The following is a 115,343-nucleotide window of genomic DNA, read 5'->3' as shown; positions in this document are numbered from 1 at the left end:
TTGTGTCCCAGTACAAGTCTGTGAGCGTAGAAACTTTTTGTTTTACCATTAATTTTAGTACCCTTAATGGCGCAACCATCACTTCTTTTAGCCAAGGTACAAATCATGCAGCCGTTCGGCTGTATTTGGGCCCGAATACCAGGAATTATTTCTCTGCCTCGCAGTTGTTTTTGATGTGTCGGCGCAGATGTACTTCCGACATTTTTAATACGTCCTTTTTTAAACCTATATTGATAATTTTTCAGCCTAGAACCTGACCACAAATGGTTACGATTAATGCAGTTGCGGACATCGCAAGTATGGCAAGCAAAGTATTCGGGTCTGATCTGCCGACCTAATGAATGTTCTAATACTAAACGGTGGACAGTAAACCTTTTCCATTCACCGTTAATCCGAAGTCTTTTATTGGCATAGACCGTGCTAGATTTGGTTAGGCTAGAGATAATACAGCCCGTCTGCTGAACTTCACCAAAGATGCCCGGTATTACCTCTACTATGTTATCGTCCATCTGTGCAACTCCTACTTTGTTTAGGTGTTGAATTAGCAGCCCCGCAGCGGTTTCCAGACTGCGGGGTTGCTTTTTCTATGCCATCATTGACCCACCAATGTGCTGGTAAATCAGCCGATAAAAAAGCATTAGACACTTAATTATTGTCTTTCTGCGGTTTCTACTCGGAATCTTTCCACCGATGTCAAAAGGTCGCGAGCAACGCCTACCAAGTTTTGCAAAGCACCGGAAACTCGCTGCGCTTCTTGGGATGTTTCCTGAGCTGTCAGCTCGACAGCTTGCATCACAGAAGCTACCGCGCGAGCTGTTTCGTTTTGCTCTACAGTGTCGGCAGTAATCGATCGCACTAACACGTCAATTCGGTTAGTTACTTGAATGATATCTTCAAGTGATCGCTTCGCCTGTTCTGCCAATCTTGTTCCCTCAATAACCTGCTGCGTCCCTTCTTCCATCGCCGTCATTACCGCGCCGGTTTCGCTTTGAATTTGCATCACGATCTGTTCGATTTCTTTCAAAGACTTAGCCGATCGGTCTGCCAATTGTCGCACCTCGTCTGCCACGATCGCAAAACCCCTGCCCGCTTCCCCAGCTCTCGCCGCCTCAATACTGGCGTTGAGGGCCAACAAATTCGTCCGGGAGGCGATCGTCGCAATTAAAGCCACAATCTTAGAAATTTCTTGAGAAGCTTCCGCCAACCGCTTGACTTTTCTCGTGGTTTCTGCTACCGTTTCTCGAATTTCTAAAATCCCGGCCACCGTCCGCTCCACAGCCTCGCCCCCTTTCAGAGCCGTTGCCGCCGCGCCCCTGGCCACTTCTTCCGCCTCTCTAGCGCTCTCTGCGACCCGCTGAATCGCGTCGGTGAGGACTTGCACCGAATTCAGCGTTGCCGCCAGTTCCTCAGCTTGCCGCAGCGCGTCGGAAGACAAATCGCCCGCAAACTTAGCACTATCCGTAGCGCCTTTGCTGACCTCCCTCGCCGCCTGCTTCACCTGATGGACGATTTCGCGCAGATTTTGAATAGTCAAGTTAAACGAGTCAGCAACAGCACCCAAAACGTCTGCGGTCACTTCTGCAGTCACAGTCAAGTCACCCCGAGCCGCTCCTTCCACGTCGTCTAGCAAGCGAATAACTTGGCGCTGCAAGTCTTCTTTTGCCTGTTCCTGCTCGTCAGACTTGCGCCTGGTATCGCTGATCGTGGTTTGGATGACCTTCGCCATGTGGTTGAATTTAGCAGCCATTTTGCCAAATTCATCTTCCGAGTAAACCGTAGCGCGAGCGTCCAAAGTTCCTTGAGATACGGCATCGAACTGAGCTTGCAAATTGTCCGAGGACTTGCGCACCTGCTTGGCGATCAACTGGCCGATCCCCCAAGAAGTTAAAAAGCTCGTAAAGCCTGCTGCTGCGGTCATTACCCAGCCTGTTTGGCGCAGGTAAACGATCGCCTCCGGTTTGTCTTGCCGCAGAGCTTGATAGGAGGCAATGTTGGTGACGAAAGCCACAGCTACCAGAGAAACCAGCCCTGCCCCGATTGCCGTGTACAACTGTTTTGTAAACAAAGGGGCATTTTCCAAGAAAGCCAGTCCCCCCTGTTCTACCGTCACCGAAGTATCGACCGCCTCTGTTTCTGTGGGAGCAAAACTCGGCACTGACGAATCAGCCGGGCCGTTTATGCTAAATATCTCGTCATCCCGAATTGCTGAGCCATCGCTGTTGTCAAAGTCCAGGCCGCTGCCTGTCGTTCCCATCATGCCGCTGGTCGAGTTGCCGAAATTGGTATTACCTCTAGTCAGCATCGAACTGCTGGCATCTTCTGAGATGTCAAAGTCCGGCAAATTGCCCAAATCGTCAAACTCGTCAAATTCGTCTAAAAAGTCGCTGTGTTGTTGAGCGTTCGCAGCTTTTGACGACCAACCGCTGCTGTTCTTCTCGGTCGCCCCGAAAGCTGTCGCTTGTTCGTTGTCGTCGAAAGAGAAAGAATCGCTAAAAGCATCGTCATCAAAAGCATCTAACTCGAAGCTGTCTATAGAACCAAATGCCGGGGGTTCCGAGTCGCCGTAACCGTTGTTGTTGGCGGAGGATCGATCGACGGAATTAAATTTTTCCCGGCTCGACCTTTGACTTTGAGAGTTGGGGACAGCACCTCCCATCAACAGCGTTTCGTCTTCAGCCAGCGAATAGTTTGACGAGTAGTCCGACCCGCCGGTATTCGACTGCTTGTTTTGAGGTCGAGAAGACCCGAAACCCGACGAGGGCATCGCCTCGGCAAAGGGGTCTTCCTCTTCTGCGGGATCTGCGCTATGAGCGTGATTTTGGCGGCTCTGGGGCGGGGCTTGGTAGTCGTAGTCGGAGTTCCCGTCGAGTTCGTCTGGCAAATCGAACCCAGCAAAAGGTTCGCCAAAATTGTCGGAGGGCCCGATGGGGGAGTCTGCTTGGTTCGAGTCGAAGGAATTCCCGATGTCTGAAGAGGCAAAACTTTGACCGTTGAGCATCTGAGTCGGAGCTTCTGAAAACGAATCTCCTGAGTAAGGTGCCTGTTTCCCAGACACTTTGCTGCTAGACACGTCAGCAGCATCAAACCCTCCATCATCTAAGGCAAAAGGGTCTCCAAAGTCCGAGTCTGCAAAGTCGTCGATGTCTAGCGAGTCGGGAGTCTCAGCATAAGCTGCCATCCCGGCACTGTCGCTAGAAAAAGGGTTAGAATGTGAGCTTAAATCTGGGACAGGGTCGGCGCGATCGTCCTCTTCTGCTTCCCACTCCAAGCCGCTCATGCCCAAGTCTGCCAAATCCTCGTTTTCCAAGTCGTCTGGCGATTGACTCCTATAGGAAAGGGAGGGGGAATTTCCTTGGAAAAGTCCCAAATCCGGGTCTTCTAACCCTTCATCGAGAGACAAGTCTGGGTAGAATTCCAATTCTGTTTCAGCAGACAAAGCCTCGACATTTTCCGGTTGCAGTTCTCCGGATAAAAATTGGTCTGTGTAAGTAATTCCGCTGTGAGCGTGTTCGACCAAAGTCGGATCGTCACTCAGGCCTAGCACAACCGTATACTGTTCCCGCGCCACCTCATACTGTTGCAGTCCGTAGCAGTAAATGTGTCCGCACAGCAGGCGAGCGCTGGGGTCTTCGGGAAAATCTTCTACTAATTGATAAACTAGGGCTGCGGCTTCTGAATAATTGCCATCCATGTAGGCCGCTTCTGCCCGTTGGTAGTCCTGCTGAAAGTTGGTACTTGTTGCCATTTGCCGCCCTCTTTTGATTTTAGATTTTAGATTTGAGATTTTAGATTTTTATCTTGAATTGAATGTTTAGATGCGCGCCTCAAGTCGTGTGACTGTTGATGGTTAGACCTCAATCGAAAATCGCAAATCGCAAATCTAAAATCGATTTCACGCTGCCCACCGCGCCGAGCGCAGAATTTTCACTTGATCTAGCAGTCGGAGCACTTTCTGAGCTGGTGCACCTAACATCCATTCTCCCCTCAGAAATGGAATCATGCCGTCTGGTGCATTGTTCTGAGAGTGCAGTTGCTCTACGTCGAGCCAGTCCATCCCCACAATTCGATCGACTGCCAGCCCCAAAATCGTGTCTTGGTCTTCCACAGCCACGATCGGGATTTCCGGTCTGTCTGTGTTCAGAGGTGTTTGGTCTCCCAGAAATTGGCCGAGGTCTGCCACCCAAATCACTCGTCCTCTCATATTTAGGGTACCTAAAAGCAAAGAGGAAACGTTGGGGATCGGTGTCATGCGGTCTGGGGACGGGGCTAGTACCTCTCTAATCCCTGTCGCCGGCAGTGCGAACTCGTTCCCCGAAGGAACATAGAACCGCAGGTGCAGCTCGCCTTCGGGAGTTTCTAGTTCTTGGAATTCCGGAGCCTGATCTACGCCTAGTCCTGGTAATATAAAGTCTGGGCTGCCGCTAATCATCATTCTGACACCTGCTTTCTAGCAAATTGTTGACGTTTCCCGCCAAGAAGAACCCGATCGAAACTTCGACGATCAAAACTTGACACAGCCAAGCTTGACACAGCCAAGGGGTGAATGGCGCGACTGCCGGAGGTGCTTGGCAAGAGATTTGCTCCGTCCATAATTGACTGCAATCAATAATTCACGCGACCTTTGCTGACAAATTAGCTCAAATCGACTGCGAACAATTAATTTGGAACCCCTAAAGCTTCACTTTGTACTCCCACCGCCGTCTAAATTGGTAAAACTCTGGGTAATTTCTGCGATGAATGCTAAACCGGTACTCGGATTAGCGACGGGTAGTTGACATGGCTGGTGTCGCGACAATCATGAACTGAGTCAGTTAAGACTGAGAATGCACTCTCCGACTTTGTACAGAAATACCTAGCAATTAGTAGCTCTGCGCATCGGTTTTTCGGAGCTGCTGCAAGTGGAGAACAAGTATATTATATTTGCACTTTGAGCGTGTTAGACCCACTTGGGTGGAGAAATTGAACAGAGTTTTACCGACGCCCTCATGCCAGCGCGCGGACTTACACATTCTAGTTTATGCTGCGCTCGCCAATAGTGCCCGCCCGCGAGCTTTCTGTTTGTGGCGGTGGAGACTCGATCTAAGCGCTGGTACAAGAAAGCTCCCACAATGCCACCGATGCGAAATTTATTTTTCTTCTAATTCGTCTTCTAGCGAGCGGTCTAATAATCTTTCCGATATATTGGCCAGAGGGTAGCCCGGACCCACATATTTTTCTACCAGCATCAATAACTCGCTTTCGCCAAAAGGTTTGGTGTAAAAGTCTGTAGCTCCGGCCATGCGAGCTTTAACGCGGTCAATAAATCCGTCGATGCCCGTCAGCATAACGATCGGGGTCTGCCGGAAAGCGCTAGAATTGCGCAGCATAGCGCAAATTTCGTAGCCGTCGAGTTCTGGCATGGCGATGTCACACAGAATTAAATCGGGTTTGAGTTGAAAAACCAAACTCAGGGCTTCGAGGGGATTGCCGATCGCCGTAGCTTCGTAACCGTGTTCATTTAAAATTGACTCGACTGTTTTGCGAATAATCTTGTCGTCGTCAATGCAGACAACTCTAGGAGGCTTGGTTTCTGGGGACGACCATTCTTTTTTGTTGTTGGCCGGGGCTACAGAGGACTCGTAAAATACTTGGACCAATCCCTGCTGCACGAAGGGGTAAATCGCCTTAGCGACAGTCAGCACGTCTCGGTTGAGGTAGCGCGCCATTTGGCGGATCGAAGTGTGGCCGTCGGCCCAGCGTCTGAGAGTATTAAAGGTATTGACAGGCAGCGCTACTCGCAGCTCGGAAGGATCTGAAATCACCGGGCATTGGTTGGGCGACTGAATGTGAGGGTGAAACTGCTTCCACTGCTGCACCTGTTTGACAATCTTGGCCAGCAGCGAGCTAATTTCTAAGCTGGTCAGTTGAGGAGCCAAAGCAGGGCCCATTTCAAAAGTGAAGGAACCCTGGTGGAGGCTGAGCAAGTCAAATAGGGTTTCGTGGATCATGCTGTGGATGATGTTGCGCCCTTGAGCTGGGGTGAGGATGTGGTTTTCTAGCAGGGCCCACAGGTAGCCGTATTCTGGGGCATTGGTAGATGCCATATAGGGAACTTGGATTTTGTCGAGGGCGGTATCTGCTTTGTAGCGGCGCAGGTAGTCGCGCAAGCGAAACAAACTGCCCGCACTCTGGGTAGCGTAAATAATCTGACCGTTGAAGCAGAAGACATACCAGGATTGTCCTGCAAGGGAGCGCAGGGTAGGTTGAGTACCCGTGCTGCTGCTGGTGGAGGTGTAGGCCTCTACGAACAGTTCTCCGGTTCGCTGACCTAACTCAATCAATTGCAGGATGCTGCGGATGTCAATTTCACTCAAATTTCCCTGCATGCAGCTAAAGTGTCCTCCTTAAAACCGTTGGCGTCTGAGCTCGGAAAGACTGTGTGCTGGCGCAAAGATTGACTTTAGTTTCCGTCAATAATTTACGCACTTATGCCCATCTCACAATTGGGAATTGACGAAAGGGCGATACTTGCTGCCTAAGTCGGCCGCGCTACCAGTCCACAAGCTGAAACCGCGAAACTCGCGGCATTCTCTAAGTGTAGAGTTTCACCTTGTATTCCCACTGTTGCCTAAACTCGTAGAATCCACATCGCACAATTGCACGGGCACTTCGACTGTGCAACGCTGGCATTCCCGACTGCTTCAAGTCTTCGGCCGCCAAAGTTTTGAAGTTTTTGGCTGAGTATGCCGTCAGTTTATCCAACGCATCTTTGCGTAGGTCAACTTCAAAATACCGAGGATTCTCTGGTTTTACCGCTACTACCAGCAGCAAGTGCCGATCGATCCCCGAGGGGAACTTGAGGCTAGTCTGTTGGGTTGGATGAGTTGCGCTCAAGGTTTTTTTTGGCTTTGGCACAGCCCTAAAATCAGGTGCAGTCAAAATGAACCTTTGTTGGCAATTGTCAGGAAAACCCTCACTGCCGATCGACCTTTTTGCTCGCCCGCGGCTCGCGTCATAGGCTCGCGTCATTACCCTATTCTAAGGCAGCGCGGTTCAAATCCCTAGTCCGCCGGAGGATGGCGATCGCTTGGAGGCAGCGAGGGCTTTTTTCACGATCGAGCGGCAACTAAAGCCTGGTACAATCAATAGAAAGTTTTTGACGGACTGACCTTTTTCAGCTTTAGGCTATGGCAGTCCCCGCAGTTTTGCTAGTCTTTAATCAAGCGGCATTGATTCTGCTGTCTCATTCGTCCAGAAAGCGGGCGGCGGCCGTGCTTTCTGGACGCTCTCCTGTTAAGCATTGCTCTGCGTGAGTGCTGCTATAGTTAGGAAAAAATGCTATCCCCGGATTCGGCAAAGGACACCAAAGAGTAAGACTTAAGTGGCAAAAAGTTATCCTTACTTGCCTATACTTATTTACTTTAGGTAAGTTGACTACAGATCGCACGCAGTGTTATCTTTAGTTGAGAACCTTTGGCTTAAGGGGGATAGCCTACTTATCTTGGGATTAGCCGTCTACCCAACAGCGTAGGAAGTAAACACCACTTATCTTTTAGGCCTTTAAGTAACTTAAAGTAAGTTGGGATAGGTTTTACGAAGCAGAGGACTATTAGTGTGCTGTATCTAGCGGAAGTACAAAAACAGAGAAGCGGCTTTGGTCTCGGTGGCGGTAAGGCTGAACTGAAACTGCTAGCTTGTCAGCGGGGCGAACACAATTGGAGCGCCGTACCAGGCGATGACGCGATCCCAGTTGAGGAAGCTAATAAGTTTAACGACGGCACGCTGGTGCTGGTGGAGTTGAGCGCTAGCAAGCAAGTGCAGCGGATTCAGGAGGCGGCCCGCCAGTTGGTGAGCATTCTGCAAAATTTCTCGCGCTTGCAGGATAAGTTTAAGGATAAGGAAGAGGAAATTGAACAGTGGAAGGCTTCTCTGACGTTTTCGAGTCAGGAACTCAATCGCCGGGAAATGGAAATGCAAGCCCGCGAAGAGCAGTTGGCTCAAATGGAAGATGAGTTGGAGCGACTGGAGGCTCAGCGCTCGGAAATTGAAAATACTCGAGATGAAGCTAACCGACTGCGAGAAGAGGTCGATCGCAGCCGCGTGGAAATTGAAACCGCTTGGGAACAGTTGCGGGGCGAGCAGCAGCGGGTGGCCCAGCAGCAGTCTCAGGTTCCTCAGGGGGCGGTGGTTGATGAGCAGCAGACCCAGAGGATTCAGGAGTTGATGAACAAGCTGGGAGGGGCAATTGCTTCGGCCCAAGGGGTGCGGGAACAACTGAATCAGTCTTTTGGTGCGGTGGGGGCTCAGCAGGCAATTCTGGATCAGCACTGGCAGCAGTTAGAGCAAAAACGGGCAAATGCTCAACAGCAGCAAGAAGAGGTCGATCGACAAAATCAGAGCCTCCAAAACCGCTGGCAGGAGTGGTACCAATCTCAAGATGCTTTGGCGCAAGCTCGGGCGGATCTTAAAGGGCAGCAAAGTACCCTCAGCGCTAAGCAGGAGCAGGCTCAGTCGGTGTCTTTGCAGGTGCACGCTGTTGAGGATCTGTACCAGCAACTTTCCAGGCTCGCATCTGCTTCGGGTGGTGCGGGTACTGAGCAGAGAGTAGATGTGTCAGCCCTGGAGAAGATGCCGGTTGAGGAGTTGCAGGGGCTGGTGCAACACCTGCAACAGGATTTGGAAAAGGTGTTCCGCTTTGTTAACGATCAAGAGGAGGAGTTGACTCTGCAGCGGGAGACAATCGAGGAGCTGCAAGGGAAAATTCAAGCTGCTAGCGAGTACGATCGCATGGCTTTGGAAAATGAAATGGCAGATGAACTTGAAAGTTATCAGATGTTGAACGAAACCCTGGTGGGACAGCGCCTACGGTTGCAGGAACGCGAAGATGTTTTGAAGCAGCATCAGGCGGTGCTGTGGCGGCGGCTTGGTACTGCTAATGCTCCAAAACAAGAGCGAGGAGATATTGATTTGGGCCCGGTCGTCGCACAGCTCAATACTCAGCGGCAGCAGCAAAGCCAAGAATTGCAAAGACTGGAAAACGAAATTCAGCAAGTGCGGGAAGCCATATCCCAAATTGAGGCAAATGTAAACCGCCAAAATGGGGAAAGTGAGGCGAAACGCTACGAACTCAAGCAGTTAGAGCAGAATTTGTTCAACCAGAAAGGTGCAGTGGCGGAACTCTGGGGTCGAGTGAATGTTTATCAAGAAATGTTGCAACCGGTGCAGGACAATTTGAAGGGGCTGCGCCAAAAGCTGGAAGCGGTGGGGGGGGAACTTGATCGCGTGCAGCAGACTGGAGAGGAGCAAGATCGGGTAGTTTCTGATTTGCGGCAAGTCCTTTCGGGTTTGATAACAGCTTAAAATTTAATATCTAAAATTATCGAAGGGTGTTCTACTCGACCGATCGCTCCTCCAGGAAATGGATCGGTTTGCGATCGGTTGGGCGCTACGATTAAGCTGGTTAGTTTTTCTACGCTTTCAAAGCTGGGTGCTGAGGGCAATATTTGTTGCAGTAGTTGCCGCATTGACCGTCGCTGCAATGCCAGGGGTGCTTCGCGCAAAATCGGGCGATTTAACTTGACGGGAAGTTGAAAATTCACCTGCGGATTGTCTGCAATTGGAGACATTGCTCGGTGTAGCAAGTCTCTGGCTGCAAGTTCGAGATATTCTACGTCGGCGCGGAGGAGTTCGGCTGTTTGAGCTAGCGCTTGTTGGGCTTTTGGATTGAAATGAGTTTCCAAATAAGGCAATAATTCCGATCGAATGCGGTTGCGGGTATATTGCAAGTCTTGATTTGTGGAATCTTCCCAAATTGGTAGTTTTTGCTCTTGACAAAATTGACCTGTTTGCGATCGAGTTATTTCCAGCAAGGGACGAACTAAATAGATTTTAGATTTTAGATTTTGGATTTTCGATTGGGAATTTTCATTTTGATTTTCCAATCTAAAATCGGCAGATATTTGGGAGTTGGGGTTTTCGCCGGAATTCCCCAATCTAAAATCTAAAATCGGCAATCGAGAATCGAGCAGGGGCCGCGTCCAGGTGAGGGCGGAAAGTCCGTCGGCGCCGCTGCCGCGAATCAGGTTGTAGAGGAGTGTTTCGGCGCGATCGCTGGCTGTGTGGCCTGTAACAATGTAGGGATAGTTGTGGACGATCGCAATTTCGGTTAAAGCTTGATATCGCCACAGTCTGGCCGCTGCTTCAGTTTTGGGGATGTCTGAGGCTGTTTCCAAATAGTAGGATATTCCCCAGTTTTGAGCTAATTGTTCTACATGATTGGCCGAGGCTTCCGAGTCAGAACGCCAACGGTGATCGCAGTGAGCAATCGCTAGGCTCCAGCCCCATTTTGACTGCAAATCTAGCAGTAATTTAATTAAACACAGAGAATCTTGTCCGCCGGATACTGCTACTAACAATGGCTGATGTGATGGCAATATTTGTCGCTGCAACAGCGTCCGGTGCAGTTGAGCGTGGAGGTGCGTCCAATTGGAAGATTCGGCCATGAGAGCAGTTTTTCATCAAGCAAGAAGAAGGAAGTTCGGAAACGAGGAGTGTAAGGAATTTAACGGATGGATTTTGAGGAAAGAAGGGCGAGCATCCCCCTCTCCCTATCTCCCACTCTTTGTCTTCCTAGCTCCACATTCCTAGACTTTGGGGGTCGCGGTCGGGATACCTAGACATAGAAAAATGATTATTTATTTCTGTTGAGTCACATTGATTTAATGGCTCATCTATATCGGTTTGATTTGAGCTATCTACGGCATGGTTTTGCACGGTGTCCGATCTTTCGGCAGCGGCAGGAAGGGCTTTTTGCTCTTTGATTTCAGGTTCGAGCGGAATGAACTCCAGACGCATTCTAAGTTTTCCTTTAGTCCAGTCTTTGCCAGCACTTAATAGCTCGCAATCCAAGCCGTCTGAAAATAATTTTTCGTCTACCAATTTTGACTGCATAATTGCCATAAATTCGCTGACTTTGAATGTACATTGATACATCAAAGCGCTGGTAGGGGCGGACACAACATCGTCTTCTTGGGGAAATATTTTCGATTCGTCCATATTAATTGTCCTTAGTTTTATGAAGGAAGAAGGAAGAAGGAAGAAGGAAGAAGGAAGAAGGAAGAAGGAAGAAGGAAGAAGGAAGAAAGCCCTTCGATTTCGCGATCTGGTAAAAAAAGGGAAGAAGGAAGAGAAAGTTAATTATTAGAATCTTGCTGGTTGAGTAAGGTGGGAATTGCCCACCCTACAACCGGAGATGATATTAATCCCGATTCTTTGAATTATCCTGTTCTTCTTTGGCCCATTGGTGGATCGGGAATTAGAAAAACCAACCGTAGGAATGTAAACCTTTGCCTAACAAATTAACGCCTAGATAGCAAATCCAAACTACCACAAAACCTGTGGCGGCTAAAATTGCTGGGCGTCTTCCCTGCCAGCCGCGAGTGATGCGGGCGTGTAGGTAGGCAGCAAATACCAACCAAGTAATCAGCGCCCAAGTTTCTTTCGGGTCCCAACTCCAGTACGATCCCCAAGCTTCGTTAGCCCAAACCGCACCGGCAATAATGCCAACTGTCAGTAAAGGGAATCCTAAACCGATGATGCGATAGCTAATGTTATCAAGAGTTTCTGCTAGATTCAAGCGCTGGGGCGAGAGAAGTTCTGCGGTTTTAGTTGGGGCCGTTGATGGGGTTTGAACGGTTGCTAATTCGAGCACTGCGGTGGTGCCCAAACCGTTATTGTTGGAGTTGAAAGAGGGTTCGCTGAAAACTAATGCGCTGTCGGCGCTGGTTTCTGCAATTTGAGGTTCGGGGTTTTGAGGGCGTTGGAGGCGGTAGTTGCCGTTGCGGTTGCTGTTGGTGCCGAAGGAACTACCGGTGAGTTCGATTTTTTGACCGCGGGTGACGATTAAAAAGGCGATCGCCAGTAGCGCTCCTACCATTAAAGTTGAGTAACTGAGCATCATGACGCTAACGTGCATCATCAGCCAGTTTGATTTGAGGGCGGGTACTAGGGGTTCTGCAGATTGCATGGTTGCGGGCAGAGTCAGGGCTGCAAAGGCGGATATTGCCATTGCTACGGGGGATGTGGCTACTCCTACTAAGCGGGAACGGCTCATGTTTTCCGCGACTAGGTGGATGGCGGTGATTCCCCAAACGAGGAAAAATAGGGATTCGTAGAGATTGCTTAAGGGAAAGTAGCCGGCTTCTATCCATCGAGAACCGAGTAAAGCGGCGATGGATAGGTTGGCGACGGCCATTCCTGCGGTTCCTAGGGCTGACAGGTAGGGAATGCCGGGGAATGCTGCGCCAACCCAGTAAATGAGCATTGTTGAGAACAAAATGGCAAAGGAGATGTTGTCCAGCCAGTTCTGGAGTACGACCAGATCCATAAAAATTACTCCGGTAGTGTTTTTACTTATTTTTGCTAACTAGATCGATCGTACTGGGGTTAGGCAGTTTTGGGTTTGGGATTTTGAATTTTTGTGGCAATTATGAGTGATTGGCGGTTGTTGAGGTGCGAGTGGGCGATCGACTCACCAAGGATTGCCAATCATTCTAAAAGCAGACCAATAATAAGGATGAGAGAAATTCTGACTCGTCGTTTTTGCCAATTCCGGGGGTAGCGGCAGATTGCCAACAGAAGTGTGCAGCATCCCCCCTTCAATTCGCACCTCTTGGCGCAACATCGCTAATTGCGCTTGCCGCAGTGCTTCTGCTTTAATCGGAGCAGTTTTTAACTGCCCGTAAAACTCCGTCATCAACCCCAAACTGCCCTCGTCGCTGACATACCAAAGAGTCGCCATAGCCGATTTAACCCCGGCTTGCACGGCTAACCCGCCAAAGCCCAACTCGGCCTCTCGATCGCCCACAGCAGTCTTGCAAGCACTCAAAACTAACATTTCAACTTGCGGGCTGTGCCAATTCATTTGCCGCAACTGATCCAAACGCAATTTAGTATCCCACAACTGAATAAAGGATTGGCTGGGGTCTCCCGATCGAAATTCGGCGTGGGTAGCCAAGTGAATCATCCCAAAAGGCTGCTGCTGGCGCTGCGATTTCAAGTTGGCTAGGGTGAAAGCTTCGTTCAAGAAAGACTTGCCCGGCCACTGCTGCGGGGTGATTGTCGATACTTCTATTTCCACCGCAGGCAAAGGACTCATCTCTGGAAATTGCGACGCCCCCATTGCCAGAACTTGGGTATTTTTGAAATTGGCGGCGCTGGTATCTGTCAAACTCAGACTCGGCATCGATCCAACACTGTAACGCTCTACCAGAAAGCCTTTGCCGTCGTGCAGGGCGCCCATTGGTATCGATCGCAACCCCATATCTGAGATAAAAGATAAATTCTCAATGCCTTTGGCTTGCAGTTCTGCTTCCAGCGGCGCTACCATCCACTGGTAGAGCTGCTGAGCCAAGGGCAAATAACTTTTAGTATTGCGCTTTACCGGATTAGTCAGTTCATCGCGAAATCTCCGAACAGCTTCCATTACCTGGGCGCGAGAGGTTCCAGGGATGCGCTGGCGAACGGGCACGCCTTCGGGCGCGATCACCATCATTTCCAGTTCGTCAGAGGCTTGAATTTGCTGTTCTACGCGCAAGATGGAGGAACTGCTGTAAGGCCGATCGACTGTAGAACCCTTGGGTACAAAGCTGATATAAATGAGAGCTGGTTTGATGCCTGTGGCTTGTTGGACACTGCGAAGGGTATTTTGGGCATCTTCTAGGGTGGCGATCGCAGTTGTTGATGGCAAATTTAGGTAATCGACAAACTCCTTGGTAAATCTCTCCTCGACGGGAAAAATAACGGCGCCGATGTTTGTTGGCGAATTGGAAGCGTCAATATTCCAGGACGCGGGAGGTGAAATGCGCTGTTCCAAGGAATTAGATATCTGGTTTTGCTGTTGCAAGCTGGGCGAAAATAAAGGATTTGTGCTCGGTGGTTGGTTTGCCGCGAGATCCTGTGTAGGTATCGGTGCGAGATTTATTGGCGCAGCAGCAGGCGCAACCGCTGGGTTTTGAGTAATGGTGGGTGCGATCGGCACATTTGATACCGGTGCTGGATTTGGAGTAATGGTGGGTGCGATCGGCACATTTGATATCGGCGCTGGATTTGGAGTAATGGTGGGTGCGATCGGCACATTTGATACCGGCGCTGGATTTGGAGTAATTGTCGGTGCGATCGGCACATTTGATATCGGTGCTGGATTTGGAGTAATTGTCGGTGCGATCGGCACATTTGATATCGGCGCGGGTGTTGGCGCTGGTGCTGGCGCGGGTGTTGGCGCGGGTGCTGGTGCGGGTGCTGGCGCGGGTGCTGGTGCTGGCGCTGGCGCTGGTGCTGGCGCTGGTGCTGGCGCTGGTGCTGGTGCTGGCGCTGGCGCTGGTGTCGGCGCTGGTGTCGGCACATTTGATACCGGTGCTGGTGTCGGCGCTGGTGCTGGCGCTGGTGCTGGTGTCGGCGCGGGTGCTGGGGCTGGCGCTGGTGTCGGCGGTGTCGGCGGTGTCGGCGGTGTCGGCGGTGTCGGCGCAGGGGCGGGTGCAGGGGCGGGTGCAGGGGCGGGTGCAGGGGCTGGGGCGGGCGCTGGTGTCGGCGCAGGGGCTGGCGCTGGTGCTGGTGTCGGCGCAGGGGCAGGGGCGGGCGCTGGTGTCGGCGCAGGGGCTGGCGCTGGTGCTGGTGTCGGCGCAGGGGCTGGGGCGGGCGCTGGTGTCGGCGCAGGGGCTGGCGCTGGTACTGGTGTCGGCGCAGGGGCTGGTGCTGGCGCTGGTGTCGGCGCAGGGGCTGGTGCTGGCGCTGGTGTCGGCGCAGAGGCGGGGCCTGGTGCTGGTGTTGGTGCAGGCGCTGGTGTCGGCGCAGGGGCAGGGGCTGGTGCTGGTGTCGGCGCAGGGGCGGGTGCGGGTGCGGGTGCAGGCGCTGGTGTCGGCGCAGGGGCTGGGGCTGGTGCGGGGGCTGGTGCTGGTGCTGGTGCTGGCGATAATGAAGAAGCCGTAATGTTAATTTGCGTCGGCTGTACTATCTGAGGGGTGGGGCTGAAATAACCTCCCTGTGTAATAACATTTTCCTTCTTTGGGCCCCCAGTGGCAATGCTGCCAGCAGTACCGTTGATTTTGTTATAGTCGGGCCCGACGCTGAAAGGAGTGTTCGAGGCTTCGCCACCGTGGCGAATGGTGATATCTCCAGCATTAGCGCTACCAGTAGTGGATGCGCTAATGCTGCAAGCTTGCGACAAGCAGTTGTTATCGTTGGTGAAAGTGCCTGTTGCTCGGAAATTACCGCCGGCTGTAATGTCAATCTCTCCTCCGGCTGTTCGGCCTTCGGTGTTGATATGGGTTACTTCGATGTCGTTGCGGGCGTTGAGGGTGACTGCCCCGCCTTGTTTTTCTTCGGAGTTGGCGCCAATGAAACCTGTTTGAATGCTGCTTGAGGGTGCTGCAATACTAACGTTTCCGGCGTTGCTGTTTTTGTCGATCGACCGTGCGTTGATATTGCCTGTTTCTACTTTTCCTGTACGGCTGGTGACGGTGATGTTGCCGCCTGCGGTGGTGTCGGAGTGGGAGTCGAGATCGACAGTGCTAATGTCGCCACTAGCTTCTAGGGCGATCGCGCCGCCTTGAGAACTTGTCAGGTTTCCGCTGGCTGCAATGGTGTTGGCTGCTTGAATTTCGATCGCCTGAGCGTTTGCATCTTTTACTGCCACGTCCCCCGCAGCTACTGCTCGGTTAGACGCCGTGAGTACCACTTCACCGCTGGCATTGAGGCCGATCCCTGTAGCGTTTGTTTCACCGATGCCTGTGAGCAGTTCGGGCAAGGATGCGATCGGCAATGTTGAATCTGTCGCGCTGGATGTTCTAGTGCTGCTCGTCCCCGAGGGCGGCTCGATTTCCAAACTCAGCAAATTGCCTCGCTGGCTGACGCGCACTAAATTTGTCCCGGAGACTGATGCTACGGTAATTTGACCGCCTGGGGCCGCAAGGCTGCCGGTGCTGACAACGGTGCCGCCGAGCAAGGTTAAGTTCTGCCCTGACTTGACTGCTAAGTTTGCCGTGCTGATAATTGCCCCGGCTTGATCTGCCCCAAAAGTAAAGGAATTGGGCGCGCCTGTCAGAGATGTGTAGGTGCTAGTACCGACAGCGTTAAACGAGTTAGAACCAAATCCAATAGCGGTGGCGGTGGTTGCTGTGAAAGAAGCCGGCACGTTTAAGCTGGCACTGTTGCCAAATATGATGCCGGATGGATTCATCAGAAACAAGTTAGAATTGCCCCCGGTTACTTGAATTAAGCCGTTAATAATCGATGGTTTACCGCCGCCTATGCCCGCTAAAATGTTGCGAATGTTGGGGTTTGATATAAAGTTGGCAATCTGATTTTCCGACAAGCCGAATTCTGTAAAGCTGTGGAAAAGATTTTGTTTATCGCTCGATAATTGTCCGCCTTCAATATCGAAGCGAGTTGGCTGCCCAGGAGTCCCGTTTTGGGCTGCGGGAGTGACGGTAGTGCCCGTTGCGTCCGGCGCTGGAACAATTGTTTGACCTTCGGCTTTTGCTTGCAAAAAGTAAAGGTTTATTAAGATAAGTGGCAGAGAAGCTGCCAGTTTGCTTATTCTTTTTTTCGACCGAAACTTAGCCTGTATTTGAATATTTTTGGCGGTTTCCATAGCTTTTTAATGGGTAAAATATATACACAGAAATTAGGTAAATAAACCTAGTTTCTCGGAAAATTTGCGGTTAAATACTGTATATTTATGAAGCTACCGGGTTTCGGACTGCAAGCGCGTTCCAGACTCACTTTCCCGACTCACTGAGGAAAATGTCCCTGTAAAATTTGCCTCTGCATTTGCAATTCCCCGAGCGTATCTTCTCCACAATCTAAATATAACTCGAAATGCCTAGAAGCTGTATCTTCCGGATGACATATAAAAAAAACTGGCTTTCCTAGACACACTCCGGCCCCTAGAGACCGTTTTTTTTACATTAGTGAGAGTTTGAAGGAAGTATGGCGGTTTAAAAAATCGGCTTCTGTGCCCAGAACTGACCGGAAAAAATCCACGTAAAAAATTTTTCCTTTCCTTTTATAAAGAACAAAAAAAGCCGGCTCTACAATTGCCGACCCTTAAAATTATGACAAAAATAAGAAGTCCTGGACGCAACGGGTACATAAAGTGTAGGGTGCGTGAGAAACGGTCGATTGCTTCTTCATTTCTGGACGCAGAAACCCTGTTTTTTTACGAAAACACTTAGTTGCAGTCCAGGGCTTAAAAAACTCGGTTGCTTTGGTATTCCTAGACGCAGGGCTGCATAGAAACCGGGTTTTTTAACGAAAATAATTCGTTGCAGCACACAGAAACGATAAAAAAACCCGGTTTCTTTAGTGCGTATGCGTAAGTCTTGTTCTTGCTTCTTGCTTCTTGCTTCTGGCGGCTGCCTTTCGGTTTTAATCTGTCGCCCTGTTGCTGTTTAATGGGCTCTCCAGGCGGATTTGTTGAATGATTTAAGAGTTAGTTGGGAGAAGTTTGGACGGTGGGCGAGGGACTTGGTGAAGCAGGGCTCGGTGAAGCAGGGCGCGGTGAAGCAAGACTCCGTGAAGGATTTGCAGGAGGAGTGGATTGGGTGGATTTTTTGAGGCCGACAAAAGCGTCGTAACGGGTGGTACGATCGCCAATGACGGCGGCTGTTACGCCGATCGACCGCGTGGCGTCTATCCACATTTTTTGGTTGGGAGGAAACTCCGGCAAAGCTAGGTTTTTCGGGTTAAACGCACTCTCGGTGTCGATGAAGAAATTGCCGTTGTGGGGTTTAAGTTCCGATCGTACAGTTTTCTGGAACAGTTCGCTGCTTAAAAGCGGACTTTTTGGTGCCGGAACGATCGCATCAACCACTGGAGCTCCTACTGTCATAAACGCTACATCGTTCATCCAGCCGCGAGTTACCGTAATCCCTCCAAACGGCGATGTCCATTTTGTCGCAGGTTTGCCGCCGACTTTAATTTCCTCAACTCTAAACCCTTTCATTTTCATCGTTTCATCAAGCTGTTTCAGAGATTTGTCGGCTGCGCCCCGGTTGTTTGTTTCCACCATAAATACAAATCCGGCAGCAAATTTGTCTTTGGGATTCTGTGCGGGGGCTGGTATTAATGATAGAGAAAATTCTCCCCCCATCCAGTTCATCAAGTCTTTATCTAAATCCATGCCCGTAGTGGATTTTAAACCTGTGCGCAAAACTTGGGGATTAATCGGGGAAATCGGGTTTGCCTCGGCTCCCAATACATAGTCTTGCCACAAACGCTGCAAATTGCCGCCGGATACCATCATTATTGTATTGCTTGGCAGGCGATCAACCATTTTTAGAGCATTGTTTTCTACTGCTATCCTTCTGGTAGAATCTGGTTTTAGCCAAGAGACTGATTTGAAGGCAATTCCTTCTGCATCCAGCGTCGCTGTGGTGGCAAATCCCTGATTTTGTTGCAGTTTTTCCAGGCTTTCTGGCGAAATTTCGCGAACTGAGTTGGCGGCGGCATAGGCGGCGGCAACGGGCATATTGACGTAGATTTGACCGAAGGCGCCCGGACTTTTTATTTTGTCTATGGCGTCTGCATAGCCAGGGGTTTTTGCTAGGGAAGGTTCGCCTTTGTAGGTGTCGATTATTCTGTCTGTAGCGCTAGAATCTGTGGTGACTGCTAGATAGCTTGTGCCGAGTACCGCGACTGAGAAATTGCGATCGGGTACGCCTTGAGTTTCTGTGACTTGGACGCCTTTATAATTACGCTCAACTATTTTTCCTTGGCTGAGAGGCCTGGGTTTTGTTAATAATTCTTTGGCTTTGATCGGGTTGGCAATTGGCAGGATAATTGCCACTGACTGTTGAATTGGCGGAGATGGGGGCGCGTTGGGTACTGGCGGGGGGGCTGGTATAGCTATTTTGTTGCGGAGAAAGGCTACCATTGCTGTGTTACCCACCCAGGGTTGAATGTCTTCCTGGTAGGCGTAGCCGTTGCTGGTGAGGAGGCGATCGCGCATTTCGCTTAAAAACCTCTCAAACGAAGCTTTTGACTCCGGCGTGCCAAACTCTCGCAGTCTATTCCACTGCGATTCATCGGTGCTGATGGATAGGGCCATCATCGTATCTTGCGGGACAACCGTTGCCCCCGCCGGCAAATCTTTGGCGGGGCCACGGGAGAGGACGAGGTAGTAGGTGACAAAGCCTAAACCGATCAGAAGTGTGGCGGCTCCGATCGTAAACAGCAGGGAAGATTTATCTTTCTTAAACATTATTCGTAAGGTTCTGGTGCTCGCAACATGATAGATTATTTTCTTGGCTCATGTAACAGATACATTAGCAGATACACTTAACCGGGCAAATCTAGGAAAGTTGACTGTTGACTGTTGACTGTTGGCTGTTGGCTGTTGACTGTGAGCCGAAAAACAGAAAATTTTGCTTATATTTGGTGGCAGATTGAAGGAGACTTTACCAGAACGATGCTACCGGATTTGATATAAATCCGTGGAACGAAACGCAACACAAAAAATATGGCAAGACTTTTGTGAAATGGTATTAACTGAATCAGTTTCTTGCCTTAAAGTCTTTAAAGATAGTTTGAAACGAGTACATCAGTCGGTGGACATCGTTTGTGGCTCTAGGAAAAATGTTGAGTTCCCATTTTTTGCGAGCAGTAGTTAGCAGTTTTGCTATGGGTTGGGAGTAACTGTTAGAAATGAAATAGCTACCGCCTTCGTAGCGAATGTCTGACGCTAAGCCGATAAAAGCACCAGCCATTTCTAGTTTTAGTTCCGATGTGCTGTGTTCCGATTTTACTGCTAAAATTACCTGCGAGTGCCGGGGTTCGCGGTTGAGCAAGCGGCAGATATTCGCTTCTTTTTGGTACAAAATTAAAACGTTACAGTTGTGCAAAACTCCGGCTCTACCTTGGACTTTTACTCCTAGGTGAACTTCTAGGGCTGGTTTGTCGGGAAATTCCACAACAGCATGAGTGTATGGATGTGCACTTCCGTGGATTTTTCCCGCTGTTTTTCTAAATGTTAAATATTTCGGTGTTTCGTCGTCTAAAACATTGTTGTAATAAATAGTACCGCCTTCATTAGCAACAGCTTTTAGCAGAATAGTGAAGAGGTAAGTATCAAAAATTCTGGATTGTTCTGCCGCTGTGTTAAAATCAGGATCGATCGAGCTTTTTAATTTGCTTTTAATCTCGGAATTGATGGCGTAGTTGCTCGGCCCGGAGGGCAGTTTTTCCAGCAAGTGCTTGAGGGCGATCGCCTGTTTGTGACGGGGGGCTGTGACGCTGGAGGTAAACTCGATTGTTTTGGCAGTTTCGGCACCTGAATTGGCAAAGGTAATTTTTGTGCCGAGGGGAGAGGTTTCTGATTCTACTTTCAAGAAATAAGCAATTTCGTCTTCCATTTCGGAAGTGTTCACCGTCGCTTGTTCGACAGCATCAATTAATAGCAAAAGTTGTTCTTTTGCGGTATAATCTTCTATCTTGAGCAGGGGTGTTTTTCGTTTGAGCGATCGCTCTTCTATTACTTTGCCTATCTCTACAGTATCCGCTACTTGTTGAACTACCCAACCCAAATTAAACTCATTCAGAATTGCCGCCAGTTCTTGATAGAGTTTGGCGTACTCGATCTCGTCCATAATTGTTTCTGCGCTGCATACTATTCTGATTATACAAGCTGATTTGATTTTTTGGTCAATGGCTGGTGAGCAACTGCGCAGATTGCCTGTAATGGCGGAGTATCGAAGTGTTTGAGTGTCCGAGTCGGGAAAATCTTTCTCTTGGCTGAACATCTATCCGTCACATCCGTTAAATCCCGTACACTGCTGCTTGCCGAACTTGCTGCTGCTTGAGAGAGACAATTGGCAGTAAGCTATTCTACGACATTTGTAGCGATCGAACTATGGCAACTATCAACGACAACTACCTCAAACTCAAAGCCGGCTACCTGTTTCCCGAAATTGGGCGCAGGGTGAAAGCCTTTGCAGAGGCGAATCCCGAAGCGCCCATCATCCGGCTGGGGATTGGCGACGTGACGGAACCGCTACCGGCTGCTTGTCGGGAGGCGATGGTGAAGGCGGTGGAGGAAATGGGATCGCGGGATACCTTTAAAGGATACGGCCCGGAACAAGGTTATGAGTGGCTGCGGGAGAAAATTGCCGAGCACGATTTCAAGTCGCGGGGATGCGATGTTGACGCTTCGGAAATCTTTATTTCTGATGGTTCTAAGTGCGATTGCGGCAATATTCTCGATATCTTTGGCAACAATAACACGATCGCAGTTACCGATCCAGTTTATCCGGTGTACGTAGACACTAACGTGATGGCTGGACACACGGGAGATGCGAACGAAAATGGCGAATACGGCGGCTTAGTTTACCTGCCAATTACAGCAGAAAACAATTTTACTGCGGAAATTCCCACCGACAAAAAAGTCGATTTAATTTACTTGTGTTTTCCGAATAACCCGACCGGGGCAACTGCAACCAAGGAACACTTGCAAGCTTGGGTAAATTATGCTAAAGCTAACGGTTCGATTATTTTCTTCGATGCAGCCTACGAAGCGTATATTACCGATCCGAGTTTACCGCATTCTATCTACGAAATTGAGGGGGCGCGGGATTGTGCGATCGAATTTCGTTCTTTTTCCAAAAATGCTGGTTTTACGGGTACTCGCTGTGCGCTAACAGTTGTACCGAAGACTTTGACTGGAAAAGCAGCAGATGGTTCCGATGTCGAAATTTGGAAGCTGTGGAACCGCCGCCAATCTACTAAGTTTAACGGAGTTTCTTACATCGTGCAGCGCGGTGCTGAGGCGGTTTATTCAGAGGCAGGCAAGGCACAGATTCAGGCATTAGTCAATTTTTACATGGAAAATGCTGCGATTATTCGCGATAAATTGACAGCGGCGGGAATCGAGGTTTTTGGTGGCAAAAATGCGCCTTATGTGTGGGTGAAAACGCCTCACGGTTTGTCGAGTTGGGATTTCTTTCAGAAGTTGCTGGAAACTTGCAATGTGGTGGGAACTCCGGGTTCTGGTTTTGGCGCGGCGGGTGAGGGTTATTTCCGCATTTCGGCGTTTAATAGTCGGGAGAATGTGGAAGAAGCGATGAGACGGATTGTGGAGAAGTTTAAGGTTTAGTCTCATGTGAATCCGGTAGGGACACGGCAGTGCCGTGTCCCTACTCCCATCTGCTGTATTTCATCCGATTGAAAAGTGTTATAATCTAAGCCAGCCAACTTTATTATGAGTATAAAAAAGCAATGTCCTATAGCGAATTCACCCTTAAAAAAGTCAAACAAGACTTTCAGCTCACCCTAATAGAAGTACCTACTTTTATTGTTTCTGCGCCCCCGATTCAGCCAAGTCTAGCCCTAGCTGAGTTCATCGAAAAACGCCTGCCTCTTGCTCTAGCACTGAATACAGAAAAAGCTCGTTCTGAAATGATTATCTGTCCAATTATGCTAGAATTAAAAGATATTTTTCAGCAGCAAATCAGTCTTTTTTCTGGTAATGAATTTACTGTAGATCAATCGGTGGGACTTAACGGTGTCTGCGACTTTCTGATCGGCAAATCGCCTGAACAATTTTTTATCGAAGCTCCTGCTATGATTGTAGTGGAAGCTAAAAAAGAAGATATCAACGGCGGACTTGGACAATGTGTTGCTGAAATGATTGCGGCTCAGCGTTTCAATGAGAAAAACGGCTACTTTGTAAACAAGCTCTATGGTTGCGTTACGACCGGGAACTTGTGGAAATTTATCAAATTAGAAGAGCAAACTGTTACCATTGGTTTGAGAGAATACTCATTGCCACCAGTTGATGAAATTTTGGGAATTTTAGTTAGTTTTATTACTTAGTCGGGACTTACGCATCACAACCAAAGAAACCGGGTTTTTACGGTTTTTGTGGGCTGTAGCGAAGTATTCTCGAAAAAACCCGGTTTCTGAACACCCGTGAGTAAGTCCGATTAACCAGACTGAATGCAAGCTAACACCAGGAGTTTATTATGCACTTGTTACGAGTTCAAGTTCCTGATTTTCGGGGTTTGAAAAATATCGACATCACTTTTGAAAAAGATTTTATTCCTAAAATTTTTCCGCTGGGAAGTCAAAATGGCGGTGGAAAAAGTACGCTGTTGCAGTTAATTTTTGTATTGCTGCACTGTTCTGTTGATGACGATAAAAAACAGTTTTTACAAAATCTGCTTCAGGGATTTAAAGTTGCTGATGGGGAAGAAAAAAGAGTCTTAGCCCTCATTGATATTTGGGATAGAGAAAAAATAGTTAAACTTGAATTCTATTGTCGCAAACATTCTCTTCTTGGAGATATTTTTTTGGAAGATATACAACCAGAAAACTTGATACCTCTATGTAATTATTCAAGCGCTAAGCAATCTAGTAATAATCAAGAACAAAATACAGAGTTACTATTATGTGGTTTTAATCTTTTAAAAAATAATGAAGCAAAATTATTTTTAGACAAACTGTCGCGTAAAATTTTTCTAGCAGCTCCATCAACCCAAGTTTTTCTATTTCTTCCGCTGGATTTTAGAAAACTATTATTTAGCAACTCAAGTAAGGAAGATAAGAATTATTACGCGATCCTCGAATCTACAAGATCTAAATTAAATGGCTTGTTTACCTATGACTTCCTTGCTGTAAAGCTACTTATTAAATCATTTAAAGATGCTCGCGATCGCGACTTCAGAGAAGCCATCAAGACAGGTAACTACGGAAACAGCTATCAAGCTTTAATTAACGACTTAAATCGGCTGTTGGGAAATAAAAGAATAAATTTAAATGAAGATTTTTCTGGAGTCAACTTTCAATTGTATAATAATGGTGAAGCTATAGAACTATATCCCGAAGATTTAAGTCACGGCGAACTCAAAAGACTCAGCATTTATATATGGCTCAAGTCCCGCAACATAAAAGATGCTATTGTTTTGATGGATGAAGTTGAAATTGCTTTTCATCCAGATTGGCAATATCAAATTATATCAGACCTCAAAGAGTGGACTCCCAGCAATCAATATATTCTGGCAACTCACTCCTACGCATTGTGTGAAGCTTTGACACCGGCTCATGTTAAAGAAATCGAGCCAAAACTAATCAAATCAGAATCTAATATTACTAATGAGTCTTAATCCAGAACAGCTAAAAAAACATTGCGAGGCAATTATTCAATCTCGCAGAATTAAAAACAAAATTGTGGTATTGTGCGAAGGTGATATTCGGAAGACGCAGGGTAGAGAGTCACCTCAAGCTTATAAAGCAATGGAGCAAATGCCTGATGCCAACTTTTATAAGGCTTGCGTTCCGACATGGTGGAGACAGAAGTTACCGGAATTTTTCAACTGCGGCGATCGCAAAGATGTATTAGACACCTACTCTACTCTTCCAATATTACACGAAAAGGATACCACTAATTCATATTTAGATCCCGATCGACTTTTTGCAATGATAGATTTAGACTTGCAACTGCAAACGATCGAAAATTATATTTTTACAGATACAGAGGCAATTTTTCGGAATCTTTACGAAAAAGCGCAGGTGAAAGAGCAAAACGCAGCACAGCACCGGATCTGGGTTACAGGTTTGATTCATAAAGAAGCATATTTTCTGACACCTGAACTTCAACCAATATTTGATAATTGTTGTAACAAACCGATTTATCAGGGGAATCCTGCGGTACTAGCAAATATTTATCTGGATATGGCTGATGCAATTTGTAATGACTTGGATTTACAGAATAACCTAAAGAGAGCGTTCGATCGCATTAGTTACTGTTCGGGATTAGATTGTACCGAAACTCAAGCATTTCAGGCTTCGTGGAAAGAGCGGTTTCAAAATGCTGTAGATGAAACGCATAGGAATCAGTCGATCGCAGTTTTGCTGACAATTAAAAAAGCTAAGGATTATTGGCATCAAATTAAGCCATCCGGTGACTTTAGCCGGGAAGATTGGGTATTTAGAGAGCAACTCTCGTTAGAAATTGGGAGATTTTATTCACAGCAAAGTAGCGATGTTAAGTCTCATATTCCTTTTTTTTTCACAACATTGTATGAGTTCGTTTAAATAAAACACATCGATTATAATGTTTCATTTTCTATCCATCAGCATCATTGGGAAAACCAAATTGGTCTGGTAATTCAGCAGAGGTAATTTGCAGAATCTCTAGCAACTTCTTGTATTGAACAGGCGTTAGCTTCGGTACCGATCGCCCAGCTTCCCAGTTGCTTACCGTCGCTTCCGTAACGCCAAGTGCTTCTGCTAGCTGCTTTTGAGTCATAAACCGCTGAACTCTCAGTCGCATTAGGGGCGATCGATCGGCTCTTTCTGAGATTTCCATAGGCTATTTGTTAAGTTATATTAATTTATTAGGGCTTTGCCTAAAATGATTGACATCTACCCTAAATTAATTTAGATTTAACTCAATAGAGATTAGACAGCACCAGCTAAGCCACTTGTGCTGTAGGGGAATTGCTGTCTTTTCTTCAACTTGTTATTGTACGCGGTTTTACCGTTACAAAGCATCAAACCTATCCAAAATTATTAGTCAAAGCCATGTTGCAAGATTCATCATCGAACCAAACATCGCCCCAAGTTTTAACCAACCAAACCTTTGAGGGCGATCGCGAAGCAGTCCGTCACGTCATCATCGGTTCGCCGCTGGGGGTACGGCGAACTATCCACCAACTGCACGCATTGCGCTACGCGGAAGCTGTTCGTTGGACTCATCCGATCGCCATTCCCGACAATCGCATCATTATTACACCGGAACAGGGAGAAATCATGAGTCTGTTAGTCAAATTAATCCGGTTGGAATGAAGTTTTAAATGTGCGATCGATGTTTCTAGAATTGAGTCAAAAGTGCGATCGCGAATCTCTTCTCGTTGCCCGTGCTAAACTCAACAGATATATCCAAAAACTCTTGTCGGGTAGGCATCCTGCCTGCCCTTGGCACAAACTTAACAACTAGCTCGCAATTCAGCTTATGATTGTTATCACCCCCGTGCTCAAACCTGTTAGCCAGATTGAGCTTTCTCCCGGCAGTGTCGTAACTATTCCCAATATAAGTTGGCTGGAATTTGAGTCGATTTTGGAGGAATTAGGGGAAAAACGAAGAACCAGAATTGCCTACAGCAACAGTACCTTAGAAATTATGGTTCCCTTACTTGATCGCGAAATTCCGAAAGATTTAATTTCCGATATGGTAAAAAATTTACTCAAGTCAGCGGGCAGAAGATATGAACCTTTTGGTTCTACTACGTTCAAACGGGAAGGTGCAGCAGGAGTTGAACCTGATGCTTGCTTTTATATTCTAAATTATCAGCGGATGATTGGCCACCGCCGACTTTTACCGGACGATCCGCCGCCCGATTTGGCAATTGAGACGGATGTTACTTCTAAAACTACGATCGATGCCTATAAAATTATTGGAGTTCCAGAAGTGTGGGTTTACGACAGCGGCAGACTTCGCATTTATTTGCTGCAAGATGGAGAGTATGTAGAATCGGATATTAGTCCGAATTTTCCAGAAATCGCGATCGCCCAACTGATTCCTGCTACAGTGGAACGTGCTTGGCAGGTGGGAAATTTGCAAGCGCTAGAAGAATTTGAAAGTGCGATCCTCTCCGAGGGCTTCGCTAACGGCTGAACTCGTAGGATGCGTTACGCACTTGGCACTTCGCATCCTAAAAGTTACACAATAGCTGCCAAATTGTCAACCCCTAAAGGTCGATAAATTGTATCTCTTTGCTGATAATCCCGCCCCAAAGAACTAATCGCATTTTGCAAATCTTGGACAGATTGACAACTGCCACCAACTGCACCGGCCATTGTAGTAATGTGCTCTTCCATCAATGTACCGCCGATGTCGTTGCAGCCCCATTTCAGCGCTTCTGTAGCTCCATCTAAACCTAATTTTACCCAACTCGGCTGGTGATTGGAAATCAAATTTCCCAAGAAGATTCTCGATACAGCGGTGAGTAACAATGTATCTGCTAAAATTGGTTGGTCGCGGCCGACTCGACTCCGCAAAGGTGCCGGTGCTTCCTGTCCGACAAATGGTAGTAAAATAAATTCTGTAATGCGTGCTGGATAGTTTTGGTCGATCGCAGTTTGTTGGAGCGATCGCACTTTTTCTAAATGCAAAACCTGCTGTTCGGCCGTCTCAATATGCCCGCAAAGCATCGTACTCGTTGTCGGCAAACCCAGACTGTGAGCAGTTCCCACAATTTCTAACCAAGTTGCCGAATTTAGTTTTTCCGGGCAAATCACCCGTCGCACAGCATCGTCGAGAACTTCCGCCGCAGTTCCCGGCATCGAACCGACTCCCGCATCCCGCAAAGCCGAAATTACATAGCTGAAACTAAGATTATCTTCTCGGGCAATAAACTCTATTTCTTGTGGCGAAAAAGCGTGCAAGTGCAACTGAGGAAACTTATCCTTAATAATTTTTACCAATTGCAGATAATAAGGCAAAAATTCTCCGTTGAGCTTAGCTTGAAGATTTAAGCCCCCCTGCATACAAATTTCCGTTGCATCCCGCTGCACTGCATCAGTTGCCTTTTCCTGAATTTGGGCTGAATCTAACCAAAAAGCGCCCTCATCTCCCTCATCGCGGCGGAATGCACAAAAACTGCAATGCTGCTCGCAAATATTGGTGAAGTTAATATTGCGGTTGATAACGTAGGTGACAGTATCCCCTGATTGTCGGCGGCGGAGCAAGTCAGCGGTTGTTTGAATAGAAGCTCGCGCGTCTGGATCTCTTTGCTGCAAAAGTACCAAAGCCTCTGCGGTAGAGATGTTGTAACCTTGTAAAGCTCGATCGAGAATTGCATCCACAGTTTTCTTTTTCACTCAACTACATAATTACTGACTAGAATAAAGACATTTTTATATTTTAACAATCAATTATAGAGGAACGATATTTTAAAATCTCAAGTAATACCAAACCATCCTTGACTTTCTGGGAACTGAAATTATGGGCATCAACCAAGAAAATCAGGTCTTGCCAGTGCCGTCGGGGCCTTTGCAAATTCCTGCTTTACAGACTTTCGGTTCAACTTTTACAAACGCGCGCACACCGGGAATTTATTTGTCCCTCGTCATTCCTACCTACAACGAGTGCAAGAATATCAAGAGTATTGTGGAACAATTGACTCGATTGCTCGATGGCATCATTCCCGGCGACTACGAATTAATTGTAGTCGATGACGACAGCCCCGATCGCACCTGGGAAGTCGCCCTGTCCCTGACACCGGAATATCCGCAATTACGGGTGATGCGCCGGGAAGAGGAGCGGGGACTTTCCACAGCGGTAATTCGCGGGTGGCAGGCGGCTCGGGGCGAGGTTTTGGGCGTCATCGATGCCGACTTGCAGCATCCCCCGGAGACGCTGTTGCAGCTTTTAGCAGAAATTCAGCGGGGAGCAGATTTGGCCGCTGCGAGCCGTCACGTTGGCGAGGGCGGGGTGAGCGACTGGAGCCTTGTCAGGCGATTTTTATCGCGGGGTGCTCAAACTTTGGGATTAATTATACTGCCGGGAGTCGTGGGCCGAGTTTCCGATCCGATGAGCGGGTATTTTATGGTGCGCCGCAGTTGCATAGCCGGCAAAATCATGAATCCTGCAGGTTACAAAATATTGATTGAAGTGCTCGCCAGGGGGGAGATCCGCTGGATTGGAGAAGTTGGTTACGTGTTTCAGGAGCGACAAGAAGGCGAGAGCAAAGTTACTTGGAAACAGTATATTGAGTATTTGCGGCACTTGCTCAGATTGCGCTTTGCCCGCTGGCCGGTGGGCCGATTCCTGCGGTTTGGCGTGGTTGGTTTCAGTGGCGTGTTTGTGGATATGGGAGTTTTTTACCTGCTGCGGACTGTCCTCGGTTTGGGGCTGACTCGCAGTGCAATCTTTTCTGCTGAAGTGGCAATTATCAATAATTTTTTGTGGAACGATTTGTGGACTTTTCGCGATATTTCTAAGCGGCAGCCTGGAAAGCGCCAGGGCTTGAAACGGCTGTTGAAATTTAATGCGATTTGTTTGATCGGCTTGATGATGAATGTGCTGCTGGTGAATGTGCTGTTTAATGTTTTTAAGGTAAACGATTATTTGGCTAAGTTGATTGCGATCGCAACTGTGACTCTGTGGAATTTTTGGATCAATATGAAGCTGAGTTGGCGGGTGACGGACGTTCAAAAATAGTTTGGAGTTTGGCGAGTTGTTAGTTGTTATTGGAACTGACAACTCACCACTGCAAACTGCAAACTGCAAACTGCCTTTAGATGACTGAATTAATGATTAATAAAAAACAACTGTTGTTGCTATTTCTGTGGACGGCGATCGCCTTTATTTTGCGCTTTGCCAATTTGGACTCGAAACCGCTGTGGACAGACGAGTTTTCCACTCTAGTGTTTAGTTTGGGCAACAGTTTTCGCGGTGTGCCGATCGATCGCGCGATCGATCTTTCTACATTATTACAACCGCTACAATTGCGCCCCGATGCTGACACTGCCGACGTGCTCCGCAATTTGCTGCTAGAAAGCAACCATCCACCAGTGTATTTTATGCTCGCCCACTGGTGGATGCGGTTGTTTGGGCCTTCAGAGGATAGTTTAGTTTGGATAGGGCGAGCTCTTCCTGCATTATTGGGCGTGATTTCAGTTCCAGCTATTTACTTTTTGGGCAAGTTTGCTTTTAATTCTCGTTTAGTCGGTCAATGTGCGGCCGCAATGATGGCAGTTTCTCCCTACGGCATTTATCTCGCTCAAGAAGCTCGCCATTACACTTTAGGAATTTTATTAGTTATTGCCTCTCTTTTTTGCTTGACAGTAGCTGTCAAAAAGCTGCAAAATCGCGCTCCTATGCCTGTTTGGGTGTTGTTGATTTGGGTAGTCATTAACTGTCTGGGAATTGCCGTTCACTACTTTTTTACACTGACTTTGTGTGCCGAAGCAATAGCATTAATTGCTGTAATCTGGCACCAGTTTAATGAAAAATTGCCAATTTCCAACAGCCACCAGCCCAATATTTGGCAATTTAAAATCATCTGGCGGTTTTTCGCAGTAGCGATAGGTACTTTAGCTGGCGGTTTAGTTTGGCTGCCGGTATTTTTGTCAAACAAGTACGGCAGCGAACTAACTAATTGGATTGTCAGCGGCGATCGCACATTTATAGATTGGATCGGGCCGATTTTTCAAGCTTTAGCTGGATGGATCACTGTCATGTCTCTGCTGCCCGTTGAATCGCCAAATTTGGCAGTAGTAGTTGCATCGGCGATCGCAATGGCAATATTTTTGATCTGGGCGCTTCCTCTGCTGAGAGGCGCTCTTAAAACTTCATTAAAAACAACTAATACTCGTTTAGGTACTGTTATTTTCGGCGGATTTGTGCTAGGAGCAATTTTCCTATTTTTCAGCTTTGCATATATTCTCGGGATTGACCTAACTCGCGGCGCTCGATACAATTTTGTCTACTTTCCGGGGGCGATATTACTGTTAGGAGCAACCTTGGCAGTTATTTTTAACACACCTACAATAAAAAGTAAATGGTTTAATTTACCTGCTGTGGAAATGGCTGGCAAAAAAGCAGTTCTGCTAATTTTAGCAATGGGTTTTTTTAGCGGTGTGACAGTAAATTCCAATCTCGGCTATCGCAAATATTACAAACCAGACCTTTTAATTCCGATTATCCGCGAAGTCTCGAAAGTTCCCGTGTTAATTGCTACTACTCAAAAGACTCATGTAGAAATAGGAGAGTTGATGGGGATAGGGTGGGAATGGGAAAGAAGTTCGGCAACGGATTTTGTAGCGGATGTAACGGATGTAACGGATGTTAGGAATAAAGAAGAAGTTAAAGCCTTTGATTCTCCGCTGTTTCTTTTGGCTAATCTGAGAAGGGATGCGCCGGAAATAGCGGCAGGGACACTTTATAAAACACTCAGTCAATTAGAACGCCCGCTAGATTTGTGGCTGGTTAATTTTCGCGCACCTGTTAATTTAGCAGCACAGAAATGCCAGCTTGAGTCGCGCGATTTGCCTGCGGTGGATGGGTATGAATATCAAGTTTATCACTGTTCCAAGTCATAGGTAAGTCTTAGGGGATGGATCGGGCGATCGACAAATCTACTTCGGAAAGATCGCACATCAGCCATAAATAACATCTATTGCTAACGATCGATCGCTACGATCGCCTAAACTGGGAAACAACAGGCTTTTAAATGCGATCGCTTATGTCCAGATTTATACAAAATTGGCTGCTACCATTGCTATTGATACTCAGTAATGGTTTCTTGGGTTGGCTGATCAACCAACTGCCCGGTAAACAGGACTTAAAAATTGAAGACCCTATAATAATCTTACTGACAGTAGTGTGTCTATTGGCACTTTTTATCCTCGGTGCTATATCCAGTCAGTCTCAGGCGAGTGCAACGCCTGCAAATCAAAATTGGCTTGTTGGTTTTTTACCCCTGCTGGGAGGTGGCATCCTTTTCGCACTCTTGAAGGGGAACCACCTAGCCGCCGAATTCAACTCAGCAGTTTTTTATACATCTCTCATTCTGTTTGGTTTGGGGGCTGTGCTCCCGCCTGTAATGCTTTTACCGAGACAATGGCAGAACAGGTTGGTATGGTTGCCGCCCGGTTTGGGACTGGCGGTAATGTTGTATTTCATACTGAGGGGCGAATGGACAGCAGCGTTTTTGGCTTTGGTTGTGACTGTAATTTTGATGTTGTTTATCCAGGCCATTAAGTTTCTCATCCCAGTTACGAACCAACTTGCACCGAAGTTTAGAACAAAGAGACAGCAACTTGCAGATAGTGTTGCAGACGGGATTTGGAATAAAATTGAAGATTCAACCTCACCTTTTCAGCGGGAATATTACCAGGGTTTGACTTATATCTGTCGAGACTATCAAACACAGGGATTGGATAGAGACCGAACCCTGCCTTTGCAAAAGGTATTTGTGCCACTCAAAATTGCTGCAACAGAAGCAGCGAATACAAGCCACAAAATGATTCAGCCAGTCCAGGATGAAAGAAATAACTCAAATGAAACACAAATTTGGAATTTTTTAGCAGCAATAGATAAGAATCCGGCATTTCGGCGCATGGCAGTTTTGGGCGCACCCGGTTCCGGGAAAACTACCCTTTTGAGATATTTAACGCAGACTTATGCCACACAGCAACAGTGGAAAGTGCATCCGAAAGCGCCGCAACTGATTCCGATATTGTTGTATCTCCGAGATGTGCGTCAGGAAATTGTGAATAATAATCAACTCACTCTGGCAGAGTTAATTACTCAGCAGGTACAGCAGCAGCAGCAAAAATATCAACTGGAGAATCCACCGCCTAACTGGTTTGCCGAAAGAATACGTCAAAACCAATGTTTGGTAATGTTAGATGGATTGGATGAAGTGGCAGATGAAACCCTGCGCCAGCAAGTAAGTCGTTGGGTAGACGAACAGATGCAGACATACCCGGATACGGCTTTTATCTTAACCTCTCGACCTTTTGGCTATAAAACTGCGCGGTTGCAACAAGATGTGACTGTCTTAGAAGTGCAACCATTTAGCCTGAAACAAATGGAACAGTTTATTGGTAGCTGGTATTTGGAAACAGAGGTGATAAGTCACGCTGGGCAAGATGATGCGGGAGTGCGGGGAGACGCTAAAGAAAAAGCAGATGATTTAATTAAGCGGATTAAGAATAGCAAACCTCTGGCGGACATGGCGGTGAATCCTTTGCTGCTAACAATGATTGCCACAGTTCACCGTCGCGGTAGTGCCTTGCCAGGAAAACGGGTAGAACTTTACAAAGAAATTTGCCAGGTTTTACTAGAAAGGCGACAAAGAGCTAAAAATATTGCCGATGCGCTAACAGCGACGCAAAAGCAATCTGTTCTGCAAGTGCTGGCATTGGAATTAATGCAGCAGAAAACTCGTGAGTTCAACCTATCCGATGGAATTGATAGGATTACAGACAAATTGGCAGATGTAGCAGGCAGTGGGGCGAATGCAGAGGAATTTATTCAGCAAGTTCGGGATGTGAGTGGGTTGTTAGTGGAAAAAGAAGTAGGCGTTTATGAATTTGCTCACTTGAGTTTCCAGGAATATTTAGCAGCGGTTCAGATTAAAGAATCGAACCAAGAGAGTATGTTGATCGGAAATATTCACCAATCTTGGTGGGCTGAAACCATCCGTCTTTATGCAGCACAGAGTAATGCTAGCAATCTGATTCGTGCAGTCTTGGTGATGCCATCTCCATCGGTTGAGGTAATGGCACTCGCCTATGATTGCTTGGACGAGGGGTTGAGTGTAAATCCAGATGTTCGGCAACAACTGGAACAAAGGTTAAACGCAGATTTGGAAAGTCGATGACAGCAAGATTCATTTTAGCAGCTAATGTTTTGTTATCCCGGCGTCTGCAAAATTTGCTGCGGATTGATGAGAATGTCGAAATTGACATGAGTTACATCACCTGCGCCGAATATCAGCTTTTTATTTATGAGAAGTTGAAAGGAGCTGAACATCGTCAACCTGACCAGTGGACAAGTTACAGCTTTCCGCCAGGAGATGCCAAAAAGCCTATTACTGGAGTACGGGCTAGTGATGCTGAGGAGTTTTGTGAATGGTTAACTCAGCAGCAATTTGCATTGGGATTTAAATACAGACTGCCCACTTTAGCTGAAGTAGAGGATTATCCAGTTACAGAAAAACAAGTAGGATGCTGGTGTTTTGATGGAGAACAGCGAATCATTGTAGGAATAGAAACTCAACAGCAGCAATCTTGGGAACAGGAATTAGCTGAGGTTTTGGCTCTCAACCGCCTCCTCCAATTCTACCGTCTCCTCAAATACTACCGCGACCTCAAACCCGACCTCTACCGCGACCTCAAACCCGACTTCAACCGCGACCTCAACCGCGACCTCAACCGCGACCTCAACCGCGTCCTCTACTGCGACCTCTACTGCGATCTCTACTGCGACCTCAACCGCGTCCTCAACTCCGACCTCAACCTGTTCCTCAACCGCGACCTCAACCTTCTCCTCAACTACGATCTCAACTTCATCCTCTACCGTGACCACGAACTCGTCCTTACACTCGTCCTCAAGCGCGACCTCAATCACGACCTTTACCGCGACCTCTACCGCAACCTTCACCGCGACCTCAACTGCGACCTCAACCGCGACCTCAACCGCGTCCTCAACCGCGACCTTGAAGCCGAGTTTAAAGCCATTGAAACAAGCAAAAGCAGTAATTTCCTTTTATACTTTCCTCTGCTTTCTATTCTTGTTATCTATCGTTTATTGTCAGTAACTTATGAGGTAATCTCCCAAAATAAAGAGGCGCTCAATACAATTGAGTTAAGCGGTCAAGAAAGTGAAGCTATTAGTCGTAAGTATGTAGAGAGTCTCAATGAAATCTACCCACTTTATGTTTATTTGGTATTACTAGATGAGCGACAAGCGGGTCGGATACCAGCATGGGAGAGTATTCGGATTGTCAGGGAAAAAGTTGAGTAGCAGATATAGCGCCTGGATAGTAGGGACACAACAGTGTTGTGTCCTTTGGCTGCGGAACACAGGATTGTTTGTGAAATAGTATTTTCTAATCTTGTCTGACACTATCGGGTACGCCCACCGCCGAAATACCCGATATTGCCTTTAAGTTTTGACACCGAATCAACTCATTAAAATCCAAACTGCGCCCTTCAATTTGCGCCACAGCCTCGATCGCCCCAAGCAAATGTCCGGCCGCTTCCGCTTCGTTGTAACCGCGCCTTCCCGCGACTCTAATCGCCCCTTCGTCAGCATCTAACTCTACTTGGGAACTGCGGTTGTCGCGCCAAATTCGAGTCATGGCGAGTCCCGTCAAACCGCCCGCGATCGCAGTGCCGATCGCATCTCCCTGCAACAATTCTACAACAGTCCCGACAAGTCCCGCCAGAGCCGCACCTTGATAAATATCCGGTTTAAACCACTTAACATTGCATACAAAACTCACATTCCGCAATAGCAGTAAATCCCGCTGCGGCTTAGATAGCAGCCGCCACAAATCAAAATTAATATAAATCGGGCGAGATTGATTCCAAGGTAAAGGAAAATCGCATTCAATTACCGTTGATTGTTGTGGCTTATTAATAATTTTACACGTCATGCGGCCGGAAGCGGGCATCACATCTAACAGGCGGCGAATTTCTGGTTCGGGATTCATAAATTTTGGGGTAATTAGTAACTGGTAATTGCATCTAGATAAAAAACAATAATATTGGTCAGGGTCTCGTAGCGGCTGGTTTTACCGACAATAATTGTCTAAAACCTACAATCTCGTAAACCCGCCTTCACCCAAGAGCTGATGCGCTCGAAATCAAAGTTGATGTAGGTTATTGCTTCTGTGGGGGCGGGTTTCTGGAGATTTTTGACGGTAGTTAAATATTGTTTGTCAAACCAGCCCCGACAAGTCAATAGAAGATATTAAGGGTTTTTCTTGGATGCGGGAGAAGGAGATTCTTGAGCTCTGGGAGCTGCTTTTTCGGTATTAGCAGAAGGCTTCGGACTGGCAATTGCTGGGGCAACTGACGGCTTTGAATTCGCGGTTGGGGATGCCGATGATTTTGGAGAATCAGGGGCTGTTAGCGGGGCAGCAGGGGCTGTTTTAGCGCCTAAAATGCTGGCGTCTCCGGTGTCGAAGGTGCCGGCGATGCAAGCGATCATCATTGTAGCTAATGTGCCGACAAATAATGCTTTCCAACCGAGTTCGGAAATGTCTTTGCGGCGGGATGGAATTAGGGCGATCGTGCCGCCGACAAATATGCCGACGGAGGCTAGGTGGGCGAAGCCGGAAAGGGCGTAACTGACAATTAAAACTGTACGAGCGCTCACCAGTCCTTTTGCGCCCGCTTCTGCTAAACTTTGATAGGGCGGAATGGCTGTTTCTAACAACCTGCGACCGATAATTACTGACGCTTGCCAAGAGTCGTCTAATGGAACTCCTGTTAATAGCGTCAAAGGATAAAATAAGACTCCCATAATGTTGGCTAAGGTGACAACTTTGAACAAGTCACCAATTGGGCCGGGCAAAATTGCCAGCCAACCAAAGAATTGATTGATTAAGGAAACTAAGCCTAAGATTAAAATCAAAACAGCGGCGATCGCCACTGCCATTTTTACACCGTCCAATGCACCAATTATCGCTGCATCCAAAGGGCTGACTCGTTCGATGGGTTCTCCCCCAACAGTCTCTTGTTTGAATTCTTCGCCGTCCATTTCGGAAATTTCTTCGCCCACAAACTCGCGACCTTTAGGCTTCCGTTCTTCCTTGGGAATGCCGCCCATTGTCAGGGGCACGCCTGTTTCCGGGACTAAGATTTTGGATAGAACAAAACAAGCGGGAATGGCGATAATTGAGGCTGAAACTAAATGCCCTAAAATATTGGGAAAAACTGGCTTGAGAAAACTGACGTAAATTGCTAAAGTTGAAGAAGCGGCCGTCCCAAAACAGCAAGAGAGAATTGCACAAAGTTCGGAACGAGTCATTTTTGGCAAATAAGGCTTGACGACAATTGCCGCTTCAATTCCTACGAAAATATTTGCCGCGCCGCTGAGGGCTTCCGCGCCGCTCAACCGCATTGTCGTATAAAAGATTTTGGCAAAAAGTTCGGTGATAATTTGAATCACGCCGATGTTGTATAGCAAGGCCATGAGGCCCGAAAAAAAGATGACTGTCGGTAAAGCTCGAAAGGCAAAAATATATCCTAAATTAACTGATGGATCTTTACCAGGTATCGGTACAACATTGCTCCCGAATACAAATCTCGCTCCCGCGTCAGCAGCGGTGAACACTCCATCCAGCAAGCCAGTAAACCACTCTAAAGCGATGCGAGTTGGGGGGAACAGGAATACTAAAAATCCTAAGACTAATTGCAGTCCAATGCCCCAGATGATGACGCGCCAAGGTATATACTTGGACTGTCGGTTTTCGGAAAAAATCCAGGCGATCGCACACAAGCCAAAAATACCCAGAAACGAGATAAGATTGTAGATTGACATAAGCCTAGTCCTTGAAATACTTAAGAATGCCGATCGACGGTTTGCACCACATCAGTTATACTATTCATCTGACGGCAAATGCTAAAAAAAATAACGGGCAGATAAATTACGCACTCAACAGCGTACTGATGTCATTGCTTAGGTCGTTCCGAAGTCTGCGGATCTTTAGCAAGCCTTGATTTGCCGTAATTACCAGCAGTTTAGATAGAAACTCTCACACATGGAAGCTTTTGCTCCACATCCTCCTGAATGGACTGCGACGGCGGTTCACGCTAATGAGTTTTGCTGTCCCAAGTGCGGTGCTAGCTGCACTGATGCGGCTGAGGTCTGGATTAATCGCCGATCGCCAGTATACACCGAGTTCAACCGTCGCAAGTGGCAAGAATTTTACCGCTGCCAGTGCGGGGACGTGTGGTGGGCTTGGAGTAATGATAGACCTCCTTCTGAACTTGTGCGTCGCGATGAGATCTCGGATGAGGCGCCGGATGATGATTTTTAGAACGGTGACAGAATTTGCGACTTGCGATTTGCGATTTTATTTAAAATGAGGGTAAGGTGCGCTGCACCCTACATTTAGATAGGCGATCGCCAGTTCTTAACTAATTCAGCACGTCAAGCATTCCATTAACTACGCCTTCCATGACTCTTTCAATTAATCTCAATTCATTTTCGCCGATCGACTCATTTAAGAGCATTGACTGAATTCGCTGTCTGTCATTCCGAGTCAGTTCGCCTGACGAAAATATCTGCTCTACTATTTGTTCAGTTAGAAATGAGTAAGTTGGAGTTTGCATGATTGGTCTCTAAAAGCATCAATATTTTGTTTTTAACTTCATTAGAGGAGCCAGTTATTTTGTGGGTTTTTGCCGTCCCACTCAATCAGTGCTGAAATCATACGACTCTGGGCGGATTTTGTCAAGACACGGGCGGCAGATAAATATAAAATCTGCATTATATTTCCCACATTCTGGTAAGGGGTGGTTTTGGAGTGCGATCGACTGATGCCGTGTGCCTGCAAGGTCGATCGACCCCCGGCGGTGGCAGCGTTCGATCGACCTTTTTAAGTTTATTTGCACTTCGGCGGAACATTACAGCTCAAAAAAAATCCAAACTACAATAGATTTAAATTGGTAATCGGGAATTGGCTTTTCTAACTTCCCTCTTCTTTCCGGCTAATGACTAATGACTAATGATTAATGACTAATGATTAATGACTAATGACTAATGGCTTCCTCCAATGACCTATTTTCCTTCGGCTATAATTTTGACATTAGGTTTTTGGCTGCTACCGCTAGCAGTGCGATCGCAACCTGTCGTTCCGGCAAATGACGGCACTAATACTGTTGTCAACTCCGAGCAAAACCGCACAGACATTAGTGGCGGACAACTGTCAGGAAACGGGACTAATCTTTTTCACAGCTTCAGCCAATTTAATCTCAGCGAAGGTCAAATTGCTAATTTTCTAACTAATCCAAATATTCAAAATATTTTAGGGCGGATTTCCGGCGGCGATGCTTCCGTCATTAACGGTCTGATTTCTGTCACCGGCGGCAACTCTAATTTATTCTTAATGAATCCGGCGGGAATTGTCTTCGGTCAAAATGCTAGATTAAACGTGCCGGGGTCTTTTTTCGCGACAACTGCTACTGGTATTGGTTTCGGCGACCGCTGGTTTAATGCCACCGGAAGTAATGATTACAAAGCTTTACTGGGAAATCCCAATCAATTTAATTTTAATAACTCACAAGTCGGTGCAATTGTCAATGCGGGAAACTTGGCAGTTGGCAGCGGGCAAAGTTTAACTTTGCTCGGTGGCACCGTTATTAATACAGGACAATTATCCGCTCCCAGCGGTCAAATTACTGTGGCTGCTGTTCCGGGAAAAAATGCAGTCCGCATCGGTCAACTCGGCAATTTATTGAGTTTAGAAATTACTCCGTCTTTGCAGTCCGAAACATCTGCGATCGCCCCACAAGCTTTGCCTCAGTTGCTGACGGGCCCCGGCGTAGCATCAGCCACAGGTTTAACGACTAACGAACAAGGTCAATTGGTATTGACTGGCGGCCAAACAGTGCCGATAAATGGGGGAAGTGCGATCGTCTCGGGTTCTGTCAATGTATTCGCCCCTTCAGGGAATGCTGGCGGCACAGTCAATATTTTAGGCGAAAAAGTCGGACTGTTCGGTGCAAATATCGATGCTTCCGGGACGGACGGCGGAGGTACTGTGCGCGTCGGAGGCGGTTGGCGGGGGATGGAACCAGTGCCAAATGCCCAGGTAACTTATGTTAGTCCTGATTCTACGATCGCAGCAAACGCGATCGACCGCGGCAATGGCGGAACAGCGGTAATTTGGTCAGACAATATCACTCGCTTCTTGGGCAATATTACTGCTCGCGGGGGCACTGCCGCAGGTAACGGCGGCAGAGTAGAAGTTTCCGGCAAAAATGCTTTAACTTTCCAAGGAGAGGTCGATACCCGCGCGACTAACGGTGCGATCGGCAATTTGTGGCTCGATCCGGCAAATATTACGATCGTCAGCGGTAACGGCGACAGCAACGCGCGAACGACTGGCGGGGAACTCCAACCGGCACCAGCACCCAATGAAACATACATCCCAGAAGTGCAGTTGGAACAGATGACGGCCGGCAGCAACGTGGTTATAGATACCCCCGGCTACATCACCCTCCAAAACTTGCCCGATAACAAACTTTCCCTGCAAGCGAGAACGGGCGACACAGTAACATTTAGATCGGGCGGAGTGTTTGTTGTCAATGACCCCAAGGACTTAATCGAGACTCAAGGTGGCAACATCAACATTTTCGCCAGCAGCCTCTCTGTTGGCGGGCTTAATGCCAACAGCGGCAATATCGCTCTCACTGCTAACGGCATTGACTTGAGAGGCGGCAGCAATTCGGTAAGCAGTGCGGGGGGAACAATTCGCTTGCAGCCCAACGATAGCCGAGCAATTCGGATCGGTGGCACCGGCGATATTTTGGGCATTTTGGACTTGACGGCAACGGATCTCGGCGCTTTGGCAGGGGATTTTGGTTCGATCGCGATCGGGCGCGAAAACGGTAGCAGCGAGTCGATCGCGATCGTCGCACCCATTACCTTCAACAGCCCGCTGACACTTCAAGGCAGCTCGATCGCGATCGACAATCCCTTGAGCACAAGCGGCAGCGCTAGCTTGACACTCGACGCGCCCCAAACCGATCTCAGCGCCAACATTGCGACATCCGGCGGCGATCTCACTTTTACAGGAAACGCCTCCCTCAATGCTGACGTGGCTTTGAGCGCGGAAGCTAGGGGCAACATTCTGTTCTCCGGTAGCTTAGACGGAGATCGCGCCCTGAGACTCGACGCTCAGCGAGTGCTGTTCGGCGGTACAGTCGGTCAAGCTGCACCGCTGGCGAGTTTGACTGTCAACGCCGGCAGTACCGAGGTTTCGGGCAATATTGCGACATCTGGCGACATGACTTTCAACAGTGCCGTCACAGTCAATCGCAGCGCCGCCCTAGCCGCGACTACCGGCAATATCGCTTTTGCCAATACCCTCGACAGCACCCCGGGCCGAGCTAATAATTTGACGCTGCGCGCTGGCGAGAACATTACTTTTGAGGGCAGAGTCGGTCAAACTCAGAGGTTGGGCCGGCTCTCGGCTGACGCTGCTAGCGTGGCGGCGGCTTCCACAATTGCAGCGCGCAGTTTGAGCGTTAACGCCCGAGAGTCTGCTACCTTCGGGGGGGACAGCACTGCCGCTTTGGGAGCCGATATCAAGGCAGGAAAAGTCCTCTTAGAGGGTAATTTAAGGACGGATGGCGGCAGCGTGAACCTGCAAGCAAGTCGCAAGGTTCGGACTGGCAATATTACCTCGAACGGTGGGAGCATTCGGGTTGAGGGAAATGCGATTGCTGCAGGCGCGATCGACTCGTCGTCAGTGTCGGGAACTGGAGGCGCGATCGCTCTCCAAACCAATGCCGGCTCTTTAACTGCGGGAGCTTTGAACGCTTCGGGGGCGATCGGCGGAAATATTGCTGTCACCTCGAAAGCGGGCATTTCGGCTCTCGATCTCAACTCCAGCAGCACTTCAAACGGCAACGGCGGGGGCGTTTCCCTGAGCGCGACTGGTAACATTCAGTTGGGTTTTGTCAACGCTCAAGGTGGCCCGGGTGGCACTGGCGGCAGCGTTGATGTGACAACCGTCGGTTTGTTTCGCTCGAACAGTGTTTTCAATGATATATCGGGCAATATTTCCAGTATTTCTACTGCCGGAGGTGCGGGGGCGGGGGCGATCGAAATTCGCCACGGAGGCGGTATCGATCGACCGTTTGTAGTTGGCGGCGCGATCGACAATGGAACCACGGGAAGCATTAATGCTGGCGCGGGAAATGCCATTTTGCCCAGTCTTGCTTTTGGGCAAACTTACACCCAGGGAAGTTTACCAAATCAGATTTCCCTAATTACACCGGGCGCGCCCTCTGCTCCTGCACCAATCCCCGAACCAATTCCCGAACCAATTCCCGAACCAATTCCCGAACCAATTCCCGAACCAATTCTCGAACAGCCTCTAGTGACCGTAACTCCCGAGCCGGCACTGTCACTTCCTGCATCTTTGCAAGTAGAATTGCGATCGCAAAATCAAAACAAAAATTTTCCAATTATCCCGAATATTTTCGCTCCTTCTGGCAGAGTAGATACGGGAGGTTCGAGAGTTTTAGAATTCGATCAAATCTTTAGTCGCGAGTACGAAAAATATCTGGAGTTGCCTGCAAGAAAGCCGATTACTAATATAGCGGTAATTTACGAAACTCTTCGCAAAAACGAACAAATTACCGGGGTAAAATCTGCTATTCTTTATATGAATTGGGTAAGCCGATCGGATGCAGCAGCAAAAGAAAATGCTTCGGTACTGGTGGCAAGCCGGGATTTATCTAATCTATTACCTGTGAGGAAAAACCTCACCTCCGGGCACCCTCGCCCCTTAGAAGATAAGTTAGCCCAGAGGTTGGCGCCGCAGGGAACAGAAATTTCCGATGTTCCTAGCGGGGAGCATTTAGAATTAGTGTTAGTCACAGCTAACGCTCAACGGATGCGCGTTTTAGTTCCGGCGACAACGCGGTGGCAGGTGTTGCAATTGGCTGACGCCCTGCAAACGGAAATAACTAATCCCAGAAGAAGAAGCAGCATTAGTTATTTGGATTCTGCTCAAAAACTTTATCGCTGGTTAATTGCGCCAATGGCCGCAGAATTGGCTGCTTTAAATATTGACAATTTAATTGTAATTCCGGCAGCAGGTTTGCGGAGTGTGCCCTTTGCTGCTCTTCATGATGGCAAACAATTTTTAGTTGAGAAATACAGTCTTAGCGTGATGCCGAGTCTGAGTTTGACTGATATTCGCTACGACAATATTGCGGATGATGAAATTTTGGCAATGGGGGCGTCGGTATTTGAAGATAAAGCGCCATTACCAGCGGTACCGACGGAGTTAGAGTCGATCGCGCCGCCCGATCGGGGAAAATCATTTTTGAATCAAGATTTTACTCTCGCGAATTTGCAAGCTCAGCGGGCAAATAGGCCTTTTGGAATCATTCATTTAGCAACTCACAGCGAATTCCAGCCCGGGGAACCGAAAAATTCTTACATTCAGTTGTGGGATACTAAATTGCGCATCGATCAAATGCGGCAGTTGCGGTGGAATGAACCGCCGGTGAATCTGTTAGTTTTAAGCGCGTGCAGTACGGCTTTGGGCGACGAAGAGGCGGAGTTGGGGTTTGCGGGTTTGGCGGTAGCTAGCGGTGCTAGATCCGCTTTGGCGAGTTTGTGGGAAGTCAGCGATGAGGGGACTTTGGGGCTGATGACTGGGTTTTACCGCCAGTTGCGGATGCCGAGAGGTGAGGGCAATTTGATGATTAAAGCCGAGGCTTTGCGGCGCGCGCAATTGGAGATGCTGCAGGGGCGCGTGCGGATTCAAGACGGGATGCTGCGAGTCGAAGGGCTTTCTATGAGTCTAACTTTGCCTCCGGAAATTGCGTCGCGGGGCGATCGAGTGCTTTCGCATCCTTATTATTGGGCCGCCTTCACAATGATTGGCAATCCTTGGTAATGGGGATGTTGAAGGAAGAAGGAAAAAGGGGCTTTGCTGAATCAAGGTATGAATAATGCAGGAATGGGAATATCCTGAAATTTTAGGTAATGTATTTAGGACTTATATCGTTTCCGATGCAACCGGAAATGCTATCAAATGTCTCGAAACTACGATCGCCTAATACGCATCCTCAAACTCCTGACTAAAAGTGGTCAATGGCTGTCCACAGCCAGATTTTGTGTATGTTTTTTCACATAAGTCTGTAATTCATCGAGATCACCGACTTGGGACTCATCATCAGCGATCGATTGACGATCGCATTTAACACAAATGTAGTTATGTTTTCCTTTTTTCTTACCTTTCCTAGGGCTATGGGTTGATTTGCACTCGCTTTCATTGCAGGGTGTATTCCCCCTATTTATACTCTAATTATGCAACGCCCAAATCTCCTATGAAGACTAACGGCGATCGCCCTTCACTCTGTTCTGCCTGCTTTTGGAGGAAGCTGTGGAGCGATCGGACTCCTAACCTAAATATTTATTTGTACTTTTTTGAAGAAATGTAAAAAATAATAATTTTTAGTTAAAAATTATTATTTTGCTTAAAGTGCAGGCTAGTCTTTATATTAGAGGATACATCTACTTACAAATTGAGAATTGCTAAAAAAAATGTGTATTAATTATTAAAAGAGGCTGCAAGGATGATTAACTTAGCCGGCTACGAAATTACCAACCAAATTCATGAAAGTAACAATTCTTTAGTTTACCGAGGACTGAGAAAGCAAGATAACCAACCAGTCATTCTCAAATTCCTCAAGCAAGATTATCCGATGCCAGCTTCGTTAGTCAGATACAAGCAGGAATACGAAATTACACGCAATCTTAACCTAGACAGTGTGCCTAAAACCTACAGCTTAGAAAGATACCAGAACAGTTTGGTTATTATTTTCGAGGATTGTGGTGGACAATCACTAAAGCAGGGGTTGGCTTCTCAAAAACTTACCTTACAAGAGTTTTTGTTAACAGCTATCAAAATAACCAAGGCTTTAGGCGAAATCCATCAACATAACATTATTCATAAAGATATCAACCCCAGCAATATTATTATTAACTCAACAACAGGGCTAGTCCAAATCATAGATTTTGGCATCTCTACTGTCTTATCGCGTGAGAATCCTACCCTAAAAAATCCTAATGTTTTAGAAGGCACTCTGAGCTATATATCGCCGGAACAAACAGGCAGAATGAACAGAGCGATCGACTACCGCACAGATTTTTACTCGTTAGGAGTCACTTTTTACGAACTGCTAACGGGGCAACTGCCATGCGATTACAACGATGCAATGGAATTAGTCCACTGTCATATTGCTAAACAAGCAGTACCGCCCCATGAAATCAATGCAGAAATTCCTAAAGCGGTTTCTGATATTGTAATGAAACTGTTAGCAAAAACTGCTGAAGCCAGATACCAAAGTGCTTGGGGAATTATCGCCGATTTAGAAGAATGCCTGCAACAATTACAAACTAAGGGAAGTATTGCAGATTTTGCGATCGCCCAAAAAGATATTGCAGATAAGTTTCAAATCCCCCAAAAACTCTATGGTAGAGAACGCGAAATAGAAACCTTATTAGCAGCCTTCCAGCGCGTCAGCAATGGCACAACAGAAATTATGTTAGTGTCTGGTTACTCAGGCATTGGTAAATCAGCCTTAGTGCAAGAAGTTTATAAACCGATTACTAAGGCAAGCGGTTATTTTATTGCCGGGAAATTCGACCAATTTCAACGCAATATTCCTTACTCAGCTATTGTTAAAGCTTTTGGGTACTTAGTCAAGCAACTCTTAACTGAAAGCGAAACGCAACTGGGCGCCTGGAAAGAAAAACTTTTAGCGGCGTTTGGTGATAACGGTCAAATCATTATAGATGTCATTCCCGACGTAGAATTCATTGTTGGCAAACAGCCACCCGTCCAAGAGTTAGGTGCTACGGAAGCGCAAAATCGTTTTAATTTAGTATTTCAAAAATTTATCCGGGTGTTTTGTTCAGTCGAGCATCCCTTAGTCATTTTTCTAGACGATTTGCAATGGGCTGACTCTGCTACTCTGAAACTGCTGCAAGTAATGATGGCAGATGAAGAAACAAAATACTTATTTCTAATGGGTGCTTATCGAGATAACGAAGTGAGCCAGACGCATCCCTTAATCATGACTCTGGAGGCGCTGCAAAATCAAGGCGCGACTATTAACCACATTACCTTAACTCCCTTAGATATCGAACATATTACTAACTTGATAGCTGATACTGTGCGGAGGGATAGAGGCTCAGTCATCCTCCTAGCTGAGTTAGTCGTCGGTAAAACTCAAGGCAATCCTTTTTTTGTCAATCAGTTTCTCAGAACTCTCTATGAAGAAAACCTCCTGCTTTTTAATTCTGAGCAAAGAAACTGGGATTGGAATATTTCAGAAATTGAAGCCGTAGGGATTACCGATAACGTCGTTGAGTTGATGGTCGGTAAATTGAGAAAAATGCCAGCTTCCACTCAGCAGGTTTTACGGTTAGCCGCTTGTGTGGGCAATAGTTTTGACTTAAATACTCTCTCGATTGTCAACGAAAAATCTACCGCTGAAACCTTTCAACAGCTATTGCCAGCCATCCAAGATGGATTAATTTTAGCCACTTCTGAACTCGGCGTAACAGAAGAAGAAATCGTTAAATCTCATCTGGTCATTACTACTTATAAGTTTTTGCACGATCGCGTCCAACAAGCAGCTTATGCTCTGATTGAGGAAACTTCTAAAAAAACAGTTCATTTGCAAATAGGTCGGCTGCTGTGGCAAAATACCTCGCCAGAGAAACGAGCGGAAGAGATATTTGCGATCGTCGATCATTTGAATTTAGGAATTGAACTCATTAGTGATGAATCCGAACGAACTGAAATTGCAAAACTTAATTTAACCGCAGGTCAAAAAGCTAAAGCAGCAACGGCTCATGCTGCGGCTACCCAATATTTGCAAGCAGGTTTGGGACTGCTAGCAAATTCTAGCTGGACTCATCATTACGAACTGACATTAGCACTACATACCGAAGCAGCAGAGGCAGCATTTCTGAGTGGTGACTTTGACCGGATGCAGAAATTAGCTGAGGTCGTGCAAAACTGTGCCAAAAACCTATTGGAAAAAATAAAAGTCTATGAAGTCCAGATTCAAGCTTCCGTGTCGCAGAAAAAGCTACTAGAAGCCGTTAATACAGCGTTAGAAGTTTTAAAGCTGTTAGGGGTGGAGTTTCCCTCTCAGCCAAACCCGTCAGATATTGGGCAAGCACTGGGGGAAACGGCGGCAATTTTGAAGGGGAAGCGAATTGAGGATTTAAGTGACCTGCCTCAAATGACAGATCCCTATAAACTAGCAGCTATGAGACTTATATCAAGTATCTTTGCTCCTGCATACATTGCTGCTCCACAACTGTTGCTCTTGACGGTGTGCAAACAAGTAGATTTATCCGTCCAATATGGTAATGCTTCTGTTTCTCCCTTTGCTTATGCCAATTATGGTTTTCTTCTTTGTGGAATTGTGGAGGATATTGATTCGGGTTATCAGTTCGGTCAATTAGCTTTAAGTCTCTTGTCAAAGTTGAATGCTCAAGAAATCAAAGCCAAGACAGTTGTCATTGTAAATATATTTACTCGACATTGGAAAGAGCATCTGAGAGAAACCTGCGAGCCTTTAGTGTCTGCTTACTCTAGCGGAATAGAGACAGGAGATTTAGAATATGCAGGCTTTAGTCTAATACATTCCTCCTGTGCAGCTTACTATAGTGGCAAAGAACTGACTGTGCTGGACAGAGGAATAGCAATTAACAGAGATGCTATTTATAATGTCAAGCAAGAAATAGCGCTTAATTATATAGAAATCAATTGGCAAGCTATATTAAATTTGTTGGGAAAAAGCGAAAAATCTTGCATTCTGAAGGGTGAAGCCTGTGATGAGGAGCTGAAGTTGCCATTATACCAGCAGGCAAAGGACAAATCGGCAGTTGCATACATATATTTGAACAAAATTTACCTTTGTTATTTGTTTGAAAATTACTCCGAAGGCATTGAAAATACTGCTATAGCAGAGAAGTATTTAGATGCAATGGTAGGATTGCCAGTTATTCCTATCTTCCATTTTTACGATTCTTTGATGCGGTTGGCCGTGTATTCTGATACTCCACAGTCAGAGCAACAGGGCATTCTTGACAGAGTACAAGCTAATCAAGAGAAAATGCAGAAATGGGCGCATCATGCCCCAATGAATTATTTGCACAAATTCTATCTAGTAGAGGCAGAACGGTATCGGGTTTTAGGGGAAAAAATCGAGGCAATGGAAATGTACGAGAAAGCGATCGCTCTGGCTAAAGAAAACGAATACATCAACGAAGAAGCACTCGCTCACGAACTGGCAGCAAAATTTTACTTGTCATGGGGCAAAGACACGATCGCCCAAGTTTATATGCAAAACGCTCATTATAGCTACCAAGCTTGGGGCGCTATAGCTAAAGTTAAATATTTAGAAGAAAAATACCCCCAATTCCTAGCTATAACCTCAGCCAAAACCACAATTCAAACGAACGTTAACACAACAACCAATGCGCCTACTACCACTAGCACTAATTTGGGAGATACGCTAGATTTAGCCACAGTAATGAAAGCTTCTCAAGCGATTTCAGGTGAAATTGTTTTGAGTAAGTTGCTGGAAAGGTTGATGAAGATTGCGATCGAAAATGCAGGTGCTGAAAAAGGATTTTTAATTTTAGAAAAAGGGGGAAACTGGGCGATTGAGGCTGAAGGTTCCGTTAAGAAAGATGAAGTTAGCGTGCTGCGATCGCTTCCCCTCAATGCAGAAGCTGCTTCTGGGGAAACGCCAAAACTGGCAAGTGCGATCGCCCACTACGTCATCCGCACCCAGGAAAACGTGGTTTTAAATAACGCCACCCAAGAGGGACAATTTACCCGCGATCCTTATATTGCAGCCACTCAACCGAAATCAATTCTCTGCACTCCTCTGCTGCACCAAGGCAAACTGACAGGCATTCTTTACCTAGAAAATAACTTGACAGAAGGAGCTTTTACTACAGATAGGCTAGAACTGTTAAAATTGTTATCAGCCCAAATAGCCATTTCCATTGAAAATGCCCAACTCTACAATAACTTGCAGGAGTTCAATCAAAACTTAGAGCAATTAGTGTGCGATCGCACCCACGAATTATCCAACACGCTGGATGCTTTAAAAGCGACTCAAAGTAAGCTAGTGGAATCTGAAAAAATGGCCTCGCTGGGAGGATTAGTTGCAGGCGTCGCCCACGAAATTAATACTCCCATCGGAGTTGGTGTCACCGTTGCGTCAGCTTTGGCAGAACATACCACAGAATTTGCTTCTACTTATAAGAGTGGCAAAATGAAGCGATCCGAACTAGAAGAATTTTTGGATATAGCCACCCAAAGCAGCAACACCCTTCTAACTAATCTAAATCAGGCAGCAGCATTGATTCAGAGCTTTAAAGAAGTGGCAGTCGATCGATCGAGCGAAGAACGACGAACTTTCTTGGTAAGAGATTATCTTGAGGAAATTTTAATCCAATTAAAACCAAAATTGAGAAATAGCAAACATTCGATCGAAATTAAGGGAGACACCAAAATGGCCCTAGATTCTTATCCAGGTGCATTATCCCAAGTTGTCACAAATTTGCTGATGAACTCTCTGATTCACGCTTACGAACCGGGCGGTACTGGAAAGCTGGCTTTTGATTGGCAGCAAGAGGGCGATCGACTTAGATTTGAATATTCCGATGATGGTCAAGGCATTCCCTCAGAAAATTTGAGTAAAATTTTCGAGCCCTTCTTTACTACCAAACGCGGTCAGGGTGGTAGCGGGTTGGGATTGCATATTGTCTACAATTTAGTTACCCAAAAACTTCTGGGTGAAATAGAATGTAAAAGTGAGGTCGGGGTCGGCACAAAATTTATTATTAAGCTACCCGTCCAAATTGATTCAACACCGTAGTTTCCTAAATTAAAACATCAGTAACGCAGAAAGGTGAGCAGCAATGGACAAGAATATTTACGGCTTTGTAAGTGAAAACTCATCTGAAGAAGTCTTATTTGCGGAAGAAGTTAACTCAGATGAGGAGTTATTTTTTGCCGATGAAGTATCTGAAGAGTCCCCGACTGAAAGCTGGAAAATTTTGATTGTCGATGATGAGGCTCAAGTTCACACAGCTACGGATATTGCCTTAAGAAAGTTTGTTTATGAAAATAAACCTTTAAAAATTTTTAGTGCTTATTCCGCTAAGGAAGCTAAACAGTTAATCCAAGAACATCCTGATGTCGCTATCATCCTGCTTGATGTAATCATGGAAACGGATGATGCTGGCTTAGAGTTTGTGAAATATGTCCGCGAAGTGTTAGGCAATCAGTTAGTGCGAATTATTTTACGCACGGGTCAACCCGGCCAAGTACCAGAAAAAAGTATTATTATCAATTACGATATTAATGACTATAAAACTAAAACTGAATTAACGAGCTCAAAGCTATATACTACAGTGCTAACAGCTTTGAGAAGTTTTTGTCTGGGTCATAAATTGCAGTCAGAAATAGAACGGCGCGAACAAGTAGAGAAAGCACTTCGTATCAGTGAAGAAAAAGAACACCAAAAAGCTCTTGCCTTAGAGCATTTTGTCAAAGAGCTGCAAGAAACACAACTCCAGCTAGTTCAAAGTGAAAAAATGTCTAGTCTCGGTCAATTAGTCGCAGGTGTAGCTCATGAAATTAACAATCCGGTTAACTTTATTTACGGCAATATCTCCTATGCTAAAGATTATATTAAAGAACTCATCTATGTGTTGAATCTCTACCAACAGCATTACCCACAACCAGAAGCAGAAATTATCCAGGCAATAGAACATGGAGAGTTGTCATTTATCATGGACGATTTGCCAAAATTGCTTTCTTCCATGCAGTTAGGCATTGACCGCATTCGTATGATTGTGCAGTCTCTACGCAATTTCTCGCGGGTGGATGAAACTGAAATCAAGTCAGTAGATATCCACGAAGGTATTAATAGCAGTTTGATGATCTTACAGCACCGACTAAAAGCTAGGTCTGATCGCCCTGCTATTGATGTGGTTAAAGACTATGGTCCATTGCCGCTTGTGAAGTGTTATGCAGGTCAGCTCAATCAGGTGTTTATGAACCTTTTAGCGAATGCTATAGATGCTTTAGAAGAGCGGGTAAGTAGAGATGGTGCAGTTTTCCATCCCGAAATTTTGATTCGTACTGAAGTTGTACCGGGCAATTCGCATGATGGGGACAACATTAGCTCTGGTTCAGGCATTCGGGTAACAATTGCTGATAATGGTGTTGGCATGACTGAGAAAGTTCGTTTAAAACTTTTCACTCCCTTTTTTACTACTAAGCCAATCGGAAAAGGTACAGGGATGGGATTGTCAATCAGCAAAAAAATTCTGCTAGAAAAACACTGCGGTCAATTGCAGTGTTTTTCTACGCCTGAGCACGGAACGCAGTTTATTATTGAGATGCCTACTACCTGTATAGCAACCAATGTCGCCGTAGCTATGCCTTAGAGAACTCATCTGGTTGAATTGATGGTATAGCGCTTTTCCGTTGCATGAAAACAGGGTAATTGCTAATTGCTAATTAATCTGAATTATGACAGACTTTTTTCGCGCAGCACGCCCACCGCTTTAGGGGTGGGGATAGGCGCTGCGGCTTTAGCGACATTCTTCTAACTTAATTGTGTTGGTTTTCAATATATTTTTTAACAATCTCTTCCGAGGCATTACCAACTGTGCCGTAAAAATACAGCAGATTCCATGTATAAATAGCACACGGCATTCAGTAGATCAGCAGAAAAAATTAAACTTTATTCGAGTGAGTTTCGTAAAAAAATAGTTAAAGCCTATGAACCCGATGATACATCAATTAGGGCGTTGCTGAATTAGCGTATGATATAGTTATATATAGCAAGTCTATTTGAGTCGTGAATGTACAACAACCTGAAACGCTTGTGATGATTGAATCTATTGTTTACATCTCAAATGGTTTTGCTATAGCAAGTCTATTGGAGTCGTGAATGTAGAACGACCTGAAACGTTTGTGATGATTGAACCCATTGTTTACAAATTAAATGGTTTTGCTATAGTGCGATCGTCACAAAATAACACTTCAAAAAACGCAGAGCTTATGGAATGTCCTGAATATCAGTCAACTCATGTTAATAAAAATGGTCATAAAAAAGGTAAACAGAATTATATTTGTGTCGGTTGTGGCAGACAATTTATAGATTGCTCTCAACCTCTAAAGGTTACTCTAAAAATGTTAAATGTTAATCTCTCAAATGTAGACCAATGGTATAGATTTTTAATCAATTGAGAGAGTCAAAAAGGTGCATCATGCGACAATAATTAATTGGCTCAAACAAGTAGGAAAACTCTTCCCAGATTTTGAGCACACAGAGACAAATCCACAAGCGGGTGAATGGAATGAATGAGAAACTTTTGTCGGCTAAAAAAATAAATGTTTGATCTGGTTATGAACAGTAGTAGACCACTTTAAACCAGGTGGTTTAGGATAGGTATTAGGCGCTCATAGTGGCTATACTTTGAACCAATTGGTACTCTTGTTAATAAATAGAAATGCTATTTTCTTGTGACCGATGCCTGGAAAGTTTATCCTAGTTTTATTGCCGATGAAGCTCAAATCCCACTGCAAAACCTATAGGACAAGAGTTGAGGGCGAAAATACAAGATTAAGATATTATTTACCTTGTTTGAAACTAAAAACTCTTTGTTATTCTGGCATCACGCAGCAAGTTGCTCAGACATTCCCTTCGATTATTAATTCACTATCTTAAATTTGCAGATATTCCAATTCCATATCAAAATTAAAGACATTATTTGGGTTCGATGCAGTCGCCAGTGTTGCTTAGTGATACCATAATTCACCAACGCCTTTTTTTGTAATATCATCGACGCGCTCAACGCTCTTCCCTCTGCTGCAAATGTCGCCAAACTTCTTGATGACATACGTGCCAAAAATACAGGGCTAAATTCACAAGAGCTAATAATTTAGTGCCGTCTTCTAACATCGCGTGTACTCCTTGGCTTGGCAAGTTTAAAATATCCTCAAACCTGGAGATAGCAAACAAGAGAAATGCTGCGACTAATGGCAGGTAAGGAGTGGTTTTGATGTATCGCCAAAACTTAAGTCCGTAAAGGGAAACAGCACTACCATAACATAAATAAATTAATTTTTTAGAGATTCCAAACTCAGAAATAATCAAAGTCATCCGAAACCTGTCATCCACGTAAAAGACTCCCAGCAGTAAAGCACTAAAAAATAAGAATATCGCCGATCGACTGCGCGGATTTTTCTGGCGCAACACTCCGAAAGTAAATGCAGAAATTGCTACTGGTATGCACGCGAGGACTTCGGAAACTCCGGTTAGAATGCCTTCGTAAGGGAACCAGAAATTAAAAGGATCGCTAAACAGGCGTTCAACTCCGTCTCCCTGGTTGTTGAGTTTGGCGTATACGCTCAGCCCACCCAAAATCAGCACAGTCAGAGTGTTTAAAGCAACTAAAAATGGTACGCTAAAAAACTGTTTTTGGAAAGCTTTTAAAGACTTTGACAAGCTGGGAATTTGATTGAATAAAGGCAGATGCTTCATAAATAATATCTCCAAGCAATGGGGGTTCGTTACTTATTCACCGGCAGCCAAACCACAAATGTAGTGCCGCGATCCGTTGGATATAATAAAGGAGCTGCCGCAGATGGCAGCCATTCAGGATTGACTGGGGAAAATACTTCTATTTCTCCTTGCATTTGGCGGACTAAATCGCGGGCGATCGCCAAACCTAATCCTGTGCCGGGAATTTCTGTCTGCGCTTTTTCTCCTCGGTAGTGCCGCTCAAATAAATGTTCTAAATCCTGGGGAGGAATGCCAGAACCTGTGTCGCTGACTGCAACTGCTATCGCAGGCAATTGGCTGTATCCTGCCCGATCGCCCTCCGCTGCTGTGTACCTTACTTTAATATAAATTTGGCGGCCGACGGGGGTATATTTCAAAGCATTGTCAATTAAATTGCTCAAAACTTCGCGCAAAGCTCGATCGTTCGCTGAGACTGGTGGCAAATCCGCCGGAATGTCGGCTAGCAATTTCAGATGCCTTTCAGATGCGATCGCCTCGGCGGAAATTAACAGCGGTTTTAAGACTTCTGCCACAAAACAGGATTCCTCCAAATTGACAGCAGGTGACAGCGACAGAGGAGAATGCCGGATTGATTCGACATTGGACATTGCTTTTTCTAAAGTACCCGATGGCAGTTTTAGATGTGCTTCGCCCGTGTCAACGGTTCGATCGAACTGGCCCAGCAACTCTTGTAGGCGCTCGCTCTCTCGGACAATACTAAAAGCCACATTGCGGTTTTTGTCTTCCGGTACCAGCCGCCGCGCTAACAGCTTGCCAAAAGTTCGCAACGCTGTCAGCGGACTTTTGAACTGGTGCAGTAAATTGTGCATCGTGTCGTAAACCTGAGCTTGAATTTGCCGAGCCGAACCCAATTCCTGCTGCATCCACTGCGATCGCTGGTCTAAAATGCAGGCTAGGGCTAAGGTGCGGGAAATTTGTTGCATCTGAGCCTCCTCTCGCTCGTTCCAAGGCCTGTCTTGCCGACCGCACACCAGGAGTCCCATTACAGTTCCCTCGTGTATCAGAGGTGTCACTATTTGCATCCGCTGCTGCCACAAATTCTCCGGGCCTTGGCACTGATTGGAACTGCGCTCATTACCCGGAAGCGGTTCGGGTGCGATCGCCCCCACCGTTGATTCTTCCTGTGGAAGAACTGGCGGCGCCAGCAGCCGCGGCACGGGTTTCACTGTCGAAGTTTCGGAAGATTGCAGCCTCAACCCCTGATTTTCTTCCGATTCGACTGAGGTTTCTGGGTAAAGCGCGATCGGCACCAACTTGGCCTCACTGCCTTCTACCAGCTCTTGTGTCAGGTATACCGCGCTGAATGTCGCGCCCAAACTGACGGCGATCGCCACCTGCGATCGGCAAAGCTTGACAAATTCTGAACTGGCTGGCATTAACATGAGCGCCACATTAAGATATCTAACGGAATTCTCAGTAAATTACAAATGATCTGCTGCCGATTACAGATCGGAGACTTCTAAATTTCAGGTGTCTTTGCTTTGATAGAAGGCAGCTATGTGGAAGGCCTTGGGCTTTCACGAACCAAAATTGCCCCCCATCCCCGTCCGGCGGGCTTCCACAATTCCCAAAGCTTTGCTTTTGCCGCAAGTTCCGGCCCACAATACCACAACCCCTACACTTTTGTCGATCGGCACGAATATTAAGATTATGTCGATATATTAAAAACAGTTGAAGTTTTGAGCGAGAACGGATATACTGACCTCGGATTTGGTAGCTATCATTACAACCTGTCTGCTCACAGAGGAGGTAAAGAAATTGGCCAGGAGACGCAAACGCAAGAGTCGCCGCCGACAAGAAGGACGCAGAATTTTAGAGTGTGTGCCTCAATATAGCATCGAGAGCGGCGAAGATAAACCCGTAACAGCGGCTCGCAAGTTCATCCATGCCGAAGGCATTGCTCCCCCAGCTTTGCTGTTAGTCAAGCGTAACGAGCATACCACTGACAGATACTTCTGGGCTGAAAAAGGTTTATTTGGAGCCCAATACGTAGAAGAGAATCATTTCTTGTTCCCCAGCTTAAAGGTGATGTTGGAAGCTACCACAGAAAAAATTCCTGTGGTGTCAGCCAGCCGCGCTTAGATCGAAATGTTTAGCTCAAAACATTGACAGCAATGTTTTTCTAACTCTTTTAACAAAAGCGCGAGAGTTCTCATTGTCTGGAGAGTGCCAACTGAAATTTATGCGAAAAGTCCTTAGAAATTAGGGTATAAGGAGCCATCGCAACAGGCTCGATCGCTGCAGAGGGCGATCGCCACAATTGGCACTTTCACGATAATGGTTTTTTTTGACTGTTTTGTCGATCGAACAAACAGCCAACGAAAGAGCCGCTCTTAAGTAATCGGTTTTTCAGCTCGAAGTCTAAGTACGGCATCTAGCATATCAAAAAATGTTCCGCGCCAAACTTTTAATCGAGCGGTTTCAAATCTAAAGCTTTTTGCATGGCTGCCAGTTCATCGCGGTGAGCTCTGACAGTAACAAAGCTCTTGGTTTGGCTTCCCGACTCAGCAACTGATTCGAGTTTGAGCGAAACTTGCTCAGAGCGTCCAGCTTTTTTCCAGTAAAATACCCCGGCCAGCGGGGACAGCAGTACCAAAGCTAGGAAAATTTGACCCTGCTGGGGAACTAGCATTCCCAAAACCAGTCCCAAGCACAGAGCGCCGCCTGCACTAAGCAGAGTTAAAAAAATAGCTAGAAACCAACTCGGCCTGACAAAACCCTCAAACGTGACTTTATAGTTGGGGGCATCGACGGCTGCAACTCGGTAAGCCCTAGAAGCAAAATACTCTTGTAGCTGGGTTAACAGTGACTCTTGGGCGCTCTCGGAAGCAAGCTTGACTTGTTCGATTCTATCTTTGACTGAGGCCTTAATGAAGAAAAACAAGCCAACCGCCAGCAGCAGCGTTAGCACAAATGTTGAAGGAAGAACAGCAGTATCCATCGGTAGAAGTTTGTGTAATTGAAATTATCTACTATTACTTTACAGAAATTTACATACGAAAGCGATCGAGGACTTACGCAGACACTTTTTTACCAAAATTCGCAGAAAGCTTTGTAGCAAGGCGTTTTTCTCCCCATCACCAAATTCCCATATCTCTACCTCGTCGCTAATTCTCAAGTGACCATGCGTAAGTCCTGACGCAGTGTAGATGCTTTAATGGCTGTGCGGCGATCGAGCAAAGCGAAGGCAATCGGGCAAATCGCTTTGCAAGTAGCGCCAGCATCTCAAGGGTTTAGGCATCCGATTCAAACTCGGTTAACCCGTCTGACCAGTTTCTAATGCGTGGGAGCGACGCCCTGACGCGCCGTTTCCCTGACCGATGTACTCGTGCCAGAGACGAGCCAGGTCTTGAGCTTGGTGCCGCCACTCGGGGAGGATTTGATACATCCGGCGGGGGCGGCCGCGTCCTTCTACTTTTTTCCAGTAACCGGTGATTACAGCTTCATCTTCGAGGAATTTCAGAGCGCTGTAGAGCACGGTATCAGAAAGTCGGTAGATGGGGAATTCCCTCTCTAGTTGTCCGATGAGTTCTGTACCGTAGGAATCTCCGCGCAATAACACGGAGAGAATGTAGCACACTGCTAGTTCCTTGTTTAGATAAACAGGAGGGGGGTCTTGAAAAAATTGATAGATATGTTCAAACTTCATCTGTCTTGTCCGCTGGAAACTCTCGTGATACCGTCAGGTTAACGGGAGAGGAAAGCGGGGCGGGGGATGCCGCTTCCTAAGGATTAAGTGGGACACCGAGGAAACAGAGGTGCAGTATTTCCCCAGTGAATTGTTGATAGCTCCAAACACTTGTCCTGCACTTCGGTAATGTTTGCCTGCCCCAAGGTTGAGGAGCACTGGCCTAACGAGCGCAATTTTTTTCCTCTTCCAATGTATCGCAGCGACTATTGCCAAGTGGGCGATCGCCTGCAAAAGTTGGCAGTTACTTCCGGAGTTGGTGTTTTAACTGAAAATTAAAAATTCGCAACTTCCCGGAGCCCTTTGTCGGCCTCGTCTCTGCGCTCTAGCTTGTCTGATTTACTGTTGATGTTTGCGCTCTAGCTTGGCTTTAAACCAAACTCAGACCTAACATGGCGCGCAATGTAAAAGTTAGAAACACAAAAGTCGCTACGATCGAACTAATCAGGGCGATCGCAGTTGTCGGTCGATCGAGCAGGGGTCTGAGTCGCTCGAACAGGAAAAAGAAAATTCCCAGACATATCGTAATGAAAAAGCGGGGGTAGCGAGAGACGTTATTAATAAAATCTTGCATGAGCTTGGTTGGGTAAAGTGTCACAGCTCGATCTTTGACTGGTAACACTTGTGAGCGAGTTAGACAATTTTGGCACAGCCGGAGCTAAATCTGCCGATCGGGCGATCGGGCATTTTTGCCGGCGAGGCTGACATATATAATTCTAACGAAAACTTTTCGCCGATCGATCGGGCGATGTCTGTATTAATGCCGGAATGCTAAGTCCGGTGACAACTTCTGAAGTATTTTTATTGAGTTCTAGTTGTGATAAATATTATAGTGCCGTTATTTCTAGATAAATGTCTGCTTCCGCACTTTTCAAGTCTTGCCGCGTCCCTTTCTGAAATGGGCTGGAGGTAAAACTAGGTCAAAGGTACTAAAGTCCCACAGAATCAAACTATGTGAATTTTAGTCTTTGATTTGGTTCCAAATCCAAGAAACCCAGCCTTGGACTGTAAAGTAACGCCTTTTTATAGTTGTATCATTAATATCTGGACGATTTTCTGAGATTATTTTACAGATTGTATCTTCTGGCGGAATTTCTCCCTGTTTAAGGGTTAATTCAAATACTAAATAAAAAACTTTTTTTTCTAAAATTTTATTAATCAAATCTAGATATTTTAATTTAGGTCTTTTATGTAAAATTGACCTCCCTTCACTTGTCAAACGAAAGATTGGTTTTTTTATTATAGAATTTTTATATTTTTCTATCAGTCCAATATACACACCAGCATTAGTATAATAGCCAGTTTGCCTGCGGTTAAATTGATAATTGTCAGTAATATCATCTGTGGTTAAATCTCTTTCTAATAACAATGATAATAAATCTACTATCCTATCAAATTTATCAGCTTGTGGCAATGTAACCTTTGGCTCTTCAATTACTTTAATATTATTGAATACCCGCTCGACATCACTCCGTTGTATTTCTTCGGGAGCGATCGTATAATTTTTTTGTGTTATCAGTTGGAGAGAGTTATAATCTTTATCATTGCTAAATTCATAAATAAAAAAGCTAAAAATGTCGTTAGAGTATGTCATCAATACGGGAATCACTTTTTTAGCAATTTTTTTTGACCACAATCTGTAGGGATAGTAAAGTTGTCTAATCAAAAAATCGTCTATGGCATAGTTTTTAGCTTCGATCAGGACAAAATAGTTGTTACTTTCAAATCCCGCATCTATCTCACACTGAGAATTTTTAACCTTGATTGAATAGGGTTTATTAGCGATGGAATTTATAATATTAAAATCAAAAGCCTCTGTAGACATTCTCCCAGAAACAGTATAAGCTGTTTTTTCGCCGAATAAATCATCTATAATACCGATAGTAAATGCACAGTGCAATGCGGAACTTTCAGAATATAAATTTGTGTAATCTATACTCTCTATCCCGGGAGGAAACTCAAAAGGAATCACTTCAATTTTACTATCATATTTAACTTTCAAGTGTGTATCAAAGTTACCTATAACATATTTTGAGCGAGAAATTGGCAAGATTGATAGATGATTTGCTCGAAATATATCTGGCAAATTGACACAGTGATCGAACTTGGCCATCAGCCTGCTTTCTCTTTGCTTATTGATTTGAGCCGCTTCTATTTCAAAACTACCATTTTGAGCGACTTCTTCTAAGATTTTATGCGTTTCAAATAGTATTTTCCAAGCTCTATCGTTTGCTGTTTTCTTGGTTTTACTCATATTTATTGAGCCGGAATTTCATAATTTAAAACTAATACTTCATCAACCCTACCTCTTTTCAAGGCATTTGAGTTGATACTTCTCGTTGCCCTAACTTTTATGATTGTATACTGATAATCATTGTACAAATCCCGAATAAAATCCGTACAAGAATTACTCAGCATTACCTTGCAACCTCTTTTATGTAAAGCGTCAAACTCTTCTTTTAGTCGTTTTTGTTCGTCTCTATTAAAGCCATTCACATCATAACCAGTAAAAGAAGCTGTTTCCGAAACTGGATCGTAAGGAGGATCGAAATAAATAAAATCTCCTCTCTTTGCGCTTTGAACAGCTTTTGCAAAATCCTGAGTTAACAGTTCTATAGTGTCCCTCTTCAAGTATTTATTCACAGCTCTTAAAACAGCGTTATCTAAAATATTTGGGTTTTTATACCTACCAAACGGAACATTAAACTGACCTTGAGAATTTACCCTAAACAAGCCATTATAGCAGGTTTTATTTAGATAAATGATTCGTGCTGCTTTTTCAACTTCCGACAAATTTTCATATTCTTTCGTTGAACGATCTAAGTCTCTCATGCCATAATAATACATTTCGCTATTGGTATATTTATCCTTGCTTAATTCCTCGATCAGCTCATCTAATGAGTCTCTAATTACTTTATAGCAGTTAATCAGTTCTCTATTGCTATCATTGATAACAGCTTTTGGGTGTTGTAACTCAAACAAGAGTGCACCTCCACCTATAAAAGGTTCATAATATGTCTGTTTACTTGTCAGCTTGGGAACATACTTACGAATTTCTGGCAATAACTGCCTTTTACCTCCTGCCCACTTCAAGAAAGGTCTTACTAACGGATTGCTTTTCACTCAGATGCCTCTAACGCTACCTATCAAACAACAATACATTCTACGTTGAATTTTAGTTCAAGTCAAGAGTAAAGGGTGATATGGATTCAAGGTGTAAGTCGCAGTTAAATATAGCGACAAAAGCACCTTGACATAAATCTATTCATCTGATATGTCTGGGAAAACCATCTGAATTAAGCCGATCGCACTTCGATAGATCCCCTGTCAAAAACCCGTTTGTCAGTACCGATTGAACTGACAAACATCCGGTCTTTATAGACATCAAACGTCGCAAAACTAAGCCGGCTAGCAGAATACTCCGTCCACTCAGAACGCCCCACCTCACGAGTGCCACCGCCGGCACCGCAAATTAAATAAGTCGTACCGTTAATTGATCGAGTGCGTTCGTAACTGTGTTCGTGTCCGTTGATATAAAGCTGCACGCCGTACTTTTGAAACAAAGGCGTCAAAGTCTTAATAAAAGGTTGATTCACTCCGTACACGCCAGAGGAATAAATCGGGTGGTGGCCGAACACAACTTTCCAAGGTGCGGTGCTCTGACTCAACTCTTTTTCCAGCCAAACAAGCTGATTTTTCCAATCCGCATTGTGATTGGTATCTAAAGCAAAAAACTGTACGGGATCGCGCCGAAAAGTATAGTAGCGACCTTGCATATTAAAACCCGCATATTTAACTTGCGGGTCGCCGTTAGCAGTGCGGATGTCGTGATTTCCCAAACAAGCATAAAATTTTACGTTTTGCTGCAATAACGGCTGATAAGGCCGCTCGAAAACAGCATTAATTTTTTCAATTTCGCCGTTATTGTAGATATTGTCGCCGGCGAGAACAGCAACATTAAAAGGGTTTTCCCGGTGATATTGCGCCATCGCCTCAGCCACAGCATACTGACCTTCAGCGCCGGTACCGGTGTCGGCCACCGAAATAAAGCGTAAAATAGGCGGTGAGGCCGGCAATGGGACGATCGTCCTTTCTGCCTCAACGTTAGAAGCCACAGCAGCATCGGTGTCTGTACCCCAGGAAGTCCGAAGCTGAAACATTTTCCAGACTCCGGCAAAACCTAAGCTGCTGAGACTGCCTAAAATTAGAAAGTGACGGCGTTTGATACTCATTTTGATTCAGTTACAACTAATGAAATGATAAATTAAGGTTGAGATGGCTCAACTAAAAATTTATCGCTTTTAGATATATTTGCAACGCCCCAAGGCAGAGAAAATGTCAGAAGAACAACTAAACCAGTCAATTCCAGAACCCTCTCCATCTCCGACACCGGAGGTTGACTCGCCTGCAAAGTCTGCCCCCACTGGTAGCAAAACTCAAAATGCCAGCAGCGCTGTTCCCAAAAATCAGAGAATCAATGCTTTGATTGCCTCGATTGGGAATTTGGGCAAAAAAGGGAAAAAATTAGCAGCAGAACCCCCGTTGCAGGCCCAAAAGCCGATCGCACCCATCGCTTCTGACTCAGCAACAGCAACTCCTCCGGCTGTTGCTGCAGAAGTTAACAGCGTGCCGCCAAAAGTTGCTGTAAAAGTTGAGAAAAAGCCTGTATCCCAACGCCCGGAAGGGAGTTTTTTAGAGAAAGTCGGTGTACTTTGGCAAAGTATTGTGCGGCTAGTGCGATCGCTACTGCCACCATCGACGAACCAGAAGCTGTCCGATCCAATTTTAAACGCCGCCATAGCAGCAATTCTGATCGTTGCAGTCGGTTTAACTCTCAACAGTTTCTCGGCCAAACCCCCGGAGAAACTAGCAAAAGTGCCTCTCCCCGCAGCGCAGCAGTCGCCGCCAACCTTTGGCGATTTTGTGGCGCCGGAAACGCCGAAATCCCCAGATGCGATCGCACCGTCAGCGCCAATATCTACTAAATTCAAAAGCAAGTTGCCCGATTTAGTGGCCCCGGAAAAACCGCAACCAGTAGAAATGATCCCACCGCCGCCGCTGACGCCGGAACAGTCTCTGATTGCTGCTATTCAAACTCAAGTTACTGAAATTAAAAATCGACTTGGCGGCGGTTTAGTTGAGTCTGTTCAAGCTAATTTTTCTAGCAGCATTTTGACTGTAAAAGTCGCTGAAGATTGGTACAAACTCAGCGAAGTCGAGCAAAATCAACTAGCAACTAAAATGTGGAAGGAAGCTAATTCACTCGATTTCAGCAAGCTAGAAATTGCCAATAGGGAAGGGAAGTTAATAGCTAGAAGTCCCGTTGTTGGTTCGGAAATGATTATTTTAGAGAGAGGGATTAATTAGAATTTAAATAGTCTGTATCTGTCAACCATCAGACCAGCCTTAAAGTCCAGGACGCAAAACCTAATTATGTATGGTGCGCAGTGCGCACCATACTGCTGTTTATTTTTTTTAGGATATCGAACTTTTCCCAAATCCGACAGAATACCACCATTAAATTAATTAACTTTGAGGAAAATTGAAAAATGACAATTTTAACTCAAGTCGAACCAGTAGAAATTGAATATCCCAGCAGCGACGGAGAGCCGATGGCTGAAAGCGACATCACGCGCGATTACATGACTTATAGCGTTGAAGCTGTCAAGCTTTACTTTCAAGAACGTTCTGATGTTTACGTCTCAGCCAATTCTTTCATATATTATGAAGAAGGGAACAACCAGGCAGTTGTGGCCCCGGATGTTTATGTGGTGTTTGGAGTTGCCAACCGCAAAAGGGATAATTATAAAGTTTGGGAAGAAGGGGGAATTACTCCAGATTTTGTACTAGAAATTACATCGGAAACAACTCAAACGAAAGACCAAGAAACCAAACCTGAAATTTATCGGGCTTTGGGAGTTAGGGAATATTTTCAGTACGATCCGTCTGGAGATTATCTAAATCCGATTTTACAGGGACTACGTCTAATAAACAATCAGTACGAGCCGATTTCAGCCAACAATATCGCTTTCGATACGCTGTGGTTGTTCAGTGAAGTGCTGGGACTGGAATTGCATATAATTTCAGGAGAATTGAGGTTTAAAGTTCCTCAAACGGGTGAGTTTTTGAAGACTCACAAGGAAGAAAACCTGGGACGACTGGCAGCGGAGTCAACATTGCGATCGCTCGTAACTCAACTCTTAAATTCTGGAATGAGTCTGGAACAGGTAGCGCAAATGATCAATTTATCGACCTTGGAAGTGAGACGATTGGTAGGGGAAAACTTTTGATCGATCGCACTTTCCCAAAATATCAAGGATAGTGCGATCGAAGTATAACAAAAAATCGGACCAGTCAACAGTCAACAGTTAACAATTAACTAATAACTATAGAGGCTTATTAGTAGGCTTAAAACCCTGCTTTTGAAAATAGGTTCTAAATACCTCTTGAGCAATTGGTGCCGCCGATACAGCACCAAATCCGCCGCCTTCAACTATAACTGCGATCGCAACTTCCGGTTTCTCAGCGGGAGCAAAACCGACATACATAGAATTGTCAGGATGACCGGGCATTTCCACAGTCCCAGTCTTACCAGCACTTAAAGGAATAGTACCGTCATTCATGGCGCGGCCTGTACCTTTTTTCACCACGTCAATCAATCCTTGTTTAATGACGTTTAAAGTTGCAGGCTTAATACCTGTTGAAATTTTTTTAGTAACAGGCGTATTGGTTTGAGAAGCCAATAAATGCGGCTGCACTCGCCAACCACCGTTGGCAATAGTTGACACCATCACTGCCAATTCTAAGGGAGTACAAAGTACCAAACCCTGACCGATCGCCATTGTTACTGTATCGCCAACGTACCAATCTTCCCCATACATTTTCTGTTTCTCTGCTGGTATCGGAACTTGACCGTGATTGGCGCCGTCTATCCCCAAAAGGTCTAAATTAATAGTACCGCCAATGCCCATTTTTTTAGCCCATTTCGCCATTTCTTCCGGCCCTGCAGTCATACCTACTTGATAGAAAAACGTATTGCTGCTGTAGGCTAAAGCATCGCGGAAACCGATAACGCCGTAACCGGCGCTGTGTTCGTTAAAGGTAATTCCGCCGATGTTAATTGAAGCAGAACTTACCAAAGTCGAGTCAGGAGAAAACTTGCCAGACTCCATCCCAGCTACAGAAGTTACAATCTTAAAAGTGCTGCCGACTGGATAGCCTTGAACGGCCCGATTTAAAAATGGTTTGTCTGGCCCTTGCAGCCGATCCCATTCTTTTTGAGTTACCTTGCGGGTGAAAATATTGGGATCAAATGTCGGCCAACTAGCCATTGTTAAAAGAGCTCCGGTTTTCACGTCGATCGCCACAACAGCACCGAGGCGATCGCCCAAAGCTTTTTCCGCAGTTTTTTGCATATCTAAATCTAAAGTTAGCTGCACCGGTTTGCCGGGAATAGGGTCTTTTACACCTAAATCTTGGATTTCTTCGCCCTTAGCATTTACCTCGATTAAACGGTTTCCCCAAACGCCCTCTAAAGTTGAATTGGCTAATTTTTCCACTCCCATTTGACCGACGATCATCCCCATCGGATATGCAGGATTAGCTTTTAATTGATCTAAACTAGCTTCGCCGACGTATCCCAAAAGGTGAGCTGCTAATTGCTGGTTGGGATTGTCTCGGCTCGATTCTACGCGAATTTCAACTCCCCGCAAAGCATTACTTTGTTCTCCCAAAGCGACGAAAGTACCGACATCGATATCCTTACTAATTCGCACTGGCAAGGCCGATCTGTACCCAACTCCATCGATTTTTTTGACAATTTCGGCTGCGGGAAGTTTGACGATGGGACCGAGTGTAGCTGCGATCTCTTGCCACTCCTTGGCCGATCGCTCTTTTGGCCACACATAGACCGATCGAGATACGCGGTTGGCCGCAAATATTTGGCCGCTGCGGTCTAAAATTTGACCGCGATTCGCTGCGACTGACACAGGGCGAATGCGGTTATTTTCCGCGCGCTGTCGGTTGTAGGCTCCATGTATCAGTTGCAGTTCGGCTAGACGAAATGTCGGCAGCGTCACCAAGGTAGTGACTAGCAGCATAAAAATTATAGCTTGCAACGATCGGCTGCCTTGTCGTGCAGGATTGTTTAAGCCTTTTTTGTCGAATCGGACTTGAGAGTTAAAAGAAAAATCGCCAGCCATATTAATTAATCTGCTCTTTTTATTCAACTAACAGGTTGATAAGGTGCCCATCCGGATTATTTTGAGGAAGATACAGCCACGATAACTTCTAACTCTTTAGTGACAGACATCAATTCTGCCAATTGGCAGACGTATCAGCGGTTTTTTTTGATTAAGGTAGAGCTTGAATATCAGGTTTTTTTGACACTTCAACTGTTAAGGAGGTAGGGGCGCTGTGGAACCGATCGATTTTTTAATTGCTTGGCTGGTGACGGGCAGCAGCTTGCTGCTAATTTCTCAACTGCCGATCGGCGTAGAAATTGACAGCACACCGAAAGCAGTAATTTCCGCTGCGGTTTTGGGAATTTTGAATGTTTTAATTTTGCCAATTCTAAAAGCAGTTTTTTTCGTGCCGAACCTGCTGACGCTGGGATTGCTTTCCGGTGCGTTTGCTTTTGTAATGAACGTGATTATTTTTGCCTCGGCTGCGAAGTTAGTTGAAGGATTTAACTTGCGGATGGGTCTTTGGAGCGCCGTACTGGGGGCGATCGCCTTGGCAGCAGTTAGCAGCTTTATCAACGGCGCGCTGATTTAGCAACTTCCCCAGAAAAAGGGCGATTGAAATCGCCCGATATTTCCCACCCTTACCTTGCGCCTTTCGTTTGCCTAAAAGCGATTTCAATCGCCGACTATTTATTCTCCCTTCTTCTTTCTATCCGTTACATCCGTGAAATCCGTTGCCGAACTTCCTTCTATCCGTTACATCCGTGAAATCCGTTAAACAATCCGTTGCCGAACTTCCTTCTTACTTCCCAATCACCGATTTATAGGCTGTCACCTTAATATCAATCCCAGTGATATCTGCGCCGACAACCACAGCCGCCGCTCCTAAATCTAATGCTTTTTTAGCCATTTCCGGCCCAGCGATCCCGCCTTCGCAGATAACCGGAACCTTAAGCTTTTCTACCATTTCCGCAAGCAAATCAAATCCGGGCGGCGAGAAATTTTCCGTCTGAGCAGTGTACCCAAAAAGAGTAGTTGCTACAGTATCTGCACCAGCTTCTGCTGCTGCGAGCGCAGCTTCTATTGTATCTACATCCGCCATCACTAATTTACCCAATTCGCTGTGAATTTGTGCGATTAATGTCTTTAAGTCTTCGCCACCAGCAGGACGTTTTCTCAGAGTAGCGTCAACGGCGATAATATCGGCTCCAGAAGTGGCGATCGCCCGCGCGTCTTCAAAGCGAGGAGTAATGTAAATCTCGCATCCCGGCAATTGCTGCTTCCAAATCCCAATTATGGGAGCGGATACCTGTTTTCGCACCGCCGCAATGTGAGCCGGAGTGTCAATCCGCACGCCCGATGCACCTCGATTGATGGCGGTTCGAGCCATTGCCGCAATTACGATCGGATCGTGCAGCGGCGAATCAGCAGGTGCTTGACAAGAAACAATTAATCCTGTAGGAATTTGACAATTAATCATGGCGAATTGGGAATGGGGTATTGGACATCGGGCATCGGGCATCGGGCTTTTTTTGTAATTTATTCCCTGTGTCCTATTGAGCTAAAATAAGCGTTAAGTTTTGGTAGTAATTTATCGACAACTGGTTTAAATTTGCTTACTTCTTCGCTGGTGATAAGTTGTCTAGCATCGGCTAATCTTAACCATTTTACTGTTTCGTACAAAGAGCTTCTCGCAATTTTTACAAAACGCCAATTATCTTGGTAATTATAACGACCTCTTCCTTCAGCAATATTAGCACAGACACTATCCGCAGACCAAAATATCTCTTGGGCTATCGTATTTTTTGTGAAGTAATCCCATTTTTTAACAATGTCCCAAATCTGATTCGCCAAACTTTCCGCCAACTTATAAACCTCTAATTCCTCAAAATCAGGTCTTCCCATAATTGCCTCAAAAACTCAATTATATTAAATGCCCGATGCCCGATGCCCGATGCCCGATGCCCGATGCCCGATGCCCGATTACCCATTACCAATCCCGGCCATTAAAGAAATAATTTTGTCAAGCAATTGCTCAGGGTGAATCGGTTTAGCCAAACAATCGTTAGCTCCCCCCGTCACGAAAGATATCTCATCTGCAGGAATCTCATTAGCGCTTAAAGCCAGAATTTTGATATTTTCAGTAGCGGGTTTTTGGCGCAGTTGGTGAATTATTTCGCAGCCATTCATACCAGGCAAACGCATATCCACAATCACTGCATTCGGCTGCAAAAGTTCAATTTGTTCCACCGCCGCCGAACCTTCAATCATCCACACCACTTGCAGTCCTGCGACTGTCAGGATATCGCAAATCAGCATGGCAGTTTCTTCATCTTCTTCGACGAGCACGAGGCTGCCCCGCAAGGAGGAAGAATGCAGGGGTAAAGATGAATTCGATTTTTCATATTTGAATTTGGTGGATTCATCTTTGCTTTGAGTTTGGATGGGTATAAAAACGGTAAAAGTAGAGCCGACATCAACTGTAGAGTTGACTTCGATCGCGCCGCCGTGAAGCTCTACCAACTGTTTAGTTAAAGCCAATCCCAGACCTGTGCCGCCGTATTCGCGGCGGTAGGGGGAATCCAACTGCTGGAATTTTTGAAACAAAAGCGATCGCTGATCTTCGGGAATTCCAATGCCGGTATCTTTGATTTGAAAAACAGCGGTGCTGCCTGCCGGTGCAGTACCGGGCTGCCGCACTGCCGCCGTTCGATTTTTATCTTCTGTCACCCAAACTCGCAGGATGACTCGCCCGCCTTCAGGAGTAAATTTAATCGCATTTCCTAAAAGATTGAAGAGAATTTGTCTCAAGCGGCGCGGGTCAGCGGTGAAACGATCGCACTCTTGTTTGATCCGCTGTTCTTGCACCAGTTCCACGCCTTTAGCCATAGCTTTTTCTTTGAGGGCGTGCAGGCTCTGAGAAGCTAATTTAGAAAGAGAAAACTCACTAATTTTTAATACTGCTTTTCCGGCTTCTACTTGCGATAAATCTAAAATATCGTTAATTAATTCTAATAAGTGGTCGCCACTGTCCCGGATAGTTTGCAGGTACTGTCGCTGCTTTTGCACCGGCACTTCTTTGCTCCCAACTTTGCCGTAAGACCACCGCAGCAGGGTGTCTGAAATGCCGATGACGCAGGTGAGCGGAGTCCGCAATTCGTGACTCATAGCTGCCAAAAATTCGCTCTTGGCGAGGCTGGCAGACTGGGCGGCGACCAGTGCATCGCGCAGTTCTCGCGTGCGCTCTATTACGCGCTGTTCTGAGGTGCGCTTTTGCTGTTGGACTTGTGCATAAAGTTCGGCTTGATAAATGGCGATCGCCAAATGTTCTGCTATTTGCCGCAAAAATGTTTTTTTGCTTTCTTCCCACTCCCGAAAAGTACACTGGTGGGCAATTAGCAGCCCCCACAATTCGTCTTGAACTACGATCGGCACTAGCAACTTCGCGCGCACCTTCGCCCGCCGCATCAACTCTAAAAAACAAGGCTGCGAAGAGTAAGTTTTTTCCACATCCGCGACGCACAAAGTCAAACCTTTGCGATATTTTTCTCTGTCAATGACTCCATTAGTAAAACACTGCGCGCTTTCACTAAAATTGAGTACAGACGAGATAGTATCGTTGGCTAAAGCTTCGTAGGTGACGCGACCTAAATACAAGTAAGATCCTAAATTTTCTTTAATTTTGCCTGACCCAGAAACCGCTGCAGGTATTTCTTTAGCTAACTCACCATTCTGCGGCGCTGGCACTTTTTCAAATTGATAAATTAACAGGCGATCGACCTCCAAAAACTCTCGCACTCGCTCGACTGCTTTTGACAAAATTACAGGCAATTCCAAACTCTGGCGGATTTGAGTTGTCACTTGGTTCAAAAGTCGCTCTTGTTCGAGCTGCTGCTGCAAAGCATCTTCGACTGGCTGACAAAATGAAATGCAGGGATTGGCAACTTGTAATTGATTGACGGCTTCGGCAATCTGTAGCTTGAGCGTTTCTGGAGCTATCGCTTTTGGCGCGGAATTTTGCTCTATTTCTTTTTGGTGGTGTAGGGGCTGGTGACAGTTTTTTCTGGCATCTGAACCGAGAATATCCAGCAAATTGAGGGTGAATTCGCTTTGAAAAAATGCCGAGTTTGGCTGTATATTTTTAATTGCTTGTTTGAGGGCGCGAATATCAATTTGCCGCGAGGGTGCGGGCGTTATTTCTGCGAGTTTGTTTGCGAGGGGAGAGAGGAAATTGGCGATCGCCCCAGGATCGAAAGTCAACTGCACATTCAATTCCGAATTAAGATTTTTTTCGCTGTGTTTGCGTCCGTTTGTTGCGAACTCATCTAATAGCTTGCCCCGCAGCAGCCCGCTAAAATGATCTGATATCACTGCTGCAAACCTTTCCGACGAGTTTTCCAGATTTTGATAATCAGCGATCGCATCGTCGGCCAGCCAAATCGCCCCGGGAAGTTCAGCCATTTGCTGTAACAACTGGTAAGCAGCCTCAAAGGTTGCTAGCGGCAAAGTCCGATTTAAGGTTTTTGGTTTCAATCTAGATATTTTCCCGGTTGTTTTAAAGAACAAAATATGAACCCCCCTTTTGTGGGGACGGAACCAGGGGCGCAGCAGGCGCGGCCGCTCCAAGAGATTTGAGATGAAAGTAGTCAGAAGGCTGGCTCTCGTCAGACCCAGGAGCCAGAAACCCTATTTCTCCCTATAGTTGTCATCTTTATTCGCCGCGAGTTACCCCACTATAGCTGTAAGAGCGCGAAAGCGGTGGGAGGAAATGGGGGGCACGGATACGGCTGAATAATCGATCGGTTCTGGTCGTGTTTGTGAACCGGGTTTTTTATGGAAACTAAGGAATTCCACTCCCATTGCTGGGGTCAAGTTAGCACTGGCCTTTGTTGTAGCTCGGTACTTTGCCAAACACACTGCCTCCCAAATGGCTGTTTAATGCTTTCGTTACAGATATCTGAACTAGCTACAGATTCCGGGCGTGTGAACTTCAACACTTGCCCACAACTCCTGTCAGTTAAGATTTAGACTGGTCAACTAGGACTCTTTCAAGCGCCCACTAAATCGGTATGCCGGTGAGTGGTCGGTTCTTGACTACTTTAAAAAATCTTATTCCAGTATAATATCAATATATAATTTGTTAACTTCTACTTAACACGATCCGGGTAAATGAGCAATCCAACTCAACTCACCCCCGATTTCACTATCGGACATCTGCCTTGTCACGACTTTCAAGTGAGTGCTGCAACTCCAGGACAGGTAGTGGCTGAAAGATTCGAGCAAGAACCAGACTTGCCGGGAGTCATTATTACCCAGGAAGCACAGGTATTGGGCATGATTTCTCGCGTCAAGTTTCGAGAGCAAATGAGTCTTCCCGATCGCTTAGGAGTTTACGGGCAGCAACCGATTCGCTGCTTGTTAGATTTTATTAGAATTCCGCCTTTGCTGCTTTCGGAAAACTGGAAAGTAGAGGATGCGGTGCAAGCGTCTCTCAACAGGCACAAAGACTTGATTTATGAACCCATTGTGGTAGTAATGGCAAACCGGACTTACCGCGTTTTGGACGTTCATACTCTGGTGATTGCCCAGTCGAAACTTTTAGCGCAAGCTAACAAAGTCATTCAAAAATACCGAGTAGAAAGGCACAAATATCTGGCGGCAATTAAACAAGAACAGGCGAGATTCCACGAATGTAATGAGCTTTTAAAATCCCAACAACGTCAAACAGATAAATCGAATAATACTCCCAGTTCCCAGGAAGTGGCACTGGTAAAACAAGCTGAAGAAATTGCTCACATGAATCAGCGATTTGTGAGAATTGCGAAACTGATTTCCTCGGAAGGTCGCCAAGCATTTCAAGCTACTTTTCAAGGTGCTAATTCTATTTGCAACAATACAGAGAAAATTTTGGGCGTTGGCAAAGCAATAGCTAATGATTTAGAAACGGTTAACCGGACTTCCCGAACCATCCGGGAGGCGATCGAACAAGTCAGGCATTTAGCAGTACAGGTGGCTGTAGTTACCAATCAAATGGGAAATCAGCCCAGCGGTCTGAGCCAAGTGAGTCTGGAAATTGGCAGACTGGCGAGTAAAACTTTTGAATTAGGGACTCAAATGGAGCAAATTGCCAGCAGGTTTAAACTGCGCGTTCATGAACTCACGCAGGCAGCAAGAGCGGGTGCTAATGTGGCTAAATCTGTGACCATCAAGATCGATCGCGCAGAAATGGCGCTGTTAGAGTTGGAGGAATTAATAGCGGAAAAAGATTTCAATTCACAGACCGCTATCAAACAATCTTTGGGAGTCAGACAAAGTGTTACCGCTGATTCTTTAGTTAAAGAGATAAAAAACGCCGAAGTCGCGGTTTCGGAGTTGGAAAACTTAGTTAAGCATCAAGATTCATCGCAATATCTGATTCAAAAAATTCAGCAGGCGCTGAAGTCAAAAAAGCCATAAAGTCCCCCAGAGAATCCGATGAAACATTGGGATAGGTAAAATAAATCCCAAGAATAATTTACAGTTTTACTATATTCAAGAATACTATTTGTTAGACTGAGGGTGGGAAAATTTCAAATAAACTCGGAAAAAGGTTATTTAACTATCCCCATAGTTCGCTAAGAAGTCAGTCACTAAAACAGATCAAATAACAGGTTACGCTTATGAAAATTCTGCTGGTAGAAGATGACACAATTACAGTCAGTTTGCTTACCCAAGCGCTGAACTCTCACAATTACAATGTGAATGCGGCAGCAGACGGTGAAACAGCCTTGCAGTTGGTGCAGGCATACGATTACGACCTGATTGTTTTGGATGTGCTGATTCCTAAACTCGACGGCATTAGTTTGTGTCGGAAATTGCGATCGTCCGGCTGCCAAATGCCGATTTTACTGCTAACAGCACTAGATAGCAGCAACGATCGAGTCCAAGGTTTAGAGGCGGGTGCAGACGATTATGTAGTCAAACCCTTTAATCTCGAAGAATTAATCGCTCGAATTCGCGCTTTGCTGCGCCGGGGTAAGGCAACTTTGTCGAGTACAAATTTGACCTGGGAAAAACTGCAAGTCAACCCGGACACTACAGAAGTAACTTATGCCGAAAAAGTGCTGCACTTGACTCCGAAAGAGTACAATTTGCTGGAACTTTTCCTGAGAAATCCCCGCCGCATTTTCAGCCGCAGCGCCATCCTCGATCGCATTTGGTCGGCCGGCGAATTTCCTCAGGAAGAAGCCGTTACCGCTCACATCAAGGGGCTGCGGCAGAAGCTGAAAGCAGCCGGTATGACTGTAGATTTAGTGGAAACCGTGTACGGACTGGGCTATCGGCTCAAAAGCCTGCAAGAGGATATTGAGAGCCAAAAAGTTGCGCGGGAAACAGCAGAAACTGCTAAAAGTCAAGAGACTTTATCTGCTGAATCCAGCGGGTCGAGCCAGGAATCAAACAATGACGACCGCCGCCTCAAAGTCCAGAATGTGGTTGCCCAAATGCGGGAAAATTTAAAAGCCAATTTTATAGAAAAGGTGGCGATATTCGATCGCGCGATCGCTCAACTGAAAAACGGAACCTTGGAGGGCGAACTGCGCCAGGAAGCCCAGGCTCAAGCTCACAAATTAATCGGTTCTTTGGGAACTTTAGGGCTGACCAACGGTTCGGAAGTTGCGCGCAAGATAGAACATTTGTTCAAGGCTGAAAACATCTTACAACCGGAGACGGCTCAGCAGATTGAGGGATTTCTGGATAAGCTCAAACAGATATTCGATCGCCCGTCGCCCGAACCAGAAGGCGATTTGGTTCCTGCGGTTTCCCAGAAGCGCCGAATGCTGATTGTTGATGATGATACTTTTGGGAGCGAGCAACTGAAAATAGTAGCATCCGCTTTCGGCTTCCAGATGGAAGTCGCCAACTCTCCGCAAGCAGCAAGAAGTGCGATTTCTCAACAGCCTCCCGACGCGGTTTTGCTGGATTTGACATTTTCCAGAACTGAGGAAAACGGACTTTCTTTCCTAGCCGAACTCCGCAGTGAAAAACCAGAAATTCCCGTGATAGTTTTTAGCGAGCACAATCAATTGAGCGATCGAATAGAAGTTGCTCGTTTGGGAGCTTCCGGCTTTTTACACAAATCTATCCCCCCAGCAGATATACTCAAAGCAGTCGCCCAAGTTCTCGACCAGACTGGTCCTGCTGAAGCTAAAGTTATGGTGGTAGACGATGACGTGCATCTATTGGCTGCACTGCAAGTGATTCTACAACCTTGGGGATTTCAAGTAACAACATTGGACGATCCCGAAAAGTTCTGGGAGGTACTCGAAACCACTTGTCCGGATTTGCTAATTTTAGATGTTGAGATGCCCGGTTACAGCGGTATCGAGCTGTGTTTGGCAGTGCGCAACGATTTGCGCTGGAGCAGGCTCCCCGTGCTATTTTTGACGGCTCATTCCGAGTCGGAAACAGTGCGCCAAATGTTTGTCGCAGGTGCTGACGACTACGTGAACAAGCCGATCGTGAAACCGGAATTGATTGCTCGCCTCCTGAATCGTTTGGAGCGGACTCAACTAAGGCATAGACTGGCTCAGGCACAACACTAATACCTTTTTAGATTAAAAAATTAAAGAATTAAAGAACTGAAGGATTGGGAATGACTGATGAAACTTCTGGTTTCGAGCACCTGCCTGCAGTTGTATTCTTTTTTTAAACTGGTATAACTAGGAGGAAATATCCAATAATGCGTGTCCGAAACGAATCAGGAAGCCTTAGCCAAGAATTGGGATTCTCTGGTTGTGCGATTCGGACGCGGTGCCGTTGATGGATGTTGGCCCGCGGCTCCAGAACTATAGACTAATTTAGAGAAGTATTAATCATATGAAAGCAAGGACATTGCCCTCAGACACAGGCACTCTCAATGATAGCGACTACGAACTAATTTACTCCCCGGCTTCGATTCAACCTCATGGCATCCTTTTGGTGCTGGAATCTCCTGTGTTGAAAATTTTGCAAGTTAGCAACAATATTTTTGAGGTGCTCGGCATTTACCCGGAAGAACTTTTGGGCAAATTTTTACATGAATTTGTCGAGACTGAGGAAATTGAGGCTATAGAAAAAGCTTTATCTGAAAACAGTCATCAATCTAACAATATCAGATTATCATTCAAAAGTCAAAACCGCCAGTCTTTTTTTGAGGGGACGCTCCATCAATCTAGTTCAGCATTAATTTTTGAGCTAGAGCCAATTGTTTCCCCACAAGCTAGCGATTGTTTGAATGGTTATCATTTAGTCCAAGAGCCGATCGACAAAATTCACAAAACACCAAGCCTGCAAGTGCTGTGTCAGACAGCAGTTGAAGAAGTGCGGAGGATGATCGGTTTCGATCGAGCGATCGTCTATCAATTTGATGCCACCGGTGCGGGGGAAGTTGTCGCCGAAGACAAAGTAGAAAGTTTGGCTCCTTTATTGGGACTGCACTATCCAGCTACCGATATTCCCCCCCAGGCAAGAAAACAGTTCAACATGAATTTAATTCGGTTTATTCCCGATATTAACTGTCAGCCTGTAGAACTAATTCCTCACTGCAATCCGCTGACTGGTCGCCCTGTGGATCTGGGTGGCTCTTTGTTGAGAGCAGTTTCCCCTTGCCACGTTCAATATCTCAAAAATATGAACGTTGCCGCTAGCATGACCCTGACATTAATCAAAGATAAAAAAGTCTGGGGATTGATAGCCTGTCACCACCCAACACGAAAGTATGTCAACTACGAAACAAGAACGGCTTGCGAAATGCTAGCAAAGTTTGTGAATCTCGAACTCAGCTACAAACAAGATAGCGAAAACTGGGAATATGGTATTTATTTAAAACAAAATTGCCATAAATTTATTAAAGAAATTTCTCAAAAAAACACCTTTGTAGAAGGTTTGCTTGCATTCCGAGATGAATTGCTGGCCTTAGTGGGCGCTACCGGTGCAGTTGTGTGTGCCAATGAAAATTTAACAAGCATCGGCAAAACCCCGGAATTGGTAGAAATCGCAAACTTAATTGCTTGGATAAAAAGTAAAAAAAATAATGATATTTTTCATACAGATTCTCTATCAAAGCTGTATCCGCCCTCCGAGAAGTTTAAAGAAGTGGCTAGCGGTTTGCTGATACTTGCCATGTCCGAGATGCAAAATTATTACATTTTGTGGTTCCGTCCCGAAGTAATTCAAACTGTCAACTGGGCAGGTGAACCAGAGTGGTCAATTGAATTAAAGCCGGATGGCAGCAGGCAGATGTCTCCTCGCAATTCCTTTGAGTTGTGGCAAGAAACTGTGAGGTTAAAATCTTTGCCTTGGCAGCAGTGCGAAATTGAAATAGTCCGAGAACTTCGAGTTGCTATTACTAGCATGGAATTGCGGAAAACAAATCAGCAGCTCAGCTTAGCTTTATCGGCTACCAAAATCGGATTTTGGGACTGGGACGTGCAGAAAAATCGCATTGTTTGGTCGAGGGAACACGAAGAGTTGTATGGGTTGGCCCCGGGAACTTTTGGCGGAACTTATCAAAGTTTTGCAGCTTGCGTTCACCCAGAAGATTTAAACAGTATTCAGAATGCTATAAATCAGGCGATCGCCCAGCGAGGAGATTTCTGTAACGAAAACCGCGTGGTTTGGCCCGACGGCAGCATTCACTGGATTGAGGGGAAAGGTAAGTTTTTTTTCAACGAAGCAGGCGATGCAGTGCGGATGGTGGGGACAGTTAGAGAAATTACCGATCGCAAAGCTAGAGAATTACAGTTGCGCCTGTTGGAATCAGCAGTCACCACTACTAACGACGCCGTGTTAATTACGGAAGCTGAACCGATTGACGAATCGGGCCCGCGAATTCTTTATGTCAACCCAGCTTTCACGCGGATGACTGGCTATACGTTAGAAGAAGTTTTGGGCAAAACCCCGCGCTTTTTGCAAGGAGAAAAAACAGACCGCGCCAGTCTCGATCGAGTTCGGACAGCTTTGGAAACCTGGCAGCCGATGCGGGTTGACTTGATCAATTATCGCAAAGACGGGACGGAATTTTGGATAGAAATGAGCATTGTGCCGATCGCTGACGAAACAGGTGGGTTTACCCATTGGGTATCGGTACACCGCGATATTAGTGAGCGCAAACAAGCTGAAGCCGCCCTCCAACAGCTCAACGAACAGTTAGAAATGCGAGTTTTGCAGCGAACCCGAGAACTAGAAAGCTCTCAAGCAGAACTCCGAGAAAGCGAAGCTTTGTTTCGCTCTTTGAGCGAAAGTTCGCCCGTCGGGATTTTTAAAATCGATCCTGAGGGGAAATGTACCTATACAAATCCCCGCTGTCAAGCAATTGGCAGCTTCGCACCGGCAGCAGCTTTAGGAAACCGCTGGATGCGGTTTATTCACCCCGAAGACATCAAACTAATTCTGTCTAAGTGGTCGGAATCACAATCGCTTGATGGGGAATTTTCCTGCGAATTCCGTCACATCCAGCGAGACGGAACAATCCGGTTTTGTCGGCTTAAAACAGCTCCGATTTTTTCCGACAGAGATCAACTAATCGGTCACGTCGGCACAGTCACAGATATCACAGAAAGTCGGGCAATTGAAAAAATGAAAAATGAGTTTATTTCTATTGTCAGCCACGAACTGCGAACGCCGCTTGCTTCAATTCGCGGTTCTTTAGGTTTGCTGGCAGCGGGCGTACTGAAAGATCAACCGGAAACTGCCAAACAGATGTTAGAAATTGCGTCTAGCGATACCGAACGGTTAGTGCGTTTGGTCAACGATATTCTAGACTTAGAGCGGCTCGATGCGAGCCAGGTTATTCTCGTCAAGCAGTGGTGCGATGCCGCTGTTTTGATGCGGAAGTCTGCGGAAGCTGTGCTGTCTGTGGCTGCTGAGAATCACGTTAATTTGTCGATTTTTCCCGAAACGGCAAAAATTTGGGCTGACCCGGACAGGATCGTTCAACTGCTAGTAAATTTGTTGAGCAATGCGATTAAATTCTCGGCTCCGGAGAGTACAGTAACTGTCAGGGTTGAAGATTTGGGCGATCGGGTTTTATTTGAAGTCAAAGATCGAGGGCGGGGGATTCCTGCTGATAAACTAGAAACTATCTTTGGACGGTTTCAACAGGTCGATGCTTCTGACTCCCGCCAAAAAGGAGGTACCGGTTTGGGTTTGGCTATCTGTCGCAGCATCGTGCAGCAGCACGGCGGCAGAATTTGGGCCGAAAGCGTTGTCTCAGAAGGAAGCAGTTTCTATTTCACAGTGCCTGCACAGTTAGAAGGCGAAGGGGGAAAAAGTTTTTAGTTTTGAGATAGCTTTCATCAGAGATGGGAAAGCTAACGTTCCTCGCAACGCACGCGGGGAGAATGAGTTTGCGAGGCCTATATATCGATTTTTATGTTCTCGGTTTAAGTAGGTGAGCGGAAAAATATAGCAACCGCCAAGATTATTAGGACGTTCTTAATTTCTGAAACAGTTAATTTTATTGCTGATTGCTTCTTCCGTCTTGCTTCTTCTTTCTGCTATATCTGCTAAGAAACCGGGTTGATGAGGCACCGTGCGGAAGTCCTCTTTCGGTTTACCGCGATCAATTGAAAATTAGAGTTTTAATTATGTCAGCAAAGCGCATTTTGGTAATCGATGATGAAAAAAACCTCTGCAGCGTGATTCAGGCGTGTCTGGAACATTTAGGCGGCTGGACGGTAGTGAGCGCGATCAGCAGCAGCGAAGGAAGGCTTTTAGCTGAAACTCAACTCCCTGACGCTATTCTGCTAGATGTGATGATGCCGGATATGGACGGAGTTGCTCTGTTTGGTTTGCTGCAAAACAATGCGGCTACTCGGGAGATTCCGGTGATTTTCCTGACTGCTAAGGTGCAGGCGATGGATTTGAGCGAATTTGCTGATTTGGGGGTAGCGGGGGTGATTCCCAAGCCTTTCGATCCTTTGAGTTTGGCACAGCAAGTTGCGGGAATTCTCGGTTGGGAACCGTTGTCTTAAACTCGGGGAAAATGCGATCGCGTCATTTGTTATACCAATTCAAAAATATCTTGCTACAATTTTCAATTTATATCAATTATTAAAAGTCGCATATCTCTCTAAAGACAAGGCATTTCCTTGTCCCTACAGATGCTCGCCGACAATCTATGTGTAGCCTTATTTTTAGAAATTGGTATTGCTTTCAACTCTCATTCCCTAGAAGTTGCAGAGAATATCTCACGGAGTCGGGTTTTTTTGTTACCAGCAAAGCCGATGGGCTATCAGCGTATTTACAGGCAGAATAACTCTTCCAGAAGTTACGCAGACTTGCCTCAAGAACGGGTTTTTTTAACGCGAAATCACAGATGTAGCAATTTCTATTGGTAAATAAAAAATTCGGTTTCTGCCTGCGTAACTCTTCTATTAGCAGGCAGAAACCGGGTTTTTTAACACGAAATCACAGATGTAGCGAATTTTTTTGGTAAAAAACCCGGTTTCTACCTAAGTCTTGTAATCCCTGCTTCGGCAAAAGAATATTTATCAAAAAAAAATGATTGTCTTCATAATTTCCTCATATTTTTTAGATAAAGTTTACTCCAAGCTCTAGATATGAAAGTCGATTGCAATCTCAGCACCATTCCGCTGCCGAAGAACGAACCTGTTGCAGGAGAGTTCGGGTCAGTGACGGTACTTTCGATTAACTGGTGCTACAGTACAACCAGCCTGAATAAGTCAGGAGTTAGGCCCTGCATACTACAAAAACCGGGTTTTTTAACCGAAAAAAACCCGGTTTCTGCACCAGTCCTCTAAGTGTGGCTAGGAGAACTCAACGGTAAAAAAAATTAATAACTGAAGATGTGATTCGCGCTCTCGAATAACACCCCAAAAATAAGTCGGTCATTTGGTCGAGAGCCCAACTCGCAATTGCCACTAACAGGCAAAGCCAAGTCTCAGTAAGTTGTTGAAAGAGTGTGGAGATTTTTCCAATGTCATATCAGCTACCTTCTAAAGGTAACAACCAGATTCTGTGCTATTACGCAAATGCTAGCAACCTAGTTCAGGTGCTGCGGATTGGGAATATTCCTAATTGGCACTTTGAAAGAGTGGTGTTTCCGGGACAGCGACTGATGTTTGAAGCTGCATCAGAAGCTGTCTTAGAAATTCACACGGGTACGGTGGCAAGTGCTATTTTATCGGACAAGATTCCCTGCTACGTCTTGCGGGTTATAGAAGAGGTAAGTTCCGAGATAGAGCTGGTGAGTCCCGAAGGACAATGTGCGGTATTAGCCCGCTAAGATTCAGCAGAAATCACACGATTATCTCGATATCGGCAACAAAAATATTAGTTAACGAGTGTTTGGGGACGGTAAAAATGCAGAAAAATCTTGTCAATATTACCTTGGCGGTAGTCACAGAGGAAGTAGAAATTATCTTGGAGTCTTATCCGACGCATCCCTACCAACAAGCTTTTTCGCCTTCTGGCTTGCGACAGGATTTAATTGCTTACGTGCTCAGCCGAATTCCTAATAGATATACTGCGATCGACTCCGGCGAGTCTGTGTCAAACCAAACACTCCAGGTTCGCTGTTCTTCAGAGCAGTTGCTGCACATAGAAAATTTGATTCATACTGGCATTCGCGACGTGTTGCACAGCTATCAGAAGATAGATTACCGCCTTCCTGAAGAAGTTAAATTCGGTTCGAGAGTTGCTGGTTGGTTTTGATAGTTTGTCGTAAATGAGGGAGACGCCCAGATCCTAGGCACTCTCGGTTGGGAAGCTGGAATTGTGTACTGGCTCGATGGTTCAAGACTTTTGGTAATCGCAGCAGCGATCGCACGGGCCATTGGGATTGACAGCACAGCGCAGAATTTCCGATCGAGCATTAAAGCGGCAGCTAGCATCTCCGATAACCCAGATGCCGCTTACAAAAGTTCTTTCCCTCGGCGGTGTAGCAGACTGCACGTAGAGGGCTATTTTTTGCAATCGGTAGCGGCCGGATTTGAGCTGATAGCGGTGGTGGCGTTCCAAAACAGCGTAGGTTTGTCCCTCTAAATCTAGATAGTTCCCCGGTTGTGGCGTCCAATCCAGCCGAATGCTGCCTAAGGATTGGCGGGGGTGAGAGAGAATCACCTCTATGGGTAAAGTATTTTGTTCCATCTGGCGGTGTGTGAGCGAGCTTAACTAAATGGGCAAATAGTTGACTAAACCTACATCTTCTTCATCTAGAAAGATAAGTTCTTTTAGAGAGAGTAATTCAGGTTGAGGCGCTAAACTTAACTATATAACCTTTGGCGATCGGGGGATCGCCGGCTTATCTTGGGATAGCAGACTACCCAAAAGCGTAGGAAATAAACTTCAACTGGCTTTAGGTAACTAAAGTTAAGTTCGATTAGGTAGTATAAAGCAGTACACGCTGATGGTATCGCAACTCGCAGGTTCGATCGATATGCGGTTGAGATTGCTGAACAGATTTTAAGGGTTTGCGGGACTTGGGGTGCGTTTGTAGGGAGGACTTCAGTCCTTTAATTTTTATGAGGGCTTTAGTCCTCACTACAAACCAAACCGGATTTTAAGCAATCAAAATTTCCAAAAATATGCCATTCCTTCCATGATTCCCCAAGCGCAATCAGAACCTGCTAAATAATGATTTTCAGTGCCGTATTCGCGATGCCAATCTAAGAGTTCTGACAGAGCATTGGCTACTATTACTCCCCGGACATCTTGTTCAAACATACTGATGTCATTGCCAGAATCACCGCAAACTAATGTTGCCTCCGATGGAATTTGCAGGCGCTTTTGTAAATAAGTAAGGGCATTGCCTTTGTTGCTAGTCTGCGGTAAAATATCCACATCGCGATTGCTGCTAAAAATGATTTGAGCTGCCAGTCCCGATTGAGTTAATTTTTGCTGCAATTCCTGGAGAGTCGAGCTGTTTTCGGCTGTTGGTTCCAGACAATAACTGATTTTCCAAGGATTTTGTTCTTTTAAGGATTGGGATTTAAGCTGGGAAAACTGCTTAGCTAAAGAGGCGATCGCCATTTTATCCCAGTCTTGAGAAAGATATTCCGCCCAATCTAAGTCGAGGGCTCCGTTTTGGTAAATTTCGCTGCCTACACCTGCAATCAAATAGTCAGGTTCTAGCAGTTGCTTTTGGGCAATTAATTCGCAAGTTGAAGCATGAGAACGCCCGGTAGAGTAAACCAAACAAATTTGCGATCGCTTTGAGTGCAAGCGCTGATTTAAAACTTGAGTTGCTTCGTCATCTCCGACTAGCGTGTGGTCTAAATCTGTAACTAATAAAAACTTCATTTTGGGAATTAGTCAGTAGTCATCAGTGATTAGTGATTAGGAAGCGATCGATTCCTAACATAATTTTAACTATTTATAAGATTTTGTTAAACAAAATACATTTATAAGCAAGCTGATCGTTTAAGATTGGCCCACTTTAATTTTCAACAAGTGGTGTGAGTGTTTTTGTGAATAATTCAACCTCCGTTAAAGCTTTTTGGCTGTCTTTCCTGATTTCTGGTGTGGCGGTGCCTTTGGAGCCGATCGCAGCAACAGCTCAAATTCAGGATACCTCAACTCCAGAAGTTGCGCTAGAAGGTAGTGCCGTCTCTACGGCTACCCCAGACGCAGCGCTGGCTGCAGGTAAGATTGAGATACCGCAGTTAGCGGCGATAACCGCAGAGACTAACTCAGGAGTCGATCGCCCGGAACCCCAAACAGATACAGCATGGGTCGATCGCGCTTTACCCAAACAAGATACAGCAACAGTCGATCGCCCGGAACCCCAAACAGATATAGCAACAGTCGATCGTGCTTTACCCGAAACTGATGCAGCATGGGTGGAGCGAGCTTTACCCCAACGTAATACAGTAACAGTCGATCGCCCTTTACCCAAACAAGATAAAGCAACAGAGGATCTCGCAGCAACAGCCCCACAAATAACGGGGGCAATTCGCGAATTGCCCCCCCAGGAGTTAGAAATTGCCAACTCTCCTCAGTCTCAAAACGTTGCTGAAGCCAGAAAAGTTGCCGATATTAGCAGCGAGACTGGCACCGCTGATGACCTGAGCATACAAGAAGACGCAGCACAAGTCACCTCTGTTTCCCAACTGTCCGACGTGCGGCCTACAGATTGGGCTTTTCAAGCCTTGCAATCCCTAGTAGAAAGATACGGCTGCATTGCAGGATATCCAGACGGCACATTCCGAGGCAATCGGGCAATGACTCGCTACGAATTTGCCGCCGGATTAAACGCTTGCTTGGATCAAATTACCAAACAACTTGGCGGTTCTACTGGTAATTTAGTCAAGCGAGAAGATTTACTTGCTTTGCAAAGATTGCAAGAAGAATTTGCAGCAGAATTAGCTACATTGCGCGGTAGAGTAGATGCTTTAGAAGCTCGAACGGCTGAATTGGAAGCCAACCAATTTTCAACTACTACTAAACTCAATGGATTTGCTTGGTTTAATGTGACTGGAGCTTTTGCGGGCGATCGAGTCCGCATTGAAGCAATAAATGGAAAAGCTGCTCCGCTCGATCGAGTAGCCGGACGCGATCCTGTCACCAACAGACCCATCGTGCAGAAAGTTGACGACCCAGAAATCACTTTCAGCCAGTTAGTTTGGTTGACTCTCACTACTTCCTTTACAGGGAAAGACGAATTGATTACACAGCTAGCTGTAGGTAACGGCAATTCCCCAGCCAACCAGTTTACTTCGGTGGGTTTTTTCAATACATTCGGCACTCCTTTTCTCGATCAAACTGCGGGAGTAAATCCCAATGAAGTTGTCCTGAGGGAACTTTCCTATCGGTTCCCGCTTAGCAACAGCTTGCAAGTAGTAGTCGGGCCGAGGATTAATTTCTACCGCTACTTTGACAACAATAGGTTTAACTTTTTCGTGAACGGTGTCAGCAGCTTTGATTCTAACAACAGCCCTTTGTTAAGCGCTACCAAACGCGGTGCCGGTGCTTTGGTTTTGTGGGATATAGGCCGCCGATTGAAACTGCGTGTGGGCTATTTGGGCGAGAGTGCGGAATTTTTGCCCACTTCGGTGTTTAATTCAGCTTCCAATCCGTCTCAAGGCTTGTTTGGCGGCACGAATACGACTACAGCAGAATTAACATTCAGTCCGAGCGATCGGGCTAATTTGCGCTTTCTGTACAGCCGTTCCAACATCCAGCAAATCGGTGGCTTAATTGGATCTCCTAACAGCATGCCGTTGACCGGTGTGGCAGATGACGGTTTCGGCGGCCGCCTGGGAAATGCGACTGCGAATACTTATAGTTTCAATTTCGATTGGTTAGTCACTCCCCGCTTTGGTCTTTTCGGCCGCTACGGCTATGCCGAAACCAATATATTTCCCAAGACTAACCGACCCGACGGCACGATCAAAAATCAATCTTATCAGTTAGGACTTGCATTTCCCGATTTGTTCAAAGAAGGAGCTTTGCTTACGGTGTCATTTGTAGTACCTTTTGACTTTACTGGCGGTCGGAGGTTTCTGGTTTCTGGCGGAGGGAATGGCGGCACGCAGTACGACATTGAGGCAGCTTATTATTTGCCTCTCACCGACCATATTTCGATCGTGCCGGCATTTTATGCGATCGCCAATGCCAATAATTTCGATAACAACCCGACAATTTTTGTGGGCAATTTGCGGACGCAGTTTAGTTTTTAATTCCACGCACGGGAACCCAGAAACCGGGTTTTTTCACGAAAATATTGCGTTGTAGCCCGCACCCAAGGTAAAAAACCCGGTTTCTAAGTATGGGCGGGGCCGGTTTATATAATTTGTCGATAATTATCAAAAATATAGGCGAACCCGGCCCTACACAATTTAACATCATACAAGTCCGAATCAAAGGGACATGACATGAATTGACACACGCTTAATAATTAATCCGTGTATTCATGTTCATCCGTTTAGTGCCTTCCTGATTCCTTCTACTTAATTGGAATTTCGATGATAAATTCGGTACCTTTACCAGGTTCCGAGAGGCACTGCAATTTGCCATTGTGTTTTTCAACGACAATTTGGTGCGAAATTGATAAACCCAAACCTGTGCCTTTGCCTACTGGTTTTGTGGTAAAAAACGGGTCAAACAAACGCACGATTTGATCTTCTGGAATGCCCGGGCCGTTGTCTTTAATCCGAATACAAATGCGATTGTTATCAATCATCTCAGTTTGAATCGTAATTGTAGGAAAGATAGTATCGGCTGTATTTTTTGCTTTGCTGCTGCTTTCTTCCAAGGCGTCGATCGCATTGGCCAATAGATTCATAAAAACCTGATTTAACAGTCCGGGATGGCATTGTATTTGCGGCAGTTCTCCGTATTTTTTAATCACTTCAATGCCCTGCCAGTTTGCCTTGGCTTTCAGGCGGCTGTTCAACATTAACAAGGTACTTTCTAAACCTTCGTGAATGTCGGCAGTCTTGATTTTCGCTTCGTCCGCCCGCGAGAAATTGCGCAGAGTTTGAATAATTTCTACAATTCGCTCGCATCCTATCTGCATCGAAGTGAGCAATTTTGGCAGGTCTTTTGCTAGAAATTCTAAGTCTATATCATCGGCTTGTTGCTGAATTTTTGCAGGGGAATCTGGGTACTCTGCTTGATACACTTGCACGATTTCTAACAAGTCGAGAACGTAGTCTCGGACATGGCAGAGGTTGCCGGCAACAAAGCCGACTGGGTTGTTAATTTCGTGGGCAATTCCTGCTAGCACCTGTCCGAGGGAAGACATTTTTTCGGTTTGTACTAACTGCATTTGAGTTTGCTGCAATTCGTGCAAAGCTGTTTGCAGTTCTTGGGATTTTTGGCGATCGCGATCGGCGGCGGCGGCCCGTTCTTCCTCAACTCCGATCGCCCCGGCAATAATTCCGATCAGCTTGCAGTCGGCTTCTGTGGGCGCGATCGGCTCAGTGTAGAGAACGCACAGCGCACCCACGTAATTGTCGCCCAGCCGCACTGCTTGTCCCAGATAGCTTCGCAGTTGGTAGCGGATGACAGCGGGATCGATTTTGCCGTAGATCGTGTTCTGCAAGTCAGGAATGGCCACAGCCCGATCGCTTCCTTTGCTGCATACGTCGGTGCAGATGTGGCCATCAGCGCGATCGACCAGCGGGTAGTCCGACGGCGCTTGCCAAGTCGCGATCGCGCGCAGCAGACCGCCACCGAGGCGGCTGTAGATAGCGCAACTTCCGCCCAAAAGCTCGCCGGCTAAGGATGTCAGGCGCTGGATGTTGTCACTGGCGTCGGTGGTGAATCCCAAAAAGCACTCGTTAATTTTGCTGAGGCGGTACTCTGCTTGCCTGCGCGCCGTCATGTCGCGGGAGTTGATCACAATTCCGCTCACAGCGGGGTCTGCTAGCAAGTTGATGCCGACGCCTTCGAGAAAACACCAAGAACCGTCAGCGCGCCGGAACCGACCTTCTAGGGCGATCGGATCGCCTGGATTTGCGATCATTTTTTCGCCGTCGGACATCAGCGAGGGCAGGTCGTCAGGGTGGATGAAATCGACGGCAATTTGACGGGCGAGTTCCTCAGGTTCGTAGCCCAAAACTGTTTCTACAGAAGGGCTTTCGTAAACAATGCGACCGCTGGCGTCGACAATAGTAATCATGTCGGAACTGTTGAGAATCAGCGATCGCCATTTAGCCTCATTTTGCAACAAAGCTGACTCGGCTTGTTTGCGATCGGTAATGTCCTCTACCATTTGCAAAATAAACTGGGGCGTTCCCTGACTGCTGTCGAGTGCAGAGGCGCTGAGGCGTCCCCACCGGATGCTGCCGTCTGGGCGGAGGTAGCGTTTCTCGATTTGGTAAGCTTCGCGCGAGCCCGCGGCCAACTGTTGGCGCAACTCGCGCGAAGCTTGTACGTCTTCTGGGTGCGTGCATTCGTCCAGGCCCGCACCCCGCAGTTGAGCTTCCGATCGCCCCAGCATAGCTTGAAATGCGGGATTAGTGGCGATCGCCATACCTTCGAGGGTAGCGACTACCATACCGATCGCAGCGCGTTCAAAAATTGCCCGAAACCGCTGTTCGCTGTCTCGCAAAGCTGCATCCGCTTCCACTTCCTGGGTGATGTCCCGCCCCGCGACTGCCAAACCTTTGCGCGAACCGTCGGGGTTGAACAGCGGCACTTTCCGCACTTCAAACAAATTGCTGCCGCCTGTGGGCAAGGGGACAATTTGGCGGCTGGAGGTGAGAGTGCCTGCTTGCCAGGTTGTTTCGTCGGTTTCCTGCCAATTTAGCAGGATTTCTCTGACTCTGGGATCGGCGGCGGCAGCGAGTTCGGCAGTAGTTTTGCCCTGGTAGTCTGCGGTTTCCCAGCCCAAAAGTTTGAGGGCGCAGTCGTTGGCAATCAGCCAGCGCCCCTCGCTGTCTGTGAGGTTGATCGCGTCGGGCACGGCGTCGATCGCGGTTTTCAGCCAGTATTCTTGATTTCGCAGGGCTGCTTCGGCTTGTTTGCGGGCGGCGATTTCGGCGACGGTTCCTTCGTAGTAAAGGAGTTCGCCGCCTTCGTCGCGGACTTCGCGCACGTTTTCCGAGATCCAGGTAGTGCTGCCGTCTTTGCGGTGGACGCAGGACTCAAACTCTTTCAGGGAACCGTTTTTGCTGATTTCGGCAATGAAGGAAGCGCGGCGGGCGCGATCGGCGTAAAGGTTTTTTGCCGAACATTTTGCGATCAGTTCTGACGGGGAATCGTAGCCGTACATTCGGGCGAGTGCCTGGTTGGCGCTGAGGTAGCGCCCGTCTGGGGCGGTTTGAAAGATGCCTTCGGTGGCGTTTTCAAAGATGCTGCGGTATTTTGCTTCGGCTTGTTTGAGGGCTTCTTCTGCTTGTTTGCGATCGGTGATATCAGATTGGACGCCGATGAAGTGAGTGACGATCCCGCTGCTGTCGCGCACGGGCGAGATGGTGAGTTCGTTCCAGAAGGGGGTGCCGTCTTTGCGGTAGTTTTTCAGAACTACTTTGCAGTCGTGTTGTTCTTTCAGGGCCGCGCGGATTTGAGCGACGGCAGCGCCATCGGTATCCGGGCCTTGCAGGAAGCGGCAGTTGTGCCCGATTATTTCGCTGCGATCGTAGCCTGTAATCCGCTCGAAAGCCTGGTTGCAGTAGACTATGGGCTTGTCGGGCCGGGTAGCGTCCGCGATCGAGATGCCGTTGCTGGTAGCTGCCAGGGCGCGATCGTACAGCCGAAATACTTCTTCTATTAAATTCGGTGGATTGCCGCCAGTGCGAGTCGGCGATAGCGTTTCAGAAGGAATGCTTATATCGATCTGCATGAGTTTCTATAGATTGAGTTTATTGTCTATCCCGACTGGCCGCACCCTAGATTTCAACAGAATTTCCTGTTTTCCGAAGGCAGAAGTTAGAAGGCTCTTATGCAGAATTTTGGCTGTAAATTTTACCTAGAAAAAATCTGGCTTCCCTCGTTTTTTTCTTTCTGCCTTTTGCTTTCTGCTTTCTACCTTCTCAAGAATCCTAATTGTTAACTTATAATAACTGTTACCGCGATAACTCTATCTTTGGTATGGTTTATTGGGCAGCCTTTGGGTGGCTTACAGGTTCGGGCATTTATTTTTTCACTTCAATCAAAAAAATAGAGCGTCCGGCTATATTAAAATATTTCTTAGTTAATGTCTTTTACTTAAATGATTCAAACTCTTCTGAAAAAAATAATGAAAAATTAATTTTTAACGAACACAGCAAGTTCCGAAATATCGTCGATCGCGAAAGTCGGTTCTAGGGCGAGACACTGAGCGCGATCGCCATATCCGTAAGCCGCCCAACAAACATCTATCCCAGCATTTTTAGCAAACAGCAAATCAATCGCTGTATCCCCAACCATTAAAATTTGACTGTTATCCAATTCCGGGAACAGCGGTTTAATAATCGAGTGAAAAACAGCCGAATTTGGTTTCAGGATTATTTGTCCGTTATCACCTAAAATTAAATCAAAAAAACTGTGTATTTTAAAGTTTCTTAGTAATAAATCAACAAAACTAACGTGTTTGTTGCTGAAAACTCCCAGGCTCAATCCCGACTGGCGCGCCAACTGCAAGACTTGCTTTGTCCCCGGAAATAAATCTACCTGCTTTTCACCTTCCGTCCGATAATAAGAGCGGTAAGTTTCAACCCATTCTGGAATTGCGCTTTCCTCGATCGCCGGATGGAGGATTTTAAAAGTATTTGGTAAATTGATGCCGATCGTACCTATAATAGTATCAGCAGCAGGCGGGGTAATATTGAAAGTTTCAAAAGTTTTGGTAAAGCAAAATACAATAGCTTTGTGAGTAATTGCCAAAGTGCCGTCGAAGTCAAAAATAATTAACTTGTACTGACTCATATTTATGAAAATTTTCTATATAGCAACCGGAGGCTTCCAATGACATAATAGCATTATTAATCTCTAAATCACAATTATAACTATAATTTTTTAACATTCAAGAGGTCAACATGAGTGTCGCCGAAAAACCATAAATTATAGCAACAGATTTCCCCGAGCACACTCAATTACCAGACTCCGACGGTACTTTTGTAAAAAACTTCCAAGAACATCCTCAAAGCATCCTGTTAACAACTTCAATTCGACCCATTTTAGACCAAATTCATCCCGACGGACAATACTGCATCGGTCAAGATTCCGGTATTTACTAGCGAGTGCGCCGGCCCCCGGAACCGCCAGAAAGAGGAGCCGAAGCACCTGATTGGTTTTAGGTGCCCGACGTGCCGCCAACTCTTGATGGGAATCTTCGCCGCTTTTATGTAATGTGGCAGGAATTAAGCCGCCTCTGATTGTACTTGAATTTGTTTCTGGCGATCGCAGTGAAGAAAGAGATAGGACTCCTCGCCAGGGCAAATTCTGGATTTACGAGCGGATAATTAGACCTGTTTTTTACGGCATTTATGAAGTCAAAAAGGCACAAGTTGAAGTGTATCATTTGGTAGAGGATCGGTTCGAGTTAGTCCCACAAAATAAGCGCGGACATTACCCGATCGCACAAATACGAGTGGAATTAGGCATTTGGCAAGGGGCCGATCGGGGCGTAGAACTGCCTTGGCTGCGCTGATGGGATGCTTCCGGGAATTTGCTGCCGGCGGCCGAGGAACGGGCAGAACAAGCCGAATTGGCTGCTGAACGAGAACGACAGAGGCGCACAGAAGCTGAGCTGCGAATTCAAGCTTTAGAAGCGCGTTTGCGAGAGTTAGAAGGCGAGTAATTCGATTTTAGATTTTAGATTTTAGATTTTAGATTGGGGATGACTGATGATTATCGGGGTTGGGTTCTTCATAAGTCATTGGCAATTATTCAATCAAAAACATAAATTCGCATAAGTCGCAGATGCCGGTAGAGACACGGCAATTCAGTGTCCCTAGGAATATCATGTGCTGTAAAAATGCGATCGCTTAGCAGCCTCCTCAGAAACTATATAAACATTCATCGGTTATTATCAAAAATTTGCGTATATTAGCTTAAGTATTGCATCACTTTTTGTGTAAGTCCTATGGCACTAATTGTTCAGAAATATGGCGGAACCTCGGTTGGTACAGTCGATCGCATTCTGGAAGTAGCCCGACGAGTTGTAAAAACAGCACAGCTCGGCAACTCTCTGGTTGTCGTACTTTCGGCGATGGGCAAAACTACCGACGGTTTAGTTAAACTCGCCAAGGAAATTTCCGCAAATCCCAACAAGCGGGAAATGGATATGTTGCTTTCCACTGGGGAACAAGTCTCGATCGCACTTTTGAGCATGGCATTGCAGGAAATGGGACAGCCCGCAATTTCCCTCACCGGCGCCCAAGTTGGCATTGTCACCGAAGCCGCCCACACCCGCGCCCGAATTTTGCGCATCGATCCCAATCGGCTTGAGAACCAGTTAAAAAGCGGTAAAGTCGTTGTGGTTGCGGGTTTCCAAGGCATCGCCAATGCCGGAGAATTGGAAATTACCACCTTGGGGCGCGGCGGTTCCGACACAACAGCAGTTGCCCTCGCCGCAGCGCTGCGGGCCGACAGGTGCGAAATTTATACCGACGTGCCCGGAATTCTGACTACAGATCCGCGCTTGGTTGCCGACGCCCAATTGATGGATGAAATCACTTGCGACGAAATGCTGGAATTGGCAAGTTTGGGCGCAAAAGTCCTCCACCCGCGCGCTGTAGAAATTGCCAAGAATTACGGCGTGCCCCTGGTAGTGCTTTCTAGCTGGAGTGACGCCCCCGGTACGCGGGTAGTGTCGCCGCCCGCCCAATCCCGGCCTTTGGAGGGCTTGGAGCTCGCAAAAGCGGTGGATGCGGTGGAATTTGATTTGGATCAGGCGGGGGTGTCGCTGTTGCGTTTGCCCGATCGCCCCGGCGTAGCAGCGCGGTTGTTTGGTGCGATCGCGCAACAAAACCTCGATGTAGACTTAATTATCCAGTCAATTCACGAAGGAAATACTAACGATATTGCCTTTACAGTGAGGCGAAATTCCCTCAATCAAGCTGTCGCCGTTGCAGATGCGATCGTGCCCACCCTCGGCAAGAATTCTCGCCCAGAATTGGGAGAACCGGAAGTGAAAGCAGAAGAAAAGCCGATCGCTAAAGTTAGCATTGCGGGTGCAGGAATGATCGGGCGTCCGAGGGTAGCGGCCCAGATGTTTAAGACTTTAGCGGATGCAGGAATTAACATTCAAATGATTTCTACATCCGAGGTGAAAGTTAGTTGTGCGATCGATGCCGAAGATTGCGATCGGGCCGTTGCCGAACTCTGCAAAGCATTTGATGTCGCCAACTCTCCTATTGGGCGGCGTTCATCATCCCAAAAACCGCCCGCAGTCCGCGCCGTTGCGTTGGATATCAATCAAGCGCGTCTAGCAATTCGCCAATTGCCCGATCGACCCGGAGTAGCAGCAAAAATGTTCGGACTTTTAGCCGAGGAAAATATCAGCGTAGATACAATTATTCAGTCGCAGCGCTGCCACAATATCGACGGCATATTAACTCGCGACATTGCATTTACCGTAGCACAAATTGACGCCGAAGCTGCTAAAGACGCCCTCAAAAAAGCCGCCCCCGAATTTGGATGGGGCGAAGTAGCTGTCGATACACAAATTGCCAAAGTTAGCGTTGTCGGTTCCGGGATGGTAGCGCATCCGGGAGTAGCGGCAAAGATGTTTGAAGCGCTTTCTCGCCAGCAAATCAACATTCAAATGATTGCCACTTCCGAGATTAAAATTAGCTGCGTTGTGGATGAGGAACAAGGCGTAACTGCTTTGAAGGCAATTCACGCAGCGTTTGAACTTGCCGGCACCGAAAAAATCCAAGTTCCCGCCTAATACTTGTTTGCAGTTGGGAATTAAGATTGCGTCCGATCGGTGCTTGTATGGCGGTTTTCGGTAGGGACACGGCAGTGCCGTGTCCTTGCAAATATCGGGGACACAGCAGTGCTGTATCCCTACAAATATATTCTGATTTGGACAAGGCAATGCTGTGTCCTTGCAAATATCGATCGACCGTCAACGATCGGAGTTTTGAGTGCAATTTTCACAGCATGAGGCTGTGTTAAAATGAAACTGGCGATCGGCTAAAAGGGATTGAATCTTATGACTGTAGCGAAAGAACAGATTACTGATAGCAGTAGCAATAGCGGTTTATCAAATTTCCGCATCACGGTCGAACGTCTGCTCGAACTTTTAGATTTAGAACAAGAGGATGAGTACGGGATTTTGAGACCGACTGAGTATGCTTTCAGAACCGCGATGAAATGGATTGTAGAAACCTATGATATTTTGGGTGATAATTTTCCTAAAGCATCCACTGGTACAGACGATCTAGGTAGTATCAGACTTGCGTGGCAAAATGTAAATGCCGATCGGAGAGTACGCTTGTTCTGCCCGCATAATGCTGATGAGAAAGCTTACATTTATCATCAAAAGAGTGAGGAGTATGGATCGGAAGATATTACTTCAGCAGCAACCTTAGCCCATTGGCTAGAGTGGTATAATAAGGTATGACCGATAAATATTCTCGGAGGGAATCAGATGTAGTCATAAATATCTAATGATTCATTACAGTGGCAAGTAAAATACCAGGTAGCTCCTATATTTATTGTAAAACACTCTTATAAGTCTTAAAAACTGCTATAATATCTATTATTCTTAGACAGAGTTTATTCTCTCTGCTCTCCGAATGATATGTTATAACTAACGACTTATGAATACGAAATATCAATTCAATACTTTACCTGACAGTGCTATTGTCTATAGAGCTTTACTCCGGAGACAATGGATTGACGAAGCAAATTTAGTTGTATCTTCCGCTTATTTACTGCGAGCGAATGAACCGGGTTTATCGGTGACAATTGCCAGTCTTTGTTCCCCCGAACAATGTGCAGCAAAGTTCAACTATTGTTACGGAGTTGCTAGTCTGCAAGTAGGACAAATTCGTGAATTAGGTTTAGATGCAGTACCTGATTCAGCATCCCACGCTCAGATTGTCGGTTTACCTCAGGTGAAAGATGACCGAGACACGGCTGAAAGATTGGCCGATTTGTTAGCAGAGCGATCTAGAATTGTATGGACACCTTCGCAAACATAGCTGAGCAAGTTTTCAGATTAAATATGGGTTAAAAACCCCTGATAATACTCGGCCGTTTCAACCGTCGAGTATTTCTTGCGCGATCGCCTCCACCACCGGTACACAAACCGAATTCCCAATTTGCTTGTAACTTTCCCCCGCACTCGGATAACTTTTAAAATCTTCAGGAAAACCCATAAGGCGGTAACATTCCTTCAGCGTCAACTTTCTCACCATATCTTGCTCGGGAATGTAGATAAAAAACCTGCCCGATGTTTCTTGCGAAGGAATTGTCGGATGCACTCCATCTACCGAATAAATGCGATTAGGCTGTCTGTGAACTCTCGATAAATGTTCTGTATTCGGCCTCACGCCAGTTTTCCAAGTACCTTTATTTCTGTAACCTACAAATACAAGTCCCGAATCTTGCTTTCTCGGATAATCAATTAAAGTATACTCTGATTTGTCCAATATTTCAAAATCCCCTGTCTCGTCTAGAAATTCCCTGAGTTGCGGAGGAAACTTGCTTTTAAGTCCAGAAAAATTGAATTCTTTACCTTTAGTGGCAAGAATGAATATTCTTTCACGATGTTGAGGAATTCCAAAGTCTTTCGCATTCAGCATTTTGTAATTGACGCTGTATCCCAAATCTTCCAGACTGGCAATAATTACTTTTAAGGTATTTCCCTTGTCGTGATGGATTAAGTGCTTGACATTTTCGAGAACAATTACTTGAGGTTGCTTTATTTTTATAATTTTACAAATATCAAAGAATAGCGTACCTCTAGTATCTTCAAAACCTAGCTTTTTGCCGCAGATGCTAAAAGGTTGGCACGGAAACCCGGCGACTAAAACATCAAAGTCTTCTAACTCGACGGGATTAATTTTACTGATATCTCCAAAAGGAAGCTCACCGAAGTTCTGCGTGTAAACTTCTCGGCATTTGCTGTTAATTTCGCAGGAAAAAACGCATTTAAAGCCTATTTTTTCAAACCCTTGTCTGAAACCTCCTATTCCTGAAAACAAATCTATAAATTTCATTTTGGCTCAGCTTTAACACAAACAAATCATCTATACAATAATAACCGATTTTGCATCATAGATAAGTGAGAAAGGGCTAAAAAAACACAATACCCAGATCCCTGACTTCTTCAAGAAGTTGAGGCTCTAACAGCGATCTCGTCTTAAGTTCACTCATCAATTTCTCTGTCGAGCCCGATCGACTGTAGCATAGGAGCGGCAAATTGCAGGAATTGTCGATCGCCCAAACTTTCCCCCCATTCAACCAACCAACGTCCCAAACTTGTCCCGCAGCCGACTAAACTAGAAATAGCAGAACAAATCACAGCTATTGTCTACTTTCTTTCACCAACCATGAGTCAAACCTTGGAAAACCTCACCGCAATTGATGACAAGCTATCCAAACGCCACATCGACCTCGATCCCGGCGGCTACTTCATCATCTATCTCGATCGCGAAACCAGCTTAATTTGTGCCAAACATTTCACCAACATCATCGACGATCGAGGCCTCGCCGTCGATCCCGAAACTGGTAAACCCATCCCCGCCCGCGGCAAAGTAGAACGCACTCAGGCCACACTTTTTACCGGCAGAACCGCCAAAGAACTTTGCGTCAAAATCCTAGAAGAAACCCGCCCCAGCCCGGTGACAATGTTAGATCACGCGGCTTATCTGGGACGGGAATTTGTGCGGGCAGAAATTGCATTGTTGAGCGATCGAGAATACGTTCAAGATTAGTGCAGCCCTGCCATATTTTCTTGACAAAACGGCAACCGATCGGATGCAAGCAGCACCGATCACGAAAAACCTTGATACCAGAAATAAGTCACCATCGGAATCACTGTCGCCAATACCAACAGCACAACCACAACAACTGTGGCATTGCCTTGGTCTGTTTCTTCAGCTTTTTTAAACGTGCCTTCAACTTGAATGTTGTCAACAACTTCAGGAGGACCCGGATCGGGTTCGCCCGACAAAACAGTTGCAATGCGCGTACTTGCAGCCGCAAATGCCTCGTTGTATTTATTGCCTTCGCGCAGCGGCACTTGCACGGTTTCCCCAGCCACACTCTGGGCAATTTCATCGGTTAGCAGGGATTTCACTCCTTCCCCCGTCCGAATTGCCGCGCTGTTGGTAACAGTGTCGAGAACGAGTAAAATTTGATTAGTCCGATCTTCTTTTGCGGGAAACCACTGTTCAAACAGTTGGTCGGTGAAAGTGGCAGTCGTTTCGCCGTAGTCTAAGCGGTGGATGGTGACCAACCTGACTTGTTTCCCTGTTTTGTTTTCCAGGTTGTCGAGTACGCTGCTGATATTGCTTTCGCTGCTGCGGCTGAGCACGTCGCCTTTGTCGAACACCCAAGTACGATCGCCCGCCGACAACACCGGCATTTCGTACACGCCAGTCGCCAATGCCGGCAATACCGCCATCTGCGATGCGATTAGGGCGATCGCGATCGCCGCGGCCAAAGGTTGGAGATATTTTCTCCAGTTAAATAATTGCTTCCGGAGTCTAGTCATGAGGTTAACCGTAAAACTGACTTTTTTCCAAAAATACTATAGAAATCCCCGTAAAATTCATTTTATGCAGGGCAATATTTACAATTAGCTCGCCAGTGGAACTCCCCGCCAGATTATTTTAGGATTCTAACTATGGAACCAGCAGACACTTATAAAGGTTGGATTATTCAATCCCAGAAAGTTTTCTACGTCGAGGTTTGGGATAGCCGCGGCAACCGCCACGTCGCCGTCCAAAATGCCAAGACTGAGGAGGAAGCTTTGGAATTGGCCAAAAAGTGGATAGAAAAATATGAGTCCAAACCTGGAAGAATGGCGATCGACGTACCCCATCCTTTCGGAGACATGATCGATATGCCATTTTAACTCAGTTGACTGTTGACTGTTGGCTGTTGACTGTTGACTGTTAACATTACAGCTTGTAGGGTGCTCTGCTAGAGACAAAACCTCTTCAAATTGATAAATTAGGGGAATGGACGCACCCAAAGACTATGCCAGTTGCGTCCCAGACTACATTTGTCATGAGATACAATTACGAAATTCCTCGCAATTTCCGCGTATTTTCTACTAAACTCCGAGCAAATTCGTCGAACCTTTCAGACAGTTTTTCATCCAACAATTTACCGTCGGGACTAAAAGCTTTCCAAGCTTGTCCGATCGCAATTTGTTCCGGAATTACCCAAGCGTGTACCCATCTCAAAATCACGCGCATATCGTTGAGTGCGTTGCTGTTAACTTGCCCTCCCAAAACGCTAATCGCACCCGCAACCTTCCCGTCCAAATGCTCAAAACTCATCAAATCCAGGGCATTCTTGAGAGCACCGCTGACGCTACCGTGATACTCCGGCGTTGCCAAAATCAAGCCGTCGGCTTGCTTAACCGCATTTCGCAGCTTTTCCACATCCGGGTAATCGAGATAATCATTCTCACCGTCGCAGAAGGGCAGCTTGAGCGATCGCAAATCCAATATTTCAACTTCCGCGCCCAGGGCCTGCGCCCGCTCTGCTGCCACCTTCAACGCTAACTGGCTGTAGGAGCCAGCCCGCAAACTTCCGCCAATGCCGACAATTTTTACCATAAAACTCAAAAACAATCACTGCTCGACTAAAGCGTACTCATTCCGACTATGAATAAGATAGCAAGTTCGATCGGCAACTGTCAATCGATTTTAGATTTTAGATTTTAGATTTTAGATTTACGGACGGAGCCCAAAAACCGGGTTTTTTGAGCAAAATCCTTGGTTATAGCCCGCAGATTATGTAAAAAACCCGGTTTCTTGAGGAGCCGTGGATTCAAAACCCCCCCTCTTGAGGTGCCTCTTAAGATGCCAGCGAGAGATAAACCCATTCAACACCCGCCCTCTTGTTAACATAAATAAAGGTAGCAAACCAAAAGCGGTCAATCTTGGCAGTCTTCAACCTTGGGCAAAGCAATATGAAAAATTCTTGGAAACACGCATGGCTGGGGCATCTAGCTGTAAACAAAGACAAATCGAGCCAGAATCCTAAAAAATCAATTCCAGGACGGAATCTGTGGCGCATCCTGGGCAGTTTGGTGATTTCTCAAGGAATATTGCTCTCGGCCCCGGTTTTTGCCGAGAGCACCCCAACCACCATGAGTTACAGCCAACTGATTGACAACATAGAAAAAGGGCAAGTCAGTAAAATCGAAGTAGACGAAACTCAAAGAACTGCCAAAGTTAGGCTAAAAAATCAAAAAAGCGATCAGGCCCAATCAGTTACCCTATTCGACTACAACAACCGAGAACTGTACTCGCAAATCCGCGCCAAAAAGATTGACTTTGAAGTCAAACAAACAGCCGACAACGCGGCAGCAGTCAGTTTAGTAGTAAACTTGCTAGTGATTTTTGCAGTGTTGGCAGTGTTGATGGCAATCCTGCGCCGATCGACCCAATCTCAAGGAAATGCCATGAACTTCGGCAAATCCAGGGCCCGTTTCCAAATGGAAGCCAAAACCGGCGTGATGTTCGACGACGTAGCAGGCATCGAAGAAGCTAAAGAAGAACTGCAAGAAGTCGTAACCTTCCTCAAAAAACCCGAACGCTTCAACGCCATCGGCGCCAAAATTCCCAGAGGAGTTCTGTTAATCGGGCCTCCGGGAACCGGCAAAACAATGCTGGCAAAAGCCATCGCAGGCGAAGCAGCCGTCCCCTTCTTCAGTATCTCCGGTTCCGAATTTGTCGAAATGTTTGTCGGAGTCGGCGCCTCGCGCGTCCGCGACTTGTTCCGCAAAGCTAAAGAAAATTCCCCCTGCATCGTCTTCATCGACGAAATAGACGCCGTAGGAAGGCAGCGCGGCGCTGGTATCGGCGGCGGCAACGACGAACGCGAACAAACTCTCAACCAGTTGCTGACAGAAATGGACGGCTTTGAGGGTAACAGCGGCGTAATTGTGATTGCAGCTACCAACCGCCCCGACGTGCTCGATACCGCCCTGCTGCGGCCCGGCAGGTTCGATCGGCAAGTAACGGTAGATTTGCCCAGTTACAAAGGGCGTTTGGGGATTTTGCAAGTTCACGCGCGCAACAAAAAACTCGACCCAGAAGTTGCCCTAGACACGATCGCCCGCCGCACTCCCGGCTTTTCCGGCGCTGACTTGGCAAACTTGCTTAACGAAGCAGCTATTCTCACAGCGCGACGGCGTAAAGACACGATTACTAACTTAGAAGTTCACGACGCGATCGACCGGATCACGATCGGGCTTACGCTTAACCCGCTGCTGGACAGCAAGAAAAAGTGGATGACAGCATACCACGAAGTCGGACACGCCCTAGTCGCGACCATGCTCACAAATGCCGACCCGGTGGAAAAAGTAACGATTATTCCCCGTTCCGGCGGCATCGAAGGCTTTACTAGCTTCGTGCTCGACGACGAAATGCTCGACAGCGAAGGTTTGAGGAGTCGGGCTTTGCTGTTGAACAGAATTAAAGTAGCTTTGGGGGGACGGGCGGCGGAGGCAGAAATTTATGGCGATGCTGAAATAGACACCGGTGCCAGCAGCGATCTCAGAAAAGTTAGCAGTCTTGCGAGGGAGATGGTAACGCTTTATGGAATGTCGGATTTGGGGCCTGTGGCTTTGGAAAGTCCGAACAATGAGGTATTTTTGGGTCAGAACTGGAATTCACGATCGGAGTATTCCGAAGAAATGGCAATCAAGATCGATCGGCAAGTCCGCGAAATTGCCTTTGACTGCTACGAAGAAGCTCGCCGGATTATCCGCGAAAACCGCGCTTTGGTAGACAAACTTGTCGAAGCGCTGTTGGATGAAGAAACGATCGACGGCGACGAATTCCGCCAAATTGTCGCTCGGTACACCGAGTTAACCAAAAAAGAGTTGGCCCCAACATAAACAGTCATTAATCATTGGTCATTAGTCATTAGTTATTCAAGTTTGTAGTGAGGACTTTATTCCTAATTATCGAAAAAATAAGGACTTTATTCCTTACTACAAACCAACAAAAATGACTGCTAACTAATGACTAATGACTGCTAACTAATGACTAATTAAGATTGTTGCGCGTACATTTCCCGCAATACCAAAGCCGGGTCTACCCAGCGACCGCCGTACTTCAATCCCCAGTGCAGGTGAGGGCCGGTCGTGCGGCCGGTCATCCCAACTCTGGCAATTCTCGCACCGGCCGGCACAGTTTGACCCTGCCAAATTACCAGGCCGCCTTCGCGATCGACATAATAACGCCCGCCGTTAGCTGTTTCCACCCGACCTCTGAGGTGACAGTAGATGTGTTCCCAATTTCCCGATCGCACCACCATACCAGTGCCGCACCGGCCATCTTCCCAAACTTCCACAATTTGCCCGCCCCACCAGTTGCGGATATAGCTGCCTTCCGGGGCTGCCAAGTCCAAACCGTAATGAAAATCGCCGCCGCGGGGGCCGAAGGCGGAACTGTAGGCTTCAAAATTTTCGACGGGAAAAGAAGCTTCTTGCCACAAATTACCCGTCGCTACTCTGCTTGGTAAGCCAGACTGAGCTGTTACCAACTGCTGCTGCAAATAAGGGCCGATCGAAACAATGCCGATCGAAAGTGCCACCAGCAGCATCTGTCTGGGACGAAAAAAGCGTTTTGCCGTCAGCGGGCCTGTAGAGTCTTGCACGATTTTTTTCACGGCTGAAAGTTGAATGTATTTGCGGGTGTGGGTTGTCGGGCCAATTCGCTGCAAGATTGCCTTCGTCAGCTCTACCCGCCAAACGAATCAGTTGACCAACGTGTATCTTACTGCATACAGAGCCGGTGTCAAGGTTTCGGGTTAAATGCTATGGGGAACAGAAAATTATTTTCATGCGGAATTACTGATGCGGTTGAATTCGATCGAGCTTTTGCTTGACACTATAGTTAGTTCGGGGATTTTGGATGGCGTCTGAAATCTCAAATTCATCACCAACATCAAGCAATGCTTACTGAAATTTTTCCCTTTAGTTTTGCCATAGACGCAACTGCGATCGCAGGTGCGTCTTTGTGGTCTTTGGCCCTCTATTGGGGCCTGTCGCCCCTGACAGAATGGGTAATCCTGCAACTCAACCGCTGGATGAATTTTGCTGAGAGATCCCTCTACACCTCGGAAGCTGAGTTTGAAAGAACCCGCCAAGCCAGAGAAGCTCAAAATGCTTTTTACGCTTCGCTGTTAAGCATTCTGCCCTTTTTGATTGTCGGCGGATTGTGCAATTGGGGCGTCGAATGGTCGCTGGGTACTGGTTGGGCGGTATCTATGGGTACGATCGCCTGTATTGGCAGCGGCGTTTACGAACTCGGCCGCCGAGACGGTCAATCTTAGGCGATTTTAGATTTTAGATTTTGGATTTTGGATCGATCGAGATATTCGGAGATTTACCAGTCTCTAGAATTGATCGTAATCTCAAATCCAAAACTCAAAATCTAAAAGAAATATGACATATCGCGTCTATTATCACTCGCGCCTCAAACAAAATTAGCAATGTATTTTAACCGTAATTTGACTCAGGATGTTTGCCTAAAAGCCGCAGTTGTCGTTCAGTAGCGGTAGCGAGAATTTCGGGATTGAACTGCCACGGCCAAGGGGAAAATTTCTGCGCTATGTCGCGGTGGGAATAATGCACTTGGAGTAAGTAGCGAGTTCCATCTGTTGTCGTATTTTTGCCGCCGGAATGCCAAATTTCACTGCGGAAAAACAGCACATCTCCTGCTTTGCACAACACTGGTTCTGGGGAGTGTCCGTTCCAAGTTTCTTCCCCGCGATCTGGTTTTCGACCTGATTTGTGACTGCCAGGAATAATGTAGGTAGGACAGAGGTCTTCAGCGATGTCGCTGAGATAGAAATGGGCTGTACAAATCCATACTGGCAGTTGAAAAGTGCGATCCTCTCCGAGGGCTGCGCTAACGGCAAACACGCTTTCGGGCACGGGTACAAACACCCGATCGACGTGGACGCGCCAACCGTCATAACCGGGCCCGCTTTTCCACGCAGTCATGCCGATAATGTGGCAATCGCTGCCCATTAATGCTTCGGCTAATTCAATTATACCCGGTCGATCTGCATAGGAAAGCCACAGGCGATCGCGATTAAAAACGCATTTAAAATGATGGTTCAATTCACTCCAACTGCTACCGTCGAGTCCGAAGGGTTGCAGGCGATCGAGTGCTTCCCGCGCCGCCGCTATTTCCGACGCGCTGAGCACACCGGGAATCAGCGCAAAACCATCTTCGTGCACCGCCTCTACCGCCCCCGCTGTGTCAAAAATGTCACAAGTCTTTTGCCGATAGCTGAAAACTTCGTTTAACGTGCTTGCGTTCATAATTCAAATCAGAGTAAAATTATTAACTGTTATTAAATTAACACTAATTCTGCTGGATATTTACATACTATGGAGCCAGAAATCCGGTTTCTTGGTACATCAGGACTTACACAAAATCTAATTATGTAGGGTGCGTACTGCGCACATTATGTCTGATTTGGGGATAAATTAAATGCAATACCAACCAGAACCAACATCATTAAATCAAGCCCGCGCCGCCTTCCAAAAAATCTGGGGATACGACGACTTTCGACCGCCACAAGGAGAAATCGTCGGCAGTTTATTAGCCGGAAAAGATACAATAATAATTATGCCGACAGGTGGTGGCAAATCAATCTGCTTTCAACTGCCAGCTTTGTTGCAAACAGGCTTAACTTTGGTAGTTTCGCCGTTAGTCGCACTGATGGAAAATCAAGTACAAGAATTGCGCGATCGCAATCTTCCCGCTTCCCTCCTCCACAGTCAATTGCCAACACAGCAGCGCCGACAAACTATGCAATCGCTGCAACAAAACAAATTAAGGTTGCTGTACCTGTCTCCGGAAACATTACTCAGTAAGCCTGTTTGGGAAATTATCAGTCAGCCGCACATCCAAATCAACGGTTTAATATTAGATGAAGCTCACTGTTTAGTGCAGTGGGGTGATACTTTTCGACCAGCTTACCGCCGTTTGGGAACAGTGCGATCGGCTTTGTTGAAAGCTAAACCAGCAAACAGTAAAATTGCGATCGCAGCTTTTACCGCTACCGCCAACCCCGACGCGCAGCAGACAATCAAAAATGTCTTGCAACTGCAAAAACCTGAAGCATTTCTGCTAAGCCCCTACCGTTATAATCTGCACCTGCAAGTGCAAACAGTCTGGACGCCGAGAGGACGCAGGCAGCAGTTATTAAATTTTATTAAAGCTCGACCAAAACAAGCAGGTTTAGTCTATGTCCGCACTAGGAAAGATAGCGAAAGCTTGGCGGATTTGTTGGAAGCAGCCGGTTATGAAACAGCAGCATATCATGCAGGTTTAAGTCCAGAAGCACGGCGAAAAATAGAAAAAGCTTGGCTGAACAATGACCTTAAATTTGTGACTTGTACCTCAGCATTCGGGATGGGAATTAACAAGCCAGATGTCCGGTGGGTGGTTCACTTTCAAGCACCTTTGCTATTATCGGAATACATTCAGGAAATTGGTAGAGGCGGACGCGACGGCAAATCGGCGATCGCCCTGACATTGATTAGCGAACCGACGGGTTTGCTTTATCCCGAAGATAAACAAAGAGCACAATTTTTTCAAGATAAATTGCGATCGCAATATCGAGAAGCTCAGCAATTAGCCAAAAAACTGCCAGTTAAAGGCGATATAGAAGCAGTTTCCCGCGAATTTCCCGAAAGCGCGATCGCCCTTTCGATTCTCCACAGCAGCGGACAATTAACATGGCAAGATCCTTTTAATTATGCGATCGACAAATCCGCACAGCAAAAAGGCGAAAAACAAAACTTTACCGCAGCGGAAGAAATGGCAAAATATCTCAAACATCGCGAGTGCAGGTGGCAATTTTTGCTGCAAGCTTTTGGCTTTACTAAGGAAGCTACATCTATGCGGTGCGGCCACTGTGACAATTGTCGATATAATTGACAATTATACTCAAACGACTTAACCACTCCAACCCAAGAAACTGGGTTTTTTAGCCAGTCTGCGCGCCCAAAGGAAGTATTTCTGTGAAACAATCCGGTTTCGACGCACCCGTGCGATCGCGAACTAACTCACAGATGTTATGATTAAGATATTTGCTTTACACGTTTGGCAAAAAATAGTAAAAAGTAAATGATAGAAACAGACACTGCGGCACAGATTTACACAGTAGAAAATACAGAGGAATTCGATCGCAGTAATGTCAATCAGCGATTAGATATTTGGCTGTCAAACCAGATACCGGACTTATCCCGATCGCGAATCCAAAGCCTCATATCACAAGGCAACGTCAAAGTCAACGACGAAACCTGCACCTCGAAAAAAATATCAGTAAAAACGGGCGATCGCATCCACCTCACATTACCCGAAGCCCAGCCCACAAAGTTGCAGCCTGAAGCAATTCCCCTCGACATTCTCTACGAAGACGACAGCCTAATTATCATCAACAAACCAGCCGGATTAGTCGTCCATCCAGCCGCCGGACACCAAGACGGTACATTAGTCAACGCTCTCTTAGCCCACTGTCCCCTAGCAGAAATAGGCGGAGTTCAGCGGCCGGGAATCGTGCACAGATTAGACAAAGATACAACAGGTGCGATCGCGATCGCCAAAACCGACATTGCCCACCAACACCTGCAAGCCCAACTCAAAACTAAAACCGCCCGCCGCGAATATTTAGGCATAGTTTACGGCGCTCCCAACACCGAAACAGGCACAATAGACCTACCCATCGGGCGGCATCCCACAGACCGCAAAAAAATGGCGGTAGTACCAGTAGAAAAAGGCGGTCGCCCCGCAGTTACTCACTGGACAATCAAAGAAAGAATCGGCAACTATTGCTTAATGCACTATCAATTAGAAACCGGCCGCACCCATCAAATTCGCGTGCATACAGCGGAAATAAAACATCCGATTGTCGGCGACCCGATGTACAGTTCCAACCGTTCTATCGGCGTCAATTTAACCGGACAAGCCCTGCACGCATGGCGGCTGACATTGCAGCATCCCGTAACCGGAGAATTAATAGAGGCGATCGCACCTTTACCAGAGCAATTCAACACCCTGCTAAAAATATTGCGCCTGCGCTCTCACACTTGATCTCTTGGGCAGTTAAAACTGCTAAAGTTCTTACTATAAACATTTTTTGCCCTTCCTTTTTTCTTCATTAAACTTCTTGCCTAAATCTTTGATGCAAGAGGGAAACCGCAGATGAAAGTAGATGCGCGCAGATCGACGTAGATATATTTAAAGATAGTTTGCGAAGGCATTCAATTCAAGTCTAATATTTCTCCATTAAATCCCGTACATTGCTCGTTGGCTAACTGCTTCCCAAAAAATTATGAGTCCTAAGTTTTGGATTCCAAGTTTATCAAAAAACTCAAACCTCAAAACTCAAGACTCAAAACTCTCTCAGCCTAAAAGCCGATCGATTCAGTCGATCGCCCGACACAAATAATCGCATCAGGGCAGCATCAATTACCGGCGACGGGGAACCATCGTGTCGATATTGATATTAGCTAGAGGCACGCGCTGCGGCGGAGTAGCAGGCAGGGGCATATTGCGCGCCATACCCAAATAGTTCGACGGATCGCCAGCTTTGGGCTGCTGCTCTTGAGGAACAAAACGGCGGACACTTGTTTGCCAGATGATTTGCGGGAAGCCAAGCTGCGAACGGTGGTACTCACCGTAGCGGGGCGTCTTCAAGTTGAAAGGAGTGTCCCCTCCAACTCGCTGAGGCAAAATTCGGCGCTGCTGGTAAGGTACTGTATCGTAGCCGAACTTTTCCAGGTACTCATCGCTATTGACCAACTCGTCAATAAAGCCTTGAGGCCCCTTATTGGCTACCACGATCGACCAAGCAATCTTTTCGCGCTCGCTGTAAACGTCCCGGCCCAAAATGCGCTGCACGCACATTTCAACAAAACGGTAGTTGCTGTTAGTTTGATAATTCCGCTCCAAGAAAGGAGAAGAAGTCGCCAAACCGCGAATAAAATCCCGCACAGTAATTTGGCCGAACTTGAGTTGCGACTCCAAAGACTTTTGGCGGTTGCTCTTGAGGATTTGGTGTTCGCTGTAAATCTGGCGATATCCAGCCCAAATCAAATTTTCCATGTCTCCAGATGAGAGCACATTTTCAGTTGTGAAAACTCTGGGCTTCTCGTCGCTCCCCACTTCAAAACCAGCAACGCGCTGGTTTTGGCTCTTGGGGGCGTAGCTTATCAAAGGTAGCGCCACGTTAAAATCTCCGTTATCTCAAATTTCAGAAATAGTTGACACCGTGAGCTGCCAGCATAACGGATACAACTAACCAACATACAGATTAGGGGATTCCCGCAATCTAAATCTGATTTTCCTGAATTTTTGCAACAATCTGTAACATTTGTTGACTTTGGGGAAGTCAGCAGTCAGTAATTAGCAATCACCCAGGTTCCCAGTCTCTGGCTGGGAACGCCACTTGAGAGGCTCTGCCTCGTCTAATCTAACCGGAGGCAGAGCCTGAGACCCAGGATTCCCAGGCTGAGTCTGGAAACGAAGCCAAAGTTATGACCGATGACTAATGACTAATGACTAAATTACCAGCCCAGAGCCGAATAAAACTCGCTGGCGGCCACTTGATCTCCTGCGGCTTCTGATGTTGCATCCGAGTCTGGTTCCACCCGAATTTCGGTACAAAAAGTCGAAGTGCTGAAACCGCCAAAGCGCTTTACACTACTCGTCCGCATCCGCACGTTGGGATTAGCAAACCAGAAACGCTCGATCGAACTCATCGTCTCGTATTCCGTAATCAGCAGCAGCCCATCCTCATCATCCATCTCAAAACGGCCAGCTACCGGCACAATTTCCGCATAGCCGCGTTCCCGCAACATCAAACCCTGCCGGGGATTTTCAGGATCGGGGACGATCGCGAACACCGTAGATCCCTTGTGATTCTCATCATCCTTATCCCACGCCATCGAACCGTGCCAAGTTACAAAAGCCCCCCCAGCAGCCCGGCTCGGATCGACTTCGTGCATCTGGCAAATCTCGGCCACTCGCGCGTCATCTGCAGCCAGCGCCGTTACCTGAATATTTGAATCCCCAATCTCCGCTTGGCGGAAAGCGAGGTGGTGAGTGCTGCGCTGAGAACGCCACTCCCCAGCACTGCTTTGAAAAAACTCCATTGCATCCATACAAAATATCTCCTTTGGCTTATGCTTCCCGCTCTTGACGCCTTTTTATGATAGAGCTCCCCCCACTTAGATGTACTTTTGCGACACAAATTAGTCTCAAAATGTCTACTTTGGACATATTGTCAAGGGAATGTTATGATAGTTTACAATGTAGGGACACAACAAATCCTGCGAAACGTCATCCCGATCAATCTCGCATCGATCTCAGCAAACTGGAGGAGCGACTTATGGATATGCCTACAACCAGCCTCAGCATGGAACAGCAGTTCAAACTGCAAGTGCTGCGCGAAGAAGTCAAAAGGTTAAGCCAAGACCAAGCTCAGGAATACTTGCTCGAAGTTATGCGGCAAAACATGGTCAAAGAAAACCTGTTAAAGCATTGGATGAAGAATATGTGAACTCTTCAGCATTTCTTGACAAAAATCAGTGGCTTGTATTTGCAAAAAGTACGATCGAGCTTTTAATCATAAAATCCAGAATCCCGCTTTCTCCAAGAAAGCGGGATTCTCAATTCAGAAAAGTTTTACGCAGTTTTTTTTGTCGCTACCATACTCAGAAAATAAAATGTTTTTAGTCTCTTATAGAGGGACGACAGTTTTTGTAGCGACTGGCTTCAACCTGTCGGGGACTCAACCAAAACGGCCGCTCACATAATCTAAAGTAGACTCTTCCTTCGGACTTTGGAAAATAACCTCAGTCTTGTCACACTCCACAAGATAGCCAAACCGCTTCCCATCGTCAGAAAGTTTAGCATTGAAAAAAGCAGTCAGGTCAGAAACCCGAGAAGCCTGCTGCATATTGTGAGTAACGATCACAATCGTATACTTCTCCTTGAGTTCCCGCATCAACTCCTCAATTTTAATGGTCGAAATCGGGTCAAGAGAAGCGCAAGGTTCATCCATTAACACTACATCAGGATTAATCGCGATCGCCCTAGCAATACACAAACGCTGCTGCTGGCCGCCCGAAAGAGAAAAACCGCTTTGCTTCAACTTATCCTTCACCTCATCCCACAAATAAGCTTGGCGGAGCGACTTCTCCACCAGCTCATCCATATCCCCCTTATAATTGTTCACCCTCGCACCGTAAGCAATATTGTCATAAATCGACTTCGGGAAAGGATTCGGCTTTTGGAATACCATCCCAATCTTGCGGCGCACCTCTACAGCATCAATATCAGGAGCGTAAAGATTTTGACCGTAGTAATCAATTCTACCCTCTAAACGAAAACCGTTAACTAAATCGTTGAGGCGGTTAAAGCATCGCAGAATTGTACTTTTACCGCAGCCAGACGGCCCAATCAAAGCAGTAATGCGATTTTTAGGAATCTCCATACAAACATTTTTAACCGCGTGAAAAGCGCCGTAAAAAATATTGATATTTTCTGTCCGTAAAATTGTTTCCGTTTGCTTGTCTAAATCCATCATCATACAGGTAAAAATCCTCTCAAATTTTACTCAAGACCTGGGTTACATTCGGCCTTCATCATAAGTGCATGAATGCCTTTTTAAAACTCACCCTTTAATACACTTTTTTGTGAGTAGCCCAGCGAGAAAGAATACTCGTCAGCAACACCATACACACCAAAATCAAAGATGCAGCCCAAGCCAATTCTTTCTGTGCCTTAAAAGGAACCGTTGCAAAGTTGTACACCAAAACCGAAAGACTCGGAGTTGGCTTATCAAATCCTGCCGGCCAAAAAGGCGAATTCAGCGCCGTGAAAATCAAAGGAGCAGTTTCTCCAGCAGCGCGAGCAATTGCCAGCGTCACACCCGTTAAAATAGCCGGAATTGCCGCAGGCAAAACCACCTGCAACACTGTCTGATAATTAGAAGCACCCACACCAACCGACGCCCATCTAATATCTTGCGGGACGATTTGTAGAGCTTCGTCAGTAGTCCGCACAATCGTGGGCAACATCAGCACCGCCAGCGCCGCGCCCCCTGCAATTGCCGAAAAACCTCCCATATTTACCACGAACAAACCGTAGGCAAATACCCCGGCAATAATCGAAGGAACGCCGCTGAGGACATTAGTAGCAAAGCGTACCCAGCGAGCTACTTCGCCGCTGCTGAACTCCGACAAATAAACGGCTGCCAATACACCAAAAGGAACAGCAATTAAAGAAGCAATTCCCACCGTCATCAATGTACCGACAATTGCATTCGCGATCCCGCCTCCCGACAGTCCGGGCGGCGGCGGCAGCTTAGTAAACAAATCTAAATTCAGGCGATTGAAACCTTGTACGGTGACGTAGGAAAGCACTGCAAACAAAGGCAGCAGAGTGATGGCCAGACTAGCTCCAGCCAGTACAGTCATTGCCATATTAAACAGCGCTTGCGGGCTGTTTTTAACCTTCTTCAAACTGCCTGTTTTCGATACCAAAGGATTCTCGTCGGAGACGCTATTTGACATAAACTAAAACTATGTAGGAAATTGCGGCAAACTTCTAGTTGTACTTTGCTCTTACTTGAGAAACAATCCACTCTGCCAAAATATTCACAATCAGCGTCAGAATAAATAGAATTAGCCCCGTGTACATCAGAGCAGCAACTTGCAATCCCGAAGCTTCGGCAAATTGATTTGCCATCAGAGAAGCAATAGTATTTGCAGGAGCTAGGACAGAAGCACTTAACTGATTGGAATTGCCAATTAACAGAGTTGCGGCCATTGTTTCTCCCATGGCGCGACCGAGCCCGAGCATAATTCCGCCGACAATCCCGGAGAAAGCCGCCGGTACGAGCACTCTAAAAATTGTTGTCCAGCGAGTAGCTCCCAAACCCAGAGATGCTTGTCGCAATTCGGGCGGGAGACTTGCCAAAGAGTCGCGGGAAATAGCAGTAATAATGGGCAAAGTCATGATGCCCAAAATTACTCCGGCGGGTAACATTCCCGGGCCCACTGGCGGGGTGCTAAAAATCGGCAGCCATCCGAAAGTGCCGTTGAGAAACTTGCCGAGACTGGTAATAATGGGAATCAATACAGCAATTCCCCACAAACCGTAGACTACGCTGGGAATGGCTGCTAAAAGTTCTACTAAAAAAACCAAAGCTGTGCGCACTGGCAGCGGCAAAAAATCTTCACTCAAGAAGATGGCAGTCCCTACTCCTAATGGTACTGCAATTAGGAGCGCGATCGCCGAACTGACGATCGTCCCGTAAATCATCGGCAGCGCGCCGTACTCTTCTTTAACCGGATTCCAGCTACTGCCAAACACAAAGCCCAAACCGTACTGTTGAATCGCAGGTAAAGCCCTATAAGCAACGGTGAGCGCGATTACCAGCAAAATTACACCAACTCCTATTCCCAAAATACGAGTCAGCCAGATAAAGCCTTGGTCTAAGGATTTTTCTGCTTGAGAGCGCGATCGGCTCTCTGATTGAGCGCTGTTAAGATCTGAAATCATAGAAAAAAAAACCAAATATATAGTAGCGGAAAATAGCCTGTTTCGGAAAAAGCTAGAAGGAAGCAGAAAGAAAGACCGTAAATAAAATCAAAGAGGGGCGGGTTGATTAATCCCCTGACTTTTCAACAAATTTTTCTGGTAAAACCCGCCCCTACAGAAATATCTCTCTTTTTTTCTTCCTTCTTCCGTCTTCCTTCTTCCCTCTTCCGTCTTCCTTCTTCCTTCTTCCCTCTTCCTTCAATTGCTATTTGGCAACCTCAATCTTGTAGTCTGGGCTGATGCCGTCAGCGGCCGCGGCTACTTTTTCTTTAACGCTTTGGGGCAGAGGAACGTAGCCCAATTCGGAACTAACTTTTTGACCTTCATTCAAGCCGTATTCAACCATTGCCTCGATTGCTTTGGCTTTGTTGGGGTCAGCAACTGTTTTGGGGACGAGCATCCAAGTGTAGGTGACAATTGGATAGGATTGAGCGCCTTCGGGGTCTTCGATAAATGCTCGCAGGTTTTCCGGCAGAGGCACAGTCGCTAGAGCTGCTGAAGCTGACTCGTCGTTAGGTACTACAAATGTGCCTGCTTTGTTTTGTAGCGATGCAAATTTGAGATTGTTGTTTTTGGCGTAGCCGTATTCTACGTAGCCAATGCTGCCGACGGTTTGCAGAACTTGGGCTGTGACGCCTTCGTTGCCTTTTGCGCCTACGCCTACGGGCCACTGTACTGTTTTGCCGTCGCCTACTGCACTTTTCCAGTCGGGGCTGATGGCACTCAGGTGTTTGGTGAAGACGGCGGTGGTACCGCTGCCGTCGGAACGGTGGACGATGGTGATGGCTTGGTCTGGCAATTTAGCGCCCGGATTGGCTGCTGCAATTTTGGGGTCGTTCCACTTGGTTATTTTTCCGGCGAAGATATCTGCGTAAACATCCCTGGGCAATTTCAGTTCGGGTACATCTGGCAGGTTGTAGCCCATGACGATGCTGCCGGCTGTCATGGGCAGTAAGAGCACGCCTTTGTCTGCTGGAACTTTGGCGATTTCGTCGTCTTTCATTGCGGTGTCGCTGGCCCCAAAGTCTACTGTGCCTTTGGTAAATTGTTCGACTCCGGCGCCGCTGCCTACTGATTGATAGTTAATTTGTACTTTGGGGTTGATTTTGTTGAAGTCTTGAAACCAACGCTGGTACAGGGGGGCAGGGAATGAGGCGCCGGCTGCGGTGATGGCTACGTCTGACGCTAGGGCGAGTTTGCTGGGGGCAGCAGTGCCGGTGGCTGCAACGGGGGATGCGCCGGGGGATGCTGCGGTGTCGCCGGGGCTGGGGCTGCCGCCTGTGGTTGTGCTGTCGCCCCCGCCGCAAGCTGCTAAGCTGAGGGCGATCGCCATAGCGGAAATTGCAGTAGTCAGACGGTTTGGATTAATCAAGTTGAGACGAAAAAGCATAGGTATAAAAAATCTGCGATCGTTATATGGGTGTCGGCATCAGCATAGCGCGCGAAAGTAAAGGTTAGGTTAAGAATCTTTACACTTTATGGCAATTTAATATTAATTAATATTATTAATGTTATTTATGAGCTTGACAATTGTCAATTTATAAGATATAGGGCAGAGAAATAGCTACGGAAACAAGCAGTCGATCGCCCTCGGGCGAAAAATTCCCCATTAAACGATCGCAAGATCCAGGCTTGAGAACCAGAAAACCATACAATGGTGGTTATTTTGACAGTAGTGCTAGTATTAAGAATTTAAAAGCTGCGGGCATTGAAGCTTGCCTCGGACAAATGCCTTATGCCTTATACCTTCTGACGAATGCCGTTTGATGATAATGCCTGCTCCTATTGAATTAATCTGGGCTGTTATTGGTTTGCTCCTGACGATAGGAGGCACTTTTTTGCCTGCATCTGTCACAATTCCGATTGGGTTTTGGGACGATCGAGGATTTCAGGCGTACTCTTTAGGTGTTACCTATCAAATAGGAGCCGTTTTGCTAGTAGGCTGCATGGGGGGGAAAAATGCTGCGGCTCTCTCGCAAATTGCTTATTTGGCATTAGGATTAACTTTGTGGCCAGTTTTTTCTCAAGGCGGCGGCATCGGCTATCTCAAAGAAGCGAGTTTTGGGTATTTGCTGGGTTTTGTGCCTGGTGCTTGGGTGTGCGGCTGGGTGGCTTTTAAGGTAGCTTCGCGGCTGGAATCTATGGCTTTTAGCTGTTTGTGCGGTTTGTTCACTGTTCACGCGATCGGCTTAATTTATCTAGTTTTTACTTACTGGCTGCCTCCGGCAAAAAAAACACCTTTATTCGATGAGATTCTTAAATATTCGATTTATCCTCTGCCGGGACAATTGGCGGTAGTTTGTGCGATCGCAGTGCTGTCATTTACTTTGCGCCGCTTGATGTTTTATTGATTGGGTAATTGGTAATCGGTAAGGTAGTTACAAATAAATATTAGATGGGGAGGGCGGGTGAGAATACTCATAAAATCGCTTGTCTCATAGATTGTTAGCTAAACCCACCCTTACAAGATACTATGTTTTTTTGCCTTTACTTACTTAATCGAGAATTGCCAATCGGCGATTGATAATGGGGGATTGGTAGTTGTGTCAAATAAGGTTATACTGTCATTGCGCAACGGGAGAGTATTCTCGCTGCGGCTGGGATTTCTTTGCTGCACTGAATTCTGCTGGCAATAACTAGCGAAATTTGAGTAAATTATCCCATGCCCGATGCCCCCTGTTCTATTCCCCAATCCATGCGTTTTAAAAGAAATCCCTTGTTCTGGGTTGCTGCTGTTATCAGTTTAGTTTTAGACCACCTGACTAAGTTTTGGGTGGTACAAAATTTTGACTTGACACTTCCTCCGCAGACGCAGCCGCTGTTACCCGGAGTGTTTCACTTCACTTATGTTGTTAATACCGGTGCGGCTTTTAGTCTGTTCAGCAATGGCGGGGCGATTTGGTTGCGGTGGCTGTCTTTGGCCGTTAGTGTGGGATTGGTGGTGCTGGCTTGGTTCGGGCCGCGAATTAACCGCTGGGAACAAGCTGGCTACGGTTTGATTTTGGGGGGAGCACTGGGGAACGGGATCGATCGATTTGTTTCTGGCCATGTTGTAGATTTTATCGATTTTCGGCTGATTCGGTTTCCGGTGTTTAATCTGGCAGATGTGTTTATTAATGCTGGGATTGTCTGTTTGCTGATTGCAACTTTTCACAGTGCACCGCCGACTCCGAGAACTCAGGACGATCGCAATTCTATTTCAGAGTAACTTTGAACAAGTCAATCGATTTTAGATTTTAGATTTTAGATTTTAGATTAACCTCCCACGGGCTGTACCGTTCTCAGGTTTATCGGATGCCGAGCTTTTTTTTGCTTATCCACTGATGAATCCGGCGACCTCGCAACCAATTGCTTTCGGTCATTTGTCAGTTGTCTGTTACCAGAAGGTATAGGTGTCAACTTAAGATTAGAGTCATTTATGAGCTATAATTAGATTCTTTATTGCTAAGGCTAAACTTGCCCGCGATCCAAAGCAATTGGGTCACAAACCCCCGGATTTATCCGTGGGAAAAATTCCAAAATCTAAAATCTAAAATCTAAAATCTAAAATCGGATGACTCCTAATCCATTTGCCCAAGAACGCTTACTATTTGCGCCAGCAACGCCCGATGCTGATGCTATCCCGACTATTTTTGCTTTTCCCAACGAGTACACTGTGGGTATTACCAGTCTCGGCTATCAGATAGTGTGGGCAACTTTGGCTGTGCGATCGGATATTGAAGTCAGCCGTTTATTTACTGATATCCGCGAACAACTTCCCCGACATCCAGAATTACTGGGATTTTCGCTTTCTTGGGAACTAGACTATGTAAATATTCTAAATTTATTGGAATCTCTAGAAATTCCGATTTGGGCGTCAAAACGAACTGATAATCATCCGATCGTTTTCGGCGGTGGCCCGGTTTTTACTGCTAATCCAGAACCTTTTGCCGATTTTTTTGATGTGATTTTGCTCGGAGATGGCGAACATCTCATAGACAATTTTATTGATGCTTGTAAAGAAGTCCGTACCGCCGACAGAAAAACTAAATTGCGGCATTTAGCCCAAGTTCCGGGAGTTTACGTCCCCAGTTTGTACGAAGTAACTTATCTCGATGCTGCTGAGGGTATTAAATCGATTCAGCCTGTCGATTCGGGAATTCCCAGTATGGTTGAAAAACAGACTTATCGCGGCAATACTTTATCTGCTTCCACTGTCGTGACCGAAAAAGCGGCTTGGGAAAATATTTACATGGTGGAAGTGGTTCGGAGTTGTCCAGAAATGTGCCGTTTTTGTTTGGCAAGTTATCTGACTTTGCCGTTTAGAACTGCGAGTTTGGAGGATTCGCTAATTCCGGCGATCGATCGCGGTTTAGCTGTGACTAATCGTTTGGGTTTGTTGGGTGCTTCAGTCACTCAGCACCCGGAATTTGAAGCGTTGCTGGATCATTTGAATCATCCGAAATACGACGGCGTGCGGCTGAGTCTTTCTTCGGTAAGGACAAATACGGTGACAGTTAAGCTAGCAGAAATATTGACCAACAGAGACAGCAAATCTGTAACAATTGCGGTGGAAAGCGGGAGCGATCGCCTTCGCCAAATCGTTAACAAAAAACTCACAAATGACGAAATTATTCAAGCTGCTATCAATGCTAAGGCTGGCGGCTTAAAGGGAATTAAACTTTACGGGATGGCGGGAATTCCCGGCGAAGAAATGGAGGATTTAGAGGAGACGGTGGCGATGATGCGGGCGATTAGAAAAGCCGCTCCCGGTTTGCGGTTGACTCTGGGATGCAGCACTTTTGTCCCGAAATCTCACACTCCTTTTCAGTGGTTGGGAGTGAATAAAGATGCGGAGAAGAGGTTGAAGTTTTTAGATAAAGAATTGCGGAAGTTAGGTTTAGAATTCAGACCTGAAAGCTATAACTGGTCTGTGATTCAGGGTTTGTTGTCAAAGGGCGATCGGCGGTTGTCTCGGCTGTTGGAATTAGTGCGGCATTATGGCGATACTTTGGGCAGTTATCGACGGGCTTTTAAGGAGTTGCGGGGACAGTTGCCAGATATGGATTTTTATGTGTTTCAAGAGTGGGAATTGGAGCAGGTTTTGCCTTGGAGTCATTTAAAAGGGCCGCTACCGGAAGCGACTTTGAAAAAACATTTAGCTGAGGCAATGAGTCATACAACACGACAGCCAAATCAAAAATGTGAGAATTCACTAAGTCCCGTTTAGTAAATTAGATTATAATAGCCTCATGCGTGTTATTGCCAAAGAGCCGAAATTCATCTGGCATAAGGCTCACGGTAACAGCAATAGATCTCAAATGGGTTCTATATTTCAAAGCTCAAATTCATTGGATATAAAAATTTTTGAGGGCGTACTATTATGAAATGGAAAAAATTAATCCTTACACTCCTAGTTATTTTGCCAGTTTCAGGTACTTTTCATAAGATATCTGCTTCCTATGGAAACACAATATTCATCGCCCAAGAGAATAGAGAACCAGATAAGTTGGAACTTTGCTATATTGCCCAATCGTTTAGGAAAATCGAGGACTTAGAATTTGTTACTATAATTGACTATAAGGCTCTCAGTAGAGATGAAGGACAGGGCTACGGAGCAAAATGGAAAAATAAAGACAATACTCTCGATTTATATCTGTACGATCTTAATTATCAAAATATTGGAAATTCTTTGGATTCTCCTTTGGTACAAGAAGCACTTAATTCAGCTATAGAAGGAGTTAGATACGCTCTTCAAAAGGGAATATACCAAAAAGCAGATATTGGAGTCACTTCCACTCGGGAATTCGGTGAATTAAAGTTTTTGTTTGTACCGATGAAAATTATAGTTTCTGGAAGACAGGCAGAATCTGTAATTATCTTGACTGTACTTCAAGGGCGGTTTTTCAAAGTTCGTTTAACATCTTTTGAAGAAAATCCAAAACAAAAAATAGAACGTATTCTTACTAAATTGCCTCAACTCATCCCCACAAAATCCCAAGTAGCTAGTAACTGTCCTACTGACCCATCCTAAGTTCCTCTTTGACAAACTCGAAATTATTTTGGGGACTTTGGGAGATTGTCAATCAGTTGGAAATGGAGTCTTTGAATTAAGGATAGACTATGGCTCTGGTTTCCGAATTTATTTTGGGCAAATAGGAATGACAATTGTGATTCTCATCTGCGTAGGCGATAAAAGCACTTTTTGAAGAAGAAAACCCCGAGGCAGAACTGCTAAAAATGGTACTTAACAATGTAGCAGAAGCTCTCGGTCAACCAAAAATGAATCCTGAACCATATGAATTGCACTTAAAAAAACTGGATGAATTGCTGTCGCAGCAAGGAATTGGAGTTTAGACTAAGCAGGTCAAAAAGTGCGCTCGCCCAAAGACCGGCAAACGTCCATACTCCAACGGCAACGGT

At 46.3% G+C, this 115,343-nt stretch carries 90 protein-coding genes and 3 pseudogenes (1 of these 93 running past the window's edge); 47 read left to right on the top strand and 46 right to left on the bottom strand.

Going from position 1 to position 115,343, the window contains the following annotated elements; genetic code table 11:
- The 5 genes from QUA13_RS01910 to QUA13_RS01890 all read right to left on the bottom strand — a co-directional run.
- Window positions 1-509: the 5' portion of an HNH endonuclease gene (locus QUA13_RS01910; RefSeq protein WP_333196271.1), read on the bottom strand. It extends 118 nt beyond the left edge of the window; the window shows 509 of its 627 coding nt (coding positions 1-509); the start codon lies at window positions 507-509; its stop codon lies beyond the left edge, outside the window.
- Between the two features lie 140 nt (window positions 510-649).
- The gene (locus QUA13_RS01905; protein WP_333196197.1) at window positions 650-3,745 is read right to left on the bottom strand and encodes a methyl-accepting chemotaxis protein; all 3,096 of its coding nucleotides are present in this window, start codon (window positions 3,743-3,745) and stop codon (window positions 650-652) included.
- Between the two features lie 147 nt (window positions 3,746-3,892).
- On the bottom strand, window positions 3,893-4,426 hold the full coding sequence (locus tag QUA13_RS01900) for a chemotaxis protein CheW (RefSeq protein ID WP_333196268.1): 534 nt from the start codon (window positions 4,424-4,426) through the stop codon (window positions 3,893-3,895).
- A gap of 700 nt (window positions 4,427-5,126) precedes the next feature.
- Window positions 5,127-6,365 (bottom strand): response regulator, encoded by a 1,239-nt coding sequence (locus QUA13_RS01895; protein WP_333196194.1) that lies wholly within the window; start codon window positions 6,363-6,365, stop codon window positions 5,127-5,129.
- A gap of 205 nt (window positions 6,366-6,570) precedes the next feature.
- Entirely contained in the window at window positions 6,571-7,008 is a 438-nt protein-coding gene (locus tag QUA13_RS01890; RefSeq protein ID WP_333196192.1) for a hypothetical protein, read from the bottom strand.
- A 585-nt stretch (window positions 7,009-7,593) separates the two neighbouring features.
- On the opposite strand from QUA13_RS01890, the gene hmpF reads away from it, so the two are divergent.
- On the top strand, window positions 7,594-9,339 hold the full coding sequence (hmpF, locus tag QUA13_RS01885; protein WP_333196190.1) for a pilus motility taxis protein HmpF: 1,746 nt from the start codon (window positions 7,594-7,596) through the stop codon (window positions 9,337-9,339).
- Here the strand turns inward: hmpF and tilS are convergent.
- Both tilS and QUA13_RS01875 read right to left on the bottom strand, forming a co-directional pair.
- Complete coding sequence (gene tilS / locus QUA13_RS01880) at window positions 9,336-10,481, bottom strand: tRNA lysidine(34) synthetase TilS (RefSeq protein WP_333196188.1); 1,146 nt, start codon at window positions 10,479-10,481, stop codon at window positions 9,336-9,338. The two genes, hmpF and tilS, sit on opposite strands and share 4 nt — an antisense overlap.
- A gap of 127 nt (window positions 10,482-10,608) precedes the next feature.
- Window positions 10,609-11,034 (bottom strand): KGK domain-containing protein, encoded by a 426-nt coding sequence (locus tag QUA13_RS01875; protein WP_333196185.1) that lies wholly within the window; start codon window positions 11,032-11,034, stop codon window positions 10,609-10,611.
- 19 nt (window positions 11,035-11,053) lie between these two features.
- Here QUA13_RS01875 and QUA13_RS01870 point away from each other — a divergent pair, with 19 nt between their 5' ends.
- Window positions 11,054-11,182 carry a hypothetical protein gene (locus QUA13_RS01870; protein WP_333196184.1) on the top strand — a complete coding sequence of 43 codons (129 nt, stop codon included), beginning with the start codon at window positions 11,054-11,056 and terminating at the stop codon, window positions 11,180-11,182.
- Window positions 11,183-11,293: 111 nt separating this feature from the next.
- Here the strand turns inward: QUA13_RS01870 and ccsB are convergent, their stop codons facing one another.
- The 4 genes from ccsB to QUA13_RS01850 form a co-directional block, all read right to left on the bottom strand.
- Window positions 11,294-12,364: a c-type cytochrome biogenesis protein CcsB gene (ccsB, locus tag QUA13_RS01865; protein ID WP_333196183.1), complete on the bottom strand. Its 1,071-nt coding sequence runs from the start codon at window positions 12,362-12,364 to the stop codon at window positions 11,294-11,296.
- A 144-nt stretch (window positions 12,365-12,508) separates the two neighbouring features.
- A complete protein-coding gene (locus QUA13_RS01860) occupies window positions 12,509-16,627 on the bottom strand; it encodes a CHAT domain-containing protein (RefSeq protein WP_333196181.1) in 4,119 nt (1,372 codons plus the stop codon).
- A gap of 840 nt (window positions 16,628-17,467) precedes the next feature.
- Window positions 17,468-19,237 carry a DUF3352 domain-containing protein gene (locus QUA13_RS01855; protein WP_333196179.1) on the bottom strand — a complete coding sequence of 590 codons (1,770 nt, stop codon included), beginning with the start codon at window positions 19,235-19,237 and terminating at the stop codon, window positions 17,468-17,470.
- Between the two features lie 292 nt (window positions 19,238-19,529).
- Window positions 19,530-20,621, bottom strand: a complete 1,092-nt coding sequence (locus QUA13_RS01850) for a hypothetical protein (protein WP_172190487.1) — start codon at window positions 20,619-20,621, stop codon at window positions 19,530-19,532.
- A 263-nt stretch (window positions 20,622-20,884) separates the two neighbouring features.
- Here QUA13_RS01850 and QUA13_RS01845 point away from each other — a divergent pair, with 263 nt between their 5' ends.
- The 4 genes from QUA13_RS01845 to QUA13_RS01830 all read left to right on the top strand — a co-directional run bounded on the left by QUA13_RS01845 (window position 20,885) and on the right by QUA13_RS01830 (window position 25,062).
- Entirely contained in the window at window positions 20,885-22,123 is a 1,239-nt protein-coding gene (locus QUA13_RS01845) for an LL-diaminopimelate aminotransferase (protein ID WP_333196176.1), read from the top strand.
- Between the two features lie 122 nt (window positions 22,124-22,245).
- Complete coding sequence (locus QUA13_RS01840) at window positions 22,246-22,842, top strand: hypothetical protein (protein ID WP_333196175.1); 597 nt, start codon at window positions 22,246-22,248, stop codon at window positions 22,840-22,842.
- Window positions 22,843-22,991: 149 nt separating this feature from the next.
- A complete protein-coding gene (locus QUA13_RS01835) occupies window positions 22,992-24,131 on the top strand; it encodes an AAA family ATPase (protein WP_333196174.1) in 1,140 nt (379 codons plus the stop codon).
- Window positions 24,121-25,062 (top strand): hypothetical protein, encoded by a 942-nt coding sequence (locus tag QUA13_RS01830; RefSeq protein ID WP_333196172.1) that lies wholly within the window; start codon window positions 24,121-24,123, stop codon window positions 25,060-25,062. Before QUA13_RS01835 ends, QUA13_RS01830 begins: the two co-directional genes overlap by 11 nt.
- 31 nt (window positions 25,063-25,093) lie before the next feature.
- On the opposite strand, the gene QUA13_RS01825 is transcribed toward QUA13_RS01830, so the two are convergent.
- Window positions 25,094-25,336 carry a helix-turn-helix transcriptional regulator gene (locus tag QUA13_RS01825; protein WP_333196170.1) on the bottom strand — a complete coding sequence of 81 codons (243 nt, stop codon included), beginning with the start codon at window positions 25,334-25,336 and terminating at the stop codon, window positions 25,094-25,096.
- A gap of 215 nt (window positions 25,337-25,551) precedes the next feature.
- Between QUA13_RS01825 and QUA13_RS01820 the strand changes: the two genes are divergently transcribed.
- A complete protein-coding gene (locus QUA13_RS01820) occupies window positions 25,552-25,815 on the top strand; it encodes a hypothetical protein (RefSeq protein ID WP_333196168.1) in 264 nt (87 codons plus the stop codon).
- Between the two features lie 166 nt (window positions 25,816-25,981).
- On the top strand, window positions 25,982-26,644 hold the full coding sequence (locus QUA13_RS01815; RefSeq protein ID WP_333196167.1) for a Uma2 family endonuclease: 663 nt from the start codon (window positions 25,982-25,984) through the stop codon (window positions 26,642-26,644).
- A 44-nt stretch (window positions 26,645-26,688) separates the two neighbouring features.
- On the opposite strand, the gene cofH is transcribed toward QUA13_RS01815, so the two are convergent.
- Window positions 26,689-27,849, bottom strand: coding sequence for a 7,8-didemethyl-8-hydroxy-5-deazariboflavin synthase subunit CofH (gene cofH / locus QUA13_RS01810; protein ID WP_333196165.1), 1,161 nt, complete (start codon window positions 27,847-27,849; stop codon window positions 26,689-26,691).
- Between the two features lie 124 nt (window positions 27,850-27,973).
- Here cofH and QUA13_RS01805 point away from each other — a divergent pair, with 124 nt between their 5' ends.
- The 4 genes from QUA13_RS01805 to QUA13_RS01790 all read left to right on the top strand — a co-directional run bounded on the left by QUA13_RS01805 (window position 27,974) and on the right by QUA13_RS01790 (window position 34,507).
- Complete coding sequence (locus QUA13_RS01805) at window positions 27,974-29,191, top strand: glycosyltransferase (protein WP_333196164.1); 1,218 nt, start codon at window positions 27,974-27,976, stop codon at window positions 29,189-29,191.
- An 80-nt stretch (window positions 29,192-29,271) separates the two neighbouring features.
- Entirely contained in the window at window positions 29,272-31,074 is a 1,803-nt protein-coding gene (locus QUA13_RS01800) for a glycosyltransferase family 39 protein (protein WP_333196163.1), read from the top strand.
- Between the two features lie 143 nt (window positions 31,075-31,217).
- Window positions 31,218-33,362 (top strand): NACHT domain-containing protein, encoded by a 2,145-nt coding sequence (locus tag QUA13_RS01795; RefSeq protein ID WP_333196162.1) that lies wholly within the window; start codon window positions 31,218-31,220, stop codon window positions 33,360-33,362.
- Window positions 33,359-34,507, top strand: a complete 1,149-nt coding sequence (locus QUA13_RS01790; protein WP_333196160.1) for an SUMF1/EgtB/PvdO family nonheme iron enzyme — start codon at window positions 33,359-33,361, stop codon at window positions 34,505-34,507. Before QUA13_RS01795 ends, QUA13_RS01790 begins: the two co-directional genes overlap by 4 nt.
- Before the next feature lie 85 nt (window positions 34,508-34,592).
- Here the strand turns inward: QUA13_RS01790 and QUA13_RS01785 are convergent, their stop codons facing one another.
- Window positions 34,593-35,198 (bottom strand): DUF3318 domain-containing protein, encoded by a 606-nt coding sequence (locus tag QUA13_RS01785; protein WP_333196158.1) that lies wholly within the window; start codon window positions 35,196-35,198, stop codon window positions 34,593-34,595.
- Window positions 35,199-35,458: 260 nt separating this feature from the next.
- Window positions 35,459-37,033, bottom strand: coding sequence for a nucleoside transporter C-terminal domain-containing protein (locus tag QUA13_RS01780; RefSeq protein ID WP_333196156.1), 1,575 nt, complete (start codon window positions 37,031-37,033; stop codon window positions 35,459-35,461).
- A gap of 220 nt (window positions 37,034-37,253) precedes the next feature.
- Here QUA13_RS01780 and QUA13_RS01775 point away from each other — a divergent pair, with 220 nt between their 5' ends.
- Window positions 37,254-37,532 (top strand): hypothetical protein, encoded by a 279-nt coding sequence (locus QUA13_RS01775; protein WP_172186708.1) that lies wholly within the window; start codon window positions 37,254-37,256, stop codon window positions 37,530-37,532.
- A gap of 100 nt (window positions 37,533-37,632) precedes the next feature.
- On the opposite strand, the gene QUA13_RS01770 is transcribed toward QUA13_RS01775, so the two are convergent.
- On the bottom strand, window positions 37,633-37,827 hold the full coding sequence (locus tag QUA13_RS01770; protein WP_333196154.1) for a hypothetical protein: 195 nt from the start codon (window positions 37,825-37,827) through the stop codon (window positions 37,633-37,635).
- Between the two features lie 157 nt (window positions 37,828-37,984).
- Entirely contained in the window at window positions 37,985-38,122 is a 138-nt protein-coding gene (locus QUA13_RS01765; protein WP_333196152.1) for a hypothetical protein, read from the bottom strand.
- A gap of 148 nt (window positions 38,123-38,270) precedes the next feature.
- On the opposite strand from QUA13_RS01765, the gene QUA13_RS01760 reads away from it, so the two are divergent.
- The 3 genes from QUA13_RS01760 (at window position 38,271) to QUA13_RS01745 (ending at window position 50,737) form a co-directional block, all read left to right on the top strand.
- Window positions 38,271-43,136, top strand: a complete 4,866-nt coding sequence (locus tag QUA13_RS01760) for a CHAT domain-containing protein (protein WP_333196151.1) — start codon at window positions 38,271-38,273, stop codon at window positions 43,134-43,136.
- A 682-nt stretch (window positions 43,137-43,818) separates the two neighbouring features.
- Entirely contained in the window at window positions 43,819-49,158 is a 5,340-nt protein-coding gene (locus QUA13_RS01750; RefSeq protein ID WP_333196149.1) for an ATP-binding sensor histidine kinase, read from the top strand.
- 43 nt (window positions 49,159-49,201) lie between these two features.
- Complete coding sequence (locus QUA13_RS01745) at window positions 49,202-50,737, top strand: ATP-binding protein (protein WP_333196147.1); 1,536 nt, start codon at window positions 49,202-49,204, stop codon at window positions 50,735-50,737.
- Window positions 50,738-50,903: 166 nt separating this feature from the next.
- Here QUA13_RS01745 and QUA13_RS32650 read toward each other — a convergent pair whose 3' ends face one another.
- A complete protein-coding gene (locus QUA13_RS32650) occupies window positions 50,904-51,008 on the bottom strand; it encodes a transposase (RefSeq protein ID WP_445242666.1) in 105 nt (34 codons plus the stop codon).
- A 348-nt stretch (window positions 51,009-51,356) separates the two neighbouring features.
- On the opposite strand from QUA13_RS32650, the pseudogene QUA13_RS01740 reads away from it, so the two are divergent.
- Window positions 51,357-52,060 (top strand): annotated as a pseudogene (locus QUA13_RS01740) (IS1 family transposase).
- 89 nt (window positions 52,061-52,149) lie between these two features.
- Here the strand turns inward: QUA13_RS01740 and QUA13_RS01735 are convergent.
- Window positions 52,150-52,842 (bottom strand): hypothetical protein, encoded by a 693-nt coding sequence (locus QUA13_RS01735; RefSeq protein WP_333196146.1) that lies wholly within the window; start codon window positions 52,840-52,842, stop codon window positions 52,150-52,152.
- 29 nt (window positions 52,843-52,871) lie between these two features.
- On the bottom strand, window positions 52,872-54,260 hold the full coding sequence (locus QUA13_RS01730) for an ATP-binding protein (protein WP_333196145.1): 1,389 nt from the start codon (window positions 54,258-54,260) through the stop codon (window positions 52,872-52,874).
- A 121-nt stretch (window positions 54,261-54,381) separates the two neighbouring features.
- Here QUA13_RS01730 and QUA13_RS01725 point away from each other — a divergent pair, with 121 nt between their 5' ends.
- Both QUA13_RS01725 and QUA13_RS01720 read left to right on the top strand, forming a co-directional pair.
- Window positions 54,382-54,549, top strand: coding sequence for a hypothetical protein (locus QUA13_RS01725; RefSeq protein ID WP_333196144.1), 168 nt, complete (start codon window positions 54,382-54,384; stop codon window positions 54,547-54,549).
- 93 nt (window positions 54,550-54,642) lie between these two features.
- A complete protein-coding gene (locus tag QUA13_RS01720; protein WP_006635576.1) occupies window positions 54,643-54,966 on the top strand; it encodes a DUF3155 domain-containing protein in 324 nt (107 codons plus the stop codon).
- Between the two features lie 325 nt (window positions 54,967-55,291).
- On the opposite strand, the gene QUA13_RS01715 is transcribed toward QUA13_RS01720, so the two are convergent.
- The 3 genes from QUA13_RS01715 to QUA13_RS01705 all read right to left on the bottom strand — a co-directional run bounded on the left by QUA13_RS01715 (window position 55,292) and on the right by QUA13_RS01705 (window position 57,146).
- Complete coding sequence (locus QUA13_RS01715; RefSeq protein WP_172186699.1) at window positions 55,292-55,825, bottom strand: cofactor assembly of complex C subunit B; 534 nt, start codon at window positions 55,823-55,825, stop codon at window positions 55,292-55,294.
- Window positions 55,826-56,140: 315 nt separating this feature from the next.
- The gene (locus QUA13_RS01710) at window positions 56,141-56,533 is read right to left on the bottom strand and encodes a PadR family transcriptional regulator (protein ID WP_172186698.1); all 393 of its coding nucleotides are present in this window, start codon (window positions 56,531-56,533) and stop codon (window positions 56,141-56,143) included.
- Window positions 56,534-56,942: 409 nt separating this feature from the next.
- Window positions 56,943-57,146, bottom strand: a complete 204-nt coding sequence (locus QUA13_RS01705; protein WP_172186720.1) for a DUF751 family protein — start codon at window positions 57,144-57,146, stop codon at window positions 56,943-56,945.
- 69 nt (window positions 57,147-57,215) lie between these two features.
- Between QUA13_RS01705 and QUA13_RS01700 the strand changes: the two genes are divergently transcribed.
- Window positions 57,216-57,347: a hypothetical protein gene (locus tag QUA13_RS01700; RefSeq protein ID WP_333196143.1), complete on the top strand. Its 132-nt coding sequence runs from the start codon at window positions 57,216-57,218 to the stop codon at window positions 57,345-57,347.
- Window positions 57,348-57,533: 186 nt separating this feature from the next.
- Here the strand turns inward: QUA13_RS01700 and QUA13_RS01695 are convergent, their stop codons facing one another.
- From QUA13_RS01695 to QUA13_RS01685, 3 genes are all read right to left on the bottom strand, one after another.
- Window positions 57,534-58,826, bottom strand: coding sequence for a type II restriction enzyme (locus tag QUA13_RS01695; protein ID WP_333196142.1), 1,293 nt, complete (start codon window positions 58,824-58,826; stop codon window positions 57,534-57,536).
- Between the two features lie 2 nt (window positions 58,827-58,828).
- Entirely contained in the window at window positions 58,829-59,695 is an 867-nt protein-coding gene (locus tag QUA13_RS01690) for a DNA adenine methylase (RefSeq protein WP_333196140.1), read from the bottom strand.
- Window positions 59,696-59,868: 173 nt separating this feature from the next.
- The gene (locus tag QUA13_RS01685; protein ID WP_333196139.1) at window positions 59,869-60,804 is read right to left on the bottom strand and encodes a metallophosphoesterase; all 936 of its coding nucleotides are present in this window, start codon (window positions 60,802-60,804) and stop codon (window positions 59,869-59,871) included.
- A gap of 103 nt (window positions 60,805-60,907) precedes the next feature.
- Between QUA13_RS01685 and QUA13_RS01680 the strand changes: the two genes are divergently transcribed.
- On the top strand, window positions 60,908-61,939 hold the full coding sequence (locus QUA13_RS01680; protein WP_333196138.1) for a hypothetical protein: 1,032 nt from the start codon (window positions 60,908-60,910) through the stop codon (window positions 61,937-61,939).
- A 182-nt stretch (window positions 61,940-62,121) separates the two neighbouring features.
- Entirely contained in the window at window positions 62,122-62,862 is a 741-nt protein-coding gene (locus QUA13_RS01675; protein ID WP_333196137.1) for a Uma2 family endonuclease, read from the top strand.
- A 96-nt stretch (window positions 62,863-62,958) separates the two neighbouring features.
- Here the strand turns inward: QUA13_RS01675 and mrdA are convergent, their stop codons facing one another.
- On the bottom strand, window positions 62,959-64,773 hold the full coding sequence (gene mrdA / locus QUA13_RS01670; protein WP_333196135.1) for a penicillin-binding protein 2: 1,815 nt from the start codon (window positions 64,771-64,773) through the stop codon (window positions 62,959-62,961).
- Between the two features lie 214 nt (window positions 64,774-64,987).
- On the opposite strand from mrdA, the gene QUA13_RS01665 reads away from it, so the two are divergent.
- Complete coding sequence (locus QUA13_RS01665; RefSeq protein WP_333196133.1) at window positions 64,988-65,347, top strand: phage holin family protein; 360 nt, start codon at window positions 64,988-64,990, stop codon at window positions 65,345-65,347.
- 210 nt (window positions 65,348-65,557) lie between these two features.
- On the opposite strand, the gene QUA13_RS01660 is transcribed toward QUA13_RS01665, so the two are convergent.
- The 3 genes from QUA13_RS01660 to QUA13_RS01650 all read right to left on the bottom strand — a co-directional run bounded on the left by QUA13_RS01660 (window position 65,558) and on the right by QUA13_RS01650 (window position 69,288).
- On the bottom strand, window positions 65,558-66,235 hold the full coding sequence (locus QUA13_RS01660; protein WP_333196131.1) for an N-acetylmannosamine-6-phosphate 2-epimerase: 678 nt from the start codon (window positions 66,233-66,235) through the stop codon (window positions 65,558-65,560).
- Window positions 66,236-66,294: 59 nt separating this feature from the next.
- Window positions 66,295-66,660, bottom strand: a complete 366-nt coding sequence (locus tag QUA13_RS01655; protein ID WP_333196129.1) for a four helix bundle protein — start codon at window positions 66,658-66,660, stop codon at window positions 66,295-66,297.
- Window positions 66,661-66,738: 78 nt separating this feature from the next.
- Window positions 66,739-69,288 (bottom strand): ATP-binding protein, encoded by a 2,550-nt coding sequence (locus QUA13_RS01650; protein WP_333196127.1) that lies wholly within the window; start codon window positions 69,286-69,288, stop codon window positions 66,739-66,741.
- A gap of 636 nt (window positions 69,289-69,924) precedes the next feature.
- Between QUA13_RS01650 and QUA13_RS01645 the strand changes: the two genes are divergently transcribed.
- The 7 genes from QUA13_RS01645 to QUA13_RS01615 all read left to right on the top strand — a co-directional run bounded on the left by QUA13_RS01645 (window position 69,925) and on the right by QUA13_RS01615 (window position 79,449).
- Window positions 69,925-71,211, top strand: a complete 1,287-nt coding sequence (locus tag QUA13_RS01645; RefSeq protein WP_333196125.1) for a chemotaxis protein — start codon at window positions 69,925-69,927, stop codon at window positions 71,209-71,211.
- A gap of 203 nt (window positions 71,212-71,414) precedes the next feature.
- On the top strand, window positions 71,415-73,337 hold the full coding sequence (locus tag QUA13_RS01640) for a response regulator (protein WP_333196123.1): 1,923 nt from the start codon (window positions 71,415-71,417) through the stop codon (window positions 73,335-73,337).
- A 274-nt stretch (window positions 73,338-73,611) separates the two neighbouring features.
- Complete coding sequence (locus tag QUA13_RS01635) at window positions 73,612-77,052, top strand: PAS domain S-box protein (protein WP_333196121.1); 3,441 nt, start codon at window positions 73,612-73,614, stop codon at window positions 77,050-77,052.
- Between the two features lie 308 nt (window positions 77,053-77,360).
- A complete protein-coding gene (locus QUA13_RS01630) occupies window positions 77,361-77,747 on the top strand; it encodes a response regulator (RefSeq protein WP_333196118.1) in 387 nt (128 codons plus the stop codon).
- A gap of 588 nt (window positions 77,748-78,335) precedes the next feature.
- Window positions 78,336-78,536 (top strand): hypothetical protein, encoded by a 201-nt coding sequence (locus tag QUA13_RS01625; RefSeq protein ID WP_333196116.1) that lies wholly within the window; start codon window positions 78,336-78,338, stop codon window positions 78,534-78,536.
- Window positions 78,537-78,712: 176 nt separating this feature from the next.
- The gene (locus tag QUA13_RS01620) at window positions 78,713-79,021 is read left to right on the top strand and encodes a DUF1830 domain-containing protein (RefSeq protein WP_333184372.1); all 309 of its coding nucleotides are present in this window, start codon (window positions 78,713-78,715) and stop codon (window positions 79,019-79,021) included.
- A gap of 77 nt (window positions 79,022-79,098) precedes the next feature.
- Entirely contained in the window at window positions 79,099-79,449 is a 351-nt protein-coding gene (locus QUA13_RS01615; protein WP_333196114.1) for a late competence development ComFB family protein, read from the top strand.
- Between the two features lie 81 nt (window positions 79,450-79,530).
- Here QUA13_RS01615 and QUA13_RS01610 read toward each other — a convergent pair whose 3' ends face one another.
- On the bottom strand, window positions 79,531-79,884 hold the full coding sequence (locus QUA13_RS01610; RefSeq protein ID WP_333184378.1) for a DUF6464 family protein: 354 nt from the start codon (window positions 79,882-79,884) through the stop codon (window positions 79,531-79,533).
- Window positions 79,885-80,304: 420 nt separating this feature from the next.
- Window positions 80,305-81,036, bottom strand: coding sequence for a sucrose-phosphate phosphatase (locus QUA13_RS01605; RefSeq protein ID WP_333184381.1), 732 nt, complete (start codon window positions 81,034-81,036; stop codon window positions 80,305-80,307).
- A gap of 167 nt (window positions 81,037-81,203) precedes the next feature.
- On the opposite strand from QUA13_RS01605, the gene QUA13_RS01600 reads away from it, so the two are divergent.
- Window positions 81,204-83,414 carry an iron uptake porin gene (locus QUA13_RS01600; RefSeq protein ID WP_333196112.1) on the top strand — a complete coding sequence of 737 codons (2,211 nt, stop codon included), beginning with the start codon at window positions 81,204-81,206 and terminating at the stop codon, window positions 83,412-83,414.
- 266 nt (window positions 83,415-83,680) lie between these two features.
- Here the strand turns inward: QUA13_RS01600 and QUA13_RS01595 are convergent, their stop codons facing one another.
- Both QUA13_RS01595 and QUA13_RS01590 read right to left on the bottom strand, forming a co-directional pair.
- Window positions 83,681-87,025, bottom strand: coding sequence for a PAS domain S-box protein (locus QUA13_RS01595; RefSeq protein ID WP_333196110.1), 3,345 nt, complete (start codon window positions 87,023-87,025; stop codon window positions 83,681-83,683).
- Window positions 87,026-87,429: 404 nt separating this feature from the next.
- Window positions 87,430-88,089 (bottom strand): HAD family hydrolase, encoded by a 660-nt coding sequence (locus tag QUA13_RS01590; RefSeq protein WP_333196108.1) that lies wholly within the window; start codon window positions 88,087-88,089, stop codon window positions 87,430-87,432.
- A gap of 134 nt (window positions 88,090-88,223) precedes the next feature.
- Between QUA13_RS01590 and QUA13_RS01585 the strand changes: the two are divergent.
- The 4 genes and pseudogenes from QUA13_RS01585 to QUA13_RS01570 all read left to right on the top strand — a co-directional run bounded on the left by QUA13_RS01585 (window position 88,224) and on the right by QUA13_RS01570 (window position 92,318).
- A pseudogene (locus QUA13_RS01585) lies at window positions 88,224-88,963 on the top strand (Uma2 family endonuclease).
- Between the two features lie 285 nt (window positions 88,964-89,248).
- Window positions 89,249-91,057, top strand: coding sequence for an aspartate kinase (locus tag QUA13_RS01580; RefSeq protein ID WP_333196106.1), 1,809 nt, complete (start codon window positions 89,249-89,251; stop codon window positions 91,055-91,057).
- A 267-nt stretch (window positions 91,058-91,324) separates the two neighbouring features.
- The gene (locus QUA13_RS01575; RefSeq protein WP_333196105.1) at window positions 91,325-91,735 is read left to right on the top strand and encodes a hypothetical protein; all 411 of its coding nucleotides are present in this window, start codon (window positions 91,325-91,327) and stop codon (window positions 91,733-91,735) included.
- A gap of 199 nt (window positions 91,736-91,934) precedes the next feature.
- Window positions 91,935-92,318, top strand: a complete 384-nt coding sequence (locus tag QUA13_RS01570; RefSeq protein ID WP_333196103.1) for a hypothetical protein — start codon at window positions 91,935-91,937, stop codon at window positions 92,316-92,318.
- 57 nt (window positions 92,319-92,375) lie between these two features.
- Here the strand turns inward: QUA13_RS01570 and dcm are convergent, their stop codons facing one another.
- Complete coding sequence (gene dcm, locus QUA13_RS01565) at window positions 92,376-93,338, bottom strand: DNA (cytosine-5-)-methyltransferase (RefSeq protein WP_333196101.1); 963 nt, start codon at window positions 93,336-93,338, stop codon at window positions 92,376-92,378.
- Window positions 93,339-93,487: 149 nt separating this feature from the next.
- Window positions 93,488-93,643 (bottom strand): hypothetical protein, encoded by a 156-nt coding sequence (locus tag QUA13_RS01560; RefSeq protein ID WP_333196099.1) that lies wholly within the window; start codon window positions 93,641-93,643, stop codon window positions 93,488-93,490.
- 28 nt (window positions 93,644-93,671) lie between these two features.
- On the opposite strand from QUA13_RS01560, the gene QUA13_RS01555 reads away from it, so the two are divergent.
- Window positions 93,672-94,055, top strand: a complete 384-nt coding sequence (locus tag QUA13_RS01555) for a DUF4346 domain-containing protein (RefSeq protein ID WP_333196097.1) — start codon at window positions 93,672-93,674, stop codon at window positions 94,053-94,055.
- Between the two features lie 59 nt (window positions 94,056-94,114).
- On the opposite strand, the gene psb32 is transcribed toward QUA13_RS01555, so the two are convergent.
- Window positions 94,115-94,837: a photosystem II repair protein Psb32 gene (gene psb32, locus QUA13_RS01550; protein ID WP_172189603.1), complete on the bottom strand. Its 723-nt coding sequence runs from the start codon at window positions 94,835-94,837 to the stop codon at window positions 94,115-94,117.
- Between the two features lie 132 nt (window positions 94,838-94,969).
- Between psb32 and QUA13_RS01545 the strand changes: the two genes are divergently transcribed.
- Window positions 94,970-95,200 carry a hypothetical protein gene (locus QUA13_RS01545; protein ID WP_172189601.1) on the top strand — a complete coding sequence of 77 codons (231 nt, stop codon included), beginning with the start codon at window positions 94,970-94,972 and terminating at the stop codon, window positions 95,198-95,200.
- Window positions 95,201-95,366: 166 nt separating this feature from the next.
- Here QUA13_RS01545 and QUA13_RS01540 read toward each other — a convergent pair whose 3' ends face one another.
- Entirely contained in the window at window positions 95,367-95,912 is a 546-nt protein-coding gene (locus tag QUA13_RS01540) for an NADPH-dependent FMN reductase (protein WP_333184405.1), read from the bottom strand.
- Between the two features lie 356 nt (window positions 95,913-96,268).
- Between QUA13_RS01540 and ftsH the strand changes: the two genes are divergently transcribed.
- Window positions 96,269-98,203, top strand: a complete 1,935-nt coding sequence (ftsH, locus tag QUA13_RS01535) for an ATP-dependent zinc metalloprotease FtsH (RefSeq protein WP_172189599.1) — start codon at window positions 96,269-96,271, stop codon at window positions 98,201-98,203.
- Window positions 98,204-98,358: 155 nt separating this feature from the next.
- On the opposite strand, the gene QUA13_RS01530 is transcribed toward ftsH, so the two are convergent.
- Window positions 98,359-98,913 carry a M23 family metallopeptidase gene (locus tag QUA13_RS01530; protein WP_172189616.1) on the bottom strand — a complete coding sequence of 185 codons (555 nt, stop codon included), beginning with the start codon at window positions 98,911-98,913 and terminating at the stop codon, window positions 98,359-98,361.
- A 351-nt stretch (window positions 98,914-99,264) separates the two neighbouring features.
- Here QUA13_RS01530 and QUA13_RS01525 point away from each other — a divergent pair, with 351 nt between their 5' ends.
- The gene (locus QUA13_RS01525) at window positions 99,265-99,645 is read left to right on the top strand and encodes a hypothetical protein (protein ID WP_333196093.1); all 381 of its coding nucleotides are present in this window, start codon (window positions 99,265-99,267) and stop codon (window positions 99,643-99,645) included.
- Window positions 99,646-99,811: 166 nt separating this feature from the next.
- On the opposite strand, the gene QUA13_RS01520 is transcribed toward QUA13_RS01525, so the two are convergent.
- Window positions 99,812-100,642, bottom strand: coding sequence for a phytanoyl-CoA dioxygenase family protein (locus QUA13_RS01520; RefSeq protein WP_333196092.1), 831 nt, complete (start codon window positions 100,640-100,642; stop codon window positions 99,812-99,814).
- A 172-nt stretch (window positions 100,643-100,814) separates the two neighbouring features.
- Here QUA13_RS01520 and QUA13_RS01515 point away from each other — a divergent pair, with 172 nt between their 5' ends.
- Together QUA13_RS01515 and QUA13_RS01510 are read left to right on the top strand one after the other, a co-directional pair.
- Complete coding sequence (locus QUA13_RS01515) at window positions 100,815-102,269, top strand: RecQ family ATP-dependent DNA helicase (protein ID WP_333196091.1); 1,455 nt, start codon at window positions 100,815-100,817, stop codon at window positions 102,267-102,269.
- Between the two features lie 189 nt (window positions 102,270-102,458).
- The gene (locus tag QUA13_RS01510; protein WP_333196090.1) at window positions 102,459-103,424 is read left to right on the top strand and encodes an RluA family pseudouridine synthase; all 966 of its coding nucleotides are present in this window, start codon (window positions 102,459-102,461) and stop codon (window positions 103,422-103,424) included.
- Window positions 103,425-103,802: 378 nt separating this feature from the next.
- On the opposite strand, the gene QUA13_RS01505 is transcribed toward QUA13_RS01510, so the two are convergent.
- Window positions 103,803-104,561 (bottom strand): phycobilisome rod-core linker polypeptide, encoded by a 759-nt coding sequence (locus QUA13_RS01505; protein WP_172189583.1) that lies wholly within the window; start codon window positions 104,559-104,561, stop codon window positions 103,803-103,805.
- A 338-nt stretch (window positions 104,562-104,899) separates the two neighbouring features.
- Entirely contained in the window at window positions 104,900-105,496 is a 597-nt protein-coding gene (locus QUA13_RS01500) for a phycobiliprotein lyase (protein ID WP_333196088.1), read from the bottom strand.
- Window positions 105,497-105,723: 227 nt separating this feature from the next.
- Here QUA13_RS01500 and QUA13_RS01495 point away from each other — a divergent pair, with 227 nt between their 5' ends.
- Window positions 105,724-105,894 (top strand): NblA/ycf18 family protein, encoded by a 171-nt coding sequence (locus tag QUA13_RS01495; protein ID WP_242716365.1) that lies wholly within the window; start codon window positions 105,724-105,726, stop codon window positions 105,892-105,894.
- Window positions 105,895-106,125: 231 nt separating this feature from the next.
- On the opposite strand, the gene pstB is transcribed toward QUA13_RS01495, so the two are convergent.
- The 4 genes from pstB to pstS all read right to left on the bottom strand — a co-directional run bounded on the left by pstB (window position 106,126) and on the right by pstS (window position 110,331).
- Window positions 106,126-106,926: a phosphate ABC transporter ATP-binding protein PstB gene (gene pstB / locus QUA13_RS01490; protein ID WP_015176818.1), complete on the bottom strand. Its 801-nt coding sequence runs from the start codon at window positions 106,924-106,926 to the stop codon at window positions 106,126-106,128.
- Between the two features lie 91 nt (window positions 106,927-107,017).
- Window positions 107,018-107,911 (bottom strand): phosphate ABC transporter permease PstA, encoded by an 894-nt coding sequence (gene pstA / locus QUA13_RS01485; protein WP_333196085.1) that lies wholly within the window; start codon window positions 107,909-107,911, stop codon window positions 107,018-107,020.
- A gap of 34 nt (window positions 107,912-107,945) precedes the next feature.
- Window positions 107,946-108,902 (bottom strand): phosphate ABC transporter permease subunit PstC, encoded by a 957-nt coding sequence (gene pstC, locus QUA13_RS01480; protein ID WP_333196083.1) that lies wholly within the window; start codon window positions 108,900-108,902, stop codon window positions 107,946-107,948.
- A gap of 244 nt (window positions 108,903-109,146) precedes the next feature.
- Window positions 109,147-110,331, bottom strand: coding sequence for a phosphate ABC transporter substrate-binding protein PstS (pstS, locus tag QUA13_RS01475; RefSeq protein ID WP_333196080.1), 1,185 nt, complete (start codon window positions 110,329-110,331; stop codon window positions 109,147-109,149).
- Between the two features lie 382 nt (window positions 110,332-110,713).
- Between pstS and QUA13_RS01470 the strand changes: the two genes are divergently transcribed.
- The 5 genes and pseudogenes from QUA13_RS01470 to QUA13_RS01450 all read left to right on the top strand — a co-directional run.
- Window positions 110,714-111,292 carry a biotin transporter BioY gene (locus QUA13_RS01470; RefSeq protein WP_172189575.1) on the top strand — a complete coding sequence of 193 codons (579 nt, stop codon included), beginning with the start codon at window positions 110,714-110,716 and terminating at the stop codon, window positions 111,290-111,292.
- Between the two features lie 344 nt (window positions 111,293-111,636).
- Complete coding sequence (gene lspA, locus QUA13_RS01465) at window positions 111,637-112,149, top strand: signal peptidase II (RefSeq protein WP_333196266.1); 513 nt, start codon at window positions 111,637-111,639, stop codon at window positions 112,147-112,149.
- 345 nt (window positions 112,150-112,494) lie between these two features.
- On the top strand, window positions 112,495-114,150 hold the full coding sequence (locus tag QUA13_RS01460) for a radical SAM protein (protein WP_333196078.1): 1,656 nt from the start codon (window positions 112,495-112,497) through the stop codon (window positions 114,148-114,150).
- 153 nt (window positions 114,151-114,303) lie between these two features.
- Window positions 114,304-114,954, top strand: coding sequence for a hypothetical protein (locus QUA13_RS01455; RefSeq protein WP_333196077.1), 651 nt, complete (start codon window positions 114,304-114,306; stop codon window positions 114,952-114,954).
- 28 nt (window positions 114,955-114,982) lie between these two features.
- Window positions 114,983-115,129, top strand: a pseudogene (locus tag QUA13_RS01450) (type II toxin-antitoxin system RelE/ParE family toxin); the annotation flags it as partial.
- Window positions 115,130-115,343: the final 214 nt, after the last annotated feature.

The organism is Microcoleus sp. S28C3, from assembly GCF_036700785.1.
GTDB classification, from domain to species: domain Bacteria; phylum Cyanobacteriota; class Cyanobacteriia; order Cyanobacteriales; family Microcoleaceae; genus Microcoleus; species Microcoleus asticus.
The sequence above is the reverse complement of the archived record's forward strand: the minus strand, read 5'-3'. Positions and strand labels throughout refer to the sequence as shown.

Coding starts and splice junctions, on each gene's coding strand:
- QUA13_RS01905 (WP_333196197.1), bottom strand. CDS start 3,745: ATGGCAACAAGTACCAACTTTCAGCAGGACTACCAACGGGCAGAAGCG.
- QUA13_RS01895 (WP_333196194.1), bottom strand. CDS start 6,365: ATGCAGGGAAATTTGAGTGAAATTGACATCCGCAGCATCCTGCAATTG.
- QUA13_RS01890 (WP_333196192.1), bottom strand. CDS start 7,008: ATGACGCGAGCCTATGACGCGAGCCGCGGGCGAGCAAAAAGGTCGATC.
- tilS (WP_333196188.1), bottom strand. CDS start 10,481: ATGGCCGAATCTTCCAATTGGACGCACCTCCACGCTCAACTGCACCGG.
- QUA13_RS01875 (WP_333196185.1), bottom strand. CDS start 11,034: ATGGACGAATCGAAAATATTTCCCCAAGAAGACGATGTTGTGTCCGCC.
- QUA13_RS01870 (WP_333196184.1), top strand. CDS start 11,054: ATGAAGGAAGAAGGAAGAAGGAAGAAGGAAGAAGGAAGAAGGAAGAAG.
- ccsB (WP_333196183.1), bottom strand. CDS start 12,364: ATGGATCTGGTCGTACTCCAGAACTGGCTGGACAACATCTCCTTTGCC.
- QUA13_RS01860 (WP_333196181.1), bottom strand. CDS start 16,627: ATGGAAACCGCCAAAAATATTCAAATACAGGCTAAGTTTCGGTCGAAA.
- QUA13_RS01855 (WP_333196179.1), bottom strand. CDS start 19,237: ATGTTTAAGAAAGATAAATCTTCCCTGCTGTTTACGATCGGAGCCGCC.
- QUA13_RS01850 (WP_172190487.1), bottom strand. CDS start 20,621: ATGGACGAGATCGAGTACGCCAAACTCTATCAAGAACTGGCGGCAATT.
- QUA13_RS01845 (WP_333196176.1), top strand. CDS start 20,885: ATGGCAACTATCAACGACAACTACCTCAAACTCAAAGCCGGCTACCTG.
- QUA13_RS01840 (WP_333196175.1), top strand. CDS start 22,246: ATGTCCTATAGCGAATTCACCCTTAAAAAAGTCAAACAAGACTTTCAG.
- QUA13_RS01835 (WP_333196174.1), top strand. CDS start 22,992: ATGCACTTGTTACGAGTTCAAGTTCCTGATTTTCGGGGTTTGAAAAAT.
- QUA13_RS01830 (WP_333196172.1), top strand. CDS start 24,121: ATGAGTCTTAATCCAGAACAGCTAAAAAAACATTGCGAGGCAATTATT.
- QUA13_RS01825 (WP_333196170.1), bottom strand. CDS start 25,336: ATGGAAATCTCAGAAAGAGCCGATCGATCGCCCCTAATGCGACTGAGA.
- QUA13_RS01820 (WP_333196168.1), top strand. CDS start 25,552: ATGTTGCAAGATTCATCATCGAACCAAACATCGCCCCAAGTTTTAACC.
- QUA13_RS01815 (WP_333196167.1), top strand. CDS start 25,982: ATGATTGTTATCACCCCCGTGCTCAAACCTGTTAGCCAGATTGAGCTT.
- QUA13_RS01805 (WP_333196164.1), top strand. CDS start 27,974: ATGGGCATCAACCAAGAAAATCAGGTCTTGCCAGTGCCGTCGGGGCCT.
- QUA13_RS01800 (WP_333196163.1), top strand. CDS start 29,272: ATGACTGAATTAATGATTAATAAAAAACAACTGTTGTTGCTATTTCTG.
- QUA13_RS01795 (WP_333196162.1), top strand. CDS start 31,218: ATGTCCAGATTTATACAAAATTGGCTGCTACCATTGCTATTGATACTC.
- QUA13_RS01790 (WP_333196160.1), top strand. CDS start 33,359: ATGACAGCAAGATTCATTTTAGCAGCTAATGTTTTGTTATCCCGGCGT.
- QUA13_RS01785 (WP_333196158.1), bottom strand. CDS start 35,198: ATGAATCCCGAACCAGAAATTCGCCGCCTGTTAGATGTGATGCCCGCT.
- QUA13_RS01780 (WP_333196156.1), bottom strand. CDS start 37,033: ATGTCAATCTACAATCTTATCTCGTTTCTGGGTATTTTTGGCTTGTGT.
- QUA13_RS01775 (WP_172186708.1), top strand. CDS start 37,254: ATGGAAGCTTTTGCTCCACATCCTCCTGAATGGACTGCGACGGCGGTT.
- QUA13_RS01770 (WP_333196154.1), bottom strand. CDS start 37,827: ATGCAAACTCCAACTTACTCATTTCTAACTGAACAAATAGTAGAGCAG.
- QUA13_RS01765 (WP_333196152.1), bottom strand. CDS start 38,122: ATGTTCCGCCGAAGTGCAAATAAACTTAAAAAGGTCGATCGAACGCTG.
- QUA13_RS01760 (WP_333196151.1), top strand. CDS start 38,271: ATGACCTATTTTCCTTCGGCTATAATTTTGACATTAGGTTTTTGGCTG.
- QUA13_RS01750 (WP_333196149.1), top strand. CDS start 43,819: ATGATTAACTTAGCCGGCTACGAAATTACCAACCAAATTCATGAAAGT.
- QUA13_RS01745 (WP_333196147.1), top strand. CDS start 49,202: ATGGACAAGAATATTTACGGCTTTGTAAGTGAAAACTCATCTGAAGAA.
- QUA13_RS32650 (WP_445242666.1), bottom strand. CDS start 51,008: ATGCCGTGTGCTATTTATACATGGAATCTGCTGTATTTTTACGGCACA.
- QUA13_RS01735 (WP_333196146.1), bottom strand. CDS start 52,842: ATGAAGCATCTGCCTTTATTCAATCAAATTCCCAGCTTGTCAAAGTCT.
- QUA13_RS01730 (WP_333196145.1), bottom strand. CDS start 54,260: ATGCCAGCCAGTTCAGAATTTGTCAAGCTTTGCCGATCGCAGGTGGCG.
- QUA13_RS01725 (WP_333196144.1), top strand. CDS start 54,382: ATGTGGAAGGCCTTGGGCTTTCACGAACCAAAATTGCCCCCCATCCCC.
- QUA13_RS01715 (WP_172186699.1), bottom strand. CDS start 55,825: ATGGATACTGCTGTTCTTCCTTCAACATTTGTGCTAACGCTGCTGCTG.
- QUA13_RS01710 (WP_172186698.1), bottom strand. CDS start 56,533: ATGAAGTTTGAACATATCTATCAATTTTTTCAAGACCCCCCTCCTGTT.
- QUA13_RS01705 (WP_172186720.1), bottom strand. CDS start 57,146: ATGCAAGATTTTATTAATAACGTCTCTCGCTACCCCCGCTTTTTCATT.
- QUA13_RS01695 (WP_333196142.1), bottom strand. CDS start 58,826: ATGAGTAAAACCAAGAAAACAGCAAACGATAGAGCTTGGAAAATACTA.
- QUA13_RS01685 (WP_333196139.1), bottom strand. CDS start 60,804: ATGAGTATCAAACGCCGTCACTTTCTAATTTTAGGCAGTCTCAGCAGC.
- QUA13_RS01680 (WP_333196138.1), top strand. CDS start 60,908: ATGTCAGAAGAACAACTAAACCAGTCAATTCCAGAACCCTCTCCATCT.
- QUA13_RS01675 (WP_333196137.1), top strand. CDS start 62,122: ATGACAATTTTAACTCAAGTCGAACCAGTAGAAATTGAATATCCCAGC.
- mrdA (WP_333196135.1), bottom strand. CDS start 64,773: ATGGCTGGCGATTTTTCTTTTAACTCTCAAGTCCGATTCGACAAAAAA.
- QUA13_RS01660 (WP_333196131.1), bottom strand. CDS start 66,235: ATGATTAATTGTCAAATTCCTACAGGATTAATTGTTTCTTGTCAAGCA.
- QUA13_RS01655 (WP_333196129.1), bottom strand. CDS start 66,660: ATGGGAAGACCTGATTTTGAGGAATTAGAGGTTTATAAGTTGGCGGAA.
- QUA13_RS01645 (WP_333196125.1), top strand. CDS start 69,925: ATGAGCAATCCAACTCAACTCACCCCCGATTTCACTATCGGACATCTG.
- QUA13_RS01640 (WP_333196123.1), top strand. CDS start 71,415: ATGAAAATTCTGCTGGTAGAAGATGACACAATTACAGTCAGTTTGCTT.
- QUA13_RS01635 (WP_333196121.1), top strand. CDS start 73,612: ATGAAAGCAAGGACATTGCCCTCAGACACAGGCACTCTCAATGATAGC.
- QUA13_RS01630 (WP_333196118.1), top strand. CDS start 77,361: ATGTCAGCAAAGCGCATTTTGGTAATCGATGATGAAAAAAACCTCTGC.
- QUA13_RS01625 (WP_333196116.1), top strand. CDS start 78,336: ATGAAAGTCGATTGCAATCTCAGCACCATTCCGCTGCCGAAGAACGAA.
- QUA13_RS01620 (WP_333184372.1), top strand. CDS start 78,713: ATGTCATATCAGCTACCTTCTAAAGGTAACAACCAGATTCTGTGCTAT.
- QUA13_RS01615 (WP_333196114.1), top strand. CDS start 79,099: ATGCAGAAAAATCTTGTCAATATTACCTTGGCGGTAGTCACAGAGGAA.
- QUA13_RS01610 (WP_333184378.1), bottom strand. CDS start 79,884: ATGGAACAAAATACTTTACCCATAGAGGTGATTCTCTCTCACCCCCGC.
- QUA13_RS01605 (WP_333184381.1), bottom strand. CDS start 81,036: ATGAAGTTTTTATTAGTTACAGATTTAGACCACACGCTAGTCGGAGAT.
- QUA13_RS01595 (WP_333196110.1), bottom strand. CDS start 87,025: ATGCAGATCGATATAAGCATTCCTTCTGAAACGCTATCGCCGACTCGC.
- QUA13_RS01590 (WP_333196108.1), bottom strand. CDS start 88,089: ATGAGTCAGTACAAGTTAATTATTTTTGACTTCGACGGCACTTTGGCA.
- QUA13_RS01580 (WP_333196106.1), top strand. CDS start 89,249: ATGGCACTAATTGTTCAGAAATATGGCGGAACCTCGGTTGGTACAGTC.
- QUA13_RS01575 (WP_333196105.1), top strand. CDS start 91,325: ATGACTGTAGCGAAAGAACAGATTACTGATAGCAGTAGCAATAGCGGT.
- QUA13_RS01570 (WP_333196103.1), top strand. CDS start 91,935: ATGAATACGAAATATCAATTCAATACTTTACCTGACAGTGCTATTGTC.
- dcm (WP_333196101.1), bottom strand. CDS start 93,338: ATGAAATTTATAGATTTGTTTTCAGGAATAGGAGGTTTCAGACAAGGG.
- QUA13_RS01555 (WP_333196097.1), top strand. CDS start 93,672: ATGAGTCAAACCTTGGAAAACCTCACCGCAATTGATGACAAGCTATCC.
- psb32 (WP_172189603.1), bottom strand. CDS start 94,837: ATGACTAGACTCCGGAAGCAATTATTTAACTGGAGAAAATATCTCCAA.
- QUA13_RS01545 (WP_172189601.1), top strand. CDS start 94,970: ATGGAACCAGCAGACACTTATAAAGGTTGGATTATTCAATCCCAGAAA.
- QUA13_RS01540 (WP_333184405.1), bottom strand. CDS start 95,912: ATGGTAAAAATTGTCGGCATTGGCGGAAGTTTGCGGGCTGGCTCCTAC.
- ftsH (WP_172189599.1), top strand. CDS start 96,269: ATGAAAAATTCTTGGAAACACGCATGGCTGGGGCATCTAGCTGTAAAC.
- QUA13_RS01530 (WP_172189616.1), bottom strand. CDS start 98,913: ATGCTGCTGGTGGCACTTTCGATCGGCATTGTTTCGATCGGCCCTTAT.
- QUA13_RS01525 (WP_333196093.1), top strand. CDS start 99,265: ATGCTTACTGAAATTTTTCCCTTTAGTTTTGCCATAGACGCAACTGCG.
- QUA13_RS01520 (WP_333196092.1), bottom strand. CDS start 100,642: ATGAACGCAAGCACGTTAAACGAAGTTTTCAGCTATCGGCAAAAGACT.
- QUA13_RS01515 (WP_333196091.1), top strand. CDS start 100,815: ATGCAATACCAACCAGAACCAACATCATTAAATCAAGCCCGCGCCGCC.
- QUA13_RS01510 (WP_333196090.1), top strand. CDS start 102,459: ATGATAGAAACAGACACTGCGGCACAGATTTACACAGTAGAAAATACA.
- QUA13_RS01500 (WP_333196088.1), bottom strand. CDS start 105,496: ATGGATGCAATGGAGTTTTTTCAAAGCAGTGCTGGGGAGTGGCGTTCT.
- QUA13_RS01495 (WP_242716365.1), top strand. CDS start 105,724: ATGGATATGCCTACAACCAGCCTCAGCATGGAACAGCAGTTCAAACTG.
- pstB (WP_015176818.1), bottom strand. CDS start 106,926: ATGATGATGGATTTAGACAAGCAAACGGAAACAATTTTACGGACAGAA.
- pstA (WP_333196085.1), bottom strand. CDS start 107,911: ATGTCAAATAGCGTCTCCGACGAGAATCCTTTGGTATCGAAAACAGGC.
- pstC (WP_333196083.1), bottom strand. CDS start 108,902: ATGATTTCAGATCTTAACAGCGCTCAATCAGAGAGCCGATCGCGCTCT.
- pstS (WP_333196080.1), bottom strand. CDS start 110,331: ATGCTTTTTCGTCTCAACTTGATTAATCCAAACCGTCTGACTACTGCA.
- QUA13_RS01470 (WP_172189575.1), top strand. CDS start 110,714: ATGCCTGCTCCTATTGAATTAATCTGGGCTGTTATTGGTTTGCTCCTG.
- lspA (WP_333196266.1), top strand. CDS start 111,637: ATGCGTTTTAAAAGAAATCCCTTGTTCTGGGTTGCTGCTGTTATCAGT.
- QUA13_RS01460 (WP_333196078.1), top strand. CDS start 112,495: ATGACTCCTAATCCATTTGCCCAAGAACGCTTACTATTTGCGCCAGCA.
- QUA13_RS01455 (WP_333196077.1), top strand. CDS start 114,304: ATGAAATGGAAAAAATTAATCCTTACACTCCTAGTTATTTTGCCAGTT.